Source organism: Actinoallomurus vinaceus (assembly GCF_039542055.1).
GTDB classification, from domain to species: Bacteria; Actinomycetota; Actinomycetes; order Streptosporangiales; family Streptosporangiaceae; genus Actinoallomurus; species Actinoallomurus vinaceus.
Window position 1 is genome coordinate 1 of record NZ_BAABHK010000019.1, and the last position, 113,532, is coordinate 113,532.

General features: G+C 71.5%; 104 protein-coding genes (1 of these 104 only partly in view). 65 read left to right on the plus strand and 39 right to left on the minus strand.

The genetic code is table 11. The features are described from left to right. A partial coding sequence (locus tag ABEA24_RS44035) for an acyl-CoA dehydrogenase family protein (RefSeq protein WP_345430620.1) occupies positions 1-161 on the plus strand: 161 nt, incomplete at its 5' end. Positions 162-227: 66 nt separating this feature from the next. Here the strand turns inward: ABEA24_RS44035 and ABEA24_RS44040 are convergent. Next, positions 228-983, minus strand: a complete 756-nt coding sequence (locus ABEA24_RS44040; RefSeq protein ID WP_345440000.1) for a hypothetical protein — start codon at positions 981-983, stop codon at positions 228-230. 140 nt (positions 984-1,123) lie between these two features. Beyond that, positions 1,124-2,752 (minus strand): LCP family protein, encoded by a 1,629-nt coding sequence (locus ABEA24_RS44045; protein WP_345440002.1) that lies wholly within the window; start codon positions 2,750-2,752, stop codon positions 1,124-1,126. Positions 2,753-2,833: 81 nt separating this feature from the next. Here ABEA24_RS44045 and ABEA24_RS44050 point away from each other — a divergent pair, with 81 nt between their 5' ends. Beyond that, a complete protein-coding gene (locus ABEA24_RS44050; RefSeq protein ID WP_345440004.1) occupies positions 2,834-3,850 on the plus strand; it encodes a glycosyltransferase family 2 protein in 1,017 nt (338 codons plus the stop codon). On the opposite strand, the gene ispD is transcribed toward ABEA24_RS44050, so the two are convergent. Then, positions 3,813-4,532: a 2-C-methyl-D-erythritol 4-phosphate cytidylyltransferase gene (ispD, locus tag ABEA24_RS44055; protein WP_345440006.1), complete on the minus strand. Its 720-nt coding sequence runs from the start codon at positions 4,530-4,532 to the stop codon at positions 3,813-3,815. The two genes, ABEA24_RS44050 and ispD, sit on opposite strands and share 38 nt — an antisense overlap. A 228-nt stretch (positions 4,533-4,760) precedes the next feature. Between ispD and ABEA24_RS44060 the strand changes: the two genes are divergently transcribed. The 7 genes from ABEA24_RS44060 to ABEA24_RS44090 all read left to right on the plus strand — a co-directional run bounded on the left by ABEA24_RS44060 (position 4,761) and on the right by ABEA24_RS44090 (position 11,176). Next, the gene (locus ABEA24_RS44060; protein WP_345440008.1) at positions 4,761-6,416 is read left to right on the plus strand and encodes a CDP-alcohol phosphatidyltransferase family protein; all 1,656 of its coding nucleotides are present in this window, start codon (positions 4,761-4,763) and stop codon (positions 6,414-6,416) included. Further along, positions 6,413-7,108 (plus strand): DUF5941 domain-containing protein, encoded by a 696-nt coding sequence (locus ABEA24_RS44065; protein WP_345440010.1) that lies wholly within the window; start codon positions 6,413-6,415, stop codon positions 7,106-7,108. Before ABEA24_RS44060 ends, ABEA24_RS44065 begins: the two co-directional genes overlap by 4 nt. Continuing rightward, positions 7,105-7,836 (plus strand): phosphocholine cytidylyltransferase family protein, encoded by a 732-nt coding sequence (locus ABEA24_RS44070; RefSeq protein WP_345440012.1) that lies wholly within the window; start codon positions 7,105-7,107, stop codon positions 7,834-7,836. The genes ABEA24_RS44065 and ABEA24_RS44070 overlap by 4 nt, the downstream gene beginning before the upstream one ends. A gap of 17 nt (positions 7,837-7,853) precedes the next feature. Further along, complete coding sequence (locus ABEA24_RS44075; RefSeq protein ID WP_345440493.1) at positions 7,854-8,909, plus strand: iron-containing alcohol dehydrogenase family protein; 1,056 nt, start codon at positions 7,854-7,856, stop codon at positions 8,907-8,909. Continuing rightward, positions 8,887-9,678, plus strand: a complete 792-nt coding sequence (locus tag ABEA24_RS44080; protein WP_345440014.1) for a CDP-alcohol phosphatidyltransferase family protein — start codon at positions 8,887-8,889, stop codon at positions 9,676-9,678. Before ABEA24_RS44075 ends, ABEA24_RS44080 begins: the two co-directional genes overlap by 23 nt. A gap of 58 nt (positions 9,679-9,736) precedes the next feature. Next, on the plus strand, positions 9,737-10,570 hold the full coding sequence (locus tag ABEA24_RS44085) for a glycosyltransferase family 2 protein (RefSeq protein ID WP_345440496.1): 834 nt from the start codon (positions 9,737-9,739) through the stop codon (positions 10,568-10,570). A gap of 168 nt (positions 10,571-10,738) precedes the next feature. After that, positions 10,739-11,176: a hypothetical protein gene (locus ABEA24_RS44090; RefSeq protein WP_345440016.1), complete on the plus strand. Its 438-nt coding sequence runs from the start codon at positions 10,739-10,741 to the stop codon at positions 11,174-11,176. 38 nt (positions 11,177-11,214) lie between these two features. Here ABEA24_RS44090 and ABEA24_RS44095 read toward each other — a convergent pair whose 3' ends face one another. After that, entirely contained in the window at positions 11,215-13,401 is a 2,187-nt protein-coding gene (locus ABEA24_RS44095; RefSeq protein ID WP_345440018.1) for a HelD family protein, read from the minus strand. Positions 13,402-13,544: 143 nt separating this feature from the next. Here ABEA24_RS44095 and ABEA24_RS44100 point away from each other — a divergent pair, with 143 nt between their 5' ends. Beyond that, a complete protein-coding gene (locus tag ABEA24_RS44100; RefSeq protein ID WP_345440020.1) occupies positions 13,545-15,311 on the plus strand; it encodes an outer membrane protein assembly factor BamB family protein in 1,767 nt (588 codons plus the stop codon). 162 nt (positions 15,312-15,473) lie between these two features. Here the strand turns inward: ABEA24_RS44100 and ABEA24_RS44105 are convergent, their stop codons facing one another. The 3 genes from ABEA24_RS44105 to ABEA24_RS44115 form a co-directional block, all read right to left on the minus strand. Beyond that, on the minus strand, positions 15,474-16,595 hold the full coding sequence (locus ABEA24_RS44105) for a glycosyltransferase (protein ID WP_345440022.1): 1,122 nt from the start codon (positions 16,593-16,595) through the stop codon (positions 15,474-15,476). Between the two features lie 68 nt (positions 16,596-16,663). Continuing rightward, the gene (locus ABEA24_RS44110) at positions 16,664-17,932 is read right to left on the minus strand and encodes a nucleotide sugar dehydrogenase (RefSeq protein ID WP_345440024.1); all 1,269 of its coding nucleotides are present in this window, start codon (positions 17,930-17,932) and stop codon (positions 16,664-16,666) included. Between the two features lie 13 nt (positions 17,933-17,945). Then, on the minus strand, positions 17,946-19,433 hold the full coding sequence (locus tag ABEA24_RS44115) for a glycosyltransferase family 4 protein (RefSeq protein WP_345440026.1): 1,488 nt from the start codon (positions 19,431-19,433) through the stop codon (positions 17,946-17,948). A 50-nt stretch (positions 19,434-19,483) separates the two neighbouring features. Between ABEA24_RS44115 and wecB the strand changes: the two genes are divergently transcribed. Genes wecB through ABEA24_RS44130 form a run of 3 tightly spaced genes read left to right on the plus strand, consistent with a single transcriptional unit; the run spans position 19,484 to position 23,446 of the window. After that, on the plus strand, positions 19,484-20,551 hold the full coding sequence (wecB, locus tag ABEA24_RS44120; protein ID WP_345440499.1) for a non-hydrolyzing UDP-N-acetylglucosamine 2-epimerase: 1,068 nt from the start codon (positions 19,484-19,486) through the stop codon (positions 20,549-20,551). After that, on the plus strand, positions 20,544-21,218 hold the full coding sequence (locus ABEA24_RS44125) for a hypothetical protein (RefSeq protein WP_345440028.1): 675 nt from the start codon (positions 20,544-20,546) through the stop codon (positions 21,216-21,218). The genes wecB and ABEA24_RS44125 overlap by 8 nt, the downstream gene beginning before the upstream one ends. Next, positions 21,215-23,446: a glycosyltransferase gene (locus ABEA24_RS44130; protein WP_345440030.1), complete on the plus strand. Its 2,232-nt coding sequence runs from the start codon at positions 21,215-21,217 to the stop codon at positions 23,444-23,446. The genes ABEA24_RS44125 and ABEA24_RS44130 overlap by 4 nt, the downstream gene beginning before the upstream one ends. Here ABEA24_RS44130 and ABEA24_RS44135 read toward each other — a convergent pair. The 3 genes from ABEA24_RS44135 to ABEA24_RS44145 form a co-directional block, all read right to left on the minus strand. Further along, positions 23,376-24,494, minus strand: coding sequence for an acyltransferase family protein (locus tag ABEA24_RS44135; protein WP_345440032.1), 1,119 nt, complete (start codon positions 24,492-24,494; stop codon positions 23,376-23,378). The genes ABEA24_RS44130 and ABEA24_RS44135 overlap by 71 nt on opposite strands. Before the next feature lie 112 nt (positions 24,495-24,606). Further along, positions 24,607-26,028, minus strand: a complete 1,422-nt coding sequence (locus ABEA24_RS44140; RefSeq protein ID WP_345440034.1) for an LCP family protein — start codon at positions 26,026-26,028, stop codon at positions 24,607-24,609. Between the two features lie 42 nt (positions 26,029-26,070). Then, complete coding sequence (locus ABEA24_RS44145) at positions 26,071-26,793, minus strand: TIGR03089 family protein (RefSeq protein ID WP_345440037.1); 723 nt, start codon at positions 26,791-26,793, stop codon at positions 26,071-26,073. Positions 26,794-26,854: 61 nt separating this feature from the next. Here ABEA24_RS44145 and ABEA24_RS44150 point away from each other — a divergent pair, with 61 nt between their 5' ends. The 3 genes from ABEA24_RS44150 to ABEA24_RS44160 are packed head-to-tail and all read left to right on the plus strand — an operon-like array spanning position 26,855 to position 31,064. Next, entirely contained in the window at positions 26,855-28,933 is a 2,079-nt protein-coding gene (locus tag ABEA24_RS44150) for a hypothetical protein (protein WP_345440039.1), read from the plus strand. Between the two features lie 54 nt (positions 28,934-28,987). Further along, positions 28,988-29,884, plus strand: coding sequence for a glycosyltransferase family 2 protein (locus ABEA24_RS44155; RefSeq protein WP_345440041.1), 897 nt, complete (start codon positions 28,988-28,990; stop codon positions 29,882-29,884). Between the two features lie 34 nt (positions 29,885-29,918). Then, positions 29,919-31,064, plus strand: a complete 1,146-nt coding sequence (locus tag ABEA24_RS44160; protein WP_345440043.1) for a glycosyltransferase family 4 protein — start codon at positions 29,919-29,921, stop codon at positions 31,062-31,064. On the opposite strand, the gene trxA is transcribed toward ABEA24_RS44160, so the two are convergent. Both trxA and ABEA24_RS44170 read right to left on the minus strand, forming a co-directional pair. Then, positions 31,065-31,403, minus strand: a complete 339-nt coding sequence (trxA, locus tag ABEA24_RS44165; protein WP_425551307.1) for a thioredoxin — start codon at positions 31,401-31,403, stop codon at positions 31,065-31,067. Positions 31,404-31,543: 140 nt separating this feature from the next. Then, on the minus strand, positions 31,544-32,491 hold the full coding sequence (locus tag ABEA24_RS44170; protein ID WP_345440045.1) for a lysylphosphatidylglycerol synthase transmembrane domain-containing protein: 948 nt from the start codon (positions 32,489-32,491) through the stop codon (positions 31,544-31,546). Positions 32,492-32,573: 82 nt separating this feature from the next. Between ABEA24_RS44170 and ABEA24_RS44175 the strand changes: the two genes are divergently transcribed. The 5 genes from ABEA24_RS44175 (at position 32,574) to ABEA24_RS44195 (ending at position 39,117) form a co-directional block, all read left to right on the plus strand. After that, positions 32,574-33,281, plus strand: coding sequence for a class I SAM-dependent methyltransferase (locus ABEA24_RS44175; protein WP_345440047.1), 708 nt, complete (start codon positions 32,574-32,576; stop codon positions 33,279-33,281). A gap of 99 nt (positions 33,282-33,380) precedes the next feature. Beyond that, positions 33,381-34,496: a glycosyltransferase family 4 protein gene (locus ABEA24_RS44180; RefSeq protein WP_345440049.1), complete on the plus strand. Its 1,116-nt coding sequence runs from the start codon at positions 33,381-33,383 to the stop codon at positions 34,494-34,496. Between the two features lie 49 nt (positions 34,497-34,545). Further along, complete coding sequence (gene manB / locus ABEA24_RS44185) at positions 34,546-35,598, plus strand: mannose-1-phosphate guanylyltransferase (RefSeq protein ID WP_345440505.1); 1,053 nt, start codon at positions 34,546-34,548, stop codon at positions 35,596-35,598. 11 nt (positions 35,599-35,609) lie between these two features. Then, the gene (locus ABEA24_RS44190) at positions 35,610-36,512 is read left to right on the plus strand and encodes a DNA-3-methyladenine glycosylase family protein (RefSeq protein ID WP_345440051.1); all 903 of its coding nucleotides are present in this window, start codon (positions 35,610-35,612) and stop codon (positions 36,510-36,512) included. Positions 36,513-36,564: 52 nt separating this feature from the next. Continuing rightward, complete coding sequence (locus ABEA24_RS44195) at positions 36,565-39,117, plus strand: bifunctional FO biosynthesis protein CofGH (RefSeq protein WP_345440053.1); 2,553 nt, start codon at positions 36,565-36,567, stop codon at positions 39,115-39,117. 132 nt (positions 39,118-39,249) lie between these two features. Here ABEA24_RS44195 and ABEA24_RS44200 read toward each other — a convergent pair whose 3' ends face one another. Beyond that, positions 39,250-39,636 (minus strand): hypothetical protein, encoded by a 387-nt coding sequence (locus ABEA24_RS44200; RefSeq protein WP_345440055.1) that lies wholly within the window; start codon positions 39,634-39,636, stop codon positions 39,250-39,252. A 266-nt stretch (positions 39,637-39,902) separates the two neighbouring features. Then, positions 39,903-40,847: a C40 family peptidase gene (locus ABEA24_RS44205; RefSeq protein WP_345440057.1), complete on the minus strand. Its 945-nt coding sequence runs from the start codon at positions 40,845-40,847 to the stop codon at positions 39,903-39,905. Positions 40,848-41,103: 256 nt separating this feature from the next. Between ABEA24_RS44205 and ABEA24_RS44210 the strand changes: the two genes are divergently transcribed. Continuing rightward, positions 41,104-42,078 carry a substrate-binding domain-containing protein gene (locus ABEA24_RS44210; RefSeq protein ID WP_345440059.1) on the plus strand — a complete coding sequence of 325 codons (975 nt, stop codon included), beginning with the start codon at positions 41,104-41,106 and terminating at the stop codon, positions 42,076-42,078. 47 nt (positions 42,079-42,125) lie between these two features. Here the strand turns inward: ABEA24_RS44210 and ABEA24_RS44215 are convergent, their stop codons facing one another. Beyond that, positions 42,126-43,145, minus strand: coding sequence for an NADP-dependent oxidoreductase (locus tag ABEA24_RS44215; protein ID WP_345440061.1), 1,020 nt, complete (start codon positions 43,143-43,145; stop codon positions 42,126-42,128). Positions 43,146-43,174: 29 nt separating this feature from the next. On the opposite strand from ABEA24_RS44215, the gene ABEA24_RS44220 reads away from it, so the two are divergent. Then, the gene (locus ABEA24_RS44220) at positions 43,175-43,396 is read left to right on the plus strand and encodes a hypothetical protein (protein WP_345440063.1); all 222 of its coding nucleotides are present in this window, start codon (positions 43,175-43,177) and stop codon (positions 43,394-43,396) included. A 253-nt stretch (positions 43,397-43,649) separates the two neighbouring features. Continuing rightward, positions 43,650-44,678, plus strand: coding sequence for a chitinase (locus ABEA24_RS44225; RefSeq protein ID WP_345440065.1), 1,029 nt, complete (start codon positions 43,650-43,652; stop codon positions 44,676-44,678). 85 nt (positions 44,679-44,763) lie between these two features. Here the strand turns inward: ABEA24_RS44225 and ABEA24_RS44230 are convergent, their stop codons facing one another. The 3 genes from ABEA24_RS44230 to cofD form a co-directional block, all read right to left on the minus strand. Further along, positions 44,764-45,723: a hypothetical protein gene (locus ABEA24_RS44230; RefSeq protein ID WP_345440067.1), complete on the minus strand. Its 960-nt coding sequence runs from the start codon at positions 45,721-45,723 to the stop codon at positions 44,764-44,766. Between the two features lie 124 nt (positions 45,724-45,847). Then, complete coding sequence (locus ABEA24_RS44235; RefSeq protein WP_345440069.1) at positions 45,848-47,116, minus strand: coenzyme F420-0:L-glutamate ligase; 1,269 nt, start codon at positions 47,114-47,116, stop codon at positions 45,848-45,850. 20 nt (positions 47,117-47,136) lie between these two features. Further along, positions 47,137-48,081 (minus strand): 2-phospho-L-lactate transferase, encoded by a 945-nt coding sequence (cofD, locus tag ABEA24_RS44240; RefSeq protein WP_345440071.1) that lies wholly within the window; start codon positions 48,079-48,081, stop codon positions 47,137-47,139. 97 nt (positions 48,082-48,178) lie between these two features. Here cofD and ABEA24_RS44245 point away from each other — a divergent pair, with 97 nt between their 5' ends. Beyond that, positions 48,179-49,174, plus strand: coding sequence for a hypothetical protein (locus ABEA24_RS44245; RefSeq protein WP_345440073.1), 996 nt, complete (start codon positions 48,179-48,181; stop codon positions 49,172-49,174). Between the two features lie 222 nt (positions 49,175-49,396). Further along, entirely contained in the window at positions 49,397-49,663 is a 267-nt protein-coding gene (locus ABEA24_RS44250; protein WP_345440075.1) for a WhiB family transcriptional regulator, read from the plus strand. Positions 49,664-49,786: 123 nt separating this feature from the next. On the opposite strand, the gene ABEA24_RS44255 is transcribed toward ABEA24_RS44250, so the two are convergent. Next, a complete protein-coding gene (locus ABEA24_RS44255; RefSeq protein WP_345440508.1) occupies positions 49,787-50,173 on the minus strand; it encodes a metallopeptidase family protein in 387 nt (128 codons plus the stop codon). 190 nt (positions 50,174-50,363) lie between these two features. Between ABEA24_RS44255 and ABEA24_RS44260 the strand changes: the two genes are divergently transcribed. The 5 genes from ABEA24_RS44260 (at position 50,364) to ABEA24_RS44280 (ending at position 54,429) form a co-directional block, all read left to right on the plus strand. Beyond that, positions 50,364-50,726 (plus strand): DUF3499 domain-containing protein, encoded by a 363-nt coding sequence (locus ABEA24_RS44260; RefSeq protein WP_345440077.1) that lies wholly within the window; start codon positions 50,364-50,366, stop codon positions 50,724-50,726. A gap of 61 nt (positions 50,727-50,787) precedes the next feature. Next, a complete protein-coding gene (locus ABEA24_RS44265; RefSeq protein WP_345440079.1) occupies positions 50,788-52,143 on the plus strand; it encodes a phosphomannomutase/phosphoglucomutase in 1,356 nt (451 codons plus the stop codon). Further along, entirely contained in the window at positions 52,140-52,313 is a 174-nt protein-coding gene (locus ABEA24_RS44270) for a Trm112 family protein (protein WP_345440081.1), read from the plus strand. The genes ABEA24_RS44265 and ABEA24_RS44270 overlap by 4 nt, the downstream gene beginning before the upstream one ends. Before the next feature lies 1 nt (position 52,314). Then, positions 52,315-53,451 carry an SIS domain-containing protein gene (locus ABEA24_RS44275; RefSeq protein WP_345440083.1) on the plus strand — a complete coding sequence of 379 codons (1,137 nt, stop codon included), beginning with the start codon at positions 52,315-52,317 and terminating at the stop codon, positions 53,449-53,451. A gap of 33 nt (positions 53,452-53,484) precedes the next feature. After that, a complete protein-coding gene (locus ABEA24_RS44280; protein ID WP_345440085.1) occupies positions 53,485-54,429 on the plus strand; it encodes a cation diffusion facilitator family transporter in 945 nt (314 codons plus the stop codon). Positions 54,430-54,439: 10 nt separating this feature from the next. Here ABEA24_RS44280 and ABEA24_RS44285 read toward each other — a convergent pair whose 3' ends face one another. Both ABEA24_RS44285 and ABEA24_RS44290 read right to left on the minus strand, forming a co-directional pair. Then, positions 54,440-55,093 carry a response regulator gene (locus tag ABEA24_RS44285; protein WP_345440087.1) on the minus strand — a complete coding sequence of 218 codons (654 nt, stop codon included), beginning with the start codon at positions 55,091-55,093 and terminating at the stop codon, positions 54,440-54,442. Then, the gene (locus tag ABEA24_RS44290) at positions 55,090-56,295 is read right to left on the minus strand and encodes a sensor histidine kinase (protein WP_345440089.1); all 1,206 of its coding nucleotides are present in this window, start codon (positions 56,293-56,295) and stop codon (positions 55,090-55,092) included. The genes ABEA24_RS44285 and ABEA24_RS44290 overlap by 4 nt, the downstream gene beginning before the upstream one ends. A gap of 148 nt (positions 56,296-56,443) precedes the next feature. On the opposite strand from ABEA24_RS44290, the gene ABEA24_RS44295 reads away from it, so the two are divergent. From ABEA24_RS44295 to ABEA24_RS44320, 6 genes are all read left to right on the plus strand, one after another. Further along, positions 56,444-57,355 (plus strand): ATP-binding cassette domain-containing protein, encoded by a 912-nt coding sequence (locus ABEA24_RS44295; protein ID WP_345440091.1) that lies wholly within the window; start codon positions 56,444-56,446, stop codon positions 57,353-57,355. Then, positions 57,352-58,215, plus strand: coding sequence for an ABC-2 transporter permease (locus ABEA24_RS44300; protein WP_345440093.1), 864 nt, complete (start codon positions 57,352-57,354; stop codon positions 58,213-58,215). The genes ABEA24_RS44295 and ABEA24_RS44300 overlap by 4 nt, the downstream gene beginning before the upstream one ends. Positions 58,216-58,250: 35 nt before the next feature. Beyond that, on the plus strand, positions 58,251-59,498 hold the full coding sequence (locus tag ABEA24_RS44305) for an alpha/beta hydrolase family protein (protein ID WP_345440095.1): 1,248 nt from the start codon (positions 58,251-58,253) through the stop codon (positions 59,496-59,498). A gap of 143 nt (positions 59,499-59,641) precedes the next feature. Beyond that, the gene (locus tag ABEA24_RS44310; protein ID WP_345440097.1) at positions 59,642-61,570 is read left to right on the plus strand and encodes a WD40 repeat domain-containing serine/threonine protein kinase; all 1,929 of its coding nucleotides are present in this window, start codon (positions 59,642-59,644) and stop codon (positions 61,568-61,570) included. Positions 61,571-61,678: 108 nt separating this feature from the next. Continuing rightward, complete coding sequence (locus tag ABEA24_RS44315; RefSeq protein ID WP_345440099.1) at positions 61,679-63,520, plus strand: WD40 repeat domain-containing serine/threonine protein kinase; 1,842 nt, start codon at positions 61,679-61,681, stop codon at positions 63,518-63,520. Then, positions 63,520-64,251, plus strand: coding sequence for a hypothetical protein (locus ABEA24_RS44320; RefSeq protein WP_345440101.1), 732 nt, complete (start codon positions 63,520-63,522; stop codon positions 64,249-64,251). Before ABEA24_RS44315 ends, ABEA24_RS44320 begins: the two co-directional genes overlap by 1 nt. A gap of 30 nt (positions 64,252-64,281) precedes the next feature. Here the strand turns inward: ABEA24_RS44320 and ABEA24_RS44325 are convergent, their stop codons facing one another. The 3 genes from ABEA24_RS44325 to ABEA24_RS44335 form a co-directional block, all read right to left on the minus strand. After that, positions 64,282-64,953: a response regulator gene (locus tag ABEA24_RS44325; protein WP_345440103.1), complete on the minus strand. Its 672-nt coding sequence runs from the start codon at positions 64,951-64,953 to the stop codon at positions 64,282-64,284. After that, positions 64,950-66,458 (minus strand): sensor histidine kinase, encoded by a 1,509-nt coding sequence (locus tag ABEA24_RS44330; RefSeq protein WP_345440106.1) that lies wholly within the window; start codon positions 66,456-66,458, stop codon positions 64,950-64,952. Before ABEA24_RS44330 ends, ABEA24_RS44325 begins: the two co-directional genes overlap by 4 nt. A gap of 421 nt (positions 66,459-66,879) precedes the next feature. Continuing rightward, on the minus strand, positions 66,880-67,218 hold the full coding sequence (locus ABEA24_RS44335; RefSeq protein ID WP_345440109.1) for a MerR family DNA-binding transcriptional regulator: 339 nt from the start codon (positions 67,216-67,218) through the stop codon (positions 66,880-66,882). 107 nt (positions 67,219-67,325) lie between these two features. On the opposite strand from ABEA24_RS44335, the gene ahcY (ABEA24_RS44340) reads away from it, so the two are divergent. The 3 genes from ahcY (ABEA24_RS44340) (at position 67,326) to ABEA24_RS44350 (ending at position 70,933) form a co-directional block, all read left to right on the plus strand. Then, positions 67,326-68,753, plus strand: a complete 1,428-nt coding sequence (gene ahcY, locus ABEA24_RS44340; protein ID WP_345440112.1) for an adenosylhomocysteinase — start codon at positions 67,326-67,328, stop codon at positions 68,751-68,753. A 12-nt stretch (positions 68,754-68,765) separates the two neighbouring features. Continuing rightward, a complete protein-coding gene (gene ahcY / locus ABEA24_RS44345) occupies positions 68,766-70,019 on the plus strand; it encodes an adenosylhomocysteinase (protein WP_345440115.1) in 1,254 nt (417 codons plus the stop codon). 164 nt (positions 70,020-70,183) lie between these two features. Next, positions 70,184-70,933 (plus strand): SDR family oxidoreductase, encoded by a 750-nt coding sequence (locus ABEA24_RS44350; RefSeq protein ID WP_345440117.1) that lies wholly within the window; start codon positions 70,184-70,186, stop codon positions 70,931-70,933. A gap of 15 nt (positions 70,934-70,948) precedes the next feature. On the opposite strand, the gene ABEA24_RS44355 is transcribed toward ABEA24_RS44350, so the two are convergent. Next, positions 70,949-71,437, minus strand: coding sequence for a hypothetical protein (locus ABEA24_RS44355; RefSeq protein ID WP_345440120.1), 489 nt, complete (start codon positions 71,435-71,437; stop codon positions 70,949-70,951). Positions 71,438-71,448: 11 nt separating this feature from the next. On the opposite strand from ABEA24_RS44355, the gene ABEA24_RS44360 reads away from it, so the two are divergent. The 3 genes from ABEA24_RS44360 (at position 71,449) to ABEA24_RS44370 (ending at position 72,756) form a co-directional block, all read left to right on the plus strand. Beyond that, on the plus strand, positions 71,449-71,655 hold the full coding sequence (locus ABEA24_RS44360) for a hypothetical protein (protein WP_345440123.1): 207 nt from the start codon (positions 71,449-71,451) through the stop codon (positions 71,653-71,655). A 91-nt stretch (positions 71,656-71,746) separates the two neighbouring features. Further along, positions 71,747-72,307, plus strand: coding sequence for a hypothetical protein (locus tag ABEA24_RS44365; RefSeq protein WP_345440126.1), 561 nt, complete (start codon positions 71,747-71,749; stop codon positions 72,305-72,307). Between the two features lie 23 nt (positions 72,308-72,330). Next, on the plus strand, positions 72,331-72,756 hold the full coding sequence (locus tag ABEA24_RS44370) for a hypothetical protein (protein WP_345440129.1): 426 nt from the start codon (positions 72,331-72,333) through the stop codon (positions 72,754-72,756). Between the two features lie 241 nt (positions 72,757-72,997). Here ABEA24_RS44370 and ABEA24_RS44375 read toward each other — a convergent pair whose 3' ends face one another. After that, positions 72,998-73,954 carry an RDD family protein gene (locus ABEA24_RS44375; protein WP_345440132.1) on the minus strand — a complete coding sequence of 319 codons (957 nt, stop codon included), beginning with the start codon at positions 73,952-73,954 and terminating at the stop codon, positions 72,998-73,000. A 68-nt stretch (positions 73,955-74,022) separates the two neighbouring features. Between ABEA24_RS44375 and ABEA24_RS44380 the strand changes: the two genes are divergently transcribed. Further along, positions 74,023-75,021, plus strand: a complete 999-nt coding sequence (locus tag ABEA24_RS44380) for a stage II sporulation protein M (RefSeq protein ID WP_345440135.1) — start codon at positions 74,023-74,025, stop codon at positions 75,019-75,021. 15 nt (positions 75,022-75,036) lie between these two features. Here the strand turns inward: ABEA24_RS44380 and ABEA24_RS44385 are convergent, their stop codons facing one another. From ABEA24_RS44385 to ABEA24_RS44405, 5 genes are read right to left on the minus strand one after another with little or no spacing between them, the layout of a single operon-like run. Then, positions 75,037-76,329 (minus strand): DUF58 domain-containing protein, encoded by a 1,293-nt coding sequence (locus tag ABEA24_RS44385; protein ID WP_345440138.1) that lies wholly within the window; start codon positions 76,327-76,329, stop codon positions 75,037-75,039. A gap of 18 nt (positions 76,330-76,347) precedes the next feature. Next, a complete protein-coding gene (locus ABEA24_RS44390) occupies positions 76,348-77,325 on the minus strand; it encodes an AAA family ATPase (protein WP_345440141.1) in 978 nt (325 codons plus the stop codon). Further along, entirely contained in the window at positions 77,322-78,509 is a 1,188-nt protein-coding gene (locus tag ABEA24_RS44395) for a DUF4350 domain-containing protein (RefSeq protein WP_345440143.1), read from the minus strand. The genes ABEA24_RS44390 and ABEA24_RS44395 overlap by 4 nt, the downstream gene beginning before the upstream one ends. Further along, positions 78,506-79,159 (minus strand): DUF4129 domain-containing protein, encoded by a 654-nt coding sequence (locus ABEA24_RS44400; protein ID WP_345440144.1) that lies wholly within the window; start codon positions 79,157-79,159, stop codon positions 78,506-78,508. The genes ABEA24_RS44395 and ABEA24_RS44400 overlap by 4 nt, the downstream gene beginning before the upstream one ends. Continuing rightward, a complete protein-coding gene (locus tag ABEA24_RS44405) occupies positions 79,156-80,469 on the minus strand; it encodes a DUF7847 domain-containing protein (RefSeq protein WP_345440147.1) in 1,314 nt (437 codons plus the stop codon). The genes ABEA24_RS44400 and ABEA24_RS44405 overlap by 4 nt, the downstream gene beginning before the upstream one ends. Positions 80,470-80,672: 203 nt before the next feature. Between ABEA24_RS44405 and mtnA the strand changes: the two genes are divergently transcribed. The 7 genes from mtnA (at position 80,673) to ABEA24_RS44440 (ending at position 88,944) form a co-directional block, all read left to right on the plus strand. After that, a complete protein-coding gene (gene mtnA / locus ABEA24_RS44410) occupies positions 80,673-81,692 on the plus strand; it encodes an S-methyl-5-thioribose-1-phosphate isomerase (RefSeq protein WP_345440150.1) in 1,020 nt (339 codons plus the stop codon). Then, positions 81,689-82,366: an MtrAB system response regulator MtrA gene (mtrA, locus tag ABEA24_RS44415; RefSeq protein WP_345440511.1), complete on the plus strand. Its 678-nt coding sequence runs from the start codon at positions 81,689-81,691 to the stop codon at positions 82,364-82,366. Before mtnA ends, mtrA begins: the two co-directional genes overlap by 4 nt. Positions 82,367-82,395: 29 nt before the next feature. Beyond that, positions 82,396-84,045 carry an MtrAB system histidine kinase MtrB gene (gene mtrB / locus ABEA24_RS44420; protein WP_345440153.1) on the plus strand — a complete coding sequence of 550 codons (1,650 nt, stop codon included), beginning with the start codon at positions 82,396-82,398 and terminating at the stop codon, positions 84,043-84,045. Beyond that, positions 84,042-85,796 carry an LpqB family beta-propeller domain-containing protein gene (locus ABEA24_RS44425; protein WP_345440156.1) on the plus strand — a complete coding sequence of 585 codons (1,755 nt, stop codon included), beginning with the start codon at positions 84,042-84,044 and terminating at the stop codon, positions 85,794-85,796. The genes mtrB and ABEA24_RS44425 overlap by 4 nt, the downstream gene beginning before the upstream one ends. 173 nt (positions 85,797-85,969) lie before the next feature. Then, complete coding sequence (locus tag ABEA24_RS44430) at positions 85,970-86,668, plus strand: ComF family protein (protein WP_345440159.1); 699 nt, start codon at positions 85,970-85,972, stop codon at positions 86,666-86,668. A 718-nt stretch (positions 86,669-87,386) separates the two neighbouring features. Beyond that, positions 87,387-88,064, plus strand: a complete 678-nt coding sequence (gene hpf / locus ABEA24_RS44435) for a ribosome hibernation-promoting factor, HPF/YfiA family (protein ID WP_345440162.1) — start codon at positions 87,387-87,389, stop codon at positions 88,062-88,064. A gap of 178 nt (positions 88,065-88,242) precedes the next feature. Next, positions 88,243-88,944 (plus strand): response regulator, encoded by a 702-nt coding sequence (locus tag ABEA24_RS44440; protein WP_425551308.1) that lies wholly within the window; start codon positions 88,243-88,245, stop codon positions 88,942-88,944. 55 nt (positions 88,945-88,999) lie between these two features. Here the strand turns inward: ABEA24_RS44440 and ABEA24_RS44445 are convergent, their stop codons facing one another. Next, positions 89,000-90,247 (minus strand): winged helix-turn-helix domain-containing protein, encoded by a 1,248-nt coding sequence (locus tag ABEA24_RS44445; protein WP_345440165.1) that lies wholly within the window; start codon positions 90,245-90,247, stop codon positions 89,000-89,002. A gap of 136 nt (positions 90,248-90,383) precedes the next feature. Next, complete coding sequence (locus tag ABEA24_RS44450) at positions 90,384-90,695, minus strand: HGxxPAAW family protein (protein ID WP_345440167.1); 312 nt, start codon at positions 90,693-90,695, stop codon at positions 90,384-90,386. 245 nt (positions 90,696-90,940) lie between these two features. Here ABEA24_RS44450 and secA point away from each other — a divergent pair, with 245 nt between their 5' ends. The 3 genes from secA to ABEA24_RS44465 all read left to right on the plus strand — a co-directional run bounded on the left by secA (position 90,941) and on the right by ABEA24_RS44465 (position 95,466). Further along, positions 90,941-93,742: a preprotein translocase subunit SecA gene (secA, locus tag ABEA24_RS44455; protein ID WP_345440170.1), complete on the plus strand. Its 2,802-nt coding sequence runs from the start codon at positions 90,941-90,943 to the stop codon at positions 93,740-93,742. Positions 93,743-93,907: 165 nt separating this feature from the next. Beyond that, on the plus strand, positions 93,908-94,507 hold the full coding sequence (locus ABEA24_RS44460) for an RNA polymerase sigma factor (RefSeq protein ID WP_345440173.1): 600 nt from the start codon (positions 93,908-93,910) through the stop codon (positions 94,505-94,507). After that, positions 94,504-95,466 (plus strand): CU044_5270 family protein, encoded by a 963-nt coding sequence (locus ABEA24_RS44465; RefSeq protein ID WP_345440176.1) that lies wholly within the window; start codon positions 94,504-94,506, stop codon positions 95,464-95,466. The genes ABEA24_RS44460 and ABEA24_RS44465 overlap by 4 nt, the downstream gene beginning before the upstream one ends. Positions 95,467-95,845: 379 nt before the next feature. On the opposite strand, the gene ABEA24_RS44470 is transcribed toward ABEA24_RS44465, so the two are convergent. Both ABEA24_RS44470 and ABEA24_RS44475 read right to left on the minus strand, forming a co-directional pair. Further along, a complete protein-coding gene (locus ABEA24_RS44470) occupies positions 95,846-96,733 on the minus strand; it encodes an Rv3235 family protein (protein ID WP_345440179.1) in 888 nt (295 codons plus the stop codon). A 105-nt stretch (positions 96,734-96,838) separates the two neighbouring features. Further along, positions 96,839-97,594: a GntR family transcriptional regulator gene (locus ABEA24_RS44475; protein WP_345440182.1), complete on the minus strand. Its 756-nt coding sequence runs from the start codon at positions 97,592-97,594 to the stop codon at positions 96,839-96,841. A gap of 165 nt (positions 97,595-97,759) precedes the next feature. Here ABEA24_RS44475 and ABEA24_RS44480 point away from each other — a divergent pair, with 165 nt between their 5' ends. Genes ABEA24_RS44480 through ABEA24_RS44495 form a run of 4 tightly spaced genes read left to right on the plus strand, consistent with a single transcriptional unit; the run spans position 97,760 to position 101,532 of the window. Next, positions 97,760-98,791: an SIS domain-containing protein gene (locus tag ABEA24_RS44480; RefSeq protein WP_345440517.1), complete on the plus strand. Its 1,032-nt coding sequence runs from the start codon at positions 97,760-97,762 to the stop codon at positions 98,789-98,791. 14 nt (positions 98,792-98,805) lie between these two features. Further along, positions 98,806-99,069, plus strand: a complete 264-nt coding sequence (locus ABEA24_RS44485; protein WP_345440185.1) for an HPr family phosphocarrier protein — start codon at positions 98,806-98,808, stop codon at positions 99,067-99,069. After that, positions 99,062-100,723, plus strand: a complete 1,662-nt coding sequence (gene ptsP / locus ABEA24_RS44490; protein WP_345440187.1) for a phosphoenolpyruvate--protein phosphotransferase — start codon at positions 99,062-99,064, stop codon at positions 100,721-100,723. The genes ABEA24_RS44485 and ptsP overlap by 8 nt, the downstream gene beginning before the upstream one ends. Before the next feature lie 29 nt (positions 100,724-100,752). Beyond that, complete coding sequence (locus tag ABEA24_RS44495; RefSeq protein WP_345440189.1) at positions 100,753-101,532, plus strand: hypothetical protein; 780 nt, start codon at positions 100,753-100,755, stop codon at positions 101,530-101,532. A 228-nt stretch (positions 101,533-101,760) separates the two neighbouring features. On the opposite strand, the gene ABEA24_RS44500 is transcribed toward ABEA24_RS44495, so the two are convergent. Then, positions 101,761-103,050 (minus strand): NsdA family TPR-like regulatory protein, encoded by a 1,290-nt coding sequence (locus tag ABEA24_RS44500; RefSeq protein WP_345440192.1) that lies wholly within the window; start codon positions 103,048-103,050, stop codon positions 101,761-101,763. Between the two features lie 287 nt (positions 103,051-103,337). On the opposite strand from ABEA24_RS44500, the gene ABEA24_RS44505 reads away from it, so the two are divergent. Together ABEA24_RS44505 and ABEA24_RS44510 are read left to right on the plus strand one after the other, a co-directional pair. Then, positions 103,338-103,523 carry a hypothetical protein gene (locus tag ABEA24_RS44505; RefSeq protein ID WP_345440195.1) on the plus strand — a complete coding sequence of 62 codons (186 nt, stop codon included), beginning with the start codon at positions 103,338-103,340 and terminating at the stop codon, positions 103,521-103,523. A gap of 503 nt (positions 103,524-104,026) precedes the next feature. Further along, positions 104,027-105,622, plus strand: a complete 1,596-nt coding sequence (locus ABEA24_RS44510; protein ID WP_345440198.1) for a radical SAM protein — start codon at positions 104,027-104,029, stop codon at positions 105,620-105,622. 58 nt (positions 105,623-105,680) lie between these two features. Here ABEA24_RS44510 and ABEA24_RS44515 read toward each other — a convergent pair whose 3' ends face one another. Next, the gene (locus ABEA24_RS44515) at positions 105,681-106,628 is read right to left on the minus strand and encodes an NADP-dependent oxidoreductase (RefSeq protein ID WP_345440201.1); all 948 of its coding nucleotides are present in this window, start codon (positions 106,626-106,628) and stop codon (positions 105,681-105,683) included. Positions 106,629-106,776: 148 nt separating this feature from the next. Here ABEA24_RS44515 and ABEA24_RS44520 point away from each other — a divergent pair, with 148 nt between their 5' ends. Both ABEA24_RS44520 and ABEA24_RS44525 read left to right on the plus strand, forming a co-directional pair. Then, entirely contained in the window at positions 106,777-107,364 is a 588-nt protein-coding gene (locus tag ABEA24_RS44520) for a TetR/AcrR family transcriptional regulator (protein WP_345440204.1), read from the plus strand. Between the two features lie 116 nt (positions 107,365-107,480). Further along, the gene (locus tag ABEA24_RS44525) at positions 107,481-108,188 is read left to right on the plus strand and encodes an SDR family oxidoreductase (RefSeq protein WP_345440207.1); all 708 of its coding nucleotides are present in this window, start codon (positions 107,481-107,483) and stop codon (positions 108,186-108,188) included. 22 nt (positions 108,189-108,210) lie between these two features. Here ABEA24_RS44525 and ABEA24_RS44530 read toward each other — a convergent pair whose 3' ends face one another. Beyond that, a complete protein-coding gene (locus tag ABEA24_RS44530) occupies positions 108,211-108,975 on the minus strand; it encodes an SDR family NAD(P)-dependent oxidoreductase (protein WP_345440210.1) in 765 nt (254 codons plus the stop codon). A 13-nt stretch (positions 108,976-108,988) separates the two neighbouring features. Then, positions 108,989-109,681 (minus strand): DUF4386 domain-containing protein, encoded by a 693-nt coding sequence (locus ABEA24_RS44535; protein WP_345440213.1) that lies wholly within the window; start codon positions 109,679-109,681, stop codon positions 108,989-108,991. 86 nt (positions 109,682-109,767) lie between these two features. Between ABEA24_RS44535 and ABEA24_RS44540 the strand changes: the two genes are divergently transcribed. From ABEA24_RS44540 to ABEA24_RS44550, 3 genes are all read left to right on the plus strand, one after another. Continuing rightward, positions 109,768-110,244 carry a MarR family winged helix-turn-helix transcriptional regulator gene (locus ABEA24_RS44540; RefSeq protein ID WP_345440520.1) on the plus strand — a complete coding sequence of 159 codons (477 nt, stop codon included), beginning with the start codon at positions 109,768-109,770 and terminating at the stop codon, positions 110,242-110,244. 87 nt (positions 110,245-110,331) lie between these two features. Beyond that, positions 110,332-111,609 carry a glycoside hydrolase family 3 protein gene (locus tag ABEA24_RS44545; RefSeq protein ID WP_345440216.1) on the plus strand — a complete coding sequence of 426 codons (1,278 nt, stop codon included), beginning with the start codon at positions 110,332-110,334 and terminating at the stop codon, positions 111,607-111,609. A 121-nt stretch (positions 111,610-111,730) separates the two neighbouring features. Then, on the plus strand, positions 111,731-113,532 hold the 5' portion of the coding sequence (locus tag ABEA24_RS44550) for a glycoside hydrolase family 3 protein (protein WP_345440219.1). It continues 28 nt past the right edge of the window; the window shows 1,802 of its 1,830 coding nt (coding positions 1-1,802); it begins with the start codon at positions 111,731-111,733; its stop codon lies off the right edge, out of view.

Here is a 113,532-nt window from a genome sequence, read left to right on the forward strand (position 1 = left end):
CGATGGAGATCACCACGGATGCGGTGCAGCTGCTCGGCGGCTACGGCTACGTCAAGGACTACCCGGTCGAGCGCATGATGCGCGACGCGAAGATCACCCAGATCTACGAGGGCACCAACCAGATCCAACGCGTCGTCATGGCCCGCCAGCTCCTGAAGTAAGCGGCCCCGAACGCGGGGCCGGACCGATCCGGGTCCGGTTCCGCGCCGGAGGGTCTACGCCCGGGGTCAGCGGGGGCGGTGCATCTCGCGGGTGCCGCCGTCATCCTCGTCCGGCGGGGTGAAGAACGACCGCTCGCGCTGCGACCGCTCCGGCTCGTACAACGGCACGTCGAACTCCGTCTGCCCGTAGGCGGTGGCGGACGCCTCGGAGGACCCGTAGACGGAGACGTCCCCCGGCTCCGGCGTCCCGTACACGTGCGTGTCGGCGTTGCGCGGCGTTCCATACGCCGGGGTGCTGCCGTCGTCGCGCGCGGCGTGGCGGTGCCGGCCGGTGGAGGTGGAGCGTCGCGGCGACTCCTCGGACTCGGGCAGGCCGTACTCGTATGCCGGGTCGGCGTCGTCGCCGGTCCGGGCCCGCCACCGCGAGGGGTAGAACGACCCGAACAGCAGGCCGACGCCGACGAAGAGCATGAACCCCTCCTCCTCCAGGCCGGCGAGCGTGACGCGCTGGCCCTTGAGGGGGAAGCGGTTGATGAGGTCGGTGGTCGTCTTCTGGGAGATGAAGAACAGCACGCCGGCCGCGGTGAGGATCAGCCCGCCGAGCAGCGATCCCAGCGGCGACAGCCGTGAGGACGTGAGCAGGGCGAAGACGACGGCGGCACCGGCCAGCAGGCCTCCGCCGAGCCACTTGTCGGTCGTGTGGCCCTGCATCACGAAGCCGTGCTGCAGGCGGTACGTACCGAAGATCAGAAGCCCGGCGAGAGCGGCCGTGAGGATCAGCCCCAGGAGGAGTCCCCAGGCGTGGCGGGCGCCGTTCGACATCGATGTTCCTCCCAGTGGGGGGCGACCCCGGCGGGGTCGCCGGTTCACCAGCAGGCTAGTGGTCCGGCGAGCAGGTAAAAAGAAGCACTTTTCGGACAGGCGGGCTGACCTCGCCGGTCAGACGGTGCTCACCGGCCAGGTCACTTACACAGGTTCTGCGTGGCCGTCTTCGCGTTCACCTGCTGCTGGGAGTCGCCGGCCGGCGCCTTGGCGGGTGCGTTGACCGTGACCTTCTTCGCCCCGGACCAGGACGATCCGACCACCACCTGCAGCCGGGAACCGAGCCCGGCCACCTCCTTCAGCCGCGCCCCTGGGATCGCCGCCTTGAGCGTCCGTGCCGAGTCCTCGCGGCCCGGCCCGTACTGGATGACGGTCGTCTCGACCCCGTGCCGCGTGCCCGGCACCACGCTCGCCCCGAACCCCGCGTCGCGCAGGTCGCCGGCGGCCCGGGCGGCCAGCCCGACGGTGCCGACGCCGTTGACGACCCGGACGTCGATGTCGCGCGGGGCCACGGTGAGGCCGCCGGGCTTCGCCGACGCGGTCGGCGACGCGCCGGCCGGCGAACTCGGGGAGGCCTTCGGCGGCTCGACGATCGCCTTGTCCCGCTGGATCTGGTCGAACAGCCGCCCGGCGGCGCTGTCGTCCCACAGCACGGTGGACTGGCGTACCCCGCCGATCGGCGTCAGGTAGTTGCTGTTCGCCAGCGGCACGGTCGTGAAGGCGATGCTGTCGGTGCTCATCCCCTTCATCTGCGCGGCCAGCGCCGTCAGCGTGCCCTTCGACAGCTCCTTGTCCGCCCGGATCGTGCTCAGCGCCGCGCTCAGCACGGCGGGGTACTTCGTCGGGTCGGTCAGCGCCTTGTGCGCCACGGCGGACATGAACTGCTGCTGCCGGTCGATCCGGCCCAGGTCACTGCCGCCGGTCAGGGTGTAGCGGGCGCGCGAGTAGGCGAGCGCGGTCTTCCCGTCCACGGTGGTCTTGCCCGCGGGCAGCTGCAGGCCGCTCTTGGGGTCGTTGATCGGCTGGTTCGTGCAGACGGTGACGCCGCCGAGCGCGTCCACGACCTTGATGAAGCCCAGGAAGTTGACCTCGACGTAATGGTCGACGTGCACGCCGGTGGCCCGCTCGACCGTCTGGACGGCGAGCGTCGGCCCGCCGTACATGTAGGCCCAGTTGAGCTTGCCCCGCCGCTCGCCGACGTCCGCGCCGCGCGTTCCTTCGCTGCCGTTGGACTTGTGCGACGGAATGGTGACGAGGGAGTCGCGCGGCAGGCTGACCACGGTGATCTTGTCGTGCTTCGACGAGACGTGCACCAGCATCATCGTGTCGGACCGCGCGCCGTCCGCCCTGCCCAGGTGCAGGTCGCTGATCTGCTGGGCGGTCAGCCCCTCACGACGGTCGACGCCGGCCAGCAGGATGTTCATCGAGCCCTCGGGCCCGGAGTCGGGGCGGTTCTTCAGCCCCTCGAAGGCGTTGACGCGCCGCACGCTGCCGAGGACGTAGTCCTGGAACGCCCAGCCGCCGCCGGAGAACAGCAGCACCGCCGTCGACATCACGCCCGTCGTCACGAGGAACCGGCGCTGCCGCCGCGCGCCGTCCGGCGCCACGCCCGTCCTGCGGGCGGCGCGGTCGACGCGCACGTGCGAGGACTCGGCGTCGCCGAACGCGACGCCCTCGACCTGCGCGGCGTCCTCGTCACCCGAAGCCGGAGCGCCCGGGCGGGGGCGGAAGTAACGCTCCTGCGGGTCGGACTCCTCGTCGTGTGCCATGACGGCTCGCCTCTCCGGGGGGTGCGAAGTCTTGCCTTCATTGCGGCGTTCCTCGCGTTCGTACAGTACCGTGGCGCCGTCATGAATCCCTCGCCCAACACACAGGTCGCCCGAAACCGCGTTTGGCCGGCCGTGTCAGTGATCATGCCCGTGCTCAATGAGGAGCGGCATCTCGCGGAGGCGGTCGGGTCCATCCTCACCCAGGACTACCCGGGTGGGCTGGAGCTCGTGATCGCTGTCGGGCCCTCCCGCGACCGTACGCAGGAGATCGCCGAGAAGCTCGCGGCCGACGATTCGCGCATCGTCGTCGTCGCCAACCCGACGGGCCGCACCCCCAACGGCCTGAACGCCTGCATCCAGGCCTCGCGGCACGACTTCATCGTGCGCGTCGACGGCCACTCGCTGCTGCCGTCCGACTATGTGCTGGCGGCCGTCGAGACGCTCGAGGAGACGGGCGCGGACAACGTCGGCGGCATCATGGCCGCCGAGGGCGTCACGCCCTTCGAGAAGGCCGTCGCCCGCGCGATGACCACCAAGATCGGCATCGGCAACGCGACGTTCCACATCGGCGGGCAGGCCGGCGAGGCGGACACGGTCTACCTCGGCAGCTTCCGGCGCAGCGCCCTCGACCGGGTCGGCGGCTACGACGAGACGTTCGTCCGCGCGCAGGACTGGGAGATGAACCACCGCATCCGCCAGACCGGCGGCAGGGTGTGGTTCACGCCCCGCATGCACGTCACCTACCGTCCCCGGCCGAACCTGCGGGCGCTGGCCAAACAGTTCTTCCACACGGGAAAGTGGCGGCGCGTCGTCGGGCGCGAGCACCAGGGCACCCTCAACCTGCGCTACCTCGCGCCGCCGCTGGCCGTCGTCGCGATGGCCGTCGGCGTGGTCGCGGGCGTCTTCGGCTTCTGGCCCGGCTGGCTCATCCCCGGCGGGTACGCCGCCGCGATCCTCGCGGGCTCGGTCGCGACCGGGCGGGGACTGCCGTTGTCGGCGTGGGCGCGGCTGCCGGCGGTGTACGCGACGATGCACGTCGCGTGGGGCCTCGGCTTCCTGCTCAGCCCGCCGAGCCTGGGGCGCTCTCCCGAGCGGTGATCTGCTCGGCGATCAGCAGATCGACCGGATGCGTGATCTTGATGTTCTGCTCGCTGCCCGAGACGACCCGGACGGGGATCTCGGGCAGGTAGCGGTGCACCACACCGCAGTCGTCGGTCGGCGGGCGCTCGGCGAACCCCGGGTCGGCCAGCGCCCGCTCGTACGCCGCGCGGATCACGGCGAGCCGGAACCCCTGCGGCGTCTGGAAACGGCGCAGCCGGTCCCGCGGCGGCATCTCCACGACCCGGTCGCCCTCGACCACGACGACCGTGTCGGACGAGGGCACCGCCACCGCGACGACGTCCTCGCGTTCCAGCGCGGCGACGCAGTCGGCGATGATCCGGGCGTCGACGAAGGGACGGGCCGCGTCGTGGAACAGCACGCGGGCGTCGCCCGGCTCCTCTTCCAGCACGGCCAGGGCCCGCAGCGTCGACTCGGTACGGGTGGCGCCGCCCTCGACGACCCGGCGCACCTTGGCGTACGGCTTGGCGATCACCTCCGCCTCGGCGACGTGCCCGGCGGCCATCACCACGAGCACCTCGTCGATCTCCGGCGCCGAGTCGAACGCCTCGATCGCGCGGGCGAGAATGGGGCGGCCGCCCACCGTCGCCAACTGCTTCGGCGCGCCCAGCCCCAGACGCAGGCCCGTTCCACCGGCGAGGACGACCGCAATGGTGCTCATGTGCCCGCACTTTACTGTCCGCCACGTGCACCGTGAGGGCCCACAGCGCGTCGGCAGCGGTAACCTATGGGGACCTTTGCCGCGTCACCCGGCTGAACGGATGTTTACGGCGAGGAGGCGGCGCCGTGACGGTCGCGGTATGGTCGGCGCTCGCATCTCACGGCTCCGCCGGAGAGAGACCCCCACCCCAGACCTGAGGACTACAGACATGATCTTCGGAGGGTGCCGATGACGTTGGCAGTGGTTCTCGCGACCGAGGCGGTCGCGTCCGGGTCCACGCCGACGGCCGGCCTCACGCTCCCGGGCGGCGGCCCCGTAGTCGCCCGTGTGCTCGCCCAGCTCCAGTCCCTCGACGTCGCCGATCGCCGCGTGATCGCCCGCCCCGAGTTCGCCGAAACGCTCCGGGAGAACGGCTGCGAGGTCGTCGAGTCCAAGGGGCTCGCCGACGACCTGCGTGAGATCGCGCGCGTGGCGCGGTCGGCCAGGGAGCCGATGCTCATCGTGCACGGTGACGTCGTTGCCCACCGCGAGGTGTTCGCCCGGCTCGTCTACAACTCCAAGGCCCCGGCCTCCGCCGTCGTCGCCCGTGTCCCCGTGGACGACGACCACCTCACCCGCCCTCTCCTCCGGATCGGCAAGGGCCGCATCCGGTCCGCAGGCTCCCCGTACCACCAGGTGACCGACCCGAACGCCGTCTTCCGCGGCGTCGTGCGCGTGTCCGAAGAGGAGACCGCCACCCTCGCGCAGGTGGCCGAGAAGCTGGCCGACCTGGCCGACAAGCCGGACGGCTTCACGAAGATCAGCCCGATCCGCCACCTGTGGCAGGACCCGGAGGACACCGGGGACGCCGAGATCGAGCAGGCCGACGGCGACTACCAGAGCGCCCTGGCCACCACCCCGATCACCGGAGACGACGCGGCCGCACTGCTCGTCGTCGGACTGGTGCGCTCGGGCGTGAAGGTGACCGGCCGCGGCAACAGCGTCCTGCTGTGCGAGCGGGTCCTCGACCAGACGCAGGCCGACGCCGCCCAGCGCGCCGTCGACGCCGTCAACGAGGACAACGTCCGGCTCAGCACGGCGGTCAAGAGCAACGACGGCTTCTTCACCACGTACGCCGTCAGCACCTACTCCCGCTACATCGCCCGCTGGGCGGGCAAGCGCGGCTGGACGCCGAACTTCGTCACCGCGATCTCGATGGCGATCTCGGTGGTGGCCGCCTACTTCTTCTCCACCGGCCAGCGGTGGGGGATGATCCTTGGCGGCGTGTCGCTGTACTTCGCGTTCGTCTTCGACTGCGTGGACGGGCAGCTGGCCCGCTACACCCGCCAGTTCAGCACGCTCGGCGCCTGGCTCGACGCGACGTTCGACCGTGCCAAGGAGTACACCGTGTTCGGCGGCCTCGCCGCCGGCTCGACCGCGGCGGCGATCGGCAGCTCGGTGCACGGCGGCGACGTGTGGTTCCTCGCCGTGACCGCCATCACGGCGCAGACCTGCCGCCACATGGTCGACTTCGCCTTCGGGGCGTCGAAGCGGCGGTTGCCTCCCGAGCCGATCCCGATCGTTCCGCTCGGCAGGCCGGACGACCGTGTGCTGGACGAGCCGGAGCCGACGAAGAGCCGCCCGAAGGGCAGCGGCCTGAGCCACCTCGCGGTATGGCTGTCCGCGCGCTCGGAGAAGGTCCGCGTCTTCCACTGGTTCAAGAAGATGATCGTGCTGCCGATCGGCGAGCGGTTCGCGCTGATCGCGCTCACCGCCATGTTCTTCAACGCACGTGTGACGTTCATCGCGCTGCTCACGTGGGGTTCCGTCGCCGCCTTCTACACGGTCGCCGGCCGCATCCTCCGTTCCCTCACCCAGCCGAGGTCGGTGGCAGTCCAGAAATGAGCACAGTACTTCCCGGCATGTCTTCGGCGGGCGACCCCCCTACGCCCGCCAACGCCCCTGTCCCGGACGCCGAGCTGGCCTACCACGGCAGCCGGCTGGTCGCCTACCGCGACGACGGCCCGATCGCCCACGCGCTCGGGCGGCTCACCAAGGGACAGCTTCCGCCTTTGCTCCCGCTGCTCGTCGCGGGCATCGTCACCGCGATCCTGCTGGTGGCCGGCGTCAACGGCCAGACCAGCCCGGCGGTCTTCGCCCCGGTGCTGGTGCTGCTGCTGGCGGGCCCGGGCTCCACGCATCCGCACAGCGGACGGCTGGACTGGCTCGTGCCGCCGCTGATGCGGGCGATCGAATACGGTTACCTGGCGACGCTGGGCTTCGCCCACGGCGTTTCCAAGCCGCTGGTGTACGCCTTCCTGTTCGTGCTGGCCTACCACCACTACGACACCGTCTACCGCACGCGGCAGCGGCTGTGGCCGGCCAAGTGGGTGTTCGTCGCCGGCCTGGGCTGGGAGGGCCGCATGCTCATCGCGGCGGTCGCCACAATCCTGGGGAAGCTGCCCGTCGTCCTGGCGGTGCTCGGCGTCTACTTCCTGCTGCTGTTCGGCATCGAGAGCGTCTACACCTGGGTGCGGACCGGTACGGGCAAGGGTGTCATGGTCAATCTTGAGGATGAGGAGGAGGCCGGCTCATGATCGGCATGGTTCTGGCCGCGGGAGCGGGGCGACGGCTCCGCCCGTACACGGACACGCTGCCCAAGGCACTGGTGCCGGTCGACGGCGAGACGACGATCCTCGACATCGCGCTCGGCAACCTCGCCGAGGTCGAGCTGACCGACGTCGTCATCGTCGTCGGGTACTGCGCGCAGGCGGTCGAAGAGCGCAAGGCCGCGCTGGAGAGCCGGTACGGCGTCTCGATCACGCTGGTGCACAACGACAAGGCCGAGGAGTGGAACAACGCCTACTCCATGTGGCTGGCCCGTGAGCACTTCGCCGAGGGCGTCCTGATGGTCAACGGCGACACGGTGCACCCGGTGAGCGTCGAGAAGACCCTCCTGTCGAACCGCGGCCCGGACATCCTCCTCGCCGTCGACGACGTCAAGAAGCTCGCCGACGAGGAGATGAAGGTCATCCTCGACGGAAACGGTCACCTGCAGCGCATCACCAAGCTGATGGACCCGTCCGACGCGAACGGCGAGTACATCGGCGCCACGCTGCTGGAGCCGACCGCGGCCAAGCCGCTCGCGGACGCGCTGAAGGCCACCTGGGAGCGCGACCCCGACCTGTACTACGAGGATGGCTACCAGGAGCTGGTGAACCGCGGCGGCAAGATCTCGGTGGCCCCGATCGGCGCGGTCGACTGGGTCGAGGTCGACAACCACGACGACCTGGAGAAGGCCCGCCGGATCGCCAAGGAATACTGATGCCGCTGCTCACGCGGATGCTCCCCGCGCCGCTGTCGATCGACGTGCGGCGCGGGGCCATCGCCCATCTCGGCGAGCTCCTCGCCGACCGGCGGATCGCCACCGAGGGCCGCGTCGCGATCGCGGTCGGCCCGGGGCAGGGCGACCAGATCGCCGAGCACGTACGGCCGAGCCTGCAGGCGTGCGAGGTCTTCCACGTCGACGGCGGCACCGTGGACGCCGCCATGTCGCTCGGCTCGCGACTGCGCAGCGGCTCGTACGAGGCGGTCGTCGGCATCGGCGGCGGCAGGACCATCGACGCGACCAAGTACGCCGCGACGCTCGCGGGCATGCCCATGGTCTCCGTCGCCACGAACCTCTCCCACGACGGCATCTGCTCGCCGACGGCGTCCCTCGAGCACGAGAAGGGCAAGAACTCCTTCGGCGTCGCGATGCCGCTGGCCATGGTCGTCGACCTGGACTACGTCCGCGCCGCGCCGGACCGTCTCGTCCGGGCCGGCGTCGGCGACGTGCTGAGCAACTTCTCGGCGGTCGACGACTGGCTGCTGTCCAACCGGGAGCAGGGCGACCCGATCGACCGGCTCGCGCTGACCCTCGCCCGTACGGCGGCCGAGGCGCTCATCTACCAGCCGAAGTCGATCGAGTCGGACGAGTTCCTCACCGTCCTGGCGGAGGGCCTGGTGCTGTCCGGCATGGCGATGTCGTTCGCCGGGTCCTCACGCCCGGCCAGCGGCGGCGACCACGAGATCCTGCACGCCATCGACCACCTCTTCCCCGGCACCGCCAACCACGGCGAGCTGGCCGGGATCGGTGCGGCGTTCTGTTATCACCTGCGTGCGACGCATCTCGGTGAGGGCTCCGAACGCCTCACGGAGATCGTGGCGAGCCTGGACCGTCATGGGCTCCCCAAGACTCCGTATGACATCGGTCTGACCGAGGAGCAGTTCGCCGAGGCGGTGGCGTACGCTCCCCAGACCCGGCCTGGCCGGTACACCATCCTCGAGCACCTCGGACTCGACGAGGGCGCTGTGCTGAAAGCGGTACGCGAATATGTCGGCACCTTCGCTGGCTGAAGTCCGGGCGGGCGGTCAGCCACCCGGTCTCAAGGAACGCCGGAACGAAGAGCACTGGGCGGGGCGGCTGTACATGCGCAGCATCTCGCCCTTCTTCAGCTGGATCTTCATCCGGATCGGGTTCAGCCCGAACCAGCTGACCTACATGATGATCGTCTGCGGCATGCTCGGCGGCGTGGCCGTCGCGGTCGACGGTCGCGGCACGGCCGGCCTGGTGTGGGCGATCGTCGGCGCCGTGCTGATCCAGGCCTACCTGCTGCTGGACTGCTCCGACGGTGAGGTGGCGCGGTTCCGCAACCGCACCTCCATCACCGGCGTCTACCTCGACCGCATCGGGCACTACCTGTCGGAGGTCGCGCTGCTGGCCGGCCTCGGCGTCCGCGCCCAGGGCGCGTGGGAGAACGGCGGCTACGTCGAGCTGGGCCTGCTGGCCGCGCTCGGCGCGGCCCTGATCAAGGCGGAGACCGACAACGTCGTCGTCGCCCGGGCCAAGTCGGGCCTGCCCGCGGACCCGGAGAGCGGCGACCGCGCGCTGCGCCCGGAGTCGACCGGCCTGGCGCTGGCGCGCGAGGCCGCCTCGCTGCTGAAGCTCCACCGCATCATCGGCGCGGTCGAGCTGTCCCTGCTCATCGTCGTCGCGGCCGTCATCGACCACCTGACGCACGACCTGACCGCCACCAGGGTCCTGGCCGTCGCCGTCGCGGTCGTCGCCGTCCTCCAGACCGGGCTGCACTTCGTCAGCATCGTGGCGTCCCGGAGGCTCAAGTGAACGAGACGCGAGTCAAGTCGTGGAGGCGGGCGTGAGGCTGTCCGTCGTCGTGCTGACCATGGGCAACCGCCCGGCCGAGCTCGAACGCGCCGTCAAGAGCGCGTTGCACCAGAACGGCGTCGACGTCGAGGTCGTCCTCGTCGGCAACGGCGCGGACGTCCCCGGCTCCTGGCCGGAGAACGTCAAGGTGCTCCGGCTGCCGGAGAACGTCGGCATCCCGGCCGGCCGTAACCGCGGCGTCGAGGCGTCGACGGGAGAGCTGATCCTCTTCCTCGACGACGACGGCTGGTACGAGTCCACGGACCTCGGCGCGCGCCTGCGGGACATGTTCGCCGCCGACCCGACGCTCGGCATCGTCTCCTTCCGGGTGCGCGACCCCGAGGGCGGGCCGGGGGAGCGGCGTCACGTCCCCCGGCTGCGCGCCGGTGACCCGCTCCGGTCCTCGGACGTCACGACGTTCCTGGGCGGTGCCTGCGCGATGCGCCGCGCCGTGTTCGACGTCGCCGGCGGGCTGCCGGAGGACTTCTTCTACGCCCACGAGGAGACCGACCTCGCCTGGCAGGCGCTCAACGCCGGCTACCGCATCGTGTACGACGCCGAGTCGGTGATGTTCCACCCGGCCGTCGCGCCCACCCGGCACGAGATGTTCTACCGGCTCAACGCCCGCAACCGCGTGTGGCTGGCGCGCCGCAACCTGCCCTGGCCGCTCCTCTGCGTCTACCTCGGCGTGTGGGTCGCGATGACGGTCCTCCGCGAGCGCAAGTGGGCCTCGCTCCGCCCGTGGCTCAGCGGCTTCCGCGAGGGCTGGCGCAAACCGGCGGGCCGCCGCCGCCCGATCTCCTGGCGTACGGCCTGGCGCATGACCCGCCTCGGCCGCCCCCCGGTCATCTAGCCGTCTTGCCGGGACACCGGCGGCCGGGTTCGTCCGGCCGCCGGTACGACGACGCTGCCGCGATGGACGGCTCAGGTACGCGTCAGGGGAACCATGATCGTCAGTGCTCCGTCGTAGATGCGGTGTCCTTCCGGCGATGCCGGCGTCAACGATGGTGGGGATGGTCGCATGGGGACGTGGCGAATCGGGGCCGGTCTGGCGACCGGGACGGCGGGCCTGCTGCTCGCCGGCTGTGGCGTCGGCGCCTCGGACACCGACAATGAGCTGGACCGCGCAGACCTGAAGGACGCTCTGCCCTGCACGGCCACGGTGCTCGACATCAAGGAGGTCCACGTGATGGACCGAAGCCGCAGCTACGACCTCCGGTACCGGGTATCCGTCAAAGGGCGGCCGGCCTACGAAGACACGCAGCAGAACACGGAGCTGTCCACTATCCAGGTCGCGCAGATCGTTGCCGTGACCAAGATCTACCCCTGCCGGGTAAGCCGGACGGACCCCCACAAAGTAACGGTCAACTGGGATGCGCCCGTCAAGGCCGGACGGACCGAGGGGACGTCGGCCGACTCACCGTCACCCCGGCCGGGCAGACCCCGGTCGGGCGATTGAGGAACGAGAGACGCGCGCCTTGGCCGGACGACCTCGGGTCATCCGGTGCCGGAGAGGAGGGCCTGCCAGGCCGGGGCGGTGGTGAGGACGGTGAGGCGCTGGGTGGCGCGGGAGACGGCGACGTAGAGCGTGCGCAGTCCCATCCGCGAGTAGTCCGCGATCTCGCCCGGCTCGACGATCAGGGCCGCGTCGAACTCCAGGCCCTTCGCCTCGAGCGCGTCGAGGATCTGCACGCGGTCCGGGAGGCCGGGCAGCGGCGGGGCCGCGTGGCCGACCGGCAGGATGACGCCGACGGTGCCCTCGACCGCGTCGGCGAGGGCGGCCGCCTCGGCGCGGACGTGCCCGTCGAGAGCGGGGACATGGCGGATCAGCGGGTGGTGGCCCGAGGCGCGCACGGCGCGGGCGGGCCGTGCCTCCGGCACCGCGCGGGCCAGCACCCGCGCGGCCACCTCCGCGATCTCGGTCGAGTTGCGGTAGTTCGTGGTCAGCTCGAAGGCGTGGCGGGGGCGGCGGCCGAGGGCGGTGTCCATCGCCTTGCCCGCGGCGGCGGAGTCCTCCCAGGCGCTCTGCGCCGGGTCCGCGACGATCGTCCAGGTCGCCTGCCGACCGCGTCTGCCGAGCATGCGCCACTGCATCGGCGACAGGTCCTGCGCCTCGTCCACGACGATGTGGGCGTACTCCACCGGGAGGTCCTCATCGTCCTCGTCGTCGCGGCGCATGGCCTGCTCGCGGCGCTCGACGTAGGTGGTGAGCTCCCGCAGGGTCGGCTCGTCGTCGTCCTCGGTCTCGACCTGCTCGCCCGTGAAGACGTTCACGCCGTCGATCACGAACGGGTCCTCCGCCTTGCGCTTCCTCGCGCTCCGGGCCGGTCGCGGCCGGGGCCCGAGGATGGCGCCGGCCTCGTCGAGCAGCGCGATGTCGAGGTACGACCACGGGCCCTGCCAGGACTCCGCGAGCGACTTGACCTGCCGGTCGGTGAGGGTGCGGCCGGCGGCGCGGCGCAGCCGGTCCTCGTCGGCCAGCGAGCGCAGCACGTCGGCGGGGCGGCGGACCGGCCACCAGGCGCGCAGGAACTCCACGAAGCGCCGTTCGTCGCGCACGCGCTCGGTGAACGCCTTGCGCGTCGTGGGGGCGTCGTCCAGGCCGCCGACCTCCAGGAAACGCTCCCAGAGGGCGGCGAGGAGGAGGTCGGCCGCGCGGGGATAGGCGTTGTTCACCGCGCCGTGCGCGCTGCGGTGGACCTCCCGGCGGACGCGGTCGAGCGCGTCCCGGTCCAGCGCGACGACGACGCCGCGGTAGACGGTGCGCAGCTCGTCCGGGCTGCCCGGCGGGGCGTCCTGGACGGCGCGGCGGAGCAGGCGCGTCATCGTGGGGGCGCCCTTGAGGCGGGCCAGGTCCGGGGTGTCGTGGGCGGCCGCCTCCATACCGGGGACGAGGTCGCCGAGGGAGCGCAGGGTGGCGCCGCCCTCACCGAGGGACGGCAGCACGCGCTCGATGTAGGCGGTGAACCGAGGGTTCGGGCCGACGATCAGCACACCGCGCGAGCCGAACCGGCGCCGGTGCCGGAACAGCAGGTACGCGACGCGGTGCAGGGCGACCGCGGTCTTGCCGGTGCCGGGACCGCCCTGGACGATCACGGTGCCGTCGGCGGCGGCGCGGATCACCTCGTCCTGCTCGCGCTGGATCGTGGCGACGATGTCCCGCATCACGCCCTCGCGGCTGCGGGCCAGGGAGGCCAGGAACGCGCCGTCGCCGACGCTCGTGAGGTCGGGGCGGGCGTCCGGGATCAGCAGGTCGTCCTCCAGGTCGACGACCTTGCGGCCCCGGCAGTGCAGCACGCGGCGGCGTACGACGCCCCGGGGGTCCTCCGGGGTCGCGCGGTAGAACGCCTCGGCCGCGGGAGCCCGCCAGTCGATCACGAGGGAGTCGTGCTCGCTGGTGCGGACGCCGACCCGCCCGACGTACAGCGTCTCGCCGCCGACGAGATCGAGACGTCCGAAGACGAGGCCCTCCTCGGCGACGTCGAGCGCGCGGCTGCGGACGGCGGCCTGGTGAACCATCGCGTCGCGGTCGACCAGTGAGCCCTTCGTGCCCGCCTGAGCCTGGCGGTACCCCTCCTCGAGCATCCGGCGGGCGGCCGCGCGCATCTCCTCGAGGCGTGCGTACGCCTCGTCGACGCGGGCCTGCTCCGCGGCGATCTGCTCGTCCTTGACGGTGGGCACCATGAGGCAATTATCGGTGTGAAGCGCCGGAACCCCGTACCCTCGGAGGTCGGTCGGGGCCGGTTGGTCGGGAAGACCGGGAGGCCGGTCGGGGCCGGTTGGTCGGGAAGAACACCGCCGAAGGGGAGGTGATCACGGTCGAGTCCGTGCGGAGCCGTAGGCACGTCATCACGAGCGCCCTGACGGCCCTGCTGGCCGTGATCGTCGGTGGGGTGCTGGCCGACCACTTCGTCCTTCAGGCGGAGTGGTGGCAGGTGAACCGCACCGTGACGCAGGCGCCGGAGCCGCCCCTGCGCGACCTGGGGCCGCCGGCGACGCCGGTGACCACGAGCTGGCAGCTGAGCACGCCGGTCGGCGACAGCGATCTGCCCGCCTACGACCGGGTGGCGTACACCATCGTCGAGGGCCAGCTCGTCATCGTGTCCGGGCACGGCCTCGACGTCCGGGACGCGCGTACCGGCGAGGAGCGGTGGCACTACTACCGCGCCGAGTGGTCCATGCTCGGCTGGGCGCGCACGGGCCAGGTCCTCGTCGCGTACCTCGAGCGGATCGGGCACCGCGGCAACCGCCTCATGGTGGGCCTGGACGCGGTGCACGGCACGCTGCTGTGGCGGCAGCGGGGCGACGTGCCCTCCGCGATCGACCGGACCACGCTGCGCTGGCCGGCCGCCGGCGGTGTGGTGTTCGTCACCGAGGACGGGCGGCACACGCTGTACGGGCGTTCGGCCACGACGGGGCGGAGGCTGTGGACCAAGCGGCTCCCGCACGGCTGCCTGCTGCCCGAGGCGGTGCCGTACGCCTCGGACAGCAGTGAGAGCATCGCCGCGTTCAGCATCGACTGCGGCGCGAGCGACCGGGTCCTGGTCGTCGATCCGTGGAAGGGCCGGACGAGGTTCACCGTCCTCACCCGGAACACCGCGCGCTCGGCGATCGCGGTCGGCGGCGAGGTCACGGTCGTCTTCGACGGATCGTCGCTGCAGGCGTTCGACGGGCGGGGGCGTGTCTTCCTGCGCCGCGCCGGTCAGGACCTGTGCCGCAACATGTGCCCGGTCGCGGTGACCGCGGGGCATCTGCTCGTCGCCTACGAGACCGGGCAGCGGTCCGAGGACGCGACGCCGACCCGCCGCCTGGAGTCGGTGGACATCGCGACGGGCGCGTCGTCCTGGCATCGGGACATGCCCGGATACACCGCGCTGTCGGTCGCCGGCGGCCTGGTGTACGGGCTGCGGTCGCGGCTCGCCGATCCGCTGCTGCCCGCCGGGGTGGACGTCATCGATCCGGTCAGCGGCAGCGGCACCACCGTGCCGATCCCGGTGGTCCTGCGGGCGGGCCTGGACGGCGTCCGGCCCTGGCTCGCCGCGGGCGGAGGGCTGCTGTACGTCGCCGCGCCGGCCGCGCGCCCGCGCCCGTTCGGCGCGGCCCGGCTGGTGGCGCTGCGCGGCGGCATCCGCGGCGAGGGACCGCCGGAGCTCGCGGGCGTGCCGCCCCACCGGTGGCCGGACGCCTGCTCTCTGCTGCCCAAGCGCGACCTGCCGCGCGGCTACGACGGCGAGCCGACGCCGGCGACCGTCGACGGCCTGCGGCTCCCCGCGGGCTGCACCTTCCGGCCGCCCCACGGCCACGGTCACGGACGGTCCCTCGACGGGCCGGAACGGGAGGCGGGTGTCCTGTCGGTCACGGTCCAGTGGGTCGCCGCCGACGTCGGCACCGCCAAGGCGCTGTTCGCGGCGGCCCGCGACACGCAGAACGGCACCCGCGTACGGGCCGGCGACGAGGCGTACGCGATCGGCACGTCGTCCGGCACGGTCGTGATGCGGGTCGGCCGCGCGGTCGTGACCGTCACCTCCGGGCTGCCCGACACGGCGACGCGACTGGCGGCGGTGGTCGCCGCCCGGCTCCGCAGCGCCGCCTGACAGACGGCGCGGTGCGGCTTCATGCGGCATGGCCTGCTGCGTGGCAGCGGCGGCCTCATGCGACGCGGCGCGGCCTCATGCGACGCGGTGCGCCGTATGAGCGGCACCGCCTGATGCGCGGTGCGTCGCGCTGTGCGGCGCGGGCTGTCCGCAGTGGAGGGCTCAGACCACGCGGGGCGACAGCTCGGCGGACGCGCTGTCGGCGGAGCGGGCCCAGTCCTCGAGTTGGGCGACGAACAGCCGGGCCTGCTCCGGCCAGTGGAACCGGGCGCGGGCGGCCTCGTGACCGCGCTTGCCCATCTCCTGGCGCAGCGCCGGGTCGTCGCGCAGCCGCCGGACCGCCGCGGCCGTCGCCTCCGGGTCCTCGAACGGCACGACGAGACCGCAGTTCGCCTCGCCGACGATGCGCGCGGCGATCGGGTTCGGCGTGCTGATGACCGGGATGCCGCGGGCCATGTACTCGACGACCTTCGTGGGCATCGAGTGCCGGTAGTTGGGCGTGTCGTGCAGCAGGGACAGGCCGGCGAGGGCGCCCTCCGCCATGCGCAGCGCCCGGTCGTTCGGCACGAACCCGTACCAGCGCAGGATCCCCTCGCGCTGGGCCTCGCGCAGCAGCGGCCGTACGTCGGCGTCCGCGCCGCCGATCAGGTCGAGCATGATGCCGTCGGCGTGCACCAGGCGGGCCAGCGTGATCAGCTCGTTCACGCCGCGGGCGAACGACAGCTGCCCGACGTAGATGATCCGGTCGTCACCGGGCGGGGCGGGCGGTGCGTCCGGCACGTGGGTGGTGTTGGGCACCACCGGGTGCGGCCGGCGGAACCGGTCCTGGTACCCGTCCTCGGCCAGCAGCAGCTTCAGCCGCCGTTCGGCGCGGAGCTCCATCCGGCGTACGGCGAACCGCAACGGGATCCGGAGGGGCGCGGGCAGCCAGCCCTTCGCGCCGAGCGCGGCCGCGGTGTCCTCGTGCACGTCCCAGACGGTGCGCGACCGCAGCCGGTGCGGCACCGCGAGCAGCAGCTCCGGGTCGTGCAGCAGGAGGATGTCGGCATCGCCCGCGTGCCTTGCGAGGGTGCGGCGGGCCTGCCGCAGGGCGCGCAGCCGGTTCCGGCCGGTCGCCCGGGGCACGTCCAGCGGATCGATCTCCGGCCAGGGCGCCACATTGCACGCCCGAAAGGGCGCCACATAAGTCACGTCGTGGCCGGCGTCCAAAAGCGCGCGAATCTGCCGGTGCAGAATTCGCGCGTCCTCCGGATGGTGCACGACGGTGCACACGAAAATCCGCATCGTCCTCACTTCACCGGGAGTCTCGCGGCCATGGGCGAACGTTCGGTGAATTCCAAGAGGCCATGAGGTCACAGGAGCTCGACGCGTTCGGCGGCGATTTCCTCGACGCGGCGCGTGCTGCCCCGGGTGTCGAACAGCAGCCGCGCGTGCCGGGTCAGGCTCTCGGCGTCGTACTCCCGGTGGTCGGTGAGGACGATCACGAGGTCGGCCTCGGCGAGCGCCGTGTACAGCACGCGGGCGCGCGGGATGTCCTCGCCGTCGACCTCCCAGGCCTCGACGTGCGGGTCGTGGAAGCTCAGGTCGGCGCCCATCTTCTGCAGCCGCCGGGCGACCGGGCGGGCCGGCGACTCGCGCTGGTCGGCGATGTCGGGCTTGTACGTCACGCCGAGCAGGAGCACCTTGGCGCCCTTCATCGCGAGGCCCTCACGGTTGAGCAGGGCCTGCGCGCGCTCGACGACGTAGCGCGGCATCCGGTCGTTGATCTCCTGGGCGAGCTCGACGAACCGGAACGGGTACCCGAGGGACCGCACCTTGTACGACAGGTAGTTCGGGTCGATCGGGATGCAGTGCCCGCCGACCCCGGGGCCGGGGTAGAACGCCTGGAAGCCGAACGGCTTGGTCGAGGCGCAGGCGATCGCGTCCCACAGGTCGATGCCGAGCTCGTTGCAGAACACCGCCATCTCGTTGACCAGCGCGATGTTGACGTGCCGGTAGGTGTTCTCCAGCAGCTTGGCCATCTCGGCCTCGCGGGTGCCCTTGGCCTGCACGACCTGGTCGACGAACTTGCCGTAGAAGGCGGCGGCGGCCTGGGCGCAGGCGGGCGTCAGGCCACCGACGATCTTCGGGGTGTTCCGGACGCCGTACACCGGGTTGCCCGGGTCGATCCGCTCCGGGGAGAAGGCCAGGTGGAAGTCCTCGCCCGCGACCAGGCCGGACTCCTCCAGGATCGGCCGGACGACCTCCTCGGTGGTGCCCGGGTAGGTCGTCGACTCCAGCACGACGAGCGTGCCCGGGTCCAGGTGCCGGGCGACCGTCTGGGCGGCCGACCGGACCGCCGTCAGGTCGGGGCCGCCGTCGTTCGACAGCGGTGTGGGCACGCAGATCACGATGGTGCGCGCACCGTCGAGGATGTCCTCGCCCCGCGTCGGTGTGAAGCCGGCGGCGAGCATCTGCTCGACCTCCTCGGCGCTCACGTCGTCGACGTGGGAAAGGCCGGCCTTGAGCCCGGCGACGACACGAGCGTCGCGGTCCAGCCCGCCGGCCCGGAGGCCGGCACGGGCGGCCTCCCGCACGAGCGGGAGGCCGACGTAGCCAAGTCCGATGACCACCAGATCCACCAGGTGGCTCCCTTCAAGATGCTGCGGAGGCGAGGTCCCGGTAAGCGCCGAGACAGCGGGCGGTGACGGCCCGCCAGGTGCGGTTCGCCGCGACCCACTCTCGGGCCGCCTGTCCGATTTCGCCGCGTAGCTTTGGACTGTAAATCAGCTGGTCGAGGCAATTCGCCCAGGCTTCCGCGTCTTCCGGAAGAGTTAACGTGCCGGTCACGCCCGGTTCGATGATTTCGCGAATCGCCTTGACATCACTTGCTATTACTGGGAGTCCCCCTGCCATCGCCTCGAGCGGTTTCAGCGGAGTCACCAACTGGCACACCCGGTCCGCCCTTCGCGGGACCGCGAAAACATCGAGGACTGCGTGATACCGACGTACCTGATCGACCGGCACCCGGCCGGTGAAGATCGCCGGGACCTTGAGCTCGGCGGCGCGGCGCTCGAGCGCCGGCCGCTCGGGGCCGTCGCCGACGAGCAGGAGCGTGAAGTCGCGCCGCAGCGCCGCCGCCTCGATGAGCGTGTCGATGCCCTCGAAGCCGTAGAACGTGGAGGTCAGGCCCACGACGACGTCGTCCTCCGCGATGCCGAGGTCGGCGCGCAGCTTCCCGCCGTCCGGCAGGGGCTGCAGGAAGCCGTCATCCACGGCGTTGGGCACGACGAGCACGTCACCGACGCCGCCACGTCCCTGGATCTCGGCGCGCATCGCCTCGCCGAGCGTCACGACCAGGTCGGCGTCGCGCATCCGGGCGGTCTCCAGCTCCCGGGTGAGCCGGTAGAACTCGTCCTCCGTCGACCGCGCCGGGTCCCGCGACAGCCAGGAGTCCTCCAGGAAGCCGCGGACCTCGTAGACCACCGGCAGGCCGTACCTGCGCCGCAGTTCCAGCGCGACGGCCGCGTTGAGGTGGTTGCTGGCCGCGTGCAGCACGGTCGGCCGCAGCTCCTCGACGAGGCGTCCGGCCAGGTCGGCGGCCTTGCGCACCTCCTGGACGGGCCCGCGCGGCGGCCGCCAGGGCAGCAGCCGGTGGTAGGGGATCCCGTCCACCTGGCACGTCGCCCGCGCGTCCCGGACGCCCTGCGTCAGGGGGTACCCCAGACGCGTCACGACGTGCGGGTCCAGGCCCAGCTCGCGCTGGGCGGACACGATCCGGTGCGTCCGCACGGTGTACCCGGCCTGCGTGCGCGGCAGCGCGTTCGTGACCAGGTGCAGCACCGTGTTCCCGCCGGGGCGGCCCGCGGGGCGTGCGGCTGGCTCTCGCGGCGTGGCGGCGTCGGCCAGCAGCGCGCGGAGGTCCTCGTTCTCGCGGTCCTGGCGCTGCGGGGCCGGTGCGGCCAGCGCGCGGTACCGCGCGCGGATTCCGGCGGGGGCCACGCGAAGCTTTCCACCCCCGTAGCTGCGCCCCCCCACCCCCTGGGCCAGCCGTACGGCCAGCCGGACCGCCCGTCGTGGATCGGCACGGGCGTGCCGCCACGCCAGCACCGTCCAGAAATAGATCATCTTGGCCACCTGCATGGCGGGCGAGGTTAGGGATCGTCCGTGAACGAAAGGGAAACGCAACAGTGATCGCGCATGTCCTCGGCGCCCGGCCGAACTTCGTCAAGGCGGCCCCGGTGATCGCCGCGCTGTCCGAGACGGGCCGCGAGCAGCGGGTGATCCACACGGGACAGCACTACGACGAGCGTATGTCGGAGGTGTTCTTCCGTGACCTGGGCCTGCCCGAGCCCGACGTGAACCTCGAGGTCGGCTCCGGGAGCCACGCCGTACAGACGGCGGCGATCATGGTGGCGCTGGAGAAGGAGTTCATCGAGCGTTCACCCGAGCTCGTCATGGTGTACGGCGACGTGAACTCCACCATCGCCGCCGCCCTCGTCGCGGCCAAGCTCCACATCCCGGTCGCCCACGTGGAGGCGGGGCTGCGCAGCTTCGACATGACCATGCCGGAGGAGGTCAACCGCCGGCTCGTTGACCAGCTGTCGAACCTGTGCTTCGTCACCAGCCCGGAAGCGGTGGGCCACCTCGCCGCCGAGGGAGTTGACGTGGACCGGGTCCACTTCGTCGGCAACCCGATGATCGACACGCTCCTGTCGCACCTGGACAAATTCGACACCGAGGCCGTCCGGCGGTCGTACGACCTGCCCGAGCGGTACGCCGTCGCGACCCTGCACCGGCCCGCGAACGTCGACGACCCGGAGATCGCGGCCGGCCTGGTCAAGCGGCTGCACGAGATCGCCGAGCTGGTGGACGTCGTCATGCCGGTGCACCCGCGCGGCCGGAAGGTGCTCACCGACGCCGGCCTGGACGCCCACCCGCGCGTCCGCCTGCTCGAGCCGCTCGGCTACGTGGAGTTCGTCGCGGCCGTACGGGGCGCGGCGGCCGTCGTCACCGACTCCGGCGGCGTGCAGGAGGAGACGACGATCCTCGGCGTGCCGTGCCTCACCCTCCGGCCCAACACCGAGCGGCCGATCACGATCACGCACGGCACCAACCGGCTCGTCACCGCGGACGACGTCGTCCCGGCCGTCGCCGAGGCCCTGGCCGCGGGCCGCGGCGAGCGGGAGCACCCGCCGCTGTGGGACGGCCACGCCGGACCGCGCATCGCCCGCGTCGTGGAGGGATGGCTCGGTGGCTGACCGGCAGGTGGCCCGCCTGAAGGCGGCTCTGGCCGACCGCGAGGCGCGCGTCCAGATTCTCGAGGCGCGCGTTGCCGCACTCGAAGGCTCGACGTCTCTCAAGGTCGGCCGGGCCGTCACCGACGCCGCCCGTAGCCCCGGCAAGGGCGTCGTCCAGTTGCCGCGCGAGCTGTACCGCATGTGGCGGCACCGGGGCGCGCCGAACGTCGTCACGTCCGTTGACGCGCGCGAACGGCCGATGTTCACCGCGCGCGACGAGGACCGGCTGATCGCGGCGGCGCCCGCGACGGGTCTCGTGATCGCGGGCGTGCTGGGCCCGGCCGCGACCGAGTCCCTGGAGGAGGTCGCGCACGTCGTCCCGCTGATGCCGCACGACGCCGCCCTGGTCCTCGACACGACCGACGTCGACCTGGTGATCGTGGACGCGGCCGCCGGGGAGCCCGGCGGGCCGTGGGCCTACCTGGGCGTCCCGGGCGTGCCCGACCGGGACCGGGCGCTGCTCGCGCTGCTGAGCGTGGCCCGCGACCGGGGCCGTCCCGTCGTGCTGGCCGGCATCGCCCCGGCCATCGCCGGATTCGGCTGGGACGCCACGGTGCCGCCCGGCACGCCGATCGCCGAGGCGCTGCCTGGTCTGTGCGCCCGGTTCGGCATCGAAGAACTCACATGACCCTGCGAGAAGGAGAACGCGTGCGCGCTCTCGTGTACGGCGACGTCGATCTGAACATCATCGACGGGTCGGCGATCTGGGCCCAGGGTGTGGTGCAGGCGCTGCGGGTCGCCGGCGTCGAGGTGACGTTGGTCCTCAAGGCGCCCGTGAAGACCGGGCGTCTCGTCGACCCGCTGGAGCGGCTGTCCGGAGTGACCGTGCGGCGCCGGCCCGAGGACGCGACCACTTCGCTGACCGTCGAGGAGGCCGCGGGCCTGCTCACCGAGCTCGACGCCGAGGAGCCGTACGACCTGGTCGTCGCGCGCGGCAAGCGCCTCGCCGTCCGTCTCACCGCGACACCGCTGGCCGGGCGGCTGTGGACGTACCTCACCGACGTGCCGCAGACCGTCGCCGAGCTGGACGGGAAGACGCGCGGCGAGCTGGCGGCGGTCGCCAAGGCGTCACGGTTCCTGCTCTGCCAGACCGAGGAGCTGCGCTGCCACCTGGAGGGCGTGCTGCACAAGGCGGCGGGCAAGTGCGTGCTGTTCCCGCCGGTCGTCGCCCTGCCCGAGGGCCTCGAGCCGACCGAGGACAAGACGCCGGGCCGGCCGCTGAAACTGGTCTACACGGGCAAGTTCGCGCCGCGCTGGAACACCTACGAGATGACCGGGCTGCCGCGCCGCCTGGCCGCCCGCCGCATCGACGCCGAGCTCCACATGATCGGCGACAAGATCCACAACGACAAGAAGGACCCCGGCTTCAGCCGGCGGATGCGCGTGGCCCTGGACTCGACGCCCGGCCTGACCTGGCACGGCGGTCACCCGCGTGCCGAGGCCATGCGCGTCTCGGCCGGCTGCGACGTCGGGCTCTCCTGGCGCCACCCGGAGCTCGACGCGAGCCTGGAACTGTCCACCAAGGTCCTGGAGATGGGCGCGCTCGGCCTGCCGGTGGTCCTCAACCGCACGCCGATGCACGAGAACCTCCTCGGCGCCGACTACCCGCTGTTCGCCGCGACCGAGGACGACGTCGTCGACGTGCTGGCGGAGGTGACCGACCCGGAGGTCTACGCGCTGGCCCGCCGCCGGTGCCTGGACGCCGCGAAGGCGTTCTCGCTCGACGCGGCGGCCGAGCGGCTCCGCACGTACCTGCGGCAGGCGTTCCCGCCGCCGCTGCGCGAGGGATCCGGGCGTCGGACGCGCGTCGTCGTCGCGGGGCACGACCTGAAGTTCTTCACGCGGCTGCTCGACCACTTCGGCTCGATCCCGGACGTCGAGGTGCGCGTCGACCGCTGGCCCGCCCTCGGCTCCCACGACCCGGAGGTCAGCGCCGAGCTGGCCGAGTGGGCCGACGTGATCATCTGTGAGTGGTGCGGGCCGAACGCCGTCTGGTACACCGAGTGGCGCAGGAAGCACGGCCGGCCGGACCAGCGGCTCATCGTGCGGCTGCACCGCTTCGAGCTGTACGGCGCGTGGCCGGGACGGCTGGACATCGACCTGATCGACCAGGTCGTCTGCGTGAGCCCGTCGTACGCCGAGCTGACCCGCAAGATGACCGGCTGGCCGGCCGAGAAGATCACCGTGATCCCCAACTGGGTGGACGTGGCGCAGTTCGACCGGGCCAAGCTGCCGGGCGCGCGGTACCACCTCGGGATGATCGGCATCGCGCCGTGGCGCAAGCGCCTCGACCTGGCCGTGGACACCCTGGAGGAGCTCCGGCGGCACGACCCGCGGTTCACGCTGTTCGTGAAGTCGAAGCTGCCCTGGGACCTGCCCTGGATCTGGAACCGCTCCGAGGAGCGGGAGGCGTACGAGGGGCTGTTCCGGCGGATCCGGCGCTCGCCGCTGCTGGCGCGCTCGGTCGTCTTCGACCCGGCCGGGCCGGACGTCGCCGCGTGGCTGCGCCGCGTCGGCTTCGTGCTGTCCACCAGCGACGACGAGAGCTTCCACCTGGCGCCCGCCGAGGGCATGGCGTCCGGGGCCGTACCCGCGCTGCTGCCCTGGCCGGGCGCGGACACGATCTACGACCGGAGCTGGATCCACGAGTCGCCGTCCGCGATGGCCCGGGACATCGCCGCGATCGTCGCGGAAGGGCGCTGGGACGACGAGAGGGCGCGGGGCCACGCGGAGCTCGCGCGGTCCTACGCCCTCGATCTCGTCGCCGAGCGGTGGGTGGAGCTGCTCAGGCCTTCCGCGGCCGCCGCAGCGGCACGAACGCCCACGACATATCCGGCTCAAGCGCCCAGTGCATGACCTTGCGGACCGGCGGGGTGCAGAGCAGTGTCGCCAGCACCGCGCCGGTCGCAGCGGTCCCCAGCACGCCGGGAATCGTGTGCAGGAGCGCCGCGTCGTACCAGCCCATGTACTCCATCAGCTTCGTGAAGAAGCCGTGGAGCAGGTAGGCGTACAGCGTCGCGCCGCCCAGGCCGGTGAACCACGTCTCGCGGGCCGGCACGAGTGACAGGAACGCCGTCACCAGCACGATCGCCGCGGTCATGAGCCCGAGCCGCATGGCCGAGCCGGTGAGGTTGCCGACGTGCATGACGGCGTTGCCGCTGCGCCAGTACACCCACTCGGTGGTCATGTGCCGGTCCGCGACGAAGAAGGTGAACGCGAAGCCGGCGACGAGCGTCAGCGCGCCCAGCACCCGCGCCTTGCGCTGCTTCAGCAGCTCGAAGTGCTCCGGCTTGAGCATGAGACCCAGCACGTAGAACGGCACGAGGCCGAACACGCGGTTCATCTCCAGGGCGTCCGGCAGGTCGCTCATGCCGCCGAGCAGGGAGACGCCCACGGCGACCGCCACCGGCCAGCGGATCTGCTGCCACACCGGCGTGGACAGGCGCCACATGAACAGCGCCATCAGGAACCAGGTCAGGTAGTACGGGTCGAGGAGGCTGATCTCGAAGCTCGAGTTGCCGACCGCCCAGTGGTACGTGGAGTACGCCGTCTCGAAGACGACGTACGGCACGCCCAGGTTGGTGATCAGCTTGCGGGCCTTGCCCCCGGAGAACGTGAAGTTCCGGGAGAAGTAGCCGGTGATCACGATGAACACCGGCATGTGGAACGTGTAGACGAACAGGTAGAGCGCGTGCGCGACGCGGACGTCGCGCAGGTCGACGATCGAGTGGCCGGCGACGACCAGCACGATCGCGAGGAACTTCGCGTTGTCGAAGAACGGGTCCCGCCGGCGGCGCGGCGGAGGCGGGGCCTCGTCGCGTACAGCGGGCAGGTCAGGGGTCGTGATCTCCCCCGGTGACGGGGCCTGTGGGTATCCGGCGGAGTGCGTTGTCGGCGAGGTCATCGGTTCCAGAGTGTGCAGACGGTCGTCCGGGACGGGAATCGACCATACCGACAGTCGGAAGGACACGCAGGGCGTCGACCGAACTCTGAGGATCCTTTCAGCTACAGCGGGTCTACGTCTTGTCGGAGCAGGGGTCCTCGCCGGCGTTCACCGCGCCCGCCGCGCTGGAGGAGGGGATGTTGGTCGACTGCGAGCTCTTCAGGCCCTGCCAGTCGGGTCCCAGGACGAGGTCCACGGTCCCGGCCGGGGTGTCCTGCCCGGCGACGGGCTTGGCGTCCGGGACGACCTGAGCGAGCGCGGCGGCCTGCTGGTCGGCGCCGGTGCCGTAGCGGATCTCGGTCTTGTCCGGCCGCGTGCCGGTCAGGGTGCCGACCTTCGCCACCTGGTACCCGTGCTGGGTGAGCTGGTCGCCGGCCCGCGCGGCCAGCCCGGGCGTCGCCGTGCCGTTGAGCACCTGGACCTTCACCTGCGAGGGCTGGAGCTTCACCTTCTTGGCCGGCACCGCGGCCTGGACCTTGTTGTCGTTGCGGATCGCGGCGAACAGGTTGTTCGCGTCCGGCTGCCTCCACTGGATGCGGTTCGGGTCGGGGGCGTAGGCGCCCCACGGCACGGTGATGAACTGCACCTTGCCGGCCGACATGCCCTGCACGCTGCCGGCGACCTTCTTCATCTCATCGATCGTGAAGTCCTTGTCGGTCGTGACGGACTTCGTCATGGCGTTGAGGAAGCTCAGCAGCTTGGACGGGTTGGTCAGGGTGCCGTTGCTCGTGGCCTTCTTGACCACCGCGCCGAGGAACTTCTGCTGGCGCTTGATGCGGTCGGTGTCGGATCCGTTGCCGATGCCGTGCCGCGTGCGGACGTAGGCCAGCGCCTGCTCGCCCTTGACGATGTGCCGCCCGGCGGACAGGTAGAGCTTGCTCTGCTTGTCCGCGACGCGCTTGCTCAGGCAGATCTGCACGCCATCGAGCGCGTCCACGACCCGCTTGAAACCGGAGAAGTCGACCTTGACGAAGTGATCGATCCGGATTCCGGTCAGCGTCTCGATCGTGTGCCACGTACAGCCGGCGCCGCCGTTGTTGAACGACTCGTTGATCATTCCCAGGTGCGCCGGGATGGTGTGGCCGCTGGTCGACTTGCACTGCGGCATCTGCACCATCGAGTCGCGCGGGAAGCTGATGCCGACGGCCTTTCCGCCGCCCGGCGACAGGTGCAGCAGGATCATCGTGTCGGACCGTTCGCCGACGTCCCGGCCGTACTTGGCGTTCGCGCCGTTCCGCTGGTCCGAGCCGATGAGCAGGACGTTGAGGGACTTGTTCAGCTTCGGCGGCCGCTTGCCGCCCAGCTGGGCGGCGACGTCCTCGTGCTTGATGTTGCCCTCGAGCTTCCGGTACGCCGCGTAGGCCGCGAGGCTCGTGCCGACGAGGACGACCGCCATCGCGATCGAGGCCCAGCCGATGACGCGCCACCAGACCCCCCGCTTCGGCGGGGGACCGGACGGGTAGCCCTGGTCGAGGTACTCGTAGTCGCTGATCATCGGCCTCATAGGCTAGGTGAGGGCATGGAACGGTCGAATCGGTCAGATCACGGAAGTCACATGTTCTACGGCGATTCGGCGTTCCAGGCTTGATTCGTCGAGGTTTTGGCAGATTATTACTGATCCGTCGGAGGTCAAGGGGCCGAGCAGACCTCTTAGGAGATCTTGAGGTGTGTCGAAACCCACAGTGGTGAGCACGCGGGCACTCTCCGGCGTGCCCAACGCCCGGGCCTCGGCCATGAGTTCCGACCCGGTCAGGGTCCGGCCGGCGAACTCCACCGCCGGCGCGTCCGGGTCGAGGACGCCCCCCGGGAAGCGGTCGCCGTACGCGCGGACCTCCACGGCGTAGTCGGTGACGCCCGGCGGGCAGTCCGCCAGCGGCGCGCCGAGCGCATGCAGGGACAAACCAACCACATCGGCGGCGGTGTCGGCCGCTTCAGCCAGCCGCGAGGGGCCCGCCGCTACGATGTCGGCGTCGCCCGGGATGGCGCCGTCGCCGACCGGCACCGCCGTCAGCCCGGCCGACCAGCACGCGAACAGCCAGACGGCGGTCTGCCAATGCCCTGGAAGGGCGAGGACCACCCGTCCGGACGGTACCGCACCGAGTCCGTCGACCAGCAGGTTCGCGGTCTTGGCCACCCAGTTGTCGAACGTCTTCACCGACAGCTCGACACGCTCACCGGTGGCGTCGTCGTAGAAGGTGACGAGCGGACGGGACGGATCGGCGGCCAGCGCCCTACGCAGGAGCTCAACGGGATGTGACATGAAAGTGAAGATTACGGCCACCCGGGCCCCCGGCTCTCGTGACCGTTACTCTCCGGACTCGATGGACGACATCGACGGAGGGCCCGGGGCGTCCCGGGCCGACCTCCTTTTCGCGCGCCTCACCGTCGCCCCCGTCATCCTCCTGGTCTCCTGGCTGGTGGTCGGGCTGCCGCTGCTCATGGCGGGGGTTTTCCGGCCGTGGGCCGCGATCCCGTTGTTCGTCGTGGTCGCGGCGGTCGCGCTGACCTTCGGCCTGCGGGCGGTCCGGCCGGCCGGCCGGACCCCGGGCCGGTTCTCCTGGTGGCCGCTGGCGGGCGTGCTCGCGGTCGCGGTGGCGTTCGGCGCGCTGCAGCTCGTGATGTGCTCCCAGCAGATCGTCGTGCGCCGGGACCCGGCGTCGTACTTCAACTTCGCGACCTGGCTGGAGGGCCACGGGTCGCTGCCGATCCCGCAGATGCGGTGGGCGTTCGGCGGCGGGGACGGCGCGCTGACGTACGGCAGCCCGGCGTTCTACCAGCGCGGTGGCGTCCTCGTGCCGCAGTTCATGGCCGGGATGCCCCTGATCGTCACGCCGGGCGGCTGGCTCGGCGGCTCGTACGCGACGCTGGCGATGATGCCGCTGATCGGCGCGCTGGCCCTCATCTCGTTCGCGGGCGTGACGGCCCGCCTCATCGGCCCGCGGTGGGCGCCCGTCGCCGCGCTGGCGCTCGGGCTCACCTGGCCGATGATGATGATCTCCCGGTCGATCTACAGCGAGACCGGCGCCCTCATCCTGATGTTCGGCGGCCTGGCCCTCATACTCGACGCCATGCGGTCGGGCCGCCGCATGCCGGCCCTCCTGGGCGGCCTGGCGCTCGGCCTGACGATCCTCGTGCGCATCGACGGCATCCGCGACGTGCTGCCGGTGCTCGCCTTCGCGGGACTGCTGCTGGCGCTGCGGCGGCGGGTCGGCCTGCCGCTGCTGGCCGGCCTGACGGTCGGCGTCGGCGCGGGGCTCCTCGAGGCCGTCGTCATGTCCCGGCCGTACCTGCACTACCTCGGCGCGTCGCTGCGCCCGCTCCTGTACATCGCGGCCGCGGTGATCGTCGCGACGGCCCTCGCCAGCCTCGCGATCCGCCGCTGGGGGCTGCCGGACCTCACCCGCTTCCGGCTGCCGGACCTCGCCGTCCCCGCGACCTTCGCGATGCTGGCCTTCTTCGCCGCCCGCCCGATGTTCCAGATCGTACGACGGGTGCCGCACAACCTCGACGACCGGGTCAACGCCGCCTTCATCGCCGCGCTGCAGAGGACCGCGCACCTGCCGCTCGACCCGAACCGGCAGTACAACGAGCTGAGCCTGCACTGGGTGGCGTGGTACATCGGCGTCCCCGCCGTCCTGCTGGCCGCCGTGGGCGCCGCCCTCGTGCTGCGCGACCTCCTGCGCCGGCGCCGCCCCGACTGGCTCCTGCCGTACGCCCTCATCGTCTGGACCACCGTGGCGACCCTCTGGCGGCCGGGGATCACCCCCGACCACCCGTGGGCGAGCCGCCGCCTGATCGGAATGGTCATCCCGGGCCTGCTGCTGTTCGCGCTGTGGGCCGTCGCCTGGGCGGCGCGCCGCGTGCGAAGGCTCCGCCCCGGGCGTCCGTTCTGGTTGGGACCCGGGAGGTCGGTCGGGGTTGGTTGGTCGGGGGTAAGTGCTGCGGTGGGCGCGCTGCTGATCCTCGTGCCGACCGCGATCGCCTCGGCGCCGATGACGTTCGCGCGGACCGAGGAGCGCGAGGTCTCCCAGGCGCAGAAGATGTGCGACGCCATCGGCCCGAACGCCTCCGTCCTGATCATCGAGCGCGTCACCGGCGACCGGTTCTCCCAGCTCATCCGCGGAATGTGCCACACGCCCACCGCGCGCGTGACCGTCCGCCCCGGCTTCAAGACCGCTCCGGACGAGGACGTGATGAGGATCGTCCGGAAGGTCGCCGCGGCGGGCCGCCGGCCGGTCCTGCTCGGCGCCGACGGGTCCGACGTGTCGCCGTACGGGCCGGTCCGCCGGGTCTTCCACATCCACACCCGCCGCGACTCGAGCACGCTGGTGTCGGCTCCGCAGGGTACATGGTCGCTCACGATCAACGTCTGGATGAGCGATCCCATGTACAGAGGGTGAACAGTGCGTACGCTAAGAACCGTGGATCGGACTGGGCGACTATCCTCGCCGGGCGTGACTAACACGCCCCATGTGACGATCGTCCTGCCGTGCTACAACGAGCAGGATCACGTCATCGACGAGGTCGAGCGCATCTGCAAGGCGATGGACGCCAGCGGACAGACATACGAGTTGCTGGCCGTCGACGACTGCTCGACCGACCAGACACTGGCCCGCCTCGAGGAGGCCGCGCCGCACTACCCCAACATGCAGGTGGTGCCGTTCCACCGCAACGGGGGGTCGGGCACCGTCCGGCGGATCGGCTCCCAGCAGGCCCGGGGCGACATCGTCGTCTGGACCGACGCCGACATGACCTACCCGAACGACCGCATTCCGGAGCTGGTCGACATCCTCGACCAGGACCCGACGGTGGACCAGGTCGTGGGCGCGCGCACCACCGAGGAGGGCACCCACAAGTTCCTGCGGGTGCCGGCCAAGTGGTTCATCCGCAAGACGGCCGAGGTGCTCGCCGGGCAGAAGATCCCCGACCTGAACTCCGGCCTGCGGGCGTTCCGCAAGGACGTCGCCGAGCCGTACCTCAAGCTGCTGCCGCCCGGATTCTCCTGCGTCACGACGATCACGCTGGCGTTCCTGTCGAACCAGCACGACGTCCGCTACGTGCCGATCGACTATTCCAAGCGGGCCGGCAGCTCGAAGTTCCACTTCGTGCACGACGCCTACCGCTACATCCTGCAGGTGCTGCGGATGGTGATGTACTTCAACCCGCTGAAGGTCCTGATGCCGCTCGCGCTGTGGCTGCTGGGGCTGGGCGTGGCCAAGGGCATCCTCGACATGGTCCTGCACCCGCTGCGGTTCGCGATCAACACTGTGCTGATCTTCGTGACCGGGTTGATCATCGCGTCGATGGCGTTGCTGGCGGACCTGATCGTGCGATCCCGGGGAGACACGTGAGCCGGAGCGACGTGACGGGGAGGCGGGGCCGACCGTGAAGATCGCGATCATCGGCCCCGCGTTCCCGTACAAGGGCGGCGGTGCGCACCACACCACCGAGCTGGCGCACCGCCTGGCCGCCGCCGGACACGACGTCACGCTGGAGTCGTGGAAGGCGCAGTACCCCTCCTTCCTCTATCCCGGCGAGCAGACGATCGCGACGCCGGAGGGCGAGCCGTTCCCCGGCACCCGGCACGCGCTGGCCTGGTACCGCCCGGACGGCTGGCTGCGCATCGGCCGCCGGCTGCGCTCCCAGGACCTCGTGATCCTCGTCGTGCTCTCGCCCGTGCAGGTCCCGGCCTATCTCGGCATGCTGATGGGCCTGGGCTCCCGCGACGGCGAGAGCCCGCGCGTGATCGCGTTGTGCCACAACGTCCTGCCGCACGAGCGCAAGCCGTACGACGTGCCCCTCATGCGGCGGCTGCTGACGCGCGTCGACGGCGCGCTGGTGCACTCCGCGCAGCAGGCGCAGCTCGCCCGTGACCTGGCACCCGGCACCCCGGTGCGCACGGCGGTGCTGCCCGCGCACCTGCCGACGCCCCCCCATGGGACGCCCATCCTCACGGGCGCGCCGGAGGGCCCGTGGAACCGCCTGCTGTTCTTCGGCATGGTCCGGCCGTACAAGGGCCTGGACGTGCTGCTGCGCGCGCTCGCGCGGGTGGACGACGTCGCGCTGACCGTCGCCGGGGAGTTCTGGGGCGGTGCCGACGAGACCCGCGCGCTCGTCTCCTCGCTCGGGCTGGAGGAGCGGGTGGAGCTGCGACCCGGGTACGTCCCGGCCGCCGAGGTGCCGGAGCTGTTCGCCCGGGCGGACGCCCTGGTCCTGCCCTACCGCACCGCGACGGCCTCCCAGAACGTCTTCATGGCCTACGAGCACGGCGTCCCGGTCATCGCGACGCGCGCCGGCACCCTGGCCGACCATGTCCGCGAGGGCGCCGACGGCGTGCTGTGCGAGCCCGACGACGTCGACTCGCTCACCGACGCCCTGCGCCGGTTCTACGAGCCGGGCGAGCCGGCGCGGCTGCGGGCGGGCGTGCGGCCCGTCGACTCCGAGCCGCACTGGACCGCCTATCTGGAGCAGCTCCTCACGGCCGGGCCACTGGTCGGGAGCGGCGCCGGCGGTGAGGAGCGATCTGCCTAGTCAGGCCCCGATGTGCGGGGTGATCGCCTTGAGGAGGGCGCGCTTCGGCTTGGCGCCGGTGATCTGCTCGACGACCTCGCCGTCCTTGAACAGCAGGAGGGTCGGCAGCCCCATGACGTTGTACTTGCCCGGGGTCGCCTGGTTGTTGTCGTAGTCGAGCTTGGCGATCTTCAGCTTGCCGGCGTACTCGGAGGCGATCTCATCGAGGACCGGCGCGATCATGCGGCAAGGCCCGCACCACGTCGCCCAGAAGTCGACCAGCACGGGCGTGTCGCTCTTCAGGACATCCTGGTCGAACGTCGCGTCGGTCACGGTGATGGGCTCGGCCACGGGAGCCATTGTCTCTCCTTCCGGTGCGCCGCAAGTGCGGCGTCGGTCAACACCGAACACAAGGCCGGTGGACCTGGCGATATTCCAGGGGGGAGAGGCTAGTCGACCGGGGGCGCCCAGGGGGTGATCCGGCCGGGCGCGTCCAGAGGTCAGTCCGCCGGGTGCCCGACCGGCTCGGCGTCGTCATCGACGAGGACGGGGTGGCGGGTGCCGAGGAGTACGGCGGCGCCCGCCCACGCCAGGTCGGCGACCGTGAGGACGACGCGGGAGGCGAGCGCGACGACAAGCGGCGCGCCGGCCGCCGGCAGCACGGGCCCGAGCGTCACGGTCAGCGCGGCCTCTCGCACCCCCACCCCGCCGGGCGCGATCACGATGATGAACCCGGCGGTGAACGCCAGGGCGTACGCCCCCGTGGCGAGGAAGAAGCCCTGCCCGCCGGCCGCCCGCACCAGCAGCCAGGTGTGCGCGCCGAACAGCAGCCAGCCCAGCGCCGTCCACGCGACCGAGACGGCCATCGTGCCGAGCCCGGCGGTGCGAGCGAGAGGCTGCCGGCGCGCGAGCCGGAGAGCGCGGTTCAACGCGAAGGCCAGGACACGTGGATGCAGCAGGGCCAGGAAGATCGGCGCGAGGACGAGCAGCCACCAGTAGCGGCGCGTCGCGTCCGGCGAGGTGAACGGCAGCGTCACGGTGGCGACCGCGCAGCCCGTGGCGATCGTCGTGGCCATGGACAGCACGCCGGCGCTCGCGCCGCGCTCGCGCGGCACGTGGTGCTCCTTGGCCAGCTCCATCTGGGCGACCAGCGCCCACACCGACCCGGGGATGTACTTGCCGAGCTGGGACACGAAGTAGACCCGGACCGCCGCCCGCAGCGGCAGCGGGGAGCCCAGGCCGCCCAGCAGGCGGCGCCAGGCGAGCATCCACGCGCCGAGCCCGAGGACCCCCGCCAGCAGCGCTGCGCCGACGTACGGCCAGGACAGCTCGGTCACCGCGCGACGGGTGTCGTCCCAGCGGGAGAACAGCCCATAACCGCAGAAGCCCAGCGCGACGACGACCAGGGCGACACGCGCGAGGCGGCTCGCTCGCAGGCGGGAGATCACCCGGCCAGACTAGTCGGTACGTCCCGGTGAACACTCGGTGATCAGCGGGTACGCGCTCCGGCGGGGCCGTAAAGTGAAGCCGATGAAACTCAATGACGCGAAGGCCTTCGTCGGCCATCAGGTGCATGTGTGCCGTTTCCGCGAGGCCGGGACCCTCCTGCGGTGGATGGGCGACGACCTGCGCGGCAAGCGGGTGCTCGACGTGGCCGGCGGCGACGGCTACTGGGCCGGGCAGGCCCGCAAGCGCGGCGCGCACGCGGTCTCGATCGACCTGGCGCGCGGCAAGATGCTGTACGGGCAGACCCTGAAGCACCCGCCGGCCCTGATCGAGTGCGACGCGCTGCGGCTGCCGTTCGTCGACGGCAGCTTCGACGCCCTGCTGTCGGTGTGCGCGATCGAGCACTTCGACGACGGCGGCAAGGCGCTGGACGAGATGTCGCGGATCCTCAAGCCCGGCGGCGAGCTGTTCATGTCCGCCGACGTGCTCAGCCGCTCGCGCGAGTGGCCGAAGCTCCGTGAGGCGCACTGCGCGAAGTACCACGTCCAGCACACCTACACGCATGAGAGCCTCGGGGAGCTGCTGGCCGGCCGCGGGATGGAGCTCGTCGAGTACTCCTACCAGTTCCGCAGCCGCTCGACCGAGCGTCTCTACCTCTCCCTGTCGGCGTACGGCGGCCGGATGGGATTCAACGCCGCCGCGCCGCTCACGCCGCTGGTCGCGCTCGCCGACCGGCGCAGTCCCAACGACCGTGGCAGCATCGTTCTGATCAAGGCGCGCAAGAAGGGGTGAGGTCCCCCTCTGGTCGATCGATCGGCGTAGGCTTCCGATCGGGGAGTGATCCCGACCACATCGGCACCGAACGGAGGGGGCGACACCGTGGTGCCTCGTGTGCTTGTCGACGCGACCGGCGTGCCCGCCGATCGCGGCGCGCTCGGACGCTACGCCGACGGGCTGATCGGCGCGCTGCACCGCGCGGACGCCGATCTGGCCGTCGTCTGCCAGCGGTCGGATGAAGAGCGGTACGGAAAGCTGGCGCCGAAGGCGCGTGTCGTCGCCGGCCCGACGGCCATCACGCACCGCCAGGCGCGCCTGACCTGGGAGCAGACGAGCCTGCCGTTCATCGCGCAGCAGGTCGGCGCGCAGGTCATCCACGAGCCGTACTACTCGATCCCGCTACGGCCGGGCATGCCGATCGTCGTGACCGTCCACGACATGGCCTACTTCACCGACCCCGAGGCGCACAACCCGCTCAAGACGACGTTCATCAAGGCGGCGACGCGCACCGCGGTGCGGCGCGCGACCCGGGTGATCGTGCCGTCGAAGGCGACGCGTGACGAGATCGTCCGGCTGCTGGGCGCCGATCCGACCCGGATCGACGTCGCCTACCACGGCGTCGACCACACGATCTTCCATCCGCCCACCGAGGAGGAGCGGCGGCACCTGTCCGACCGGCTGGGCCTGCACGGGCACCCCTACATCGCGTTCCTCGGCGCGCTCGAGCCGCGCAAGAACGTCCCCAACCTCATCCGCGGCTGGGTGGAGGCCGTGGCGGACCTGGAGCGCCCGCCCGCGATGGTCCTGGCGGGCAGCGGGGGATGGGACGACGAACTGGACGCCGCGCTCGCCGACGTGCCGTCCCGCCTGCGGCTGATCCGGCCCGGCTACCTGCCGTGGCCGTCGCTGCCGGGGTTCTTCGGCGGGGCGCTGACCGTCGCCCTGCCGAGCCGGGGCGAAGGGTTCGGCCTGCCGGTCCTGGAGGCGATGGCCTGCGGCGCGACCGTGCTGACGACCCACCGCGCCTCGCTGCCGGAGGTGGGCGGCGACGCGGTCGCCTACACCGAGCCCGATGCCGAGGGCATCGCGGCGGCGCTGCGCGCGCTGATCGACGACCCGGAACGGCGGGGGCGGCTCGCCGAGGCGGCGCACGCCCGTTCCCGTGAATTCACCTGGGCGGCGTCCGCGGAGGCCCACATGGCGGCCTACCAGCGCGCCGTCGAACAGTAAGGTGACTGGCCGGTACCGATGAGGGAGGGGCACCCTGGAAGCGATTCTGCTGGTCGGAGGTAAGGGCACGCGGCTGCGGCCGCTCACGATCTCGACGCCGAAGCCGCTGCTGCCGACGGCAGGGGTACCGCTGCTGGAGCATCAGCTGCGCAAGGCGAGCGCCGCGGGCATCCGCCGGATCGTGTTCGCCACGTCGTACCGCGCCGCGATGTTCACCGAGGCGTTCGGCGACGGGTCGCGGTTCGGCCTGGAGCTGGTCTACGTCACCGAGGACGAGCCGCTGGGCACGGCCGGCGCGATCCGCAACGCCGCCTCGAAGCTGACCTGTGACGCCGGCAGCCCGGTCGTCGTGCTCAACGGCGACATCCTGTCCGGCCACGACCTGGTGTCCCAGGTGGCGATGCACGAGAAGTCCGACGCGGCCGTCACGATGCACCTCACCCTGGTCGACGACGCGCGGCGGTACGGCGCGGTGCCGACGACCTCTGAGGGCAAGGTCATCGCGTTCGTGGAGAAGTCCCCGAAGCCGCCGACCAACCAGGTGAACGCCGGCTGCTACATCTTCCGGCGCTCGGCGATCGACGCGATCCCCACCGGCCGCGTGGTGTCGGTGGAGTACGAGACGTTCCCCGAGCTGCTCGCCTCCGGCGAGACGATCATGGGCTATGTCGAGGGCGCCTACTGGCTCGACGTCGGCACGCCGGCCGCCTTCGTGCAGGGCTCGTGCGACCTGGTGCTCGGCCGGATGGAGTCGCCGGCCGTGCGCTCGGGCGGGGGAGTCCTGTTCCTCAACGGCTCGGCGGTCGCCCCGGAGGCGGCCGTCTCCGGCGGTACGACCGTCGGCGCCGGGGCCGTGGTCGAGTCGGGCGCGACCGTGGAGTCGAGCGTGCTGTTCGACGGGGCCGTCGTGGAGCGTGGGGCGCGGGTGTCGCGCTCGGTGCTGGGCCGGGGCGCGCGGATCTGCGCGGGCGCGGTCGTGGAGGACGCCGTGATCGGCGACGGCGCGATGGTCGGCCCGGGCAACGAGCTGCGCGACGGGCTGCGGCTGTGGCCGGGCGTGCAGCTTCCGGAGACGGCCGTGCGGTTCTCCGCCGACAGCTGAGCGGACACGGTTTGCTCGCTCAGGAGGCCCGTACCCGTACGTGGCGGCCGCCGTGGCCGGTCGACGTGGGGCTGACGCTGGCGCCGCACCGCCGGGGCTCCGGCGACCCGGCCTTCGCGGTCACCCCTGACGGGGCGGTGTGGCGCGCGTCGACGACCCCGGACGGCCCGGGCACGCTGCGGCTGCTGGCGCGCGGTGCCGAGATCGAGGCCGAGGCGTGGGGGCCGGGGGCGTCCTGGCTGCTGGACGGCGTTCCGGAGCTGCTCGGCGCGGCCGACGACCCGTCGTCGTTCCGCCCGGAGCACGAGATCCTGCGCCAGGCGGCCCTGCGGCTGCGGCACTTTCGCATCGGCCGGACCCGCAACGTCTTCGAGGCCCTGGTCCCGGCGGTCCTGGAGCAGAAGGTCGTGGGCAAGGAGGCCTGGCGGGCCTGGCGCTACCTGCTGCGCGGATTCGGCGAGCCCGCGCCCGGCCCGCTGGACCTGCGGGTGCCGCCGCCGCCCCGGACCTGGGTGATGATCCCGTCCTGGGAGTGGCACAAGTCGGGCATCGAGGCGGTCCGGGCCCGTACGATCATCGGCGCCGCGCGGGTGGCGAGCCGGCTGGAGGTCGAGGACACCGCGGAGGCGGATCGGCGGCTTCGCTCGCTGAGCGGCATCGGCGTGTGGACGTCGGCGGAGGTGCGGCAGCGGGCCCTCGGCGACGCCGACGCCGTGTCGGTCGGCGACTACCACATCCCCGGCATCGTGGGATGGGCGCTGACCGGCCGGAAGGTCGACGACGCGGGCATGCTCGAGCTCCTCGCTCCGTACGCCGGGCACCGGTACCGGGTGACCCGCATGCTGGAGCTGTCCGGGGCCGCCCCGCCACGGCGGGGACCACGGATGCCGGTCCGCGACTACCGCCGCTTCTGACGCCCGGGGGGTGATGGGAATAACGGGGACGAACCGGGCGTATGTTGCCAACATGAGTGATCCCGCCGCTCCGGCGCCTTCGCCCACCGCTCTACGACGTGCGCTCGCCCGGGCGCGCGACGGCAAATCGCTCGACGTGTCCGAGGCCGAGGTGCTGCTCCACGCCCGCGGCGAGGACCTGGAGACGCTCCTGTCGTACGCCGCGCGGATCCGCGACGCGGGGCTGGAGGCCGCCGGCCGGCCCGGCGTGATCACCTACAGCCGCAAGGTGTTCATCCCGCTGACCCGCCTGTGCCGCGACCGCTGCGGCTACTGCACGTTCGCGACCGTGCCCGGCCGCCTCGACGCGCCGTACCTCAGCCCCGACGAAGTCCTGGAGATCGCCCGCCAGGGCGCCGAGCTGGGCTGCAAAGAGGCGCTGTTCACCCTCGGCGACCGGCCGGAGGACCGCTGGAAGCAGGCGGGCGAGTGGCTGCACGCGCACGGCTACGACGACACGCTCTCGTACGTGCGCGCCATGGCGATCCGCGTGCTGGAGGAGACCGGGCTGCTGCCCCACCTCAACCCGGGCGTCATGGGCTGGCGGGACCTGCAGCGGCTGCGGCCGGTTGCGCCGTCGATGGGCATGATGCTGGAGACGACGTCCCGGCGGATCTTCGCGGAGAAGGGCGGCGCGCACTTCGGCTCCCCGGACAAGGACCCCGCGGTACGCCTGCGGGTCCTGGAGGACGCCGGCCGGTCCAACGTGCCGTTCACGACGGGGATCCTCATCGGCATCGGCGAGACGATCCGCGACCGCGCCGAGTCGATCTTCGCGATCCGGAAGGTCGCGCGGGAGTACGGCGGGATCCAGGAGGTGATCGTCCAGAACTTCCGCGCCAAGCCGGACACCAAGATGCGCTCGATGCCCGACGCGGAGCTGGAGGAGCTCGCGGCCACCATCGCCGTGACCCGCATCGTCCTGGGGCCGAAGGCGCGCGTGCAGGCCCCGCCGAACCTCGTCGATTCCGAGTACGCCCTGATGCTGCGGGCGGGCATCGACGACTGGGGCGGCGTCTCCCCGCTCACTCCCGATCACGTCAACCCCGAGCGTCCGTGGCCGCAGATCGACGAGCTCGCCGCCCGTACGGCCGACAGCGGGTTCGCGCTGCGGGAGCGCCTGACGATCTACCCCGAGTACGTCCGGCGTGGCGAGTCCTGGCTCGACCCCCGCCTCGCCGCCCACGTGGCCGCGCTCGCCGGCCCCGACGGGATGGCCCGCGAGGACGTCACACCGGTCGGGCTGCCCTGGCAGGAGCCGGACGGCAGCTGGGGCGAGGCCGGGCGGGTGGATCTCCATGTGGCGATCGACTCGGAGGGCAGGACGAAGGACCGCCGGGACGACTTCGACGAGGTGTACGGCGACTGGTCCGAGGTCGGTACGCGGATCCGGCCCGCGGAGCGGTTCGACGCCGACGTCGCGGCGGCCCTGCGGAACGCCGAGCGCGACCCGGCCGGGCTGTCCGACCAGGACGCCCTCGCGCTGCTGCACGCCGACGGCCCCGAGCTCGACGCCCTGGCCCGGCTCGCCGACGACCTGCGCCGCGACGCCGCCGGCGACGACGTGACCTACGTCGTCACCCGCAACATCAACTTCACCAACGTCTGCTACACCGGCTGCCGGTTCTGCGCGTTCGCCCAGCGCCGTACGGACGCCGACGCGTACACGCTGTCCATCGAGCAGGTGGGGCAGCGGGTCGACGAGGCCTGGGCGGCCGGCGCGACCGAGGTGTGCATGCAGGGCGGCATCCACCCGGACCTGCCGGGCACCGCGTACTTCGACCTCGCGCGCGAGGTGAAGAAGCGGGCGCCGGAGATCCACATGCACGCCTTCAGCCCGATGGAGGTCGTCAACGGCGCCGCCCGTACGGACCTGTCCATCCGGGACTTCCTGCTCGAGGCCAAGGCGGCGGGCGTCGACTCGCTGCCCGGCACGGCCGCCGAGATCCTCGACGACGACGTGCGCTGGGTGCTCACCAAGGGCAAACTGCCGACGTCGGCGTGGGTCGAGGTGGTCACGACCGCGCACGAGATCGGCCTGCCGACCACGTCGACGATGATGTACGGCCACGTCGACACGCCCGCGCACTGGGTCGCCCACCTGAAGCTGATCCGGTCGATCCAGGAGCGCACGGGCGGCTTCACCGAGTTCGTCCTGCTGCCGTTCGTGCACCAGAACGCGCCGATCTACCTCGCCGGCCTGGCGCGGACCGGGCCGACGGCGCGGGAGAACCGCGCGGTGCACGCCCTCGCCCGCGTCCTCCTGCACGGGGCGATCCCCAACATCCAGTGCTCGTGGGTGAAGCTCGAGGACGAGCTGTGCGCCCAGGTCCTCCAGGGCGGCGTCAACGACCTCGGCGGCACGCTCATGGAGGAGACCATCAGCCGGATGGCCGGGTCGGAGAACGGCTCGTTCAAGACGATGTCGGCGCTGGAGGAGCTGGCCGCGCGGGCCGGGCGTCCGGCCCGGCAGCGGACCACGCTGTACGGCGCGGTGCCGGAGGAGCGTCGTGCGGCGGCGCTGGCGACGGACGGCGTCGGGCGGTTCCTGCCGCTCATCACCTGACCGCCGGGCCGAGTGAGCATCCGCTTACGTGTTCCCGCGGGCGGACGATACGCCGGGCCTCCGCCGACGGACGAACGGACACGACAGCGCCCCGGGGCCGGTCGGCCCCGGGGCGCGTGTCTCAGGTGCTCGTCAGGCCTTGGGGAGGACCTTCAGGCAGGTGCTGGGCACCCAGCCCTTGATCGTCCTGTGGCCCTTGGGCTTGTAAGAGATGTGGTCCCAGGCGTTCTTCCAGTCGTGCTTGTTGTTGCAGCCGTCGTGGTAGTTGTACTTGCCGCCGGTTTCCCACTTGTCGGAGCAGACCGTCTTGCCCTTGGGAAGGACGCCGAGTGCGGTGGCGCTCTTCTTCTTGGACGTGCGGATCTTGATGGCCTCCTTGGCCTTCACCTTGTACAGGCAGGACGCGATGGTCACGTCGGAGGGGGAGGAGGCCGGAGCGGCGGATGCGGAGGGGGAGACTCCGAGGCCGGTGACCGTGATGGCGGCGGCTGCCGCGCCTGCCAACAGAAGCTTTTTCATCGGGAATTCCTATCTACTCGCCTCAACCGCCTGGCTTCGGGCGCAGTTAGTGGATATGCGCGCACAAGCGGGATGACCCGAAGAAGCTACCGAGCACGGTCAGTGCTGGACTAGATGCTGGAGTCCTGCTTCGCCGATCCTTCCCTAGGACCAGTGGCCCAGATATTCACCCCGGCAACGGGTGCCCTTGAGGCACGGATTCCTCGCGGGCTGACGGGCTGGAGGGCGGACAGGGTGGTCCGGCACCCTGTCCGCCGTGTCGTCACTTAACCGATGAAGCGGACGACGTGGGCGGTGTGCCGTCCCGACCCGTACAGGGTCGTGATGTGCACGCTGTGCGAGCCGCGTGGCGGCGCGGCCTCGATGATCTTGTTGTTGCCGATGTAGAGCGCCACGTGGGTCGTGGAGTAGATGTTGTCACCGCTACCCCAGAAGATCAGGTCGCCCTTGCGCAGCGACGACCAGCTCTTCTTCGGTCCCCGGCTGTACTGCTGGCTGGTGTTCGCGCCGATGTCGATGCCCGCGCCCTTGTAGAAGGCGTAGAGCGTGAGACCGGAGCAGTCGAAGCCGTAGCGGCGGTAGTCCTGGTAGCCGCCCGGGCTCGGGGACGCGATGCCGCAGGACGCGCCACCCTTGCCGCCGGCGCCCCACGAGTAGCTGCGGACCTTCTTGGTCTCGGCCGTGGCGAGTGCGATCACCCGTTTGATGCGGGCGCTCGTCGAGCCGACGCGGGAGCCGGAGGAGCCGGTGTTGCGGCCGTGCACGGCCGCGCTGCTGTAGCAGTTGCTGGAGCCGGCACCGCTGCCGCTGCCGCTCGTGCTGCCGCCGCCGGTGCCCTCCGATCCGGTGGTGCACCGGGGGACGCCCGGGACGAAGCCGGTGTGGCCGGTCTTGACGTAGACGTCGGTCACCCAGGTGCCATCGGAGGTCTTGTCCCAGATGTTGGAACCGTACGCGTACTCGCCCGGGTCCTGGCAGACGACGGGGCCCTTCTGCCCCTTCTTGTACTGGTCGACCTTGACGGTCTTGGAGTTGAGCGACTTGCCCGCGCGTCCGTTGAGATTGTCCCCCGCCACGAAGTTGTGGACGGTGACCTTCTTGCTGGACGACGTGGACTGCACGTGCGACGACGAGCAACCGCTGACCGCCGCGATGCCGAGGGAAACGGCCGCGACGCTCAGCCCGTTGACGAGTAGTCGTCTGGATGTCATGAGCGGGTCCTCTCCTGGCGCGGCTCGGGGCCGCGCTGGTCGGGGGCTTGCGGTCGGTGATCATGGCACACCTTGCGGGGAGTAATGCATCTATTTCACAAATCCGGCTGAAACGGACACGCATCGTCACTCAAAGTAAGTGGGTACTGGCCAATGCGAAAATCGCTCGTAAATCCACACTGATGGTTAAAGCAAAGTAAACGTCGCAAACGGGCATTTAGCGGCACTTATCGCCAGGCGTACTATTCTCCGGATCATGGCCGTGACCAGGAGGGATCCGCGGGCCCGTCTGCTGATCGTCGGTGCCGTGCTTCTTCTCGCCGGTCTGACCGCCGGGGCGTACCTCCTCCGCGACCGGCCGCAGACCTGTCAGGGGAAGACCCTGCAGGTCAGCGTGGTCGCGGCCCCGGACATCACCCCCGCGCTCGGCGACATCGCCGCCCGATTCAACGTGCAGCCTCACGAGATCGGTGGAAGGTGCGCGCGGATCACGATCGACATGCGCGACCCGGTGGCGGTCGTACGGTCCCTGAAGAACGGCGAGTCGCTCGACGCGGACGCCTGGGTGCCCGATTCGTCGATGTGGCTGAAGCGCGCCGAGGCCGCCGGTGCGCGGACTCTCGCGACCGGCACGCCCGTCGCCGCGACACCCGTGGTGATCGCCGTCCCGCGTGCCGTCGCCGGCGAGCTACGAGACGCGGGGACGGCCGCCAGCTGGCGCCTCCTGAAGACCGCCCCACTGCACGCGTCGATCCGCACCCTCGACCCGGCCCGCAATGCCGCCGGCGCCGCCGTCACCCTCGCCACCCGCGCCACGATCGGCTCCGTCACCGTCCAGCGCGACCCCGACCTCGGCCGGCTCTACGGGGCCTTCGCCGGACTGTCCGACCTCCGCCGCCCCCTCGTGGCCGCGACGGAACAGTCGGTCGTCGCCTACAACGACACCCACCGGCCCAACCCGGCCGCCGTCCTCGTCCCCGAGGAGGGCACCCTCCTCCTCGACCATCCGCTCGTCGCGGTGACCGGCGACCCGCTGCGCGCGCAGGCCATCGACGCCTTCCGCTGGGCGCTGCGGGCGCGACAGGCCCTCGACACCTTCCAGCGGTACGGCTTCCGTACACCGGACGGCCGCATCGACGCCCGCGACGCGGCCCGGCTCGGCCTGCGTCCCACCCCGCCCAAGATCCTGCCGACCCCGACCCCGGCCCAGGTCGCCGCCGCCACGCGCTGACGTCCTTATGGCCGGATCCGGTCACTGCACGCCTCGGGCAGGGCAGGTCATGCCTGCTCGTCCATGACAACGATCAGCTTGCCGCGGGTATGTTCCGCGATCAGTTCCCGGTAGGCGCGGGCCCCGTCCTCAAGACGGTAGCGACGGCCGATCGCGGCAGGCAGTGATCCGTCGATCGCATGCGCCGCGATGCGCGTCAGGTCGCCGCCGTGCGCGGTCATGAAAGCGGTCTCGACGGTGAGATCGTCACGGCCGAACGCGGCCGGATCCGGTTTGGGGAAGGCCACGTTCACGATTCGCCCGCCTGGGCGGACCGCCTCGCCGAAGGCGACCAGGCGGTCGCCTGGCACCGCCAGGTTGACCACCGCCGCGATGCCGCCGGGGTGGCGGCGCAGCGTCTCGCCGACCACGTCGTCCGCGTGATGGTCGATCACCTCGGTGGCGCCCAGGGAACGGATGTAGGGCTGGTCGGTCGCGGCCGCGGTGGCGATCACGTGCGCCTTCGCCGCGGCGAGGAGCGGGACCACCGTGCTGCCGACACCTCCGGTGGCGCCGATGACCAGGACGGTCTCGTCTGGCTGGAACCGGCCCATCCGCATGACCGGCAACGCGGTCAGGGCGGCCATCGGAAGGCTCGCGGCGTGCTCGACGGCCAGTTCCGCCGGGCGCGGCGCGAGGGCAGGAGTGTCGGCGTCGAAGACGGCGTACTCGGCCATCGTGCCGGTCGTCAGCGAGGGCGGGTCGGATGAGATCGTCGCCATCGCGACCGCGGCACGCGGAAGCCCCAGCCCGAAGACCTCGTCGCCCACGGTGAACCGGGACACGCCGTCCCCGAGCGCGACCACCGTACCGGCGAAGTCGCTCCCCGGCACGTGCGGAAACGTCAGCGGGGCCAGCTCGTGCATCGCACCCTCGACCATGCGGAGGTCGGCGGGGTTCAGAGCCGCGGCGCGCACCCGTACCTGAATCTGCCCGGGGCCCGGCACCGGTACCGGCATCCGCCGGACGGTCAGGCTCTCAGGCGGCCCGTAGGCCTCGGCCACGACCGCCTTCATCGTCGTGCTCATCGCATTCCCCTCTGTACGCGCGGTCTGCCGTGCTTCTGCTCGGCGCCGCGTACCAGGCCGTCGCGCCCCTGCGCGAGGTCGCCCCCCACGATCTGTGGCGGCGCTACCTGAGCCTGATCTTCGACGGGCTCCGGCCCGAAGGGTCGCAGCCTCTTCCCGTTCCGGCGCCCACCGCCGTGCACCTTGCCCCAGCCGGCCGCGCGTCGACGGAATCGCCGTCCGTCGACCGCAGTGCCACGGGCGGTACGTGATCGACAATCCGCTCGGCGTCCAGATCGCCGCCGCCATGTGCGCGTAAAGCGCCCCGCTGAAGATCACCGTCAGTGATCCAGGGGCCGGACCGGCGATCGCGCCGGACGGGAACTTCGCGGCGCCTCGAGCCGTGGGGCGCCGGGTTCTCGGATGATCTTGTGCCTGGTCGAGGGTCTTGACAGGGGTGAGCCGCCGCTCTACGTTCCCAGAACGATTAGGAAACCTTCCTATTCATTTCTGAGGGAGTCGCCCATGTCCTGGTCACGTAGGGTCGCGACCGTCGCCGGTGCTGTCTGCGTGGCGGGTCTCGGTCTGACGGGCAGCGCCTCGGCGCACGAGCGCGCCATACCGCCCCACGTCTTCGCCCCGTACGTCGAGACCTATCTGCCCGACAGCCCTGCCGCGCTGGCCAAGCAGTCCGGCGCCAAGTACCTCACCCTGGCCTTCCTGCAGACCGCGACCCCGGGCTCCTGCACACTCACCTGGAACGGTGACGCCAGCGCCCCGGTGTCCTGGTCGGTCTACGGCGACGACATCACCGCGATCCGCCGCACCGGCGGCGACGTCATCCCCTCCTTCGGCGGCTACGGCGCCGACACCACCAACACCGAGATCGCGGACAGCTGCACCGACGTCAAGGCGATCGCCGCCGCGTACGAGAAGGTCATCACGACCTACGGCGTGACCCGCCTCGACTTCGACGTCGAGGCCGACTCCCTCAACAACACCGCCGCGATCGACCGCCGCAACAAGGCGATCACCCTGGTCCAGGACTGGGCGCGCCGGCACGGCCGGACCGTGCAGTTCGTCTACACGCTGCCGACCTTCACCACGGGCCTCAGCGACCCCGGCGTCGCGCTGCTGCGGAACGCCGAGCAGAACCACGCGAAGATCTCCGTCGTCAACATCATGACCTTCGATTACTACGACAACCAGCCGCACGAGATGGCGCAGGACACCGTCAAGGCCGCGACCGGTCTCGTCGGCCAGCTGAAGGCCATCCACCCGAACGCGAGCCTCAAGCAGCTCTGGTCGCGGGTCGGGATCACCGAGATGGTGGGCATCGACGACTTCGGCCCGGCGGAGACCTTCACCACCGACGACGCGGCCCAGGTCGAGCACTGGGCTACCCAGCAGGGCATCGCCGAGCTGTCCTTCTGGGCCCTGCAGCGCGACAACGGTGGTTGTGTGGGCACCGGCGGCAGCAACACCTGCTCAGGCGTCGCCCAGCAGCCCTGGCAGTTCACCCGCGCCCTCACCCCCTTCACCAGCCGAGCCTGAAACGTCGCGAACCGCCGAGGGTTGTCGGGGCTCTGGCCCCGACAACCCTCGGCGGATCGCCATCCGGTGCGGAAACCCACGGCGATCAAGCGCAGGTCGGGCGGGTTCGGAGCCAGTAGGAGCGGGCGGCGACGGTCAGGGCGATGCCGTAGACGCCGAAGGCGCTCAGCCCGATCCAGCTCACGAGCAGGGCGTCCGCCGACGTGTGGAAGTCACCACGGGGTATGGTCACCGCTCCCGCCGTGGCGAGGGCCGCGTAACCGACTCCGGCCACCCCGTACGGGGCGAGTGTGGCGGCGCCGAGGAGGGCCGGCGTGAGCGGTAGCCAGCGCGGCACCCGCCTGCCGCGTAGGACGAGGGTCCAGCGGGGGAACACCTGGCCCCATGGACGCACCAGCCCGAAGATCAGGAATATGCCGAGCGCGGCGAGCAGCGCGGTGGCGTCGATGCCCCACGACTCCAGCGTGAGCCACAGCCCGGACGCGCCGTTGCGCTCGGCGATCGCGCGCATCTCCGCGCCGCTCGTCCCCGCGAAGGTGCCGCCCACCGCCCACGTCGTCTTCATCAGCGCGTACGGGACGAACGCCAGGGCGCCCGCGTAGGCGGCCCACCGCGCGGACCGGGGAGCCGGGGACGGCGCCGGCGGGCACACCGAGCGTCCCGACGGGCGTCCGGAGCGGGCCGTGACGGCGAGGAGGACGACGCCGAGCGCCGCGAACGCCTCGTTCGCGGCGGCCACCGGGTCGTCGACCCTCTGCTCGAACACCAGCGTGATCACGTTCATCAGCAGGCCGAACGCGGAGATCGCCGACAGGGCGCATGCCGTCCAAAGCAGTGCGCGCCGCCTCGACCGCAGGGCCGCCGCTGCCAGTGCGGCGATCGCCACGACGGACCAGTCGAGTCCGGCCGGAGCCCGATGGTCACCGCCGGCGAAGACAGGCGTGTCGGTCAGCGCGCACACCAGGCCGAAGCCGCCATAGGCCACGGTCCAGAACAGCGCCGCGCGATGCGGCCACGACGACGTCATCCCCAGGCCATCGATCATGCCCTCAAGGTGACATCGGCTTTACCGCCGCGGCCTCCCCCGTCCGAGTGATCCCCTTCGCTCTCATGAGCGGGTGGTTCGAACGCGCAGAGCAGTGTTTTCGCCACACGGTCCGGGGACGCGCTCAGCGGAGCGCGATGAAGTCGGCCGGGTCGCGGGGCGGGCGGTCGCGCGGGGGAGCGGCGGGGTGACCGATGCCGACCGCGCCCATCGGGTCCCAGTTCGGCGGCAGGTCGAGCGTCTCGCGCACCACGTCGGCGCAGAACAGCGTGCTCGACACCCAGCAGGAGCCCAGGCCCTCGACGGCCAGCGCGACCAGGAGGTTCTCCACGCCCGCGCCCATGGCGACGAGGAACATCTCGCGCTCGGCGCGGGAGCGGCGCGCGTCCGGGTAGTCGTGCGCGCCGTCCGTCACGAGGCACGGCACGACGAGATACGGGGCGCGGCGCAGCACGTCGCCGCGTCTCAGCCGCCGGGCGATCGACTCTTCGCTGAACCCGTCGCCGCGCAGGTCGGCGGTCCAGGCGTCGCGCATGGCGTCGAGCAGCCGGTCCTTGCCCTCCTCGACGAGCACGAACCGCCAGGGGGTCGTGTGGTGCGGGGCGGGGGCGGTGATCGCGGCGGCCACGGCGCGCCGGACCGCGGCCGGGTCGACCGGCTCCGGCCCGAACTCCCGTACGGTGCGGCGGGCCGCCAGGACGTCGGCGGAGCCGTACCGGAACATGTCCTCGTCGGGGGAGCGGACGAGCGCCCGTGCCCCCGGTCCGTCCTCCTCGGTCACCAGGTCGCCCAGGCCGCGGACGACCGCGACCGGGACGCCGGCCAGCTTGCCCTTCACCAGCTCGGCGGCCGAGGCGATCTCGTCGGCGATCGAGGTGATCGTGGCGTCGAGGCGGTTGCCGTACGCGTCGACGCGGCCCCGCAGGTCGTCGAGGGGCGGGAGGCCCGCCACGCCGATCGCGGCGTCGGTGAGGCCGAGCCGCCACGGCCGGCCGAGGGTGTCCGAGACGATCACGCCGACGCGGACGCCGGTCAGCTCGTGGAGGCGTGCGCGGATCCGGCGCGCGGAGGCGTCGGGGTCCTCGGGCAGGAGGAGGACCGTGCCCGGTTCGGTGTTGGAGGCGTCCACGCCGGCCGCGGCCAGCACCAGGCCCTGACGGGTCTGCACGATCCGGGTGGCGCCCCGGCGGGCGACCACGCGTACGGTCTCCTGGTCGATCGCCTTCTCCCGGTCGTCGGCGACGAGGACGCGCCCCTCCGCCTTGCTGACGATCTTGGAGGTGACGACGACCACGTCGCCGTCCCGCAGCCCGGCCTCGGCGATCAGTTCGGCGACGTCGTCGCCCTCGTGGACCTCCGGCAGACCGTCGACGCCGAACACCTCGTACCGCACGCCTGCTCTCCCCTCCCCGCTCACGAGCCCAGCTCCGCGGCGAGGTCGAGGGCGGCGCGGGCGATGGCCGCGGCGGCGTCGACGTCCGTCATCAGGAGCGGGCGGGAGCGGACGGCGATGCCGTCGAGGTCGCCGTCCAGGTCGGAGTCGGCCGTGTCGACCAGCCAGCCGTCCAGCAGGTCGGGCCCGTAGTGCGCCGCCACGGCGCCGGCCGAGGTCTCCACGCCGATCGCCGTCAGACACGCGTCGGCCATGCCGCGGACGGGCGCGCCGCCGATGATCGGGGAGACGCCCACGACGGTCTTGGCCGCGACCGCCGGGCGGATGCCCGGCACGGCCAGGATCGTGCCGACGCTCACCACCGGGTTGGACGGCGGCAGGATCACGACGTCGGCGGCCTCCAGGGCCTCCAGCACGCCGGGCGCGGGCTTGGCGTCCTCCGCGCCGACCGCCACGATGGAGCGGGCGGGGACCTGCGCGTGCAGCCGCACCCACCACTCCTGGAAGTGGACGGCGCGCCGGCCCTCGGCGTCCTCGATGACGACGTGGGTCTCCACCCGGTCGTCGCTCATCGGCAGTAGGCGCACGCCGGGCTTCCAGCGGGCGCAGAGCGCCTCGGTCACCGCGGACAGCGGGTATCCGGCGTCGAGCATCTGCGAACGCACGATGTGCGTCCCGAAGTCACGGTCGCCGAGGGTGAACCAGGACGGGCCGACCTCGTACGCGGCCAGCTCCTCGCGGATCGTGAACCGCTCGTCCGCGCGCCCCCACCCCTGTTCTTCGTTGATGCCGCCGCCGAGGGTGTACATCACGGTGTCCAGATCGGGACACACTCGTAGCCCGAACAGTGAAATGTCGTCGCCGGTATTGCCGATGACGGTGATATCCGCCTCTGGGGCGGCCTGCCTCAGTCCGCGCAGGAAACGAGCTCCCCCGATTCCGCCCGCGAGTGCCACGATGCGCATGCGGACAAGTCTGGCACCCCGGGGCCCGGTGGACGCCACGGGCTGTGGGGCAATGTGCGAAGCTTGCGGGGAACGGATCACTCACAGGGAGTAACGCGTGAACAACGACGCCGCGCAGCGGCTACGAGAGCCCGGCGCCTGGGTCCTCCTCGGCTCGGTGTTCCTGCAGATCGTCAGCGGACTGATCAGCCTCTTCACGGACGGCAGGGGCACGACGTTCTCCTACCGCGCCTACATCTTCGCCGGCAATGACAGCTTCTTCTCGGGCGTGGCCGTCGTCGGCCTCGTCGTCGTCGCCGTGCTGCTGGTTTCCCGGGTCGGCGCTCCGACCGCACAGGCCCGTAACGTCGCCCTGGGCGGGGTGATCCTGCTCGGGTTGATCGCGCTGCTCGACGTGATCACCATCCTCGCCGGTCTCGCGGCCGGCGGCGGCAGTGGGGGCATCGTGCTCGACATCCCGGCGGGCGCGAAGTTCGCGATGTTCCTGTACGGCATCGCGAAGCTCGCCGTGCTCGCGGTCGGTGGGTTCTTCGTCTTCTCGGTCTTCCAGTCGTTCGCGCCCGCCCAGCCGGCCGGGCCGCAGTACCCGCAGCAGGGCTACGGCCAGCCGGCGGCGCCGTACGGGCAGCCCGCCTACGGTCAGGTCCAGCAGCCGTACGGCCAGCCGCAGCAGCCCTACGGGCAGCCGCAGGCACCGCAGCAGCCGTACGGCCAGCAGAATCCGTATTCGCAGCAGGCGTACGGCCAGCCGCCCTACTACCAGCAGCCGACGGCCCAGCCGGGGCAGCCCGCTCAGCCGGCTCAGCCGGGGCAGCCCGCCCTGCCTTCCCAGCCCGCGCAACCGGGACAACAGGGTCAGCAGGGACAGGAGGGGTCGACGGGACAAGCGGGGCAGTCGTCGACCGGAGAGAGCGAAGGGGAATGGACTCGCGCCTACGGGGGTACGGATCAGCCGCCGGCCGGGCAGGGCGAGGGGGAGTGGACCCGCGCCTACGGCGGTGGCACGGACCAGTCGGCGCAGGGCGAGCCCTCGTCGGGATCCGGGGAGGCGGATCGGTCGCATCCGGCCGACCCGTACCGGCCGCCGGAGTAGGCTGCGGCGGCAGAAACGCATAACTGCGTGACTCTGCGCAGTGAGCGCTGTCTCCGCAGGTCACCGCGGCTTTTTTAGCCGCACCTCACCGTTCCCTGCCCATTCGGCTTGACGACGCTGGTCATACACGCGTGTAATTTCATGGGTGTAGTTCTGCCTTCCCGGGGGACTCAGTCGGGGAAGGTGACCAGGGGGGACTCCACGGGGCGAGGAGGTGCGTCTGTGAGCGAAGTGCTCATCCCGCTGACGCACGGCACAGAAGACGGCGAAGAGTTGGGCTGGCAGGAGCGCGCACTGTGCGCGCAAACAGATCCGGAAGCCTTCTTTCCGGAAAAGGGCGGCTCGACCCGTGAAGCCAAGAAAGTGTGCCGTGCCTGCGAGGTACGGGCGGAATGCTTGGAATACGCGCTGGGGCATGATGAGCGGTTCGGCATCTGGGGCGGTCTGTCCGAACGCGAACGCCGGAAGCTGAAGCGCGCGGCGGGCTGAGGCCCGCACCAGCGGCGCGGATGCCCGAGGTGATCGTTCACCCGGGGGCCGGCCGGACGGCTCGACGCGGTCCGGTAGGCCCCCGGGGGGCACCACCGTCGTTCCCCGGCGAGCGCTGGGGCTCTAGTCGTCGCGGGAGTCGTACGTGGGGTCGACCGACTCCGGGGCCAGTCCGAGCAGATCCGCGACCTCTTCCACGACCACGTCGCGGACCAGCCGGGCGCGGTCGCGCTCGTCGTCGCCGCCCCGGGCCTCCACCGGCCGCCGGTAGACCACGATCCGCGCCGGCCTGCCGTCCTCCGCGGGCAGCAGGCGCCCCAGCGGAACCGGCTCGGCGGGGTCCGCCCACGACTCGACGGGCGGCACCTCCTCGACGGCGAACTCCACACCGGTCAGCTCGCGGCTCCACCGCTGCTCCAGACGGCGCGCCTCATCGCGGACGAGATCGTCGAAGCGTTCGGCCCGGGTCCGGGAGATGGGCGCGTCCGCCGGCGCGAGCGGCCCTCGCATCCCGCGGCCACGGCGGTCGCGGCGGCGTGTGCTGGAGCGTGTCACCCGGGATCGCACTCCTTGAGCATAGTCCCGACCTTGCCCGGCTGCCCCCCGCACAAAGATCCGTTATGCGGTCGCGCGTCGGAAATACGGCGACACGAAGTGAGGATAGTGGCGCGGGTACGGCAGGAGGAGATACGTTCCCGTCGTGAGCCACGTCCGGATCTGCTCCCGCACCGCGTGCAAGCAGTCTGCTGTCTACACGCTCACGTACGTCTACGCCGACTCGACCGCTGTTCTGGGCCCGCTGGCAGCGTACGTCGAGCCCCATTGCTACGACCTCTGCGCCGAGCACGCCGAGCGCCTGACCGCCCCCGTCGGCTGGGAGCTCGTCCGGCTGCCCGCCGAAGAGTCCGAGCCGACGAGTGACGACCTCGAGGCGCTGGCCAACGCCGTCCGCGAGGCCGCCAAGCCCGCCACGCCAAGGCAGGAGCCGGTGGGACAGGGCGTCGAGGTCGGCCGCCGAGGCCATCTGCGAGTGCTCCGCTCGGACACGCCCCGCAAGCCCTGATCCGCTCCCGGTAGGCTCAGGACGGCAATGCGACGACCGGGCCGTGAGCAGGGGAGCGTCAGTGGGCGACCTGGCCAAGATCTTCAAGGCGTACGACGTCCGAGGCGTCGTGCCCTATGAGTTCGACGAGGCGATAGCCGAGGCGGCGGGCGCCGCCTTCGTCCGCGTCACCGGCGCCACGGCGATCGTGACCGCCCACGACATGCGCACCTCGTCGGGCCCGCTGTCCGCGGCGTTCGCCCGGGGCGCCACCGCCCAGGGCGCCGACGTGACCGAGGCGGGTCTCGGCTCGACCGACCTGCTCTACTACGCGAGCGGCAGCCTGGGCCTGCCCGGCGCCATGTTCACCGCCAGCCACAACCCGGCCAAGTACAACGGGATCAAGCTGTGCCGCGCGGGCGCCCGGCCGATCGGCCGCGACACCGGGCTCAGCGAGATCCGCCGGCTGGTGGAGGAGGGCGTCCCGGCCCACGACGGCCCGGCCGGCACGGTCCGCCGGCTCGACGTGCTGCCGGGCTACGCCGCCCACCTGCGCTCGCTCGTCGACCTGTCGGGCATCCGTCCGCTCAAGGTCGTCGTCGACGCCGGCAACGGCATGGGCGGCCACACGGTGCCGAGCGTGTTCGAGGGCCTGCCGGTCGACCTGGTCCCGCTCTACTTCGAGCTCGACGGCACGTTCCCCAACCACGAGGCCAACCCGATCGAGCCGGAGAACCTCCGGGACCTTCAGGCGGCCGTGCGCGAGCACGGCGCCGACATCGGGCTGGCCTTCGACGGTGACGCCGACCGCTGCTTCGTCGTCGACGAGCGCGGCGAGCCGGTCACCCCCTCGGCGATCACCGCCCTGGTGGCCGTACGGGAGCTGGCCAAGCACCCCGGCGCGCGCATCGTGCACAACCTGATCACCTCGCGGGCCGTGCCCGAGATCATCCGCGAGCACGGCGGCGAGCCCGTCCGTACGCGGGTCGGGCACTCGTTCATCAAGCAGACGATGGCCGAGACCGGCGCCGTCTTCGGCGGGGAGCACTCCGCCCACTACTACTTCCGCGACTTCTGGTACGCCGATTCCGGCATGCTCGCGGCGCTGCACGTGCTCGCCGCGCTCGGCGAGCAGGACGGCCCGCTGTCCGCGCTGCTCGCCGCCTACAGCCCGTACACCGCCTCGGGTGAGATCAACTCCGAGGTGGCCGACCAGGAGGCCGCAACCGCGCGGGTCCGCGCGGAGTTCGCGGGGCGCCCCGGCGTGACCGTGGACGAGCTCGACGGCCTCACGGTCAGCCGCGACGACTGGTGGTTCAACCTCCGCCCGTCCAACACCGAACCTCTTCTCCGCCTCAACGCCGAGGCGGCCGACCCCCAGACCATGTCCGCGGTGCGCGACGAAGTGCTCGCCATCGTCCGAAAGGAAGACAGTTGAAGATCGACGACTGGCTGCTCGAGATCCTGGCCTGCCCCAACTGCCGGGGCGAGCTGAAGGCCGACGAGGCGGCCGACGAACTCGTCTGCACTGGAACGTGCAAGTACGCCTACCCGGTGCGCGACGACATCCCGGTCCTCCTCGTCGACGAGGCACGGACCCCGGCCTGACATGAGTCCTGTCGAGGTCGACCCCGGCCGCCTCGACGATCCCGAGGCGCTGGCGGCCGCCGATCGAGGCGACATGCTGCGGAGCGTCGCGTCCGCCGCCGCGCAGGTGCGTGAGGCCCGGCTGCACACCACCGAGGCGGGCGTCGAGCGGATCGCGCAGGGCGGCCGTCCGCGTGCCCTCGTCGTCGTCGGCACCGGCGGCTCCGGCCTTGCCGGGGAGGTGCTGGCCGCCGTCTGCGGCCAGGGCTGCCCGGTGCCCATCACGACCGTACGCGGCCACCGGCTGCCCGGCTGGGTGGGCGCGCCCGACGTCGTCATCGCCGTGTCCGGCTCGGGGGACACCGAGGAGACCCTGTCGGCGGCGGTCGAGGCCGTACGCCGCGGCTGCCGCCTGCTGTGCGTCGGCCCCGGCGGATCGCCGCTGGGCGACATCGCCGTGCAGGCCGGCGTGCCGTTCGTGCCGGTACGCCCGGCCGGCCCGGAGCGGACGATGCTGTGGGGGCTGACCGTCCCCCTGCTCCTGACCGCGCGGGCGCTCGGGCTGGCCGACGTCACGCCCGAGGCGCTGGAGCGGGCCGCCGTCGTGCTGGAGGACATGAGCCACCAGTGCCGCCCCAGCAGTGAGGCGTTCGTCAATCCCGGCAAGCAGGTCGCCCTGCAGATCGCCGGGTCCATCCCGGTCATCTGGGGCACGTCGCCGCTGACCGGGACGGCGGCCCGCCGGTTCGCGAGCCGCCTCGCGGCCGACGCCGGCTACCCCGCCGTCCACGGCGAGCTGCCGGCGGCGTGGCACGACCAGGCGGCGATGTTCGACGGCCCGTTCACCGCCGGGTCCGGCGCCGGCGCCGAGGAGGACTTCTTCCGCGACCGGGTCGAGGACCCGGAGCCCACACGGCTGTCCCTGGTGCTCGTCCACGACGTGGACGAGCACCCGCGGGTGACCAGGCGGCGGGAGATCGCCGCCGAGTTCGCCCGCGACCGCGCGGTGCCCGTCATCGAGCTCACCGCCCCGGGTACTCATCCGCTGGAGCGGCTCGCCGGGCTCATCGCGCACATCGACTACGTCAGCGTCTACCTGGCCCTGGCCCTCGGGATCGACCCGTCGGCCGACCGGGCACTCGAAGAGAGGATCACGTGAGTAACACCGGCCGCGCGACGGACAGGAGCGACCGTGAGTGCTGAAGGCGGTACCAAGGCGATCATTGCGGCACTCGGGGCGAACCTCGGCATCGCGGCTGCGAAGTTCGTGGCGTTCGCGTTCACCGGATCGGCGTCGATGATGGCCGAGGGGGTGCACTCGGTCGCCGACTCGGGCAACCAGGCCCTGCTGCTGCTCGGCAGCAAGCGGTCGAAGCGGGCGAGCGACCGTGAGCACCCGTTCGGCTACGGCTCCGAGCGCTACTTCTACGCGTTCATCGTCGCCGTCGTGCTGTTCACCATCGGTGCCCTGTTCTCGCTGTACGAGGGCTGGCACAAGGTCATTGACCCGCACGACGTCGATGACCCGGCCTGGGCGTTCGGCGTGCTGATCTTCGCGATCCTCCTCGAGGGGTTCTCGTTCCGTACCGCGCTCAAGGAGGCCAACCAGTCCCGAGGGCGCGGGCAGAGCTGGGTGTCCTACATCCGCCGTGCCAAGGCGCCCGAGCTGCCGGTGGTCATCCTGGAAGACTTCGCGGCCCTGCTCGGCCTGGTCATCGCCCTGATCTGCGTGGCGCTCGCGGTCGTCACCGGCGACGGCGTCTGGGACGGCGTCGGCTCGATGGCCATCGGCGTGCTGCTGGCGTTCGTGGCGATCGTGCTGGCCGTCGAGACCAAGAGCATGCTCATCGGCGAGGCGGCGTCCACGGACGTCGAGAAGCAGATCACGGCGGAGCTGGAGTCGGTCGAGGAGGTCGACCGCGTCATCCACCTGCGCACCCTGCACGTCGGCCCGGAGGAGCTGCTCGTCGCCGCGAAGATCGCGGTCACCCATGACGACACGGCCGGGGAGGTGGCCAAGGCCATCGACGCCGCGGAGAAGCGCATCCGCGCCGCCGTCCCCATGGCCCACCACATCTACCTCGAACCCGACCTGGACCGCTCCGGAGTGGCATCGGAGCCCGGCCCGAAGGCCTGAGGCGCGTCGGTCATCGGGCCGGTGAGACCAGGCCCGCTTCGTAGGCGAGGATGACGAGCTGGACGCGGTCACGGGCGTCCAGCTTGGCGAGCAGGCTGGCGACGTGGGCCTTGGCGGTTCCCGGGCTGATGTGGAGATGGGCGGCCAGCTCGGCGTTGGACAGGCCGCGGCCGACCAGGGTGAGGACCTCGCGTTCGCGTGGGGTGATGCGGCCGAGCTCCGGCGGCGGGGCGGGTTCGGGACGGCCGGCGAACTCGGCGATGAGGCGGCGGGTGACGCCCGGGGCGATCAGGGCGTCGCCGGCGGCGACCACGTGGATGGCGGCGAGGATGTCGTCGAGGGCCATGTCCTTGACGAGGAAGCCGCCCGCGCCGGCGCGGAGCGAGGCGTAGACGTTGGCGTCGGTGTCGTACGTGGTGAGGATGATGACGCGGGCGGCCGCGGAGCCGGCGGTGATCATCTCGGTGGCCTCGATGCCGTCCATGCCGGGCATGCGGATGTCCATGACGACCACCTCGGGGTGCAGTTCCCGGACGAGCCGGACGGCCTCGGCTCCGGTCGCCGCCTCGCCGACGACCTCGACGTCCGGGGTGGCATCGATGACCATGCGCAGTCCGGCGCGGACCAGTTCCTGGTCGTCGGCGAGGAGAACGCGGATCGTCATCGCGGCCGCCCGGCGGTCGCGGGGAGGGGCAGTCGTGCGCTGACGCGGAAGCCGCCTTCGGGACGTGGGCCGGCGCTGAGACGACCGCCCAGGAGGGCGGCCCGTTCGCGCATGCCGGAGATGCCGTGCCCGGATCCGGCATCGGCCGTGCCGCCCTGTCCCGCATCGACGATCTCGACGTGCAGTTCGTCCGGCCGCTGATCGATCGACACCCGGCAGTGGCGGGTGCCCGCGTGGCGGATCACGTTGGTCACCGACTCCTGGACGATGCGGAAGGCCGCGTGGTCGACGATGGGCGGCAGCGGGCGTGGTCGCCCCCGCAGGCGCACGTCCACCGTGACGCCGACCGCCGCCGTGGTCACGGTGAGCCGGTCCAGGTCGGCCAGTCCCGCGAGCGGGGCGGCCTCCTCGAGCGTCGTGCCGGGGTCGGTCTGGCGGAGGACGTCGAGCATGCGCCGCAGCCCCTGCAGGGTCTGCCGGCTGGTGGCCTCGACCGCCCGCAGCGCGTCCCGGGCCTGCTGCGGCGAAGTGTCGATGACCCGGCTGCCCGCGCCGGCCTGAATGGCGATCACGCCGATGCCGTGGGCGACCATGTCATGGAGTTCCCGGGCGATGCGCAAACGCTCGGCGGTGACCGCCTGCACCTCCGCCTGCGCGCGGAGCCTCTCGCCGTACTCGCGCCGCTGGCGGAGCAGCGTCCCGGCCAGCCAGGCCGTCAGCACGCTCAGGGCGAGGAGCACGGCCAGGACCAGGAAGCCCGGCACCAGCAGCCGATGCCGGCCCCCGTCCGCGAACAGGCCCGCCTGATAGGCCGACTCCTGCACCGCGAGCGTGGCGACGGCCGCGGCCAGGGGGTGCACGCGAGTGGCGGCCACGAACGCGACCAACAGGTCCAACGCCACGAACAGCGGCCAGATCTGCTCGCCGCGCAGTCCCAGCGGCACCGCCGCGGCGACTTCGGCCAGGACCGCCACCAGCACCGGCCACGGGCGGTGCCTCGCCCACCCGAGCGGCAAGGCCATGACCACGGTCACGGCGACCAGGACGGCGTCCGGTTCGTTCCAACGACTCCCGGGCCGGGCACCGCCCGTGATCGTGGCGAACAGCACCAGGGCGACCCCGGCCACCCCGCACCCGGTGAGCGCGATCCGCGCGATGGGAGGCAGGCGGCGCGGCGGCGAGGGCGAATGAGGGGACTCCACGGCCGGAGCGTACGGGTCCGGGTACCGCCCCGGCGTCGGCCTTGAGGCGTATGCCCGCAGGCGTATGCCCGCAGGCCGACCGCGTGCGGCCGGATTCCCGCCGCCGGGCCGATGCCACGCCGCCACCGGCTCCGGCAGCGTGGATCGGGTGATCGAAGTCAACGGATTGACCAAACGCTACGGGGACGTCCTGGCGGTCGACGACCTGAGCTTCACGGTGCCGCCCGGCCAGGTCACCGGGTTCCTCGGCCCGAACGGCGCCGGTAAGAGCACGACGCTGCGGATGATCCTCGGATTGAACCGGCCCACCGCCGGCACCGCCACGATCGACGGGCGGCCGTTCGCCGAGCGGCGCGCCGGACTGCACCACGCCGGCGCGCTCCTGGATGCCGGCGACGTCCATCCGGGACGCAGCGCCGCCGCGCACCTGTCCGCGCTGGCCCGCGGCAACGGCCTGCCCCGCCGCCGGGTGCACCAGGTCCTGGAGGAGGTGGGGCTGGCGGGTGCGGCGCGCCGCCGTGTCGGTGGGTTCTCCCTGGGCATGCGGCAGCGACTGGGCATCGCGTCGGCGCTGCTGGGGGATCCGCCCGTGCTGCTGTTCGACGAGCCGGTCAACGGCCTGGACCCCGAGGGTGTGCGCTGGGTCCGGGGCCTGTTCCGGCGACTGGCCGCCGAGGGCCGTACCGTGCTGGTCTCCAGCCACCTGATGAGCGAGATGCAGAACACCGCCGACCGGCTGGTGGTCGTCGGTCGCGGGCAGCTGATCGCGGAGGAGACCGTCGCCGAGTTCGCGGCGCGCGGCACCCGCGCCCGTGTCACGGTGCGCACTCCCGAGTCCGCTCGCCTGGCCGCCGTGCTCACCGCCGCCGGTGCCGTCGCGGCCGCGGACGGCCTCGACGCGCTGACGGTGACCGGACTGTCCGCCGCCCGCGTCGGTGAACTGGCCTTCCAGAACCGGATCCTGCTGCACGAGCTCGCGGCGCGCACCGCGTCGCTGGAAGAGGCGTTCATGGAACTCACCGCCGACCGCGTCGAGTACCGCGCGGGAGACCGCCGATGACCGCCCCGGCGTCGCCCCGGGCGGCCGTGCCGCGTCCGGCCGCCGGGCGTCGTCCGGCCGCCGGCCCCGGCGTCCGGTTCCGCGACCTGCTCGCCGCCGAGTGGATCAAACTCTGGTCGCTGCGCTCGACCCGCTGGGTCCTGGGGCTCGGCGTGCTGCTCGTCATCGCAGCCGCCCTGCAGAAGAGCCTGGACGCCTACGACTCCTGGCCGACGTTCCGCCCCGTGGAGAAGGCGCACTTCGACCCGATGACCGCGGCGTTCAGCGGCGTGACCGCGACCCTCGTCATGATCGGTGCGAGCGTGGTGGGCGCGCTGGCGATCGCCGGCGAGTATTCCACCGGCCTGATCCGCACGACCTTGACCGCCGTCCCGGCCCGCGGGCGCGTCGTGGCGGCCAAGGCGACCGTCATGGCGGGTGTCATGCTCGTGCTCGGCGCGGTCCTGTCGCTGGGCACCTTCGCCGTGAGCCAGGCCATCCTGTCCGGGCGCGGTGTCGCCCTGTCGCCCGGCGACTCCGGCGTACCGCACGTGCTGGTCGCCAACGCGCTGCTCGCACCCCTGTCCGCGCTGGTCGGCATGGGCATCGGGGCGCTGCTCCGGCACACCGCCGGCACCGTCGCCGCGTGCTGCGCCGTCCTGGTGATCGTGCCCGGCTTCTTCAAACCCACCGTCCACCAGTGGGCCAACGATCTCTACGCCTGGTTCCCCTTCTACGACTGGGTCCACTGCCTGTCGCTGCGGCACCCCCTGTCGGCCCCCGCGCTGCCGACGACCAGCGGCTCGTGGATCGTCTTCGCCCTGTGGCCCCTGGTCGCCGCCGTCCTCGCCGTGATCGTCGTACGGCGGCGTGACGTATGACCACCCGGCCATTCACACAACCCCTGAGGAACCCGATGACATTCGAACCAGCACAGTCGCAGCCCGCCGGACGCACCCCGACGGGCCGGCACGGCCGGAAGCCCCGGCTGATGACCGCGCTGCCCGCCGTCTTCCTCGCCGCGGCGCTGGCGGCGTGCGCGCCCGCGTCGCCGGCCCGGCAGACGGCGGCGTCCGGTGCCTCCGCGTCCTCCGCCGACGCGTCCTCGCACGCGACCAGCGCCCAAGCGGAACTGCCTCGCCCGACGGGCCGGCACGCGGTCGGCCGAGCGACGCTGCATCTGGTCGACAAGAACCGCCCGGATCCCTGGGTACCGACCGCCGGCCCGCGGCAGCTGATGGTGTCGATGTACTACCCGGCCCGGCCCAGGACCGGCGGACCCGCCCCGTACATGACCACCGAGGAGGCCCGTCTCCTGCTGCAGAGGAAGGCCCCGAACTCCACCATCCCACCCGAGACGATCAGTCGCATCCGCACCTACGCGCACACGGACGCGCGACCGACGCACGGCCGCTTCCCGCTGGTGGTGCTGTCGCCCGGTCTCACACTGCCGCGCGCCGTCCTCTCCGGGCTCGCCGAGGACCTGGCCAGCCGCGGCTACGTGGTCGCGCTGGTGGACCACACCTACGAGGCCGCCGGCATCACCTTCCCCGACGGGAAGACCCTCGCCTGCGTCATCTGCGACCGGCCTCCCGCAGGCGGCCCGCCGGCCATCGCCGAAAGCCGGGCCAGGGACATCACCTTCGTGATCGATCAACTGACCGGCCCGCATCCGGCCTGGCGCTCCGCCCGCATGATCGACACTAGGCACATCGGCGTGGCCGGACACTCCATCAGCGGCGACGCCGCGCCCTTGGCCATGGCCGCCGACGACCGGGTACGGGCCGGAGTGAACCTGGACGGTACCTTCTACGCGCCGGTCCCCGCCACCGGCCTGCACGGCCGCCCCTTCCTGCTCCTCGGTACGCAGTCCATCCACAGCTCGGGCAGTGACAAGGACACGACCTGGGACCGCGACTGGCCGAAACTCGACGGCTGGAAGCGCTGGCCGGCCGTCGCCGGTGCCGACCACTCCAGCTTCACCGACGGGCCGGTCCTGGAGACGATGCTGGGCATGCCGATCGAGCTGTCCGCGCAGCGCTCACTGGCGATCACCCGTGCCTACGTCGGCGCCTTCTTCGACCTGCACTTCAAAGGCAGGCACCGGGTCCTGCTCGACGGGCCGACGGCGGCAAATCCCGAGGTGACCTTCCAGCACCCGTAACCCGCATCCGCGCCGGCCGGTGACCGGCCACGGCTCGGCAGTTCGTCGCACCATGGCCACTCCGTGATCGTTTCCTGACACCATGCGCTTTGCGGCGTTCGTGGGCGCCCGCTGGTTTCGTGGCCGATAGCGAGGTGGCGTGGATGGATCCGTTGCACCCTGGTGACCCCAGGAGCGTCGGTCCTTACCGGTTGGAGGGGCGGCTGGGCGCGGGCGGCATGGGACAGGTGTTTCTCGGCTGGTCCCCAGGGGGTCGCAGGGTCGCGGTCAAGCTCATCCGGCCGGAGCATGTCGGCGACGCGAGGTTCCGGGCTCGGTTCGCGCGGGAGGTCGAGGCGGCCCGGCGCGTGGGCGGGTTCCACACCGCGCAGGTGGTCGACGCCGATCCCGAGGCCGACCCGCCCTGGCTGGTGACGGCGTTCATCGCCGGGTCGTCATTGCGGCAGATGGTGCGCGAGAGCGGTTCCCTCGACCCGAAGGAGGTGTGGGCGCTGGGGGCGGGGCTGGCCGAGGGGCTGACGGCGATCCACGGCTGCGGGCTCGTGCACCGGGACCTCAAGCCCGACAACGTGATCATGGCGAAGGACGGGCCGCGGATCATCGACTTCGGAATCGCGCGCGACGCCAACGCCAGCGGCCTGACCTCGAACGGCGCGGTGGTGGGGACGTTCGCGTTCATGTCCCCTGAGCAGGTGCGCGCGGACCGGGCCGGACCGGCGAGCGACGTGTTCTCGCTGGGGTGCGTTCTGACCTACGCCGCCACGGGTCGTAGCCCGTTCGACGCCGGAACGATCCCCGCGATCGTGCACCGCATCATCAACGACCCGCCTCGCCTCGACGGGATGACGGGCGACCTCGCGGACCTGGTCCGCGCCTGCCTGGCCAAGGCCCCGGGCGACCGGCCTTCTGTCGCCGACGTTCTGGCACGGCTCACCAACCCCGGGATGGTGCGGCCGCCGGTGACGCCAACGGCCCCGCCGCACGAGGCCACGGTCCACGTTCGGCAGCCGACACTGGGGGTGACCAGGCACGAGGCAGGTCCTGCACAGCCGGTGGCGGGCGCCGCACGTCCGATCCGGCGCCGTACTCTCCTGCTCGGCGCGGCGGCGGTCGCCGGCACGGCCGCCGCGGTCGCCGTTCCCGCGGTCGCGTTCTGGCCGGAGTCCGACGGGCCCCGACCTGGCAATGTGGAGCTGATGGCGTTCAGCCGGGACGGCAGGATGCTGGCCGTGGTCGGCGGCGACGGGGCCGACACCATGTGGCTCTGCGATGTGGCCGCGAAGAAGCGCACCGTAACCCATCTGAAGGTGAACGGCGAGGTGTCCGCGCTGGCGTTCAGCCCGGACGGCAGGACCCTCGCCAGGGCCGAGGGCACCACCATCCAGCTCTGGGATGTGGCGACCGGCCACGCCACCGGCACTCTCACCGGCAACGCCACGAGCGTGAGAGTGATGGCGTTCAGCCCCGATGGCAGGACCCTGGCGGGCGCCGAAGACACCACGGTCCGGTTCTGGGACGTCGCCACCGGCCGCGTCACCGTCTCCTATTCCGGTTCCAAGGACACCGTCGAAGCGCTGACGTTCAGCCCGGACGGCGGGACCCTGGCGGCGGGCAACTTCAACGCCAAGAGTGTGCGGCTCGTGGACACAAGGACCACTCAGGAGAAGGGCGTCCTCGACGAAGCCAACATGATCCTCGCGTTGGCGTACTCCCCGGACGGCAAGAGCCTGGCCATCGGCGGCCAGGGGACCCGGCTCTGGGACCTGAACGTCGGCTCCCGCAGCATCACCCTCAGCGACGCGGCCGACCAGGTGACCGCGGTCGCGTTCAGCCCGGACGGCAAGACCCTCGCCAGTGCCGACCTCAAGCCCGCTCAGAACGGCAACTCCGGGGCCCGTACCAGCGATGGCGTCCGGCTCTGGGATGTGGCGAGCCGCCAAGCGATCACCACGCTTTCCCGTGCCACCGGGCCCGTGGCGTTCAGCCCGGACGGCAAGACCCTCGCCACGGGCGGCGGCCGGAACCTCCTGCTGTGGGACACGGCCACTCGCGCCGTCGTGAAGTGGATCTGAGCCGCCGGGCGGATCATTAACAGATAGCACTGTTTTTCTGACAAGATTCCTTCTGCGGCGGTCGTTGAACGGGGCCGTCGGCGTCCGCGTCAACGTGTGGTGGTGCAGATGGAGCCCTTGCAGCCGGGTGATCCCGGGCAGGTCGGTCCCTACCAGCTGACGGGGCGGCTGGGCGAGGGCGGCATGGGACAGGTCTTCGCCGGTGTCTCGCCCGCGGGGCGCAAGGTCGCGGTGAAGACGATCCGGCCGGAGCATGCCGGCGACGCGAGGTTCCGGGCTCGGTTCGCGCGGGAGGTCGAGGCGGCCCGGCGCGTGGGAGGGTTCCACACCGCGCAGGTGGTCGACGCCGATCCCGAGGCCGACCCGCCCTGGCTGGTGACGGCGTTCGTGGAAGGTCCGTCGTTGCTGGAGTTGGTGACCGAGGGCGGTCCCCTCGGCCCGGATGCGGTGCGGGCCGTGGGCGCGGGGCTGTCCGAGGGCTTGGGGGCGATCCACGGCTGCGGCCTGGTGCATCGGGACCTCAAGCCCAGCAACGTGATCATGGCGGAGGACGGGCCGCGGATCATCGACTTCGGAATCGCCCGGCATGCCGACGCCACTTCCCTGACCTCCACCGGCGTGGTGGTGGGGACGTTCGCGTTCATGTCCCCTGAGCAGGTGCGCGCGGACCGGGCCGGTCCGGCGAGCGACGTGTTCTCGCTGGGATGCGTGCTGACCTACGCGGCCACCGGTCATGGCCCCTTCGACGCTGGAACGATCCCCGCGATCGTGCACCGCATCATCAACGACCCGCCTCGCCTCGACGGGATGACGGGTGACCTCCGGCAACTGATCGACGCCTGCCTGGCCAAGAACCCCGCGGACCGGCCCACGGTCTCCGACGTCCTGGCACGGCTCACTGCCGCGTCACCGCCGGTTCCGATTCAGCGCCGTGCGCTCCTGGCGGCCTCGGTCGTCGGGGGCGCGGCCGTAGTGGCCGGCATCCCCGCGATCACGCTCTGGCCGTCGTCCAAGCGGCGGAGCCCGGCCCGCGGCGTCCCCGCCGCGAACGCCTCCAAAAAGACGGGCGACCCCGTCACGCTGCCAGGTCCTGACTCACCCGACGCTCTGGCGTTCAGCCGCGACGGGCGGACTCTTGCCGCCGCCAGTTCGGACGGCTCGATCTGGCTCTGGGACGTGGCAACGGGCCGCAACACCCACGTCACACGCATCAGCGTGCCCCGCTTCGTTCAGCCTGTGCTCTTCAGCCCGGACCTCAAGACGCTGGCCCGGGCCGAGGAGAAGAAGGTCCTGCTCTGGGACGTGGCCACCGGCCGCACCACGGGCACTCTCGAAGGCTATGAGGACGACGTCTCCGCGTTGGCGTTCAGCCCGGACGGCAAGACCCTCTTCACGAACGGCGGCGCGAAGGACATCCGTTTCACGGATCTGGCCACCGGCCATGACCGCGAACTCCCCAGCAAGATCCAGAATGTCCACGCGGCGGCATTCGGTCCGGACGGCAAGATAGCGGCCTACGGCAACAACAACGACAGCGTGCTGCTGCATGTCGCTTCCGGCCGCACTCTCGCCATTCTCAAATGGGTCCGTGCCAACTCGATGGCGTTCAGCCTGGACGGCAAGACCGTGGCCATCGGCGACATCACCGGCAACATCGAAGTGTGTGATGTGGCCGGCCGCCGGATCACCGCCCAACTCGGCCACGAGGTCCAGTTCAGCGGCCCTGGCATGGTCTATTCGGTCGCGTTCAGCCCGGACGGGAAAACTCTGGCCAGCGCCAACCAGGCGCCCGGCACCAGCACGGTCCGACTCTGGGATCTGGCCACCCAACGCACGGTCCGGAATTTCGCCAACGCGAACCATCCGGTCGTGTTCAGTCCCGACGGAAAGACCCTTGCGACCTCCGTCTACGGCGCGCAGGGCGGCGTTCAACTCTGGAAGGCCACCTGATGGCAGGATTCCCACCGGGACAGGCCCCGCAGTACCCGCCGTACATCCCGCCACCGCCCGAACCCAGGCGACGCAAGAAGTGGCCCTGGCTGGTCGCGGCGATGGCCGGGGCAGCGGTGCTGGCCACCGGTGCCGTCGTCGCGGTCGTCGTCGCCTCCGGCGACCATCGGCCCACCGAGATCACCCGCTTGGGCAAGGTGTCCGAAATGCTCAAACCGGCGACGCTTTCGAAATACGCTGCCCCAGCGCACTGCATTGAGGGCACCTCGTTCCAGGTCGATGTGCTCCATCGCCAAGGCCTCTGCACAGGTTATGGCGTGACCCCGACGGGACAGCAGGGTGACTTCATGGTCTCCATCGACGCCTACCTGCCCGCATCCGGCCGCTCGGCCAAGCGAGCCGAATCCGCCGCACACCAATTCCTCCTCGACAACCGGCACAGCTTCCTCAACGAGAAGGAATATGCCAGGGTCACCGGCGCGCACCCGCTCGCGGGACTGGGCGACGAGGCGTTCATGATCAACTTGATCAACGACGACGGCGACAAGGCTCTTGCCAAACTCCTCGTCAGATGGCGGAACGCCTTCATCCTGATCGACTATGGGGCGTCGAACAAGTCATCGACCGATCCCGGCGATCCCAACTTCATGAAGCGGACTCCCGCCTCTCCGCAATACACCGAAGCCGCCGCGACGGCCGCCGCCCACGACGTCCTCGACGCGATCCGCTGACATTGTGCAGCGCCCGTTTTCCGCGTAGCCCTACTCGGCCGAACCGCCCGGGGTGACCAGGCCGGACTCGTAGGCGAGGACGACGGCCTGGGCGCGGTCGCGCAGGCCGAGCTTGGTGAAGACCCGGGCGACGTGCGTCTTGACCGTGTGCTCGCTGACCACGAGGCGGGCGGCGATCTCGGCGTTGGACAGGCCGCCGGCGATCAGCTGGAGGACCTCGGTCTCCCGGGCGGTCAGCGTGGCCAACGCCGGCGCCGGCTTCGGCTGATCCCGCCGCTGGCGCGCGAACTCCCGGATCAGCCGGCCCGTGACCTGCGGGGCCAGCAGCGCGTCGCCCCGGGCCACCACGCGCACCGCGGCCACCAGGTCGTCGGCGGTCGAGTCCTTCAGCAGGAAACCGCTCGCCCCGGCGGACAGCGCCTCGTAGACGTATTCGTCGACGTCGAAGGTGGTCAGCATCAGCACGCGCGTCGATCCGTTGGCGGGGTCGGCGAGGATGCGCTTCGTGGCGTCGATACCGTCCATCTTCGGCATCCGGATGTCCATCAGCACGACGTCGGGCCGGTGGGCCTCGGCGAGGCGCACGGCCTCCCGGCCGTCACCGCACTGCCCGACGACGTCGATGTCCGGTTGGGCGGCGAGAAGCGCGGCGAAACCGGCACGCACGATCGTCTGGTCGTCGACGATCACTACTCGGATCATGAACTCCGATTCTTGCCTACCGGAAGGTCCGCCTGCACGGCGAATCCCCCTTCCGGGCGCGGGCCCGCGGCGAACCGGCCGCCCAGCATCGTCGCCCGCTCCCGCATCCCCACGAGACCGTGGCCCATGACCCTGGTCCGGCCGTCGGCGTTCACCGTCGTCGTGGGCGGGACCGTCGCGCCGTCGTCGCTCACGCGGACGGCCAGCCGGTCGCCCTGGTACTCGAGCTCGACGTCGACCCGCGACCCCGGAGCGTGCCGCCTGGCGTTCGTCAGGGCCTCCTGCACGATCCGGTACGCCGACAGCTCCACCGTCGTCGACAACGGGCGGGCGCTGCCGCGCACCGTCAGGCGGGCCTCGCCGCCCGCGCCACGGTGCGAGTCGATCAGCTCGCCGAGCCGGTCGAGCCGCGGCTGCGGGGTCACCTCCGGCTCCGCGCCGGGCTCGGCGCGCAGCACGGTGAGGAGCCGGCGCATCTCCTCCAGGGCCTCCCGGGCCGCCCCGGCGATCTCCCCGAAGCCCTTCTTCGCCTCGGGCGACAGGCTCCGCATGGTGTACGGGGCGGTCTCCGCCTGCACGGCGATCATCGAGACCGAGTGCGCGACGACGTCGTGCAGCTCACGGGCGATCCGGGCACGCTCGCGCAGGATCGCCTGCTCGCGCTCCGCGACGTTGAGCCGGGTCAGGGTCTCGCTGCTGCGCTCCCGCTCCTCGTCCACGCTGGCCTCGGCGGTCTCCACCGTACGGCGGGCGTCGCCCAGCCCGATCGCGGCGATGACCGCCGTGAACCCGGCGAGCCAGGGGATGTCGTCGAGACTGCTGGAGGCGAGGTACACCACGCCCACGCCGACGACGCTGCACACGCCGAGCACGCCCGTCGACGGACGGGGCAGCTGCTGCGCGAGGAGGAACAGGGTGTACAGCCCGGCGAACGCCGTGGTCATCAGGACCTGCTGCCCGGACAGCAGGCTCGCGGCGAGCGCGCCGAGCACGATCGCCGACGCCGGGCGCAGCGACTCCCGGCGGAACATCAGCGGCAGCGTGGCCGCCAGCGCGAACGCCCCCGGCAGGCTCACCACCTGAAGGTGGTGCAGGGGCAGTTCGATCAGGGCCGCCACGGCGAGGATCGCGCCGGTCACCGGCCCGTACGCCCACGACTCCGCGAACCGGCGCCAGGCGTGCACCCAGCGCAGCACCGGCGGCGTCCGGGGCTGCCGGGCCGCCGGAGGTGGCGGGCCGGCCGGGTTCGGCGGCGGCTGCCGCTGCAGGAGTGTGCCGTCCGGCGTGGCGTACGGCGGTGGTCCACCGTAAGGCGGAGGAGTGGCGGGAGGCGTGCTCCTGCCGTACAGGGAGGCGACGAGGCGGCTCGTGATCGGACGGAGCAGGCGGCCGATTCCGGTGAGGATCCACAGAAGGACCTGACCCACCGCGGTCACGACCTGCGCGGCCACGCGCCACGCCGCCGGTCCGGCCTCGTGGAGAAAGTCAGGCTTGTCGCTGGTCACTCTTTATCATCACCTGTTCTCGGGCGTTCCCGCGTCGCCGCGCAGAGCGATTCCTTGTGGGCCCGGAGGACCCCGATGTCCACCTCTGGGACGATTCCGAGCCCATCCTTGCGGGGGACGACCGGGCGTGATCCGCGGCGTACCTTTGCAGTGTGACGAGGCACCGGCGCTCTCGTACTAGGGGGTCCGAGGTCGCCGGTGTCCGGGTCGGGCCATCCGGATCTCGGGGGTTCGGGTGGCGCGACCGATCGTCCCTCGCCGAGGTGGCCGTGGTGCCGTCCGGGTCTCCCGCGGGTATGTCCCGTGGACGGCCAGGTCGGGGTGACCATGGGCTGGGGAAGACCCCGATCCGGCCTCCTCGGCGAGGGCCACATCTCGTGGCCCTCGCGTGGCCCGCCGGCCATGACGCCGCCCGCCGGTCTCACGGTCGGCCGCGCAGGAGGCGCAACGCCTTCTCCTTCTCGAAGTCCAGCGCCCGCGCCGGAGGCGCCGACAGCCGTCCGACGCGCTCGCCGAGCTCCCGGACGTCCGCCCGTACCTCCGGATCGGCCAGCACGCGCAACCCGAATGCCAGCTCCGCGGGGCTGATGTCGTACCTCTTCTCCAGGGCCAGGGCCAGCGCGACGGCCCGCAGCTCGGCGTCCCCGAACCGGCGATGGCCCTGGCGTTCCCGGGTCGGCGGAAGGAGGCCGAGGGTCTCGCGGTAGCGGAGCATGCGGGGGGACGTGCCGAGCCGCTGGGCGGCCTCCGTGATACGCATGGCCCCATTCTGACAAATCAGTGTCAGATACCGCGCCCGGACCGTGCGATCCTCGAGCGGCCCCGCCTAGACTCGCGGTGACACCGATCCCAGGGAGCACATCAACCATGGACTACAAGGTCGCCGATCTGTCGCTGGCGGCGTTCGGCCGCAAGGAGATCCAGCTCGCCGAGCACGAGATGCCGGGTCTCATGGCGGTCCGTGAGGAGTACGCCGAGTCCCAGCCGCTGCGCGGCGCGAAGATCATGGGCTCGCTGCACATGACGATCCAGACGGCCGTGCTGATCGAGACGCTGGTCGCGCTCGGTGCCGAGGTCCGCTGGGTGAGCTGCAACATCTTCTCGACCCAGGACCACGCGGCCGCCGCGGTCGTCGTCGGCCCGAACGGCACCGCGGAGGACCCGCAGGGTGTCCCGGTGTTCGCCTGGAAGGGCGAGACGCTGGAGGAGTACTGGTGGTGCACCGAGCAGGCGCTCGCCTGGCCCGGCGGTGACGGCCCGAACATGATCCTCGACGACGGCGGCGACGCGACCCTGCTCGTCCACAAGGGCGCCGAGTACGAGAAGGCCGGCGCCGTGCCCTCCGCCGCCGAGGAGGACCCGGAGGAGTGGAAGGTCATCCTCGACCTCCTCCACCGTACGGTCGACGGCTCCGGCCGGTGGACCGCGATCGCCGAGCGCATCAAGGGCGTCACCGAGGAGACCACGACCGGCGTGCACCGTCTCTACGAGATGCACAAGGCCGACACGCTGCTGTTCCCGGCGATCAACGTCAACGACTCCGTCACCAAGTCGAAGTTCGACAACAAGTACGGCTGCCGCCACAGCGTCATCGACGGCCTCAACCGCGCCACCGACGTGCTGATCGGCGGCAAGGTCGCCGTCGTCTGCGGCTACGGCGACGTCGGCAAGGGCTGCGCCGACGCCCTGCGCGGCCAGGGCGCCCGCGTCATCGTCACCGAGATCGACCCGATCTGCGCGCTGCAGGCCGCCATGGACGGCTTCCAGGTCACCACGCTCGAGGACGTCGTCGACATCGCCGACATCTTCGTCACGACGACCGGCAACTTCAACATCATCCGCGCCGACCACATGGAGCGGATGAAGCACCAGGCGATCGTCTCCAACATCGGCCACTTCGACAACGAGATCGACATGGCCGGCCTGGCGAAGATCCAGGGCATCGTGAAGGAAGAGGTCAAGCCGCAGGTCCACACCTGGGCCTTCCCCGACGGCAAGACCATCATCGTGCTCGCCGAGGGCCGGCTGATGAACCTCGGCTGCGCCACCGGCCACCCGAGCTTCGTGATGTCGAACTCCTTCACCAACCAGGTGATCGCGCAGATCGAGCTGTTCACCCGCACCGAGAACTACCCGATCGGCGTGTACACCCTGCCCAAGCACCTCGACGAGAAGGTCGCCCGCCTGCACCTGGACGCGCTCGGCGTCAAGCTGACCGAGCTCACCAAGGAGCAGGCCGCCTACATCGGCGTCGACGTCGAGGGCCCGTACAAGCCTGAGCACTACCGGTACTGAGGCCATTTCGTCGTGACGTACGACATCGCGGACCCCGGGCTCGCCGAGTCCGGGGTCCGGCGCATCGAGTGGGCGGACCGGTCCATGCCCGTGCTGCGGCGCATCCGGGAACGGTTCGCCGCCGAACGCCCCCTGGACGGCCTGCGGATCGCGGCGTGCATGCACGTCACCACCGAGACCGCGAACCTCATCCGCACGCTCCAGACCGGGGGCGCCCAGGTGGCCCTCGCCGCCTCGAACCCCCTGTCCACCCAGGACGACACCGCCGCCGCGCTCGTGCGGGAGTACGGCGCCGCCGTCTTCGCCCGGCAGGGCGTCGACCGCGAGGGCTACTACCGGCACATCCACCAGGCTCTCGAGATCGGCCCCGAGCTCGTCCTGGACGACGGCTGCGACCTGGTCAACATCCTGCACACCGAACGCCTCGACCTGGTCGACGGTGTACGCGGCGGCTGCGAGGAGACCACCACCGGCGTCATCCGGCTGCACCAGATGGCCCGCGAGGACGCGCTGCGCTTCCCCATGGTCGCGGTCAACGACACCGACACCAAGCACATGTTCGACAACCGGTACGGCACCGGCCAGTCGACGCTCGACGGGATCGTCCGCGCCACGAACACCCTGCTGGCCGGCAAGACGATCGTCATCGCCGGCTTCGGGTACTGCGGCCGGGGCCTGTCCGAACGCGCCCGCGGCATGGGCGGACGGGTCGTCGTCACCGAGATCGACCCGGTCAAGGCGCTCGACGCCGCCCTGCAGGGCTTCCGCGTCCAGACGATGGAACAGGCCGCCGAGCACGGCGACGTCTTCATCACCGTCACCGGCAACCGGGACGTCATCCGCGCCGAGCACCTCGCCCGGATGAAGGACGGCGCGATCCTCGCCAACTCCGGCCACTTCGACGTCGAGATCGACGTACGGGCGCTCGCCGACCTCGCCGTGGACATCAAGCGCGGCGTACGCCCCCAGACCGACGAGTACGTCCTCGCCGACGGCCGCAGGCTCGTCCTGCTCGCCGAGGGACGCCTCGTCAACCTCGCGGCGGCGGAGGGGCACCCGGCGGCCGTCATGGACATGTCCTTCGCCGACCAGGCCCTCACCTGCGAGTGGATCGCCGGCCAGGACCTCACCCCCGGCGTGTACGACGTGCCCAAGGCGATCGACACCGAGGTCGCCCGCCTGAAGCTCGCCTCCATGGACGTCGAGATCGACGCGCTCACCCCCACGCAGGAGGAGTACCTGTCCTCCTGGCGGCAGGGCTCCTGACGGGACCGGCAGGCGCTCAGGAGGGTGTGAGCGCCTCCGGCCGGCACGCGATTCCGACGACGTCGCCGGGTAGGGCGACCCCGAATGACCCGGCGGCCGCCTACGGCCAGGGCCCGCCGATATCGTCGGTGCCGCACCGGAGATCAGCAGCCGAGGGAGGGCCTGTGGCCGTGGAAGAGGGCGTCGCGCTCGTCACCGGAGCGTCCCGCGGACTGGGCGCGGTCATCGCGCGGCGCCTGGCCGCCGACGGCCGGCCCGTGGCCGTCGGATTCCGCTCCGGAGCGGACCAGGCCCGGCGAGTGGTCGAGGACATCCGCGCCGCGGGCGGCCGTGCCGAGGCGTTCGCCGCCGACGTCACCGACGAGGCCGCGGTGGCCGATCTGGTCGCGGCGGTGACCGACGGGCTCGGCCCGATCACCGTCCTGGTCGTCAACGCGACCGGCCCACAGCCGGCGGTCGCGGTGGAGGATCTGACCTGGGAGGCGCACCTCGACCAGCTGCGGTTCTTCGTCAAGAGCCCCACATTGCTGCTGCAGGCCGTCCTCCCCGGGATGAAGGCCGGAGGGGGCGGCCGGGTCATCCAGATCGGCTCCGACATCTTCGAACGCGCCCTGCCCGGCATGTCCGCCTACGTCGCGGCCAAGGGCGCCCAGATCGGACTGACCCGCTCCTGGGCGCGGGAGCTGGGCCCGTCCGGCATCACGGTGAACCTCGTCGCCCCGGGCTGGATCCCCGTCGAGCGGCACGCCGGCGCCTCCGCCGACGACGTGAGCGCCTACCGGGCCGATGTCCCTCTCGGCCGGATGGGAACGCCCGACGACGTCGCCGCCACGGTCTCCTTCCTCGCCTCCGACGCGGCCGCCTTCATCACCGGAGAACGCATCACCGTCAACGGCGGCCACACGATCGACTAGGCCGTGTTCCATGGATCATGGAACGTAGGACGCAGGCACACCGACCGGTTGGCGGGTCCCGATGACCGTATCGTCGGCGTTTTTGGTAAAGCGGACGACCAGAAAATGCTCGTGATCGGCCAGCGCGGTCACCGAGAACCGCTGCCCGTCGTTCAGACCTGGCGCTCTGAAGGCCACCTGGGACCCGAAGGCCGACCCGAGCTCCACGCAGCGCCGGCGCCCGTCCTTGTCGAACGGGTCAAGGCCGTGACCGGTGGCCTCCAGTTCGCCGTCGACTTTCCTGTTATCGGGCTGGGTCTCGGTCCCGATGTTCACGGTGTACCACGCGTGGATCGGCACGTCCGAGCAGACTGCGATCGTACTGTTGGCTTGAGGATCCGGATCCCCGTTGTCGCCGTTGTTGAAGACGCGCGCAGTCAACAGGGCGATGGCCCCGAACGCACCGACCCCGACGGCGGCGACGGCTGCGAAGGCAAACCGGCGCGTGCGAACGAGCGGAAACATGAACCCTCCAGGTGCGTAGCTGGTCCTGGCCCGCTTTGACGGACATCCACCATCAGAGGTTCGCTCCCCGGAAGGACGTCCGGCTCGGCGAGCCCGACCGGGCCGTATGGCCGCCTCCGCCGCATCGGCCGACGGCCGCGCAGATGGAACGCCGTCGTCGGCTTGACCCGGTCGCGGCGAAGCAGATCAACGCCGAGAACGAGCAGTTCCGCTGGTAGCCCGTGCCGTCGCCCGCCGACGCCCTGGCACGGCCCCACTCTCCTTCGCCCACTGGCGGTCGGTGGTGTCTCCCTCGCGTAGATTCGGGGCGTGCCGCGCGGAACGTACATCCACGAGCCCGGCGTCGAGGAGCGGTTCTCTTGCGCTCCGGACGGCGGTGGCTGGCGCTACTCCGCCGAGCGGTCCGACGGCGGCACGATCGAGTTGGTCGTCGACAGCCTCTGGCGGCCCGCCAGACTTCAGGTGACCGCCGGCGAGCACGTCCTGCGCGGCGGCGCCGTCGGCGCGGAGCTGCTGTGGGTGACCGCGGGGCGGGAGCACACCGCGCGCGCCACCGGCTTCCTGGGCGAGTCGCCGGGCCTGCTCGTCGCGGTGGCCCGGTCGCTGCGCCTGGCCGAGGGCGAGCGTGTCGACGTGCGGATCCTGCTCGTGACGGCCCCGGCCCTCGCGGTCCGTACGGTGCCGCAGCGCTGGTCCCTCGCCGAGATCGCCTGGCACGACGCGGACGGCGAACGCGTCCCGGTCGAACGCTACGAGATCACCGACCTGGAGACCGGCGAGGTATCAGAGATCCACCTGGCCGGGGACGTGGCCGTGGCGGCCCCGGGTATCGAACTCGTCAATCTTGAGGATCCGCCGAATTTTTTCTAAGAATCTCTGACAACCTTCGGGGCATGTCCGATGTCATAGAGATCATGAAGCATGTGGTGGTCGGCGCCGGGGTCGTGGGTCTCCTGAGCGGCGGGCTGGTCGTGGCGTCGGGGGGCTCCGCGATGGCGAAGTCCAATGTGACCCTCAACACGGCGCACAAAGTGATCCACACTGGTCAGACCCTGCGTTTCGCGGGGGTGGCCGGTGATGACGCCGGGCTGCGGAAGGCGCGGTTCTGCCTGGAGGTCCGGGGCACTGACAAGCACTGGCGGCAGGTGGGCAAGTGTGTCATGCCGTACCACGCCGACGGCTGGACCGCCGACTTCCGATTCGACGCCCGCCTGCTCGACCGTGGCCGGTACGCGTTCCGCGCCGTGGGCGTCGGCCTGCGCCACCAGAAGCACGAGATCTACGGGCCGTCTCCGTCGGTCCGCGTCACCGTGCGCTGAACGCTTGTCCGAGCCTCGGCCCGCGGGCGGGTCGGCGGTAAGCCCGTGAACCTCGCCCCGCGGGCGGCTGGGCGGTAGACCTGTGAACCTCGCCTCGCCGGCGGGAGGCGGCGAGCCGGGGGTGAGCCTCGGCTCGCACGCGAGAGGCGGTAAGCCGGCGTGAACTTCGGCCCGCGGGCGGGTGGGCGGTAAGCCTGCGAACCTCGCCTTGCGGGCGGGAGGCGGCAGGCACGCGTGAACCTCAGCCCCCGGGCGGGAGGAACGTCGGCGGGTTCGTGGTGTTCGGAGCACCGCCGAGCCATTCCGGCATGGGCATGGGGCCGCCACCGTACGACGGCGGCGGTGGCGGCGGTCCGCCCACCGGGATCACCGCCGGCTGTGCGGGGCCGGGCGGGACGCTGACCGCGAGCGGCAGGCCGCGCCGGGCGATCGCGGCCCGCCGGGCGGCGCGCTCGGCCAGCCGGCGTTCCTCGCGGTGGCGGCGCTCGGCGAGCACTGCGGACAGGACGATCTCCGGCCGGTGTCCCGACGGCGGTGGCGGGCTGACATAGCCGAGGGCCTCGTCGGCGAGCCGCCGCCCCATCTCGTCGCGGACGCGCGGGGCGAGCTCCCAGAACCGCGTGAGGTACTGCCGTGCCGCCATGGCGATGCCGTCCGGCAGCCGGGACAGCTCCAGGGAGTTCGCCCAGGGGGCGAGCTGCGGCGGCATGATCGCGACCGGGCCCAGCATGACGTTCACCGGCACTCGGTCCTGGATGACGATCGTGCCCGCGAAGATGTCGCCGAGCCGTTTCCCGCGCGGGCTCACGAGAGACGCGATGAGCGCCGGAGAGCCGAACAACGTCCAGAACTCCAGGAACCCGGCCAGCGCCCGTACCAGGGCCTGACGGAAGCGCTCAGGCCCGCCGTCGTCCGCGACCACCCGCAGCCCCAGGGCGAGCTTGCCGAGCGTACGGCCGCGGGTGAGCGTCTCCGTGATCGTCGGGTAGCCGACCAGCACGCCGACGATCATGAGGAGCGCCAGGCCGATCGTGACCGCGGAGTCCGACACGCGTGCCGACAGCCCCACGAAGATCATGCAGAAGTAGAGCACCATGAGCTGCAGCAGCACGTCGATGAACAGGGCGAGCGCGCGGCTGGCCAGCCGCGCGACCCGGATGTCGAGCGCGACGGCCTCACCGGTGACGAGTTCGGGCACGCTGCCCCTTCCAATCGGGCTGTTCAGTCAAGCCGGGAGAACTCCCGTGAACGGTAGTCTGCCGGGTTGTGGACGTCGACGCCTTCGTAGCCGCGCACAACGCCGAATGGCGGCGCCTCGAGCAGCTCGTCAACCGTGGCACGCGCAAGCTGAGCGGCGCGGAGATCGACGAACTGGTCGAGCTCTATCAGCGGGCGGCCACCCACCTGTCCGTGGTGCGCTCCAGTTCGCCGGAGCCCGCGCTGGTCGGCCGGCTGTCGGGTCTGGTGGCGCGGGGCCGGGCGGCGGTGACGGGCGCGCAGGCGCCGATGTGGCGGGACGCAGCCCGCTTCCTCACCGTGTCGTTCCCCGTGACGGCCTACCGGATGCGCTGGTGGTGGCTGGGATCGGCGGTGCTGTCCAACATCGTGTCGCTGGTGCTCGCCATCTGGGTCGCGCGCAACCCGCAGGTGCAGACGTCGCTGCTGTCCCCGGACCAGATCAAGCAGTTGGTCGACCACGACTTCGCCAACTACTACACCGATCACGCCGCCGGGGCGTTCGCGTTCCAGGTGTGGGTCAACAACGCCTGGGTCTCCGCGCAGGCGCTGATCTTCGGCATCCTGCTCGGCATACCGACCGTCCTCGTGCTGTGGGGCAACCAGCTCAACCTCGGTGTCTCCGCGGGGCTGATGTTCGCCCATGGCAAGGGTGCGATCTTCTTCGGCCTGATCCTGCCGCACGGCCTGCTGGAGCTGACGGCCGTGTACCTCGCGTCGGCCGCGGGCCTGCGGCTCGGCTGGACGATCATCGACCCGGGCCCCCGCCGGCGAGGGCAGGCGCTCGCCGAGGAGGGCCGCGCGGCGATGAGCATCGCGATCGGCCTGATCGGCGTGCTCGCCGTCTCCGGCGCGATCGAGGGCTTCGTCACCGGCCACGTGCACGTCACCTGGCTGCGCATCGCCATCGGCGTCGTAGCCGAGACGGCCTTCCTGGCGTACGTCATCGTCTTCGGCCGCCGCGCCGCCAAGGAGGGCGAGATCGGCGACGCGGAGCTGGTCCCCGACGCCGCCCCGATCGCCGCCTGACCGACGCCGTTCAGCTCAGAGGCGGCCGGCGGCCTTGAGGGAGAGGTAGGCGTCGGCGAGGGCGGGGGCGATCTCGTCCGGGGGAGCGTCGACGACCTCGACGCCGTACTTGCGGAGTTCGGTGGTGACGCGGCGGCGTTCGGCGCGGGCGCGTTCGGCCGCGGCGGCGTCGTAGACGGCCGCGGCATCGCCGCGGGCCGTCGCCATCTCGGTCACGCGCGGATCGCTCACCGCGGCGACCAGGACGAGGTGCTTGGCGGTCAGCTGGGGCAGCAGTGGCAGCAGGCCCTCCTCGATCGCGGTGGCGTTGAGGTCGGTCAGCAGTACCACGAGGCACCGCTGCCGGACCCGGGAGAGCAGCGCCGAGACCATGCCCGCCGCGTCGGCCTCGATCAGCTCCGGCTCCAGCGGCGCCATGGCGCGCACCATCGCGGTCAGCACTTCGGTGCGGGCGGCGCCCTCGACCCGCGCGCGGACCCTCCGGTCGTACGCGAGCAGGTCGACGCGGTCTCCGGCCCGGGAGGCCAGCGCGCCGAGCAGCAGCGCGGCGTCCATCGAGCAGTCGAGGCGGGGGATGTCGCCGACGCGCCCGGCGGCGGTACGGCCGGTGTCGAGCACGAGGTAGATCCGCCGGTCCCGTTCGGGCCGCCAGGTGCGGACGACGACGTCGCTGCGGCGCGCGGTCGCCCGCCAGTCGATCGAGCGGACGTCGTCGCCGTCGACGTACTCCCGGAGCGAGTCGAACTCGGTGCCCTGGCCGCGGATCAGCGCGACGTGCTGGCCGGTGAGCTCCCGCAGCCGCGCCAGTTTGGCGGGCAGGTGGCGGCGGGAGGGGAACGCGGGCAGGACCCGGACCGTCCATGGCGCGCGCCGGTTCAGCTGACGGGCCGCCAGCCCCAGGGGGCCGTACGACCGCACGGTGACGGCGACGGCCGAGCGGTCGCCCCGGCGCGTGGGGACGAGGCGGGTCTCGACGCGGCGGCGTTCGCCCGGCGGGATGGTCACGGCGACCGTACGGGGCGAGGCACCGGCGCTGGGCGGCCAGGCGTCGCGCAGCCGGCCCCGGAGCCGCCGGGGGCCGGGGTTCTCGACGATCAGGGCGACGGTGGTCTCCTCGCCGAGACGTACGTTGGTCTCGCCGGCGCGGTGCAGGCGCAGGCGCCGTACGTTGCCCGCCAGCACCAGATCGGCGACGACGAGCGCGACCAGCGCGCCGTCGACGGCGAGCAGCGTCCACCAGCTCGGAACGAGCACGAGGACGACCGCGCCGAGGACGGCCAGCAGCCCCGTGCGCCCGGTCAGCGCCATGCCTCGCTCCTCACGCGCTCATCGAGGGGCGGGGACGGTGGTGAGGATGCCCTCGAGCACCCCGTCCGTCGTCGCGCCCTCCAGCTCCGCCTCGGGCCGCAGCTGCACGCGGTGCCGGAGGGTGGGCCGGGCGAGCGCCTTCACGTCGTCGGGCCGTACGTAGTCGCGGCCGGACAGCCACGCCCACGCGCGGGACGTCGCCAGCAGTGCCGTGGCGCCACGCGGCGACACGCCCAGCTGCAGGGACGGCGACTGCCGGGTGGCCCGGCACAGGTCGACGATGTAGCCGCTGACCTTCGGGTCGACGTGGACCCGGCGTACGGCGTCGCGTCCGGCGGCCAGGTCGGCCGGGCCGGCGACCGGGGTGACGCCGGCCGCGCCGAGGTCGCGCGGGTCGAAGCCGGACGCGTGGCGCTGCAGCACCGCGATCTCGTCGTCGCGGGAGGGCACCGGGACGTTCAGCTTCACCAGGAACCGGTCGAGCTGGGCCTCTGGCAGCGGGTAGGTGCCCTCGTACTCGACGGGGTTCTGCGTGGCGCAGACGACGAAGGGGTCGGGCAGCGGGCGGGGCTCGCCCTCGACCGACACCTGCCGCTCTTCCATCGACTCGAGCAGCGACGCCTGGGTCTTGGGCGGGGTCCGGTTGATCTCGTCGGCGAGCAGGAGGTTCGTGAAGACCGGGCCCTCCCGGAACTCGAACTCCGACGTGCGGTTGTCATAGACGAGCGAACCCGTGACGTCGCCCGGCATCAGGTCGGGCGTGAACTGCACGCGCTTGAAATCCAGTTTCAGCGCCTGGGCGAGGGTCCGGATCAGCAGGGTCTTGGCGACGCCGGGGACGCCCTCGAGCAGGACGTGCCCCCGGCACAGCAGGGCGATGACCAGGCCGGTCACGACGGAGTCCTGGCCGACGACCGCCTTGGCGACCTCGCCGCGCAGTGCGGTCAGCGCCGTACGGGCGTCCTCGCCCCCGATGTCGTGTGGAATTTCCGTCAAGAGTTGCGAACCAGCCTTTCCAGGTCGTCGAGGACGCCGGCGAGCATCACGAGCCCGGCGTCGTCCACTGGGGGAGGACCGTACAGGGCGGCGCCGACCTCCGCCTGCTCCCGCCCGGTGTGCGCCGCGACCGCCGCGACGATCTCGGCGGCCATGCCGGGATCGGATGCCGCGCTGCGCGGCATGCCGAGCAGGCCCGTGAGGCGTTCGAGGGCGCCGGTGCGCAGCGCCTCCGCGGCCCGGTCGGCGGCCCGTCGCGAGCGGTACAGCCGCGCGCGGCCCTCGACGGCCTCGGCGGAGCGCACGATGACCGGGAGCGGCTCGACCACGATCGGGCCGAGGCGCCGGGCCCGCCACAGCGCGACCAGCACCACGGCGATGACGATCTGCAGCACGGCGAGCTTGACCCCGAACGGGACCAGCTCGCCGAACGACTTCCGCCCGCCGCTGCCCGGCGCCGGCAGGTCCGGGATCAGCCAGACGGCGCTCGACCGGGTCTCGATCAGGTTCATGGCGAGTGCGGCGTTGCCGTTCTCGGCGAGGTGCTCGTTCGTGAGCGGGCGGGTCGCGCCGAGCACGGTGACCGTCGCGCCGTTCACGGGTAGCTGCACGAGGCCCGCCCCCTGGTCGGCGGGGTAGCACTTCGTGGCCTGATCGGGCGCGGTGTAGGTGGTCGCCCCGAGGAAGTCGACGCTGCCCGCGTAGGCCGCGGCCGGCAGGGTGCAGCCGGGCTCGGGCGTGCCCCAGGCCGTGCTCTCCGCCTCGACGCCCGGGGCCAGGGCCTTGAGCGTCTCGCTGGTCGGGGCGACGAGGAGCCGGTCGCCGGGCGCGTCGCGCAGAGTGGCGAGGTCGGCGGCGACCAGGCGGTCGGAGCGGACCACGACGAGGACGGCGTCCGGCTGGGCGCGCAGGCGCTCGGCGGCGGCGGACGCGTTGCGCACGACCGTGACGGGCGTGCCGTGCCGCCGGGTGATCTCCGTGAGGGCCTGGGCGCCCTGCTGCCCGGGCGACTCCGGGTCGAGGAACTCCGAGCCGGTCCGCGGGCGCATGAGGGCGATGAGCACGCCCAGGACGACCAGGAGGAGCACCGCGACGAGGATGCCCCGGGACCGCCGCCAGCGGTGCCGCGCCACCTGCCCGGCGGTGGCCGGCTCGGCGGTCGGCGGAGCCTGCAGGGCCGTCATGAAACGCCTCCGAGCGGCACCGGGCGCGCGTCGCGCAGCCGGGAGTCGAGCTCGACGAGCCGCCGGTAGCCGTCCGCGTCGCCCTCCCGCCCGCCGTACCAGACGTCGTCGAACAGCCGCACGCCCGCGGCGAGGGCGTCGGCGTGATCGGGCAGCGCCGCGCCGGCCTCGGCCGCCAGCTCGTCGGCGGTACGGCCGGGGCGGGGCGGGACGATCGCGCGTTCTTCGAGGTCGCGGGCGATCGCGCGGAGACGCTCGCGAATGGCCTCCGGCCACTCGCCGGCGGCGGCGTGGCGCTCGGCGGTGGCCCGGTGGTCCTCGGCGGTGGCGGTGCCGGGACCGAGCAGGGGCTTCGGCCCGGCGGCGTTGCGGCGCACGCTCCCGATCCGCCACCAGACGGCGGCGACGACCACGACGAGCAGGATGACCAGGACGACGATGCCGAGCCAGCCGCCGCCTCCGCCGCCACCGACGCCGGTCAGGCTGTGGTACAGCTCGTTGAGCCAGTCGCTGATCTTGTTGAAGATGCGCTCGACGAACGAGGGCTCGTCCTGGTGGTAGACCGGCTTTTGGAGCTCGCGGCGGGCCAGCTCGCGCGCCGGGTCACGGGCGATCGGCGGACCGCCTCCGTACGAGAGCAGCGGGCTCATCGGCGCCACCCCGGAGGAGGCGGCGCCGACGGCCCGGGCGGCCCGGGCGGCATCTGGGGCGCGGGCGGCGGATGCGGCGTCCCGAAGGCCTGGCCGGGCGGAGGCGTCCCGTGGTTCTGGCCGGGCGGAGGCGGGGGTGTCCCGAAGCCTTGGCCGGGTCGAGGCGGCGAGGCGCCGAAGGGCGGGCCCGGCGGGGGCGGAGGCGTCACGAGGACCTGGCGCGGCATCTTCGGCTGGGGACCCGACCCGGCCGCGGTGAGCGGACCGGGCAGCCAGGCGGCGAGCGGGTCGGCCGGCGGCTCCATCTGCAGTTCCAGGTCGAAGGCCTCCCGCCGCATGCGCCGGTCGGCGTACATGAGGGCGATCACTCCCGCGTTGAACGGGTTGACGAGCGTGCCGGCGATGACGCGGCCCACCGCGCCGACGGCGATGACGGCCACGAGCATCCAGCCGTGCGGCTCCTTGTCGAAGGCCAGCATGATCTCCTGGGCGACCGCGAACGGCACCGGGAGCACGAGGAACTCGACGAACAGCGTGATGACGAGCGCCAGGGTGAGCGAGCCCATCATCCGCCACCAGCGGCCGCGTACGAGCTCGGTCGACCGGCGGAGGGCGGCGCGGGCGCCCCGGCGCTCAAGGACGGCGGCGGGGGTGGCCAGGGCGAACCAGACATAGCCGGTCACCATCAGCACCAGCGCCAGCGGAACCCCGAAGATCGCCGTGAGGGCCTGGACGGCCGCGGGGGCGTTGACGGCGATCGCCGCGACGAGCGGGGCGAGGGGCAGCGCCACGGCGAGCAGCACCATCGCCAGGACGGCCGCCGCGGTGCCGGTGAGGCGGGCCCGGTGTGACCGCGTGGCCTGCCAGGCCTGGCCGAACGAGGTGGCGCGGCCCAGCAGGGTACGTGCCATGACCGGCGCGAGGAGCCCGCTGAGCAGGAGCACGACGTACGCGGTGAGGAACAGCCCGACGAGGGAGGTGACCGAGGCGAGCCCGAGGGTGCGGGTGAGCTCCATCGGTGTCCGGACGTCGGCCCGGATCCGCCCGCCGAGCGTGATGTACTGCACGGCCGTGACGATCACCTGGACGATCGCCGTGAGGATCGCCGACAGGCCGAGCGTGGCCCGCGGGTTGCGGCGAACGTAGGTGATCGCTCCGTCGAGGAGCTCCGAGACGCCGAGCGGGCGCAGCGGGATCTCCGTCTCGAGCGTGTCGTCGGCGGCGACGGCGGGCTCCGGAGGCGGGGCCTCGGCCCGGGTGCCTTCGGGCAGAGCGGAGCCGGGTGTCGCCCAGGCCCCTGAATCCGCCATGCCAGCTCCCCACCCGCCGATTACCCGGTCAATCCTGCCATGCGAAGAGAGTCCGGGTGATCGATCACGTTCGGCTCACAAGAAGGTAGGCGCTGAGGGCGCGAAAGGCCGCCGGGGGCGTCGGCCGTGTGACCCGATGTCCGCCGGTGGCCAGGCCCGGCAATCATGGCCCCGAGCCCCGATATATGGGGCAGACTGAGGCCGTGGACGTGGTGCGCTGGAGCGATTCCCCGGAGGGGCCCGCGCTGGCGTTGCTCGACCAGACCCGGCTTCCGCGGGAAGAGATCATCCTGGTCTGCCGCGACGTCCCGTCCGTGATCGCGGCGATCAAGACCCTCGCCGTACGGGGTGCGCCCCTGCTCGGCATCGCCGGGGGGTACGGCGTCGCGCTGGCCGCCGCGCTCGGCCAGGACGTCCCGGCGGCCGCGCGGGCCCTCGCCGGCGCCCGGCCCACCGCGGTGAACCTGGCTCGGGGCGCCGAGCGCGTACTCCAGGCCTACGAGGAGGGGCGCTCGGCGCTGGCGGAGGCGCACGCCATCGCGGCCGAGGAGGCGGCGGCCTCCGTCCGGATGGCCGAATATGGCCTTCCGCTCGTGCCGGAGGGCGGCCGGATCCTGACGCACTGCAATGCTGGGGCCCTCGCCGCGGGCGGCGACGGCACGGCTCTGGCGGTCGTGGTCGCGGCGCACCGCGCGGGCCGGCTCACGATGCTGTGGGTCGACGAGACCCGCCCCCTGCTGCAGGGGGCACGGCTCACGGCCTACGAGGCCGCACGCCACGGCCTGCCGTACACCGTGCTGCCGGACGGCGCGGCGGCCTCGCTCTTCGCCGCAGGCGAGGTCGACCTGGTCGTGGTGGGGGCCGACCGCATCGCGCGGGACGGGAGCGTGGCCAACAAGGTAGGGACGTACTCCCTGGCGGTGCTCGCGCATCACCACGGCGTGCCGTTCGTGGTCGTCGCGCCGACGAGTACCGTTGATCTCGACGCGCGGTCCGGAAATGACATTCCGATCGAACAGCGCGATCCGGCGGAAGTCACTACGATCGCCGGACAACCTGCGGCGCCGCTCGGGAGTCCTGTCTACAATCCGGCGTTCGATGTGACTCCGGGTGAGCTGGTGACCGCCATCGTCACCGAGCGCGGGGTCATCGCGCAGGTAAACGAAGGTAGCCTGGCAGCCCTGGGCGACCGCCTCCCCAAACGCGACGATGAGGGGTCCTGAAGGGACGCGTGCTGGTCGTCGACGACGACCTGGCTCTGGCCGAGATGCTCGGCATCGTGCTCCGCGGCGAGGGCTTCGAGCCGTCGTTCGTGCACGACGGTGACAAGGCGCTCGAGGCATTCCGGGAGACCCGGCCCGACCTCGTGCTGCTGGACCTGATGCTCCCCGGCATCGACGGGATCGACGTGTGCCGTCAGATCCGCGCCGAGTCCGGCGTGCCGATCGTGATGCTGACCGCCAAGAGCGACACGGTCGACGTCGTCCTCGGCCTCGAATCCGGTGCCGACGACTACATCGTCAAGCCGTTCAAGCCGAAGGAGCTGGTGGCGCGGGTGCGCGCCCGGCTGCGGCGTACCGACGACCCGACGCCGGAGCTGCTCCAGATCGGTGACATCTCGATCGACGTGGCGGGCCACTCGGTGAAGCGGGGCGACCGGCACATCCCGCTGACGCCGCTGGAGTTCGACCTGCTGGTCGCGCTGGCCCGTAAGCCGCGCCAGGTGTTCACCCGAGAGGTGCTGCTCGAACAGGTGTGGGGTTACCGCCACGCCGCCGACACGCGGCTGGTCAACGTCCACGTCCAGCGGCTTCGCGCCAAGATCGAGAAGGACCCCGAGCATCCGGAGATCGTCGTGACCGTGCGCGGGGTCGGATACAAGGCGGGTCCGGCATAGCGGCTTTTCGATCCCCCCGCGAGTAGTCCATGAAAGCGTGGATCACGCCGACGTCGGCGGCCCGCCGCGGCCTGCGAGTGGTCCGCCGGTCCGTCCGTGCGGCGCTGCGCAAGGCGTACGTCAGCTGGCGCCGGTCGCTGCAGGCCCGGGTCGTGACGACGACGCTCGTCGTGTCCGCCCTGGTGGTGGCGGTGCTCGGTGTGTTCCTCATGCAGCAGATCACCACCGCGCTGCTGGAGGCCAAGGAGCGCGCGGCGCTGCTCCAGCTCGACGAGGGCGTCGGCGTCGCGCAGCGGCAGCTGGCCGTCGGCGGCTCGGACAACTCCGAGACCACCAAGAGCCGGCTCAACGCGATCGTCACCACGCTCGCCCACCGGAGCGGCCCGTCCGGCCTCTACGAAGTGATCATCCTCGACCGCGACGACCCCGGCAGCGTCGGCTTCAGCTCCAACTGGATCCGGCTCAAGAGCGTCCCGGCGGTGCTGATGCGCCAGGTCGAGCAGTCGGACGCGAGCAAGCCCTACCGGACGTACGGCACGCTCACCTATGACGACGGGTCCTCGAAGCCCGGCCTGATCGTCGGCACCAAGCTGAGCCGCTACCAGCTGTACTACCTGTTCCCGCTGACGCAGGAGCGGCAGAGCCTGGAGGTCGTCCAGCAGACCATCCTCGGCGTCGGCGCGGCGCTCGTGCTGCTGCTCGCGGCGATCGCCTCGATCGTCACGCGCCAGGTGGTCGTCCCGGTGCGCATGGCGGCCCAGGCGGCCGAGCGCCTGGCCGCGGGCCGGCTCGAGGAGCGGATGAAGGTCCGCGGCGAGGACGACCTGGCCCGGCTCGCCACCTCCTTCAACGACATGGCGGCCAACCTGCAGGAGAAGATCGTCCAGCTGCAGGAGCTGTCGCAGGTCCAGCGCCAGTTCGTCTCCGACGTCTCCCACGAGCTCCGCACCCCGCTGACCACGGTCCGGATGGCCGCCGAGGTGCTGTACGAGTCGCGCGAGGACTTCGACCCGATGGCCGCCCGCTCCGCCGAGCTGCTGCAGAGCCAGTTGGAACGCTTCGAGGGGCTGCTGGCCGACCTGCTGGAGATCAGCCGGTACGACGCCGGGGCCGCCACGCTCGACATCGAGCCGATGGACGTCCGCGAGCTCGTGCTCCGGGCGGTCGGCTACACCGAGGACCTGGCCGAGCGCAAGGGCAGCAAGATCATTCAGCAGCTGCCCGGCGAGGCGACCATGGCGGAGGTCGACCGCCGCCGCGTCGAACGCATCCTGCGCAACCTCCTGGTCAACGCGATCGAGCACGGCGAGGGCAAGGACATCATCGTCAGTGTCGGCGCCGACCGCGACGCCGTGGCCATCGCCGTCCGCGACCACGGCTGCGGTCTACGGCCCGGCGAGACGAACATGGTGTTCGACCGGTTCTGGCGCGCCGACCCGGCGCGCGCCCGTACCACGGGCGGCACCGGCCTCGGGCTGTCGATCTCGATGGAGGACGCCCAGCTGCACGGCGGCTGGCTGCAAGCGTGGGGCGAGCCGGGCCGGGGGTCGCAGTTCCGGCTGTCGCTGCCCCGGGTGGCCGGGGCGGAGCTGCGCGGGTCGCCGCTCCCGCTCGTCCCGCCGGAGATCGAGCTGCAGCGTGCGCCGTACGCCGAGTTGGAACTGGAGGCGGACGCGTGAGGTTCCGGGTCTTCACGGTCGTTCTCGTGGCGCTCCTGGCGGGCGGCTGCGTCGGCGTCCCGCAGGGTGGCCGGGTGCTGAGCGGCAACGCCGGCGGCACGGAGCAGCCGATCGACGACCCGTACGTCCGGATCATCCCGGTCGGACCCGAACACGACTGGGTTCCCAGCATGATCGTCCAGGGCTTCCGTACGGCCTCGTCCAGCTTCGACGGGCCGAACGGCGAGCACCAGGTCGCCCGTTCGTACCTCGCCTGCGCGTCCTGCTGGAAGCCGGGCGCCGCGTCGATCGTGTACGACCAGCTCGAGGACCCGATCTCCGAGGACAACGGTCCGGGGCAGGCGACGGTCACGCTCCAGGGCACCCAGCTCGGCAAGATCGGCGCCGATGGGCAGTACATCGCGGACAGGCGGGCTTTCAAGCAGGTGTTCCACCTGCGCCAGGACGCCCAGCGGCAGTGGCGCATCACCGAGCCGCTCCCGCCCGAGCTGCTGCTCAGCCGCGACGACGTGACCCGCGCCTTCCGCACCCTCGACCTGTACTTCTTCGCGCCCGACGCACAGGTGCTCGTGCCCAACCCGGTGTCCATCCCGCTCGTCAGCCGGTCATGGCTGGCGACGCAGCTCGTGAAGCAGCTGATCGCCGGTCCGACGACATGGCTCAAGAACGCCTCCGTACGCTCGGCGTTCCCCGCCGGCACCAAGCTGCGCGGCCTGGGCGTCAACGGCGGCGTGGCCACCGTCGACCTGAGCCGGCAGGCCCGCGCCGGCGACCTGCGGAACATGTCGATCCAGCTGATGTGGACGCTGCGGCAGCTCCGTGAGGTCCAGCAGATGCAGCTGAAGATCGACGGCAAGGCGGTCGACGTCCCCGGTGTGAGCGGGACGCTGCAGTCGACGCGGGACTGGGATGCCTTCGACCCGGACGGCAGCGGCGAACCCCAGCCGGCCTACGTCCGCCGCACCGACGGGCGGCTCGCCCACCTGGACGACAACGGGGCGCAGGTCATCCTGACCAAGGTCCAGGTCGCCCACCCCGCGATCTCCTACGACCACCGGCAGGTCGCCGCCCTGAACGCCGCGGCGGACACGGTGACCGTCACCGACCTGCTCGGGGGCGCCACCCGGACGACGCTGCGGGCCACCGCCAAGGGCAGCACCTTCACCACCCCGTCCTGGGACTCCCGGGGCAACGTCTGGGTGGCCGAGTCCACCGCGACCGGTTCCCGTCTCTGGGTGATCGAGGGAGGCACCCGGCCCGCTCCGGTGGACGGCTGGGCGCTCACGCCGTACCCGGTGCGAGCCCTGCGCATCTCCCGCGACGGCACCCGCGCCGCCGTGATCGTCAAGGTCGACGGCCGCTGGCAGGTCCAGCTCGGCCGGGTCGACCGGGCCCCGTCCGGCGGCCTGCAGGCGGAGGGGTTCATCGCGATCAGCTCGGAGCTGCAGAGCGCCATCGACCTCGCCTGGAGCGCCACCGACCATCTCGCCGTCGTCGGCATGACGAACGCGAACCCGTCCCCGTCGCTGTTCGACGTGCCGGTGAGCGGCGCCCCCATCTCGCCGATGATCGGCCCGGGTGGGGAGATGACCACGGTCGCGGCCTCTCCCGGCTCTCCGCTGCTGGTCACCCAGCGCGTCACGGGCTCGGCGTCGCCCAACGCCAAGACCCTCAACGTCTGCCGGCTCAGCGACCGGTTCGACGAGTGGAAGTGCTTCAACGGCACCTCCGACCCCGCCTACGCCGGCTGAGACCACCCACACCGGGTCCCGTTGGCCGCTTACGGGGGTTGAGGCCGCCTACGCCGGGCTGTTGCCGCGCACGCCGGGCCTCCGAACTCTTACCCGCCGGCGGGCGCCTGCGTCGTCCACAGGCGCGCTGAGAGGGCTGGCGGTCGCCGGGCGCGCACCGGCAGGCTCGATCCGTGGGACTCCTCGGCGCCGCCCTCGATCTCGTGCTGCCCCAGCGGTGCGCCGGCTGCGACGGCGCCGACGGGCTGCTGTGCGCCGCCTGCGCCGCCCTGCTCGACGGCCCGGCCGGTGTGTCGCCGCCACGGCCCGTGCCGCCCGGTCTGCCACGTCCCTGGGCCGTCGCGGCGTACACCGGCGCGGTGCGGCGGATGATCGTGGCGCACAAGGAGCGTGGGCGCACCGGCCTGGCCCGGCCGCTCGGGGCCGGTCTCGCGGCGGCTGTCCTGGCGGCCGCCCGCGACGCCGAGGGCCCCGTCCTTCTCGTGCCGGTGCCGTCCTCCCGCGCCTCCGTACGCCGCCGGGGGCACGATCCGACCCTCCGTCTCGCTCGTGCGGCCGCCCGCGAGGCGGCCCGGGCGGGCACGGCCGTGTCCGTCGCCCGGGTGCTGGCGCACCGGCGCCGGGTCGCCGACCAGGCCGGGCTGACGGCGGCGGAGCGCGCCGCCAACCTCGCGGGCGCCCTCACGGCGCAGCACGACCTGCGGGGCGCCACGGTGATCGTGGTGGACGACGTGATCACCACGGGTGCGACGCTCGCGGAGGCGGCCCGCGCCCTGCGAGCGGGTGGCGCGCGGGTGCGCGCGGCGGCGGTCGTGGCCGCGACGCGCCGGTACGGTGAGGGATCCGGGGCCGGGGGATCCCGGTCACTTTGAGTAGCAGATTTCCGGCCGACCTTCTCGGGCGTCCGCTCAGACCGATAAGGGCCGGCAGAGCCGGTCGTCGCGCGCCCCGGCTGCCCGAGCCGGTCCGGATGATCACGTTCGGTGGCACATCTGACGCGAACGGTGGTGCGCCCTGGGCGAACTGCGGCACGTCTTACGCGAAACGCGAAATCCGCCCGTCCAGGGCCGTCCCGCGGCCCGTCGACGATCACCTCTCGCCTGATGGACGCCCGGTCCCGTCTAGGTTCCCGAATGCCGCGTCAGGGGACCGAAACGGCGCCCGTCCATGACTATCCGTGGTTTTCTACGTCACACCCCCCTGACATTCGCCCTGAGAGGGGTTAGCGTTCCTCACATGACACCCGCCCGGGTCCGTGGTTGCGCCGAGCCCCTACCGGCCCGGCAAGCCGATGCCAGCCGCAGGCGAAACGGCCCACGTAAGGCGACTTTTTGTCGACCGATCACGGTGCGGCTTAGAGGTAAGTCCTGCCTCGCCGGAGGATCAGATGTCCTCCGGACCGGGAGAAGGGGAGTAGTGGCGAGAGCGCTGCGAAACCCTCAGCAGGCGGATGTGGGGACGAAGACCAGGTCGGCCGGGCGGGTGTTGTCCCCTAGGGGTCCGGCGACCGAAGACCGGATCCGAAGCACCTACAGAGCCCGGCGTTCCCGTCGCTGACAGGTCAGTGACCGGGGAGGAGGGGGGTCCCCCGTGGAAATCATCGTCAAGGGTCGTCACACGGATGTGAGCGACCGTTTCCGCCGACACGTGGACACCAAGATCTCCAAGGTCGAGAAGCTGGATCCGAAGGTCATGCGGATCGACGTCGAGGTCTCTCAGGAGCGCAATCCCCGGCAGTCGGACCGCCGTGAGCGCGTCGAGCTCACGATCCACTCGCGCGGTCCCGTGATCCGGGCCGAGGCCGCCGCCGACGATCGTTTCGCGGCGCTCGACATGGCCATCGGCAAGCTCGAGGCGCGGCTGCGCCGCCTGAGCGACCGGCGCAAGCCGCACGGCGGCCACGGTGGCGGACGCGCCCGCCTCGCGATGGCGCTGGCCCCCGAGGCCGTCGACACGGCCGTCACCACGGCTCCCGCCGCGGCGACGGAGACCGCCACCGAGGTCGCGGACTCCTGGCGCGAGGAGGTCGCCGAGCGGCCGCTGGCCGAAGAGGGCATCGTGCCCATCCCGATGGAGGGCGACTGCCCCCTGGTGGTGCGCGAGAAGTCCCACAAGGCCCAGCCCATGACGATCGACCAGGCTCTGTTCGAGATGGAGCTGGTCGGCCACGACTTCTTCCTCTTCCGGGACAAGGATTCCGGCGACGCCAGCGTTGTGTATCGGCGGCGCGGCTGGGACTACGGCATCATCCGGCTCGTCGAAGAGTGACCTGTCGAGAAGACTGGCCTGTCGAAGAGTGACCTCGCGCTTGCGCCGCGCCATCGCCTCGACCACTCTGGTCTCGGAAGCGCCCCGCGGTGGGGCGCCCAGGACTCCCCGAGCTTGATCTCAGCCCCGCGACATGCCCAGGATTGATCATGGGCAGGCGCACCGTTTGGAGGATGAGTTGAGCGAGACCCCCGAGACTCGCGGCACGGTCGCCGGTGATCCCATCCGCGTGATGATCGTCGACGACCACGCCCTGTTCCGCCGTGGTCTGGAGATGGTGCTCGAGGATGAGGACGGCGTCGAGGTCGTCGGGCAGTGCGGTGACGGCCAGGAAGCGATCGAGCAGGTGGGCGATCTGCTGCCGGACATCGTGCTCATGGACATCCGCATGCCGCGTCGCGGTGGCATCGAGGCGTGCACCGCCATCAAGGACCAGGTGCCGAGCGCCAAGATCGTCATGCTGACGATCAGCGACGAGGAGGAGGACCTCTTCGAGGCGATCAAGGCGGGAGCCACCGGCTACCTGCTGAAGGACGTCTCGATCGACGAGGTCGCCGACGTGGTGCGGGCCGTGCACGACGGCCAGTCGTTCATCAGCCCCTCGATGGCCTCGAAGCTCATCACCGAGTTCGCGGCGCTGGCCAAGCGCGGCGAGGAGCGGCAGCAGCAGGTCCCCGCGCCCAAGCTCACCGAGCGCGAGATGGAAGTGCTCCGTCTCGTCGCTCGGGGCCTGGGCAACCGGGAGATCGCCAAGGAGCTGTTCATCTCCGAGAACACCGTGAAGAACCACATCCGCAACATCCTCGAGAAGCTTCAGCTGCACTCGCGGATGGAGGCGGTCGTCTACGCGGTGCGCGAGAAGCTCCTCGAGATCAGCTGAGGCCGGATCTTCTTCAAGACGGTGGTCTTCGCGGCGGGCGAGAAGCTCCTCGAGATCAGCTGAGGCCGGTCTCCTTCAAGGCGGTGCTCAGCAGCGCGGCGAGCTCAGGCGGATCGAGGCGCTCCACGCGTACGGCGTCGCACCCGACCCAGGAGGCCGCCTCCCGCAGCGCGTCGGCGAGGTGCGCGGCGGTGCGCGCGGCGCGGGCCGGCGTGCTCACCGCCTCCGGCTCCAGCGACGCCTTGCGGACCACCAGCGTGGTGCCCTCACGCGCCGGGTCGACGCGGCCGATGAGCCGCCCGCCGGCGAGGAGCGGCATGGTGAAGTAGCCGTGCACGCGCTTGTCGCGCGGCACGTAGGCCTCGAGCCGATGGTCGAAGCCGAACACCCGCTGGGTGCGCTTGCGGTCCCAGACGAGCGAGTCGAACGGCGACAGCAGGGTCGTGCGGTGCCGCCCGCGCGTCGGCAGGGCGGCCAGCGCCTCCGGGTGCGCCCAGGCGGCGCCCTTCGGCGTGCCGTTGCCGTTGGCCCAGCCGGCGACCGTCACCGGGATCAGCCCGGTGGCCTCGACCACCGAGTCCACGTCCTCACCACGGACGCGGACGTAGTCGGCCAGATCCGCCCGGGTCGCGACGCCCAGCGCCCGCGCGGCGCGGCGGACGAGCGTCGTCACGCACTCGGCGTCGTCCATGTCCCGCTCCCGCAGCTCGGCCGGGACGGCCCGCTCCGGAAGGTCGTACACGCGCCGCCAGCCCTCCCGCCGGGTGCACACCACCTCACCGGTGGCCAGCAGGAACTCCGCGGCGATCTTCTGGTCCGTACGGTCGAACCACTCGCCGCCCTTCTTGGCCCCGCCCAGGCCGGTCACGGTCAGCGGCCCTTCGGCGCGCAGCCGGGCGAGCACGTCGGCGACGGCCTCCTCCGGCGTACGGTGCCAGTGCCGGCCCCGGCTGCGGTAGTTGCGCCGGCGGAAGGCGTACAGCGGCCAGTCCTCGATCGGCAGGATGCAGGCGGCGTGCGACCAGTACTCGAACGCGGCGGATCCGCCCCAGTAGGCCCGTTCGACGCTCGTACGGCCGACCGGGCCGAGCCGGGCGTAGGCGACGAGCTCGTGGGAACGGGCCAGCACGGAGATCGTGTCGAGCTGCACCGCGCCGAGGTGCCGGAGCGCGCCGAGCGCGCGGCGGGCGTCCGGATCGCCGCGCAGGCCGGAGATCGGTGCGGGCGCGACACGCCCGAGGAGACCCTGCGCGTGCAGCTGGATCCGGCGCGCCTCATCGGCGGTCAGCTCATGGGTCGGCATGGCCCGATCGTAGGGGCCGACACCGACAAAACGCTTATGCGGGTTGACGCGTCAAGGATGCCGACCGGGCCACCCGCGCAGGAGCCCGGCCTCCGGGGCCTGTCGCGCGGTACTCGGGGACAGGCCCTTGTGACGATCAGCCGTGCGGGTGCGTGGTGGCCGGGTCCGTGGCGGTCGCGGGGTGCTTGGCGGCCTCGACGGCCCGCGCGTGCAGCACCGCCGGGTGTGTCTCCTCGGGGATGACGCGCGGGGCGTCGATGATCACGTCGTCGAAGATGCGTACGATCAGGCCGATCACGCCGCCGACCGCGACGATGCCGACTCCGAGCCAGAACAGCCACCACGACGGTCCGGCGACCATCGCGACACCGCCGACGCCGAACCCGATCCACATCACGATGACCGCCACCCACGAGCTCGGGCGGCCTCCGTGAGAACTGCCGGCCATGTGTTTTCCTCCCCGGGAGATACGCGTCCGTCGCTGAACGCGGTTCTACGTTGTACTTTGTGGTGCGGTTCCTCGCCCACGCAACGATAAACCCCGGGCACGCGGCCGCTGTGGCCGAGTCCCGTGATATCGGGGTCGTCCCGCTGTACGGTTGGACTCGCCTACGATGACACCGTACGGGTCGTGTATGCACCGTCGGACATGACCCCCGGCGATTCCACGAATGGTTCGAGGAGCTTCCGAGAGTGCCAGTAGTCATCGACAAGATCCTTCGCGCGGGCGAAGGCAAAGTTCTGCGCAAGCTCAAGCGGATCGCCGACCAGGTCAACTCCATCGAGGAAGACTTCGTCGACATGAGCGATGCGGAGCTGCGCGCGCTCACCGAGACGTACAAGGAGCGCCTGGCCGATGGCGAGACGCTCGACGATCTTCTTCCCGAGGCGTTCGCGACCGCCCGTGAGGCCGCGAAACGCACACTTGGTCAGCGCCACTTCGACGTGCAGGTCATGGGCGGCGCCTCGCTGCACATGGGCAACATCTCCGAGATGCGCACCGGTGAGGGCAAGACGCTGACCTGTGTGCTGCCCGCCTACCTCAACGCGCTGTCCGGCAAGGGCGTCCACGTCGTCACCGTCAACGACTACCTGGCCAAGCGCGACGCCGAGTGGATGGGCCGCGTGCACCAGTTCCTCGGCCTCGAGGTCGGCGTGATCCTGGCCGACATGACGCCGGAGGAACGCCGCAAGGCGTACGAGGCCGACATCACGTACGGCACGAACAACGAGTTCGGCTTCGACTACCTGCGCGACAACATGGCGTGGAGCCTGGACGAGTGCGTCCAGCGCGGGCACAACTTCGCGATCGTCGACGAGGTCGACTCGATCCTCATCGACGAGGCGCGGACCCCGCTGATCATCTCCGGCCCCGCCGAGCAGAACTCCAAGTGGTACGTCGAGTTCTCCAAGATCGTGCCGCGGCTGAAGCGCGCCACGGACGGCCCGGAGGGCGAGGACGGCGATTACCAGGTCGACGAGAAGAAGCGCACGGTCGGCATCCTGGAGACCGGTGTCGAGAAGGTCGAGGACTGGCTCGGCATCGACAACCTGTACGACTCGGTCAACACGCCGCTGGTCAGCTTCCTGAACAACGCGCTGAAGGCCAAGGAGCTGTACAAGAAGGACAAGGACTACATCGTCAACGCGGGCGAGGTCCTGATCGTCGACGAGTTCACCGGCCGCGTCCTGCACGGCCGTCGCTACAACGAGGGCATGCACCAGGCCATCGAGGCCAAAGAAGGCGTCACGATCAAGGACGAGAACCAGACGCTCGCCACGATCACCCTGCAGAACTTCTTCCGGCTGTACGACAAGCTCGGCGGCATGACCGGTACCGCGCAGACCGAGGCGGCCGAGTTCAACAAGATCTACAAGCTGGGCGTCATCCCGATCCCGACGAACAAGCCGATGGTCCGTCGTGACGTCTCCGACGTCGTCTACAAGACGGAGCAGGCCAAGTTCGAGGCCGTCGTCGAGGACATCAAGGAGCGGCACGAGAACGGCCAGCCGGTCCTGGTCGGCACCACCTCGGTCGAGAAGTCCGAGAAGCTGTCGCGGATGCTCAAGCGGCGCGGCGTCCCGCACGAGGTGCTGAACGCCAAGCACCACGAGAGGGAGGCGATGATCGTCGCCGAGGCGGGCCGCAAGGGCGCCGTCACGGTCGCGACGAACATGGCCGGTCGAGGCACCGACATCATGCTCGGCGGCAACCCCGACCACATCGCCGACAAGGAGCTGCACGCCCGCGGCCTGTCCCCGCTCGAGACTCCGGAGGAGTACGAGAAGGCCTGGCCGGAGGCGATCGACAAGGCCAAGAAGGCGGTCAAGGAAGAGCACGACGAGGTCAAGGAGAACGGCGGCCTCTACGTCCTCGCGACCGAGCGGCACGAGTCGCGGCGCATCGACAACCAGCTGCGCGGCCGGTCCGGCCGGCAGGGCGACCCGGGCGAGTCCCGGTTCTACCTGTCGCTCGAGGACGACCTGATGCGGCTGTTCAACTCCGCCCGGGTCGAGGCGATCATGACCCGGCTCAACATCCCGGACGACGTTCCGATCGAGTCCAAGATCGTCTCGAACGCGATCCGGTCGGCGCAGCACCAGGTGGAGCAGCAGAACTTCGAGATCCGCAAGAACGTCCTCAAGTACGACGAGGTCCTCAACCGCCAGCGCCAGGTGATCTACGCCGAGCGCCGCCGGGTCCTCGAGGGCGCCGACCTGCACGAGCAGATCACGCGCATGGTCGACGAGGTCGTGGCGGGCTACGTAACCGCGGCCACCGCCGAGGGCTTCCCGGAGGAGTGGGACCTCGACAAGCTGTGGAAGGCGTTCAAGCAGCTCTACCCGATCTCGATCGCCGCCGACGACCTGGTCGAGGAGGCCGGCGGGCAGGCCGGGCTGACCGCCGAGCTGCTCACCGAGAAGATCACCGAGGACGCCCAGGCCGCGTACGAGAAGCGCGAGGAAGAGCTCGGCGAGGAGGTGCTCCGCGAGCTGGAGCGCCGCGTCATCCTGTCCGTCCTCGACCGTAAGTGGCGCGAGCACCTCTACGAGATGGACTACCTCCAGGAGGGCATCGGCCTGCGGGCGATGGCGCAGCGCGACCCGCTGGTCGAGTACCAGCGCGAGGGCTACGACATGTTCACCGCGATGCTCGAGGGAATCAAGGAGGAGTCGGTCGGCTACCTCTTCAACCTCGAGGTCGAGGTCTCCGACGAGGAGCGCGCTCCGGCGGTGGCCGGGGTCGGCGAGGCGCCGGTCCAGCTGGCCGACACCACCGACGAGGCACCGGGGATCGTCGCCAAGGGCCTGGAGGACTCCGCCCGCCCGCAGACGCTCAGCTACTCGGCGCCGACCGTCGACGGTGAGGGCGGTGTGGAGACCCACACCGAGGAGGCCGAGGACGCGTACGCCGACGTGTCGCGCAACGACCCGTGCCCCTGCGGCTCGGGCAAGAAGTACAAGCGCTGCCACGGCGACCCGAAGAACAACTGACGAACGACCGCCGAGCGGCCCCGGGCGATCTCGCCCGGGGCCGCTCGTTTTCTGTGTGAGGCCTTTTCTGTGTGAGGTCTTTCCACTGCCGAAAAACCGGAACAACGCGGCGCGGGCCCACCAAGTACCGGATGACCGATGCACGGCATCGAAAGGAGACTTCGGGTGGAGCACACGCCGCCTCCGGATACCCGGCAGGCGACCGACAGTGAGGCGATCGCGGCGTCCATCGGCGATCCTGAGAGGTTCTCCCAGGTCTTCGACCGACACTGGGACGAGGTCCACCGGTACGTGATTCGTCGGCTGGGCCCCGAACTCGCGGAGGACGTCAGCGCCGAGACCTTCGTCGTCGCCTTCCGCGCCCGCGCCCGCTACGACCTGAGCCGGCCGGACGCTCGGCCGTGGCTGTACGGCATCGCGACGAACCTCATTCGCGACCACCGCCGGGCCGAGGGCCGCCGGCAGCGCATCCTGGCGAAGGCGAACGCCGAGTGGGTGACCGCGCCGTTCGACGAGAGCAGCGACGCCCGGCTGACGGCCCAGCGGCTCGGCCCGCGGATCGCCTCGATCCTGGGCCGCCTGTCGGCGGCGGAACGCGATCTGCTGCTACTGATCGCCTGGGCCGACCTCACGTACGAGGAGGCGGCACAGGCACTCGACCTGCCCCTGGGCACGGTCCGGTCCCGGCTCCACCGGGTCCGCAGGAAGCTCCGCCGGGCGTTCGGCGGGATCGACCCCTCACGTCTGCAGGAGGAGTTCGCATGATCGACGAGGAGATCGCGCTGGTCGGCCGCGTCCGCCCGGAAGATCATTCGCAGGACACGGGGGCGAAGGCCCGGGCGCGGGCGCGGCTGCAGGCCGAGTTCACCGCGCCGTCGGAGGGGCGGCGCCGGGTCGCGCGCCCGCGCTGGGGCCGACGGTTCCTGGCGGTGGGGGTGGCCACCGCGGCCTGCGCGGCCGCCGGTGCCGTCGTCGCGTCGACGGGCGGGCACAAGCCGTCCTCGCCGGCCGACGTGACGACCCGGACGCTGGAACTGGCGGCCGCGACCGTCGAGTCCGGGGCGGCCGTCACCCGCCCCGGATCGGGTCAGTGGGTCTACACGCGACAGATGGACCGGTACGCCTTCCAGAACGGTGACGTCGTCGGTTCCAAGGCCATGCTGCACGGCAAGGTGAAGGTCGAGGAGTGGTGGCGGTTCGACGGCACGCGCATGGCGTCCTCCGTCCAGAACGGCAAGCTCTACGTCAAGGGCATCGTGCCGTCGATCGAAAGTCGGCCGTCGCGCCACCGCGACCCCCAGATCAACGGCGGCTACATCGGTGGCCCCGGCGTCGTGCGGCGCACGCCGAACCATCTGTACGACTACGTCGCCGGCCTGCCCACCGACCCTAAGGCCCTGCTCGCGCGGATCCGGCACGACAGCGGGGACGTGGGCCACGACGTGAGCACCGTCGGGAGCATCGCCCAGATCTTCCGGGACGACCGGCTCATCCCGCCGAAGGCCAACGCGGCGCTCTACCGGGCGCTCGCGCTGATCCCCGGCGTACGGGTGGCCAAGGACGGCACCGACTACGCCGGTCGCCACGGCATCGCGGTGATCTTCAGCGGCGGGGGAGGAGGCTGGAAGCTCATCCTCGATCGCCGGACCTACCGCTACATGGGCAGCCCGGACCAGGCGATCCTCGGCTCCCGCGTGGTCGACGCCGCGGGACAGCGCGGCTGACGGCGGCGGCCGGCCACGGCTCCGTGACCGGCCATGGGTGGCAGGGTCGGCTACGGGCGGGCGGAGGCGCTCACGGGCGGCAGGATCGGCCACGGGCGGCAAGGCCGGCCACGGGTGGCGTGGCCGGCCTTGCGCCGAAGACGGAGATCGAGACCGCAGACGACCGGCGGCGGGTCTCAGGGGGAAGGCAAAGCCGTCTCGATGGTGGCGCAGCGCCAGCGGCCACGGACGCGCGGCTGAGGGCAGCGGCGGCCACGGACGCGCGGCTGATGCGGCGGCCAGCCACGGACGCGCGCGGCCGGCCGCCTGCATGGCGTCGGGAGGCCGACGGCCGAGGTCGACGGTTCCGGCTGGCCGGGCCCTCAGGGTCAGGCGGGTCTCATGGGGACGGCAGTGCCGTCTCGATGGCGGCGCAGCGCCAGCGGCCGCGGCCGTGCTCCAGGCGTAGCGCCAGGGCGTGGACCCGCGGTCCGAAGGTCGCGATCGCGGTGACCTCCGCGACGCCGGGCGCGGGCGCGCAGACCCGGACCGTGCCGAGCCGCGGGACCGTCCGGGTCGGCATGCGGGCGGCGAACCCGTCCAGGTGCTCGAACAGCTCCGGCGTCGTACGCCCGGCCAGGTGGTGATAGGGGCGCAGGCCGGCCAGCACCTCCAGGACGAGCCGGGCGATGAGCCGCGCGTCGCTCCGTACGTCGGACCGGCCGTCACGTACGACGCCGAGCGGAGGCCTGGCCGCGCCGGTCGGTCGGGCTGCGCCGGGCGGCTGGGCCGCGCCGAGTGGCCGGGCTGAGCCCGTCGGGGCCCCGGCGGGCGGCTGGGCTGCGCCGGTCGGTGGGGTTGCGGCGGGTGGCTGGGCTGTGCCGGGTGGTTGGGCCACGCCCAGCGGCGGTCGGGCCGCGCCGAGCGGTGGGGCCGCGCCGGTCGGTCGGGCCTCGCCGGGTGGCTGGGCCGCGCCGAGTGGCCGGGCTGAGCCCGTCGGTTGGGCTGCGTCGGTCGGTTGGGCCGGGCCGGTCGGCTGGGCTGCGCCGGGTGGTTGGGCCGCGCCCAGCGGCGGCCGGGCCGTGCCGGACGGTAGGGCCTCGTCGGACGGCCGGGGTGCGACGGGCGGTCGGGCTACGCCGAGCGGTGGTCGGGTCCGGCCCGGGGGCGGGTCGGAGTCGAGGGTGACGGCCAGTGAGCCGTACACGGCGATCTCGGCGGACGGGCCGGAGCCGTACGGGATCAGGCGGATCGGGGCGGGGCGGCGTGCGGGTGGGGTTCTGCGCATGATGGGCCTCCCTTGGTGGCTGCCGCGCGGGGAGGGCGGCAGCCACAAAGAGGCCCGAGAAGGCCCGGTGATACGTTCTGGCCGGATCCGGCCAGCAGCGTGCTCTTACCGGCGCGATGCCGGGTGGTTGCGCCGGGGGATCTCCAGGGCGCTGCGCAGCTGGTAGCGGTCGGCGCGGTAGGTCGACACGGCGAGCTCGACGCACGTGCCGTTCATGAACGACCGGCGCTGGAGCAGGAGGACCGCGCTGCCGCGGGGCAGGTCGAGGAGCCGGGCGTCGGCGGCGTCCGCCAGGCCCGCCTCGATCGTCTGCTCGCCCGCGTCGAACACCACCCCGAAGCGCTTCTCCAGCACGTCGTACAGCGAGGCGTCGCCGAGCGGGGTGTCCAGCAGGTCCGGCGCCACGGTGGCCGGGATCTGGGATCGCTCGACCGCCATGGGCTCCCCGTCGGCGGTGCGCAGGCGCTCGATGACGTGGACGCCGGTGCCCACCGGGATGCCGAAGACCCGGGCGAGGTTGGCGTTGGCCTGAACGGTGCGGTGGTCGAGGTCGCGGGCGCCGGGTTCGAGGCCGCGGGCCCGCATGTCCTCGGTGAAGGAGACGAGCCGCAGCGGCATCTCGATCTTCGGTCGCGCCACGAACGTGCCCTTGCCGGGGACCCGGTACAGCCGGCCCTCGGTGACCAGGTGGTCGACCGCCTGGCGGACCGTCATCCGCGACAGCCCGAACCGCTGGCACAGCTCGCGCTCCGACGGGATCGGGGCGTCGACGGGCAGCTCCGCGTCGTCGATCAGCTCGAGGAGGATGCCGCGAAGCTGGAAGTACTTCGGTACGGGGCTGGTGGGGTCGATCTTCCCCATTGGGTACCTCTGGCAGGGATGTCGGGGGTGAAGTAGGGTTCAGACTGGTCTAGTCCGGACTAGACCACATGTCAGATCCCAAAGTCAATGCAGGTCAGGACTACGAAGCCGTAACAACAAGATCACAGGCGGAAAGATGGGAAAGTTCTGGTGAGCACCTCACGCATGCGCGCGGAGATCGGCGAGCAGCCCGCCGCCCTGCGCGCCACCCTCGACGCTCTGCTTCCCCGGATGCCCGAGATCGGCCTGCTGGCGCAGGAGACCCGCCAGGTGCTGTTCATCGCGCGCGGCTCCTCCGACAACGCCGCCGTCTACGGCAGCTACCTGATCCAGACGCACGCCGGACGGCTCGCGACCCTGGCCTCGCCGTCGGTGGCCACGACGTACAAGAAGCGGATCGATCTGTCCGGGGTCCTCGCGGTCGCGATCAGCCAGTCGGGCAAGACCGAGGAGATCGTCGAGTCGCTGGACTGGGCCGCCGACTGCGGCGCCCGTACGATCGCCGTCACCAACGGTGAGGGGTCGCCGCTGGCAGAGGCCGCGCAGGTCGCGCTGGTCACGAAGGCCGGTGACGAGGTCGCGGTGCCCGCGACCAAGACCTACACCACCCAGCTGGCGGCGCTGGCCGTCCTCGGCATCGCGCTCGGGGCGGACGTGGACGTCGCGGACCTGCGCCGCGCGCCCGACGAGGTCGAGCGGCTCATCGCGGCCACCGAGGACTCCGGCAACCTGGCCCCGATCGTCGACGGGCTCTCGGGCGTCCCGGGAGTGGTGGTCTCCGGGCGCGGCATCGCGTACGGCACCGCCCTCGAGCTGGCCCTCAAGCTCAAGGAGGCGTGCTATCTGCACGCTATGGGCCTGTCCTACGCCGACCTCCTGCACGGCCCGATCGCCGTGGTCGACGACGAGACGCCCGCGCTCCTGGTCGCCGCCGACTCCGGCCCGACGCTGGCCGGCACGGTCGCGCTGGCCGAGCGGGTCGTCGCGGCGGGCGCCCGGGCGTACGGCGTCGGAGGCGGCAGCGCCCTGTCCGAAGCGACCTCATGTGCACTACCTGGTCCGGATCTGCCAGAGTGGGTATCGCCCCTTGCCTTGATCGTGCCCGGCCAGCTGCTGACGGAGGCGCTGGCCCGCGGGCTCGGCATCGACCCCGATGTCCCGCGCGGTCTCGACAAGGTGACCCAGACGGATCAATGATCAGGAGGACCAACATGGCCGAGCGCCGTGTTCGGGTCGAGACCAAGGTCGGGCTGCACGCCCGGCCGGCCGCGCTGTTCGTCCAGGCGGCCACGAGGACACCCCTGGAGGTCACAGTCGCCAAGCCGGGCAAGGACCCGGTCAACGCCAAGAGCATCCTGTCCGTTCTCGCCCTCGACGCCCAGCAGGGCGAGGAGATCGTGATCAAGGCGGAGGGCGACGGGGCCGACGTCGTGCTCGACGAGCTGGCGGGATTGGTGACCGAGCAGAGTGCCTGACGCCCTGCGCGGCACCGGGGTCAGCCCCGGCGTCGCGGCCGGGCCGATACGGTCCGTCTCCGGGACCGTGCCCGAACCGCCCGCCGGCGAGCGTCACGCGGGTGACGCCGCCGCCGAACGCGCGCGTGCGCTCGCAGCGCTGGACGCCGTCGGCGCCGACCTGGAGGAGCGTGGCGCGCGTGCGGGCGGCGAGGCGCAGGAGGTCCTGGGCGCCCAGGCCATGATGGCCCGGGACCCGGGGCTCGCCGACCTGGTCACCGGCAAGATCGACGATGGCGTGTCGGCGCCGCGCGCGGTGCATGAGGCGTTCGGCGTCTTCCGCGCGACGCTGGCCGCCGCGGGAGAGTACATGGCGGCCCGGGTCGCCGACCTCGACGACATCCGGGACCGGGCCGTCGCGGTCCTGCTGGGCGTGCCGGCCCCAGGTGTGCCGGACTCCGAGGAGCCGTTCGTCCTGGTCGCCCGGGACCTCGCCCCGGCCGACACCGCCCTGCTCGACCCGGCCAAGGTCCTGGCGTTCGTCACCCGGGACGGCGGGCCGACCAGCCACACCGCGATCCTCGCCCGCGCGATGGGCGTTCCGGCGGTGGTCGCCTGCTCCGGCTGCCTGGATCTGCCCGACGGCACGGTCGTGCTCGTCGACGGGGCCTCCGGAGAGGTGCACCCGGACCCCGCCAGCGAGGAGATCGCGGCCGCCCGGGCGGCGGCCGAGGCGCGGGCGGCCGTGCTCGACACGGCGACCGGGCCCGGCGCCACCGCCGACGGGCACCGGATCCCGCTGCTCGCCAACATCGGCGGGCCGAAGGACATCGAGGCCGCGCTGGCCCGCGGCGCGGAGGGCGTCGGCCTGTTCCGCACCGAGTTCCTCTTCCTGGGCCGTACGACGGCGCCCTCGGAGGAGGAGCAGGAGGCGGCCTACCGGGCCGTCCTGGAGGCGTTCCCGCACGTCGTCGTCCGGACGCTCGACGCCGGGGCCGACAAGCCCCTCGCCTTCCTGCCGCCGCCGGGCGACGAGCCCAACCCGGCGCTCGGCGAACGTGGCCTGCGACTGTTCCAGAACCACCCCGGCGTGCTGGAGGGCCAGCTGCGCGCCCTCGCCCGCGCCGCCGACGGCCTGGACGTCGAGCTCAGCGTGATGGCGCCGATGGTGGCCGACGCCGCCGAGACCCGGACCTTCGTGCGGGCCTGCCGCGCGGCCGGGCTGCCCCGCGCCGGCATCATGATCGAGATTCCGGCCGCGGCGCTGCGGGCCGCCGACCTCGCGGCCGAGGCCGACTTCTTCAGCCTCGGCACCAACGACCTCGCCCAGTACACCTTCGCCGCCGACCGGCAGATCGGCGCGCTGGCCCGGTTCCAGGACCCCTGGCAGCCCGCCCTGCTCGACCTCGTCGTACTGGCCGCCGGTGCCGCCGAGCGGGCGGGCCGGCCGTGCGGCGTCTGCGGCGAGGCCGCCGGCGACCCGGCCCTGGCCTGCGTGCTGGTCGGCCTCGGCGTCACATCGCTGTCGATGAGCAGCCCATCGCTGCCCCACGTACGCGCCGCGCTGGCCGCCCACACCTTGGACCAGTGCCGCCGCGCCGCCTACGCCGCCCGGCAGGCCACGGACGCCACCGGTGCCCACGCGGCCGCACTGGCCGAGCTGCCCAGCCTGTAGCGCCCCGCCCGAGACGGAGCATGTGTCCCATGCGCGATCCGCTCGACGGTCTCGACGGCGTCCGCTGGGACCTGGCCTGGGACTGCGAGCGCGACGTGGATCAGGTCCCGATGTTGTTGCGGCTGCTCTGGCAAGGTGACGAGCAGGCGGTTGATCGACTTCGTGACCGGATCGCCCTGCTCAGCCCGATCGGCGAGCACGTGAGCCCGGCGACCGTTCCGGCGGTACCGTTCCTGCGGCGGCTCGCACTGCACCCGCACACCCGCGATCGGGTCGCCGTCGTCGCCTTGCTCATCGGCATCGCAAAGCACTGTGAATACGCGCCTGCGACGCTGTACGGCGAGGACATGACGCACGTGGGCAAGGAATGCCGGAAGGCCCTGCGCGTCGATCCGGCCGGCTGGTTCGGCACGCTCGAGCATTCGGACCGCTCGTTGCGCCGGCACGTGCTCGTCCTGCTGGCGATGGTGTCGGGCAGCATCGAGACCGATGTGCGGATGTGGAACCTGCTGCTCGACTCCGGCACCCGGGAGCTCATCGCCGAACGGGCCGTGGCTCTCGCGTACAAGGAAGCCATCGTGCAGAGCGATGACCATCTGCGGAGACGCCTGGAGAACTGGCTACTGAGCGGGCCGGGCGTGGTCGAGTGCGACGAGGTACGGGCCGCGTGGGACCACCTCACAACGCCTGACCCGGACTCCTCGTTGTCTCGGATCCCTTACTGGATCGACGACGGCGACCTCACCGCCGCTCGGGCCCTCATGGAAGACCGGGGAACGGACGGTGAGAGCGCGGTCCCCGGCGAATGACCGTTCTTGCCGTCCGGACATGTTGCGTTCGCCCTGGATGGGGAGAACGTCGGCGGAGTCCATTGGCATCGGTGAGCCTCCGCCGGGCGAAGGCCGACCTGCCCAGCCTGCAGACGCCCGGCCCGAGACGGAGCGCTCGCGAGGAGTAGGCCCTTGTCGCCCGTCGCGCGGGCAGCCGGGGCTGTGGCCGGTCCACGCCGGGCGATGCACTCGGCCTCGTCGGCGAGCTCAGGGGCGGACGGTCAGCCCATCCGCCGGTCCGCGCAGCTCGCGGAACGCTTCTCGCAGTTCAGCCACCTCCGGTACATGCGCGGCCTCCACGGCGTTGATGACCTCTGCGGCGCGCCAGTAATTCGACGGCACCAGAACGCCGCTCGTGACGGCCATCAGCGTCTCGTGGGCAGCCTCGTCCGGCTTGTCGGCGGCGACCAACGCCATAGAAAGGTCGAGCCGTGCAGACGCCACTCGGCGGGCTCGTACCCGGCCGTCCGGGGGTGCCTCCATCCTGGAAAGAACCTGCCGGGCGTACGGCTCGGCAGCGGGGTCGCCAAGCCATGCCAGCGTCGTAGCGGTGTAGGCGTCGGCCTTCGCCGGGTCGTACCGGTAGTGATGCTCCGGCCGGTCGGGCGTGGGCAAGTTGGAGGTCAGCGCGGCGACCCGGTCGATCAGTCCGTGTGTCTCCCGTTCCGCTCCCAGCCGGGCCCACGCCCGTCCCTCCTGCCCGGACGCTTGGATGTACGCCGAGCTTCCGTCCGGTGCGACGGTCTGGGCGCCCTGGGCCAGCTTCACGGCCTCCTGATAGTCGCCATCCGTCAGCGCCTGCCATGCCTTGGTCTCCAGGCACCATGCGGCGATCTCGGGGTGGCCGGTGTCCTCTGCGAGGCTGGCGGCGGTACGTAGCCGGGCCTCGGCAGCCGACCGCTGATCAAGGTCGATATGGCATGTGGCGCCGAGCAGGGAGAGCCAGCCGCCGACGATTAGGAGGTCTCGATGCTCGGTGAGGGTCTTGCGTGAGTCAAGCAGCCGGGCGACGTAGGTCAGATGATGCCGTATCTGCTTGAGCAGCTCGGCGGGCGGCGTTCGCGGGTAGGCGACGGCCAGGTCGTCAACGGCTTGCTGGAGACGCCGGAGCGTCTCAGCACCGACGTCGCTCGCCGTCGCCCTGCGTGCAAGCTCCAGCGCCTCGATTTCGTCGTCGAGCGCCATATTGCCGAGCGATTCCAGCTGCCCCGCCCGTGCCGGTTGCGTCCTCTTCCCTGGTTGCCGCCCGCCGAAAAGTTCGTCTTCAGCGAGATCGAACACCGCGGCGTAGAGCATCCGGTAACGCGAGCCGGGCGGATGCTCGCCGGCCTCATGGCCGCGGATCGTCCGGCACAGGTCCTTCAGCTTCGGCATGCTGCGGCGGTCGCATTCGCTGGCGGCGTCACGCAGCGCCTCGGCGAGGGCGGCAACGCTCATGCGGCGTTTGAGGCGTTCGGAACGCAGGCGTGTGCCGATGCGCCTCAGGTCGGCTGACATGTTGTATGCACCTCGGCCGGGAGATTCACGGATACGAGTGCTCGTATCCGCGTACGCCACCCAGTATCACCGTGACGGCATGGATCCGCAGGTCTTCACTATCAGTGACACACCCGTCACGAACGTAGGGGGCCAGGGTGTATGCACAAAACGATCCTTCTCTTCCATCACCCGACACCATCAAGGGCCTGGTGCTTAAGCTCGCGCCGCTTCTGATTCGGGCGGCGCTCAACGTCACGGTCAGCTCAGACGGCATCGTCGAGGTACGGAACCCCCGCGATGCTCGAATGAAGCAGGCACTCGCGCTCCGTGAGTACCAGGACGACCTGTATTGGCACTGGGTCTGGCCGGGGCCTACGCGCGACGCGCCGCCCGAACTGGAGCCGATGGTCCCGGCCGACGACGTTGACGAAGCGGCCCGCCGTGTCGTCACCGTGCTCCGCCTCGCCGAGACCGCCGGAGCCGAGCAGTGATACGGAACAACCGGCGGCCACTGGGCCGCGAGCCGACCGGCCTGGTGTGGTCTCCGGTCAGACATGTGATCGCCCCAGACCCGAGTCCCCAAGATCTCGCCGCACTTCAGGCCACCTGCCGAGGCTGGGCGGTGATGTGGTCGAGGTGGCGGCGCGCCTACACCGCATTCGCTTTATTCACTGCGGAACCGCTGATCGTCGACGAGCCCGACCCCGAGTGCTACCGACGATTACCGGCCGTATCGCGCCAGCCGATAGACGTGGGCGCGCCGACCACGGCGGTCCGACCCGACCACCAAGACCGGCAGGGACGCGTCCACTAACACTCCCGTACGGCCGTCGCAGCCCCTGACGGCGGCCGTACGGGTCAGGCCGCCGCCGGGTCCGTTTGAGGGGACGGGCCCGGCGGCCCACCTTCAGAACCGAGGCCCGGGTATCCGTCGGGACCCCAAGGACCGTGGCATCGCCACACTCGCCATTGCCCGCGCTGGAGAGGAGATCAGATGCATCAACAGCAGATGCGGTTCATGTGGTTAGAGATCACAGGTCAGTGTCAGCTGCAATGCGCGCACTGCTATGCCGGATCAGGTCCGGCCGGCACCTACGGCACGATGACCACATCAGACTGGTATCGCGTAATCGATGAGGCGGCCGGTCTCGGAGTGGAGATGGTGCAGTTCATCGGCGGAGAACCCACCCTGCATCCCGACCTACCGGAACTGGTCGATCATGGTCTGGTGGGTGGCTTGGAGGTCGAGGTGTTCACCAACCTGGTCCACGTCAGCCCGGAGATGTGGGAGACCTTCACTCGACCCGGCCTGCGGCTGGCCACCTCCTGGTATTCCGACGATCCTGGGGAGCACGCTGTAATCACCCGGCGGCCCAGCCACGCGCGCACCCGCGCGAACATCGCCGAGGCCGTGCGCCGCTCGATCCCGCTGCGAGTGGGGATCGTCGGTGTCCGCGACGGCCAGCGCATCGGTCAGGCCGAGGCGACGCTCGCCGGAGGCCGCCTTGTCCTTCACCTCCTGTCTGCGCCTGGTCGCTCTGATGGACCACTTGGCCAAGATCGGAGGGCAGATCATCTGTGCCACCCATTCACCGGTCCTGACTGCCATGCCGGGCGCCGAGATCATCGAGCTCGGCGCCCACGGTCTCCGCCGCACCGCCTGGGACAAGCTCCAAATCGTCGACCACTGGCGGCGGTTCATGGCCAAGCCGGATCTGTACCTGCGGCATGTCACCGTGGACGAGAACACTCGGCGATGACAGAGCTGGCGGATGAGAACCACCGTGCGTGGATGCGAGAAGCCTTGGACCACGCGGCCCGGCAGTTCGGTCTGGAGCTGACCGGTGCGCCGGTCTTCGGCTGGAACGACCGCAGCATCAGCGCCGCCGTCACTCCGCTCGGCGGCGGAGCTCGCCGCTGGCTGCGTGTGGTGGCCGAACACTTGTCCTGGGCGAACGGTGACTGGTGGACCGGCAACCGAGACGCAGCCGCCGTCACCGGTATCGCCAAACCTCGTGTCATCGATGCGCGAGAGTGGACCGACGACGGGCAGGCACTCCGTGCGGAGGTCATGACCTATATCGCCGCCCATCCCTGCTCATCGACACCGGAGCTACGCCGAGGCATCCATTTGCCGTCGCGCTGGTGGCATGCCCTCTGCCAAGGGCTCGATCGCCTCGCCAATGTCTCGACCGACCGGTGGGCCGTCGACCAAGATCGCGTTTCAAATCGGCTGCGGATCTTCTTCGGCGATCAGACCGACACTCGGATCGATCGGTGGACGACCGCACACGCCGACCTGCACTGGGCCAACCTGACCGGCCCCGAGTTCTTCATCCTGGGCTGGGAGATGTGGGGGCGGGCCCCATACGGTTACGACGCCGCCACGTTGTACTGCCACAGCCTGCTGCAGCCCGAGGTCGCCCAGACCGTGCACGACACGTTCGCTGACGTACTCGACACCCCCGACGGCAGACGGACACAGCTATTCGCGATCACCAACATGCTGCTGCGAGCCGACCGCGGCGACTACCTCGACTTGGTCATCCCACTTCACCACCACGCCCGTGCACTGCTCGCTCGGCGCTGATCCACCTGTCCGGCTGGTCGGTCGCCCTGCAGACGACCGATCCAGTCGGGCCTCACGGTCAGGCTCCGGTCAGTACCCTGATCACTCGCTTGCCTCGCGCGTGGCCGGTCGCGGCCAGCTTGTGTGCTTGGTCGATCTCCTCCAGGGGATAGGTGCTCTCCACGGTCGGCCGTAGGGACCCCTGGTCGACGTACTCGGCGAGGGCGGCCAGGTCGGCTCGCCGGGAGCGGGCCATCATCAGCCGTACCCGTGGTCCCGGGGTGATGGTCGACAGCATCGCGTAGCCCAATCCGCTGCTGGCGGTGGTCATCATCCGGCCGCGTCGGCGCAGCAGCCGGCGGTAGCGGCCGAGGTCGGAGCCGTGGCAGTCGAGGACGACATCGAAGGATCCGCCGATGCTCTTCGGGTCGGTGTAGTCGAATGCGCCGGCGGCCCCGAGGTCGCGGCAGAAGGCGTGGTTGGTCGCGCCGGCGACGGCGGTGACCTTGGCGCCCATGGCGACGGCCAGTTGGATCGCCGCGCTGCCCACGCCACCGCTCGCGCCGACCACCAGCAGGTCCTCGCCGGGCGCGAGCCGGAGCACGTTGCGGAGCGCGCGCAGCGCGGTCACCCCGACGCTGGGCAGCGCGGCGGCCTGGACGAGGTCCACCCCGCCCGGCGCGAGGCTGAGGGCGGAGGTCTTGACGGTGATGTACTCGGCGGCCGCGCCGATGCGGCCCTTCACGTCGCCGAGGAAGCCCCACACGCGCTGCCCGACCGCCGCGTCGGTGACTCCCGGCCCGAGCGCGGTCACCTCTCCGGCGAAGTCCAGACCGGTCCGCTTGGGGAACCGGCGACCGGACATCATCGCCATCCCGCCGGAGCGGATCTTGACGTCGATGGGGTTGACGCTGGTGCCGTGGACGCGGACGAGCACCTCTCCCGCCCGCGGCTCCAGCCGGGGAACCGTCCGTACGCGCAGTTCCTCCGGGCCGCCGTACCTGTCGTATTCGACCGCGCGCATCATCGGGCCGCCTCCGCGTCCACGATCAGAGCTTTCATGATCACCCTTTCAGCGAGACACTTTGTCCCGTGACATGCATGCTGTCCGGGGCGGTGCAGAGTGACCAGTCTCAGCCTTGCTGTTCTGTCTCAAGCTGGACAAGGAGCCGAAAGTGTCTCAGGAGAACGTCCGGGTCCGACGCACGCGCACGCTGCTCAGGCAGGCGTTGATCGAGCTCATCGAGGAGCGCGGGTTCGAGCGGGTCACGGTCGGACAGATCACCGAGCGGGCGATGGTGAGCAGGGCGGCCTTCTACCGCAACTACCGCGACAAGTACCAGCTGGTGGAGCAGATCTTCGAAGAGGCCATGGCCGAGCTGGGCACCATGGCGGACGGCCCGGACACTCCCGTGCTCGATCGGTGGACCGGATTCTTCGAACACATCGACCGGTACCACCGGCTCTACGGTGCGCTGCTGGGCAGGAACGGCAGCAGCTGGTTCGCCGACAGGATGCGGGTGACCCTCGTCGGCATGGCCGCCGACCACCTGCCCCAATCCGCGGACGACCTGATCCCTGCCCTCTTGGCGGGGATGCATCTCCAGGCCATCACGTGGTGGCTGGGCACCGGCAGATCCCTGTCGCCAGCGGAGATCGCCGTACGGACGGCCCGGCTCGCCGCCGTCCTCATCGCCGAAGCCAACGCCGACGATGAGGCGACGGCGCTGAACGCTGACCTCCCGACGAGGGCGTCGACATGACCACCCGTGCCGCCACCTCCAGGTCAGGTCGGCAGGGAGCGTTATGGCGACAAAGCCGGTCGTGGCATAGTGCGCTGTCGAGTACCGCGAGCGAGGACTGAGGCAGGGGAGGGGACGTGCGGATCCAGGGGGCGACGGCGCTGGTGACCGGCGCGAACCGTGGGCTGGGGCAGGTGATGACCCGGATGCTCCTGCAGCGCGGCGCGCAGCGGGTCTATGCCGGGGCACGCGACCCGCAGACGGTCGTCGAGCCCGGCGTCATTCCGGTCGGCCTCGACGTCACGGATCCCGCCCAGGTGGCTGCGGCGGCCGAGACGTGCGCCGATGTGACCTTGCTGGTCAACAACGCCGGAGTGCTGACCGACAGCGCCCTGCTGGCGGCACCCGGCCTGGGCGCCGCCAGAACGGAGATGGAGGTCAACTACTTCGGGACGCTCGCCATGTGCCGCGCCTTCGCACCGCTTCTCACCCGCAACGGGTACGGCGCCATCGTCAACGTGCTGTCCATCGCGAGCTGGTTCAACAATCCGGCGATGGGCTCGTACTGCGCTTCCAAAGCCGCCGCCTGGGCCATGACCAACGGAGTCCGCAGCGAACTCCACGACGAGGGAATCCTCGTGGTCGGCGTGCACTGCGGCTACATCGACACGGATATGGCCCGCCATGTCACCGGCGTCAAGAACACCCCGGAATCGATCGCCGCACAGGTGTTCGACGCCGTCGAGGCGGGCCGGACAGAAGTCCTCGCCGACGAACGGACCCGACAGGTCAAGGCAGCCCTGCACCTCGCTCCTAGCGCAACGGCTCTCCCCTCACGCCCGTAGTGCGCTTCTCTCACAGGGGCCATCAGCCGGTGATGCGGCCGCCGGAGACGTCGATGGTGAGACCGGTCAGCCAGGAGGCGGACTCCGAGGCGAGGAACAGAGCGGTCTGGGCGACGTCGTCCATCGTGCCGATGCGGCCCAGCGGGTGCAGGGCCGCGACCCTCTCGCGCACCTCGGCCGGCATGTGGGCCTCGACCTTCTCGGTCGCGATGGTCGACGGCGCGATGCAGTTGACGCGGATCCCGCGCGGCCCGACCTCGGCGGCCAGCTGGCGGGTGAGCATGACCAGCCCGGCGTTGGCGACGCCGTAGGCGAGGTTGGCCTGGCTCGGTTGACGTCCCGCGGCCGAGGACATCACGAGGATCGTGCCTCGGCCGCGTTCGAGCATGCTCGGCAGGAACGTCTTGACGGTCAGGAACACCGAGGTGAGGTCGGAGTCGAGGACCTCGCGCCAGCGCTCTTCGGTCAGGTCCTGGGAGGCGACGGGCATGCCCTGGCCGCCGGCGAAGGCGGCCAGCACGTCCACGGGGCCGAGCCGTGACTCCACCCGGGCGCGTACGGTCTCCAGGGCCGTGGTGTCCGTGACGTCGGCGGCCGCGTCGATCGCGGTGCCGCCGGCCTCGGCGATGCCGGAGACGACCGAGGTGAGGGCGTGCTCGTCGCGTCCGACGACGCAGATCTTGGCCCGCTGGGCGGCGAAGGCGCGGGCGGTCCGCGCGCCGATGCCGCGCGAGCCACCGGTGATGACGACGACCTTGTCGGCGAGGTCGGGGTGGTCGGCGGTCATGGGATGAATCTCCTCACTGGTGACGGGAGGGGCGGGTGCGCGGGAGGAGGGCGGCGACCGCGACCAGCCAGAGCAGGCCGCCGAAGCGGACGATCGGCAGGAGGAAGCCGAAGGACAGGGTCGCCAGGGTGAGCACGGACAACATCCCGGCGGCGGCCAGGACCAGGCCCGTCCAGGTCACGGCGCGCGGCAGCAGCCCGGCGAGCAGGCCCGTCACCGAGATCCCCGCGATGAGCATGGCGAACGTCACCACGTAGGCCGGGCCGCCGGCCAGGAACGACAGGTCGGCGAGGGCGCGGGCCAGCGCGGGGTCGGCCTTGGCCGGCAGGCGGCCGCCGCTCCAGGCGGACATCGCGCTCAACGTCAGCGCGCCGGAGGCCAGGACACCGCCGACGAGGGTGATGGCCGACCCGGGCGCGGTGACGCCGAGCGCCCGGAGCCGCCGGTAGAGCACCGCCGCCGCGAGGGCGAGGGGCACGGCGGAGGCGAACAGCAGGAGGGCCCCGACCTTGATCGCGGTGCCGTGGGCCCGTGCGTAGTCGAGGACCGCGAGCCCGGAGGCGTCCGGATGTGGTGTGGCGCGGTTGGCGACGACGTAGCCGACGGTCAGCGCGGTGAAGGCGAGGACGGGGGCGAGCAGTGGGGGACCGGACTGCGGGCGGCGGCCGGCGGCCCTGGACCCGGGTGCGATGGGGGCGGTGGTCATGGTGTCTCCTCGACGCGGAACCGTGTACACAAGATAATCATTACATCTCGGAACGATTGTCAAGCGTATATAGTGTTCACGTGAGTATGGATCGCAGGCCTGGAGGACCTCAGGCTCAGGGCGGGGCGGCCTTCCTGCTGGCTCAGCTGGGGTCCCACGCGGCCCGGCTGTTCGCCGACCGGATCGCCGGGCTGGACCTCACGCCCCCGCAGGCCGGGCTGTTGCGGATGCTGGCCGCGAGCCCCGGCCGCAGCCAGCGCGAACTCGCCGACGACCTGGGCATGCCGCCGAGCCGCTTCGTTCCGTTCGCCGACGAGCTCGAGGGGCGCGGCCTGATCGAGCGGCGGAAGAACCCGAACGACCGGCGCTCGCACGCCCTCCACCTGACCGAGAAGGGCGCCGGACTGCTGGCCGAGCTCCGCGAGGTGGGCATGGCGCACGAGCGGGACATCTGCGCGGCGCTGTCGTTCGACGAGCACCGGGAGCTGGTCGCGATGCTCCGGCGCGTCGCCGAGCAGCAGGGCCTCACCCCGGGCGTGCACCCCGGCTATCGCTCGGGGTGAGGCCGCTCGACCGGCGCGTTTGCCGGACGCCGATCCCATCGTTAGCGTCGTGCGGGATGTGAAGCGGCTTCCGGGGAGGGCGGGACAGTGAGACGGACCGGTGGTCTGCGGCTCCTGGCCGCCGTCGCCGCGGCCACCGTCACGGCGTCGGTGTCCGCGTGTGGTGGTTCCGAGGCACGCTCCGACGACGGGCCCGCACGGCGTACGGCGGCGGGGAGCCGGACGACGCCGAGCGCCCGTTCCGGTCCCGACCCGGTCGTGGCGCTCGTCCGGCGGATGAGCACGGCGGACAAGGTCGGCCAGCTGTTCATCCCGACAGTCCAGGGCACCACCGCGTCCGCCGGCGCCGCGATGGTCGAGCAGTACCACCCGGGCGGCGTCATCTACTTCCCGAACAACTTCCGGACCGCGCGGCAGACCGCGACGCTGTCCAACGGCCTGCAGCGCGCGGCGATGAAGAGCAGGGTTCCGCTGCTCATCGGCACCGACGAGGAGCAGGGCATCGTCTCCCGTCTGCCGTACATCACCCGGTTCCCGACGAACAAGGCGCTGGCCTCCACGAAGAACCCCGACGACGACGTGCGAACGGCGGCGCGGGTCACGGGGGAGGAGCTGCGCGCGGTCGGCATCAACCAGGACTTCGCGCCGGTCGCCGACGTCAACGTCAACCCGCGCAACCCGGTGATCGGCGTCCGGTCCTTCGGCGCCGACCCGCAGAAGGTCGCCCACCTCGTCGGCGTCGCGGTCGACGCCTACCGGGCGACCGGGGTCGTCGCGACCGCCAAGCACTTCCCCGGGCACGGCGACACCGCGACCGACAGCCACACCGGCCTTCCGGTGATCAAGCACTCGATGGCGACCTGGGAGCGCCTGGACGCGCCGCCGTTCAAGACCGCCATCGCCCATCACGTCGACATGATCATGACGGCGCACATCGTCGTCCCCGGTCTGGACGCCTCGGGCGATCCGGCCACCATGTCCAAGACGGTCCTGACGGGCCTGCTCCGCGAGAAGCTCGGCTACGACGGGGTCGTGGTGACCGACTCCCTCAGCATGGCCGGGGCGACGATCAAGTACGGCGCGCCGGAGGCGGCGGTGCGCGCCGTACGGGCCGGCGCGGACATGCTCCTCATGCCGCCCTCCCTGAGCAGCGCCTACCGCGCCGTGCTGGCCGCGGTGCGGTCGGGGCGGATCCCGCAGAGCCGGCTCGACCAGGCGGTGACCCGCATCCTGCGGATGAAGCAGGAGCGGGGGCTGTTCCGCTCGCCGTACGTCGACGCCTCCCAGGCCCCCCGGATCGTGGGTTCTGCGGAGCACCGTACGGCCGCGCGCAGGGTCGCGGCGCACGTCCGATCAGGTCGTTGACGATCACGTAACACCGGAACCGTTGACGCGCGTCCGTGTGCGGAACTAAGTTCCAGAGGCTGGCTTCACCCAGTCATTTTCTTTCTATTCGTCTTCGGGGGCGGACGGAAGGAGTCTCTCGATGTCCCGTCGCCGACGGCTCGCCGCGATCAGCACGGCGTCGCTCGTGGCCATCGCCGGACTGGGTGCGGGGAGCGCCCAGGCGGCACCCGCGCCCGGCAAGGACCAAAGCGTCCTGCGGGTCCTCCGCAAGATGACCCTTGAGGAGAAGGTCGCCCAGCTGTTCGTCCTGCAGGTGTACGGCACGAGCGCCGACACCAAGGACCCGGCCGCCGTCGCGGCCAACCAGAAACTGTACGGGGTGGACAACGCCGCCCAGCTGATCGACAAGTACCACCCCGGCGGGATCATCTACTACTCCGTCGACCCGCCCAACCTCGCGAGCCCCCAGCAGGTCGCGCACCTGTCCAACGGGATCCAGCAGGCCGCCATGCGGCAGCGGGTGCCGATCCCGATGACCATCGTCACGGACCAGGAGCAGGGCAGCGTGGTGACCCGCGTCCCCGCGCCGTTCACGCAGTTCCCCGGCAGCCAGGCCCTCGGGGCCGGGCGCAAGCCGCGCGACGCGTACACCACCTCCAAGATCACCGGTCAGGAGCTGCGGGCGATCGGCATCAACACCGACTACGCCCCGGACTCCGACGTCAACGTCAACCCGGCGAACCCGGTGATCGGGGTCCGGTCCGTCGGCTCCGACCCGACGCTGGTCTCGAAGTTCGTGGCGGCCGAGGTCGACGGCTACCGAGCCTCAGGCGTCATCCCGACCGCCAAGCACTTCCCGGGCCACGGCGACACCGACACCGACAGCCACACCGGCGTGCCGATCATCAAGCACACGAAGGAGCAGTGGGAGAAGCTCGACCTGCCGCCCTTCAAGGCCGCCATCGCGCACGGCGTCGACTCGATCATGACGGCGCACATCATCGTCCCGGCGCTGGACCCGTCCGGTGACCCGGCGACACTGTCCAAGCCGATCCTCACCGGCATCCTCCGCGACAAGCTGCACTTCAAGGGCGTCATCGCCACCGACGCGCTCGCCATGCAGGGCGTCCGCGACAAGTACGGCGACGACCGCGTCCCGGTGCTGGCCATCAAGGCCGGCGCGGACGAGCTGGAGAAGCCGCCGACGGACGCCAAGGGCAACGGCCTGTACGACCTGCAGTTCCACGCGGTGGTCAACGCCGTGAAGAACGGGGAGCTCACCGAGTCCCGCATCGACCAGTCGGTGTACCGGCTCCTGGAGCTGAAGAAGACGCACGGCCTGTTCGCGAACCCGTACGTCGATGAGAGCAAGGTCGCCTCGCGGGTCGGCACGGCCGCGCACCTCGCCGCCGAGCAGCGCGTCACCGACCGCACCACCACGCTGGTCAAGAACGGCGCCCTGCCGCTGAAGAAGGACGGCCGCAAGGTTCTGGTGACCGGATGGGGCGTCTCGACGACCCAGACGCTCGCCGACGACATCCACAAGCGGGGCCCGGCCACGACGGTGTACCAGACCGGCGCGAGCCCCTCGCAGGCGACGATCGACCAGGCCGTGGCCAAGGCCAAGGACAACGACGCCGTCGTCGTGACCACCAACCGCGCCTGGGACGTCTCCACGGAGTCCGGCCACAACGGACCGGGCCAGGCCAACCTCGTCAAGGCGCTGGTGGCCACCGGCAAGCCGGTCATCGTGGCGGCGGTCCGCGACGCGTACGACATCGCCTACTTCACCGAGGCCAAGACCTACCTCGCCACATACGGCTACACGCCGGCGTCGCTGGAGTCGCTGACCAAGGTGCTGTTCGGCGAGATCAGCCCCCAGGGCAAGCTGCCCGTCACGATCCCCGCCGCGGGTGACCCGAAGACGACCCTCTACCCCTT

Bases quoted from the DNA above. Each gene is read 5' to 3' on its own strand.
- ABEA24_RS44300 (WP_345440093.1), top strand. From the start codon at position 57,352: ATGACCGCCCCGGCGTCGCCCCGGGCGGCCGTGCCGCGTCCGGCCGCC.
- ABEA24_RS44080 (WP_345440014.1), top strand. From the start codon at position 8,887: ATGTCGGCACCTTCGCTGGCTGAAGTCCGGGCGGGCGGTCAGCCACCC.
- ABEA24_RS44465 (WP_345440176.1), top strand. From the start codon at position 94,504: ATGATCGACGAGGAGATCGCGCTGGTCGGCCGCGTCCGCCCGGAAGAT.
- ABEA24_RS44150 (WP_345440039.1), top strand. From the start codon at position 26,855: ATGGACGACATCGACGGAGGGCCCGGGGCGTCCCGGGCCGACCTCCTT.
- ABEA24_RS44200 (WP_345440055.1), bottom strand. From the start codon at position 39,636: ATGAAAAAGCTTCTGTTGGCAGGCGCGGCAGCCGCCGCCATCACGGTC.
- ABEA24_RS44475 (WP_345440182.1), bottom strand. From the start codon at position 97,594: ATGGGGAAGATCGACCCCACCAGCCCCGTACCGAAGTACTTCCAGCTT.
- ABEA24_RS44135 (WP_345440032.1), bottom strand. From the start codon at position 24,494: ATGACCTCGCCGACAACGCACTCCGCCGGATACCCACAGGCCCCGTCA.
- ABEA24_RS44385 (WP_345440138.1), bottom strand. From the start codon at position 76,329: ATGGCGCTGACCGGGCGCACGGGGCTGCTGGCCGTCCTCGGCGCGGTC.
- ABEA24_RS44510 (WP_345440198.1), top strand. From the start codon at position 104,027: ATGCATCAACAGCAGATGCGGTTCATGTGGTTAGAGATCACAGGTCAG.
- ABEA24_RS44325 (WP_345440103.1), bottom strand. From the start codon at position 64,953: ATGATCCGAGTAGTGATCGTCGACGACCAGACGATCGTGCGTGCCGGT.
- ABEA24_RS44515 (WP_345440201.1), bottom strand. From the start codon at position 106,628: ATGATGCGCGCGGTCGAATACGACAGGTACGGCGGCCCGGAGGAACTG.
- ABEA24_RS44115 (WP_345440026.1), bottom strand. From the start codon at position 19,433: ATGCAGGTGGCCAAGATGATCTATTTCTGGACGGTGCTGGCGTGGCGG.
- ABEA24_RS44195 (WP_345440053.1), top strand. From the start codon at position 36,565: ATGAGTGATCCCGCCGCTCCGGCGCCTTCGCCCACCGCTCTACGACGT.
- ABEA24_RS44400 (WP_345440144.1), bottom strand. From the start codon at position 79,159: ATGAGCCCGCTGCTCTCGTACGGAGGCGGTCCGCCGATCGCCCGTGAC.
- ABEA24_RS44500 (WP_345440192.1), bottom strand. From the start codon at position 103,050: ATGTCAGCCGACCTGAGGCGCATCGGCACACGCCTGCGTTCCGAACGC.
- ABEA24_RS44255 (WP_345440508.1), bottom strand. From the start codon at position 50,173: ATGCGAGGGCCGCTCGCGCCGGCGGACGCGCCCATCTCCCGGACCCGG.
- ABEA24_RS44050 (WP_345440004.1), top strand. From the start codon at position 2,834: ATGAATCCCTCGCCCAACACACAGGTCGCCCGAAACCGCGTTTGGCCG.
- ABEA24_RS44275 (WP_345440083.1), top strand. From the start codon at position 52,315: ATGAGTCCTGTCGAGGTCGACCCCGGCCGCCTCGACGATCCCGAGGCG.
- ABEA24_RS44105 (WP_345440022.1), bottom strand. From the start codon at position 16,595: ATGCGGATTTTCGTGTGCACCGTCGTGCACCATCCGGAGGACGCGCGA.
- ABEA24_RS44450 (WP_345440167.1), bottom strand. From the start codon at position 90,695: ATGGCCGGCAGTTCTCACGGAGGCCGCCCGAGCTCGTGGGTGGCGGTC.
- ABEA24_RS44355 (WP_345440120.1), bottom strand. From the start codon at position 71,437: ATGTTTCCGCTCGTTCGCACGCGCCGGTTTGCCTTCGCAGCCGTCGCC.
- ABEA24_RS44085 (WP_345440496.1), top strand. From the start codon at position 9,737: ATGGGCAACCGCCCGGCCGAGCTCGAACGCGCCGTCAAGAGCGCGTTG.
- ABEA24_RS44505 (WP_345440195.1), top strand. From the start codon at position 103,338: ATGAAGCAGGCACTCGCGCTCCGTGAGTACCAGGACGACCTGTATTGG.
- cofD (WP_345440071.1), bottom strand. From the start codon at position 48,081: ATGCGCATCGTGGCACTCGCGGGCGGAATCGGGGGAGCTCGTTTCCTG.
- ABEA24_RS44040 (WP_345440000.1), bottom strand. From the start codon at position 983: ATGTCGAACGGCGCCCGCCACGCCTGGGGACTCCTCCTGGGGCTGATC.
- ABEA24_RS44205 (WP_345440057.1), bottom strand. From the start codon at position 40,847: ATGACATCCAGACGACTACTCGTCAACGGGCTGAGCGTCGCGGCCGTT.
- ABEA24_RS44405 (WP_345440147.1), bottom strand. From the start codon at position 80,469: ATGGCGGATTCAGGGGCCTGGGCGACACCCGGCTCCGCTCTGCCCGAA.
- mtrB (WP_345440153.1), top strand. From the start codon at position 82,396: ATGAAAGCGTGGATCACGCCGACGTCGGCGGCCCGCCGCGGCCTGCGA.
- ABEA24_RS44065 (WP_345440010.1), top strand. From the start codon at position 6,413: ATGAGCACAGTACTTCCCGGCATGTCTTCGGCGGGCGACCCCCCTACG.
- ABEA24_RS44470 (WP_345440179.1), bottom strand. From the start codon at position 96,733: ATGCGCAGAACCCCACCCGCACGCCGCCCCGCCCCGATCCGCCTGATC.
- ABEA24_RS44485 (WP_345440185.1), top strand. From the start codon at position 98,806: ATGGCCGAGCGCCGTGTTCGGGTCGAGACCAAGGTCGGGCTGCACGCC.
- ABEA24_RS44480 (WP_345440517.1), top strand. From the start codon at position 97,760: ATGCGCGCGGAGATCGGCGAGCAGCCCGCCGCCCTGCGCGCCACCCTC.
- ABEA24_RS44090 (WP_345440016.1), top strand. From the start codon at position 10,739: ATGGGGACGTGGCGAATCGGGGCCGGTCTGGCGACCGGGACGGCGGGC.
- ABEA24_RS44445 (WP_345440165.1), bottom strand. From the start codon at position 90,247: ATGCCGACCCATGAGCTGACCGCCGATGAGGCGCGCCGGATCCAGCTG.
- ABEA24_RS44215 (WP_345440061.1), bottom strand. From the start codon at position 43,145: ATGAGCACGACGATGAAGGCGGTCGTGGCCGAGGCCTACGGGCCGCCT.
- ABEA24_RS44495 (WP_345440189.1), top strand. From the start codon at position 100,753: ATGCGCGATCCGCTCGACGGTCTCGACGGCGTCCGCTGGGACCTGGCC.
- ABEA24_RS44315 (WP_345440099.1), top strand. From the start codon at position 61,679: ATGGAGCCCTTGCAGCCGGGTGATCCCGGGCAGGTCGGTCCCTACCAG.
- ABEA24_RS44210 (WP_345440059.1), top strand. From the start codon at position 41,104: ATGGCCGTGACCAGGAGGGATCCGCGGGCCCGTCTGCTGATCGTCGGT.
- ABEA24_RS44070 (WP_345440012.1), top strand. From the start codon at position 7,105: ATGATCGGCATGGTTCTGGCCGCGGGAGCGGGGCGACGGCTCCGCCCG.
- ABEA24_RS44175 (WP_345440047.1), top strand. From the start codon at position 32,574: ATGAAACTCAATGACGCGAAGGCCTTCGTCGGCCATCAGGTGCATGTG.
- ABEA24_RS44130 (WP_345440030.1), top strand. From the start codon at position 21,215: ATGACCCTGCGAGAAGGAGAACGCGTGCGCGCTCTCGTGTACGGCGAC.
- ABEA24_RS44045 (WP_345440002.1), bottom strand. From the start codon at position 2,752: ATGGCACACGACGAGGAGTCCGACCCGCAGGAGCGTTACTTCCGCCCC.
- ABEA24_RS44140 (WP_345440034.1), bottom strand. From the start codon at position 26,028: ATGATCAGCGACTACGAGTACCTCGACCAGGGCTACCCGTCCGGTCCC.
- ABEA24_RS44075 (WP_345440493.1), top strand. From the start codon at position 7,854: ATGCTCCCCGCGCCGCTGTCGATCGACGTGCGGCGCGGGGCCATCGCC.
- trxA (WP_425551307.1), bottom strand. From the start codon at position 31,403: ATGGCTCCCGTGGCCGAGCCCATCACCGTGACCGACGCGACGTTCGAC.
- ABEA24_RS44225 (WP_345440065.1), top strand. From the start codon at position 43,650: ATGTCCTGGTCACGTAGGGTCGCGACCGTCGCCGGTGCTGTCTGCGTG.
- ABEA24_RS44310 (WP_345440097.1), top strand. From the start codon at position 59,642: ATGGATCCGTTGCACCCTGGTGACCCCAGGAGCGTCGGTCCTTACCGG.
- ABEA24_RS44540 (WP_345440520.1), top strand. From the start codon at position 109,768: ATGGATCGCAGGCCTGGAGGACCTCAGGCTCAGGGCGGGGCGGCCTTC.
- ABEA24_RS44530 (WP_345440210.1), bottom strand. From the start codon at position 108,975: ATGACCGCCGACCACCCCGACCTCGCCGACAAGGTCGTCGTCATCACC.
- ABEA24_RS44095 (WP_345440018.1), bottom strand. From the start codon at position 13,401: ATGGTGCCCACCGTCAAGGACGAGCAGATCGCCGCGGAGCAGGCCCGC.
- ABEA24_RS44320 (WP_345440101.1), top strand. From the start codon at position 63,520: ATGGCAGGATTCCCACCGGGACAGGCCCCGCAGTACCCGCCGTACATC.
- ABEA24_RS44060 (WP_345440008.1), top strand. From the start codon at position 4,761: ATGACGTTGGCAGTGGTTCTCGCGACCGAGGCGGTCGCGTCCGGGTCC.
- ABEA24_RS44230 (WP_345440067.1), bottom strand. From the start codon at position 45,723: ATGATCGATGGCCTGGGGATGACGTCGTCGTGGCCGCATCGCGCGGCG.
- ahcY (WP_345440112.1), top strand. From the start codon at position 67,326: ATGGACTACAAGGTCGCCGATCTGTCGCTGGCGGCGTTCGGCCGCAAG.
- ispD (WP_345440006.1), bottom strand. From the start codon at position 4,532: ATGAGCACCATTGCGGTCGTCCTCGCCGGTGGAACGGGCCTGCGTCTG.
- ABEA24_RS44370 (WP_345440129.1), top strand. From the start codon at position 72,331: ATGTCCGATGTCATAGAGATCATGAAGCATGTGGTGGTCGGCGCCGGG.
- ABEA24_RS44305 (WP_345440095.1), top strand. From the start codon at position 58,251: ATGACATTCGAACCAGCACAGTCGCAGCCCGCCGGACGCACCCCGACG.
- ABEA24_RS44535 (WP_345440213.1), bottom strand. From the start codon at position 109,681: ATGACCACCGCCCCCATCGCACCCGGGTCCAGGGCCGCCGGCCGCCGC.
- ABEA24_RS44335 (WP_345440109.1), bottom strand. From the start codon at position 67,218: ATGCGTATCACGGAGGCCGCCCAGCGGCTCGGCACGTCCCCCCGCATG.
- ABEA24_RS44285 (WP_345440087.1), bottom strand. From the start codon at position 55,093: ATGACGATCCGCGTTCTCCTCGCCGACGACCAGGAACTGGTCCGCGCC.
- ABEA24_RS44145 (WP_345440037.1), bottom strand. From the start codon at position 26,793: ATGTCACATCCCGTTGAGCTCCTGCGTAGGGCGCTGGCCGCCGATCCG.
- ABEA24_RS44395 (WP_345440143.1), bottom strand. From the start codon at position 78,509: ATGACGGCCCTGCAGGCTCCGCCGACCGCCGAGCCGGCCACCGCCGGG.